Below are 99957 nucleotides of genomic sequence, written 5' to 3'. Positions count from 1 at the left end.
GCTGGCTCGCGGCCTCCGCTTCGCTCCGGCCGCTCGCAGGCGCGCCACCGCACCCCTTTTATAAGCGCTCGTCGCCGTCGCTCGTGGTTATTTAAACACCACATCGCGGCCACTGATCTGCGATACCTACTCCCGCTACCGATCAGGAAGCACCCTTCATTGACCAGCCGTTTCATCTGAGTATCTGTCTGAAGAATAGGATTTCAACAGAGCCGATCAGTTGTTTATAAATATCACCGTCGTCCGCCCGAACGACTGGCACTTGGACAACGTTCACGGGCGATCCAAACCCAACCGATTACGACTCGTACTCTGCCCAGATGTACCGCGTGCCGTAGCTCCGGTAGGGGCGCCACGTCTCGCCGATCTCGCGCATCTCCGCCCGGCTCAGCTCCGCGCCGTCGTTGTACACCTGCTCGATCCCCTTCCGCACCGCGAGGTCGCCGAGGGGAAGCACGTCCTCGCGGCCGAGCGCGAAGATGAGGTACATCCGGGCGGTCCACTCGCCCACCCCACGAATCTCGGTGAGCCGGTCGACGACCTCGTCGTCGCTCACGCCCGCCAGCCCCGCCCGGGTGAAGTCGCGCTCGTCGTCGCGGAACGCGGCCGCGACGTTCCGTAGGTACTCGACCTTCGTGCCGCTGAGGCCGGCCTCGCGCAACGCGTCCTCGTCGGCCGCGAGGACGCGGTCGGGCGTCGGGTCGCCGCCCAGCACGTCCACGAACCGCTCGCGGATCGCGTCCGCGGAGGCGGTCGAGAGCTGCTGGTTCACGATGGAGGTACAGAGCCGACCGAACTCGTCGTCCGCGGGCTCGACCGAGAGCCGTCCGTGCCGGTCGACGAGCGCCGCCATCGTCGGGTCCTCGCGCAGCGTCGCCGCGACGTCGTCGTCCATGTCCGGGAGACGGGACCGCACGCAGGAGTACGTTCGGTTCCGCTCCGACACGCTTCGGTTCCGACTCGACGCGCGGGGATCCGGCGTAGCCTACCCGAATAAACTAACGGTGCGTTTCGCGTTTGGAAGATGAAAACGTTCAACCATGACGGTTCCGACCGTTCGGGTATGCAGCTCGAAGACGTTCAGCGCGTGGCAGTGCTCGGTGCCGGAAACATGGGGCACGGCATCGCGGAAGTGGCGGCGCTCGCCGGCTACGACGTGTCGCTCCGCGACATCAACGAGGAGCTCGTCGAGAAGGGGTACGACCAGATCGAGTGGTCGCTCGGCAAGCTCGCCGAGAAGGACCGGATCGGCGACGACGAGGCCGACGCCGCGCTCGACCGCGTCGAAGCGTTCGTCGACCTCGAAGACGCGCTCGACGGCGCCGACGTCGTCGTCGAGGTCGTCCCCGAGAAGATGGCGATCAAGAAGGACGTGTACGACGAGGTCGTCGAGCACGCGCCCGAGGAGGCCGTCTTCGTCACCAACACCTCCAGCCTCTCTATCACCGAGCTCTCCGAGGTCACCGACCGCCCCGAGCGCTTCTGCGGCATGCACTTCTTCAACCCGCCGGTGCGGATGGACCTCGTCGAGGTCATCTCCGGGAAGCACACGAGCGAGGACACCCTCGAACTGATCGAGGGGCTCGCGGAGTCGATGGGGAAGACCCCGGTCCGCGTCCGCAAGGACAGCCCCGGCTTCATCGTCAACCGGATCCTCGTCCCGCTGATGAACGAGGCGGCGTGGATCGTCGAGTCCGGCGACGCGACGATGGAGGCGGTCGACTCCACGACGAAGTTCGGGATGGGCCTCCCGATGGGCTCGTTCGAGCTCGCCGACCAGGTCGGCATCGACGTGGGCTACCACGTGCTGGAGTACATGCACGAGGTGCTCGGCGACGCCTACCGTCCCTGCCCGCTGCTCGGCGAGAAGGTGGAGGCGGAGAACCTCGGGAAGAAGACCGGGAAGGGGTTCTACGACTACGAGGACGGCGACGGCGCCCAGATCCCCAGCGACGCGGTCGACGAGGACGTCCGCCGCCGCCTGCTCGCCGTGATGGCCAACGAGACGGCCGGCCTCATCGGCAACGACGTGGCCGACGCCGACGACATCGACGAGGCCGTCAAGCTCGGCGCGGGCTTCCCCGACGGCCCCGCCAAGCTCGCGGACGAGGAGGGGCTCGACGCGCTCGTCGAGACGCTCGACGCGCTCGCGGAAGAGACGGGCGAGGCGCGCTACGAGGCGACCGACTATCTCCGCGAGGCCGGCGAATCCGGCGGGTTCCGCGGCGGCGCGAGTGGCGGGAGCGGCGACGCGAGCGACGCCGAGGATGGCCCCGACTACGAGGTGCTGAACGTCGCGGTCGACGACCGTGTCGGCCACGTCGAGATCGACCGCCCGCACCGGATGAACACGATCAGCGGCGAAGTCCTCGACGAGCTCGCGGACGCGATCGACCGGCTGGACGACGACGACGAGGTCCGGGCCATCCTGCTGTCCGGCGCCGGTGACCGCGCCTTCTCCGCGGGCGCGGACGTCCAGAGCATGGCCGCGGGCGGCGCCGACCCGATCCACGCCGTGGAGCTCTCCCGACAGGGCCAGCAGACGTTCGGCAAGCTCGAGGAGTCGGACAAGCCCGTAGTCGCCGCCATCGACGGCTACTGCCTCGGCGGCGGGATGGAGCTGGCGACCGCCGCGGACATGCGGATCGCCTCCGAGCGCTCCGAGCTCGGTCAGCCCGAGCTGGACCTCGGCCTGCTTCCGGGGTGGGGTGGCACGCAGCGCCTCGCCCGGATCGTCGGTGAGGGGCGCGCGAAGGAGATCATCCTCACCGCCGACCGCTACGACGCGGAGACGATGGCCGAGTACGACTTCGTCAACGAGGTCGTCCCGGACGACGAGCTCGACGAGCGGGCCCGCGAGCTGGCCGAGCAGCTGGCCGGCGGCCCGCCGATCGCCCAGAAGTACACGAAGCGCGCGATCCACGCCGGCCGGACGGACAACGAGGCCGGGCTGGAGGTCGAGGCGATGGGCTTCGGCCACGTAATGAACACCGACGACCTCATGGAAGGGGTCACGGCGTTCATGGGCGACGGCGAGCCCGAGTTCGAAGGGAAGTAGAACCCCCGAGGCCGCCGCGCTGCCCGACTACAGCGGCGTGTCGGCCGCTTCGGCGACCTGCCGCCCGACGCTCGCGACGAGATACGTGACGGCTGCGACGAACAGCGCGACGCCGACGACGTCCGAGACGCCGGGCAGCGCGGACTCGACGAACGCGGGGAGCGAGGTCGCTCCGGACAGCGGGATCAGGAGGAGGGCGACGCCTCGACGGAGGGATCTGGTCGTCTCCGACATGGCGACCGGGACCGGAACGCGGAGGATAAAGGCTTTGACGGTCTCGCCGTCCGCCATCGCTCGCGCCGAGCCGTTCGGTCGGACGGGCCCTGCCTCAACTGACAGTAAGACGTACCCCTCCTCAACTGACAGTAAGACGTACCCCTCCTCGACGAGCAGTTAGACGTACCCCTCCTCGACGAGCAGTTCGCCGTTGAGCAGCGAGGCGCCGGCCGCGCCGCGGATCGTGTTGTGCGCGAGGCAGTTGTACTTCGCGCCGGCGTCCGTCGACTGGACGCCGCCGGCGACGATCCCCATCCCGTCCGCGTACGTGCGGTCGAGGCGGGGCTGCGGGCGCTCGGGCTCGTCGTCGCCGTACACCTTGATCAGCTGGTCGGGCGAGCTCGGGAGGTCGCCGGCACCCTCGAACGAGCGCATCGCCTCGCGGAGGTCCTCGGGGGAGGGGTCGTCGGCGAACTCGGCGAAGACGTTCTCCAAGTGACCGTCGAGCGTGGGGATCCGGTTACAGGAGGCCGCCACGTCGGCGTCGTGGAGACTGACCTCGGCGCCGTCGAACTCGCCGAGCAGCTTGCGCGACTCCGTCTCCATCTTCTCCTCCTCGCCGCCGATGTGCGGGATGGCGTTGTCGATGATCTCCATCGAGGTGACACCGGAGTAGCCGGCGCCGGAGACGGCCTGAAGCGTCGAGACGCGGACGCTCTCAAGACCGAACTCGTCGATCGCCGCGAGCGTCGGCACCATCGTGATCGTCGAGCAGTTCGGGTTCTTCACGAGGGCGCCGTCCCAGCCGCGCTCGTCGCGCTGGACCTCGATCAGGTCGAGGTGACCGGGGTTGATCTCCGGGATGGTGAGCGGCACGTCCGCCGCCATCCGGTCGTTCGAGGAGTTCGAGGAGACGACGTAGCCCTCCTCCAAGAAGGCGGGCTCGACCTCGGCCGCGACGCCCGAGGGGAGCGAGGAGAACAGGAGGTCGACATCGTCGTCCGCGATGCCCGCGGGCGTCGTCTCCGCGACCTCCATCTCGGCGACGTCGTCCGGGATGGGCGTGTCGACGCGCCACTTGGCCGCCTCGCGGTACGTCTCGCCCGCGCTCTCCGCGCTCGCCGTGACCGCGGCGAGGTCGAACGTCGGGTGGTCGTCGAGCAACTGGATGAATCGCTGGCCCACGGCGCCCGTCGCGCCGAGGATGCCGACTCGGACAGACATTGCGCGTGGGTCCGTGACAGGGACGTAAGTGCGTTCGGATACGCGTCGATTCCGCCGGCCGCGGTCCCGTCGCGCCCGCGGGCCGGTCGGTCCGGTCGCGGTCGTGCGTTCTCCGTCGCTCGGTGATACCTTTTAAATATGGGTGCGTGGTACTCGCACGCTATGTCCGAGTTCGGAGCGCTCTCGATCGTCCCGCCGCTGCTCGCCATCGCGCTCGCGATCGTCACCCGCAAGGCGATCCTCTCGCTGTTCCTCGGCATCTGGTCGGGCGCCGTGATCTACACGGGCGGGCTCGGGATCGTCCAGACGTTCGACTGGATCGTCGCCGCGATCATCGCCGACGACGGGTTCCAGGCGACGATCCTCGTGTTCACGCTCCTGCTCGGCTCCGGCGTGGCGCTGGTGTGGAACCTCGGCGGGACCTACGCGATCCGCGACTGGGCGATCGAGCGCCTCGACACGCAGCGCAAGGCGGGGCTGGCGGCGTGGGCGCTCGGGATCGTCCTCTTCTTCGACGACTACGCCAACACCGCCATCGTCGGCTCGGCGATGAAAGACGTCTCCGACCAGCTCCGGATATCCCGCGAGAAGCTCTCGTACATCGTCGACTCCACCGCTGCCCCGGTCGCCACGCTCGGGATCTCCTCGTGGGTCGCGTTCCAGCTGTCGCTGATCGACGAGGGGTACGCGGAGGCGGGCGTCGCCGAGGCGAACCGGCCGAGCACCTTCGAGGTGTTCCTCTCTTCGATCCCGTTCAACATGTACGCGATCCTCGCGATCGCGATGGTCGCCATCGTGGTGCTGTGGGGGCGCGACTACGGCGAGATGCTGACGGCGGAACACCGGTCGTGGACGACCGGGCAGGTCACTCGAGAGGGCGCGGAGCCGATGCAGGACGTGGCCGGCGAGCTGGGCGAACCGCCGGCGTCGACGCCTCGGCTGATCAACTTCTTCGCGCCGGTCGCGGTCCTGATCGTCGTCACAGTGGGGACCGCGTTCTGGTCCGGCGGCTTCGCGCCGACCGGGTTCCTCGCCGACTTCCTCGCGGCCGAGTTCGGGAGCGCGGGCGACCGCCTCTGGGAGGCGGTCATCAACGCTGACTTCGCGACCGCGCTGATGATCGGCGCGTTCGGCATGGTGCTGTCCGGGTTCGTCCTCGGGAAGGTCTACCGGGTCTTCGGCTTCGGCGACGCGACGGAGTACACCGTCGACGGGTTCGGAATCATGCTCACCGCGGTGTCGATCCTCGTGCTCGCGTGGGGGATCGGCGAGGTGATCTCCGCGCTGGAGACGGGCCAGTACGTCGCCGAGGCGACGGTCGGGACGGTTCCACAGGCCGTCCTCCCGGCGCTCGTGATGGTCGTCGCCGGCTTCATCGCCTTCTCGACCGGGACCTCGTGGGGCACGATGGGGATCATGACCCCGATCGCGGTCCCCATCGCCTGGGAGATCACCGGCGGCGGCGCGGAGGGGCACACCCTCGTCGCGGTGATGGTCGGCGTCATCTTCTCCGGGGCCATCTTCGGCGACCACAGCTCGCCAATCTCCGACACGACGGTGCTGTCCGCGACGTTCACCGGCGCGGACCTCATCGACCACGTCCGCACCCAGATCTACTACGCGGTCACCGTGGGGTTAGTCTCCGTGGCGCTGCTGCTCGTGTGGGGATTCCTCGGAATTACGCCGTTCGTGTTGCTCCCGGTCGGCGTCCTGACGCTCGTCGCGCTCGTCTACCTGCTCTCGGAGTTCGACGCCGGGCGCCGCGGGATCGACCCCGTCTCGGTCTCGGAGCCGCAGGAACCGGAAGCGGACACGATCAGCGTCGGTGGAAGCGAAAAACGAGAGTGACGGTCCCCCAGCGGACCTTTTAAACGCGCCGAGCGGCTACCGTCGAGCGCGCGCCATTAGTCCCCGCCCGAGTACTCCCCGATGGGAGCGATGACAGCGCGGAGAACCCAGGCGCGTCACATCGGTCGCTGACGCGACCCGCCCGTCGCCGCGCAGGCGACCGCCCGCCACGAGGGTTTCCCGGTCGACGCGGCACGCCGCCGGAGATGAGACCGGTCGTTAGTGTTGCGGGCGCACATTTCGGAATCAAAAAGCGGTACGCCGTAGAGTCGGGCATCGAACTGTTGACTGTCAGCATAATTCAAGGTGGAGCCTCCGACCTCAAGGAGCGAGTGTAGCGAGCGAGTAGGTCGGAGAGGAAACCGACAACCGACGACGCAACCGCCCGACAGTAGCTACCCGACTCCCAAGTATATAAGTACCGTCATGTAGTAATCTGAAATATGGAGGTGCGTCGAACCGCGCCGGTCAAACTCATCGTTCCCGACGAGCGGCGCGACGACCTCCACGAATCCGCGCGACAGTTCCTTCACTGCGCGAATCGTGCTGCCGAGTTCTGTTGGGACGACCGTTCCTACACGAACTGCGTCACGGCGAACTCAACTGCGCGAGACGCACTCTACGCGGAGCTGCGGGAAGAAACTGAACTCACCGCGAACCTCGTTCAAGAAGCCATCCGACGCGCCGTCCAAGCGACGAAAGGCGTCGTTGAACGGTGGAAACAGGGGAAGCGTGTGAGCCAACCGGAGTTCACGTCGTGGAGTATGCTCTATGACAAGCGGAGTGCGACGTTCTATCGGAACAAAGTTTCACTCTCAACCGTCAACGGGCGGGTTGAGTGCGAGTTTGAACTTCCGGCGGACAGCCTGACGCCCTACGAACAGTACGTTCTTTCGGACGAGTATGAGTTCCGGGCGAGTACACTCCAATACGACAAGGCGACTGACGAGTTCTACTTCCACATTACAACCCGGAAGGACGATGATGACGATAACGAGGTTTCGGCAGATACCGGGCACCAAACAGTCCTCGGTATCGACCTCGGCGTCAACAGCCTCGCCGTCTCTTCGACCGGCACGTTCTGGCAGGGAGACGAGTACGACCATTGGTGCCGCGAGTTCGAGAAGCGGCGTGGGGAGATGCAACAGCGCGGCACGCAAGCCGCACACAATGCCCTGCTTCGCCTCGGAAAGCGCGAAGAAGCCTGGCGGAAACAGTACATCCACACGGTTGCCAACGAGATCGTTTCGGAAGCCGTCGAACACGACTGCGACGTGATCGTGTTCGAGGAGTTAACGGACATCCGTGAGCGACTTCCATACGCGAAGTGGCACCACGTGTGGGCGTTCCGACGCCTCGCCGAGTATGTCGAGTACAAAGCACCAGAGCAAGGCGTCTCCGTGGAGCAAGTTGAGCCGAACCACACGTCCCAACGTTGTTCTCGGACGGACTGTGGGTTCACGCATGAAGACAACCGCCACGGTGAACACTTTGAGTGCCAGAAGTGCGGGTACGAGGTCAACGCGGACTACAATGCAGCGAAGAATATCGGGGTGCGATACGCCCGGAAACAGAGACACAGCCTCCGTTCCTCGCCCAAGTCGGGGAGCGGAGACGCACCAGTAGACGTGCGTGTGAATGGTGGAACGGTGAACGGCGAGAGTTACCAGCCTATTGCTGGCGACTGATTGCCGGGAGTCCACATCAAAGCCCTACCCTCAAGGACCGAGGCGCGTAGCGCCGAGGGAGTAGGGTAGGGTAGTTTACTCACCCGTGTAGCCAGTCGTACCACTCGTCGAGGTCAACGACCTCGTTTTCGATATCCGTCGCCCCGTACTGGGTGAACACTTCGTCCACGACTCGCGCTAGTCCTTCCGGATCCTCGTCGGGGCGGTTCTGATCGTAGTAGAGCAGTAGCCCTGCGTGGTCGATCTCCCGGTGTAGTTCCTCGAAGTCCCGCGCGTTGTTCGTCATCAGCGCGACGCCGTGCTCGCCGCACCACGCCAGTAGCTCCGCGTCCTCAGTGAACTCGCCGAACACGTCCTTCCCTGCTCGACCTCGTAGCCCCGCTCGCTGAGCACGCGCTCGAACACTCGCCCGACGTGCTCGTCCAAGAGAATCCGCGCTCCCGTCACTGAATCGTTTCCTTCGGCTTCAGCGATGACTCGTGAATTCGCTCGAAGGCAGCCTCGTTTTCACGCTCGAACTCACGCATTTCCTCGACGTGCGCGTAGTAGTACGAGAGCGCCTCGTACACCTCGGAGAGAGAGATTTCGAGTTGGTCTGCGACGTGTGCGGGTGACCGGTCGTTATCGACGACCCTGGCCGCGACGTGCCGGACGCCGACTCTCGTCCCCTCGATTCGGGGTTCGCCCCCGAGGACGTCCTCGTCGCGGGAGATACTCATACGTCGTCATTGGTCGCGTTCTCGTTTATATCTTTTCGGCGGTCACTCGTCGCTCACACGGCCGGTTCCACGTCCACCGAGCCTATCAGTAGATTCCCGCCCGGTAGTGTCTCGGACGACGTTCCGACGCGTCCGAGCGTCCCGCACGTTCGAGAGCGACAGCGAGCTCACTCCGAGTCGCGCAACACCAGCGGCCCGATGGCGAGCGTGCGCTTCGCGAGGGTGAGCACGCGGAGCAGATAGGAGACGAAAAGCGAGAACGGGAGCAGCGAGACGGCGAACGCGCCGCCGACGACGAGCGTCACGTGGTCGACGCCGAGGGTGCTCCCCGGGAACGTGCCGGCGTCGACGGCGGTGAGGGTGACGCCAGCGACCACCAGCGCCGGCACCGCGGCGTACAAGATCAGGCGCGAGAGGTCGATCAGCGCCCACTGGAAGTACAGCGTCTTGACGTGCTCGCGGGCGGGGCCGAACAGCGACAGCGTCTCTTTCAGCTCCCCGAGGCGGTTCCGCTCGTCGTCCGTGAGCGTCTCGTCGTGATCGGTCGTGATGCGCTCGATCCGGCCGATCTTCGGCCCGTAGTCGAAGTTGAGCGCGGCGAACACGACATCGAAGGAACCGAACTCGGCGCCGTCGAGCTGGCCGCGAACCGCGTCGGCGTTCTCGGTGAGTCCCGTCACGAGGTCGTCGACCTCCGCTCGGAGCGCGTCCCGGCTCGACCCGTCGGCGTCGTCTCCCTCATCGTCCACCGCGTCGCGGAGGTCACGGGCGCGCTCCGCCGCGGCGCCGAGGATCGCGTCGAGGAACGCGGCCGGGTCGGTCGGCGTCGGCCCGTCAGTGAGTTCCGCGATGTCGCCCCGGACCGCGAGCGTGTCGTCCATGCGCTCCTGCTGGTCGCCGAGCGGGCCGTTCTCCTGCGTGAGCACGAGCTGTCCGATCGTGACGACGAGCGTCGCCCCGGTGACGATCGCCGTGATCATCGAGGCGAACAGCGTCTCGATCGGGTCGCTCGACCCGACCTTCTCCGCGAGGGACGGCGAGAGGCCGACTGCGACGGCGACGAACGCGACGAAGACGGCGACCGTCAGGACCCCCGCGACGACGAGTCGGTTCGCGCGCAACAGCAGCCAGAGCTTGACGCGGTTCTCGCCGGCGCGCTCGCGCATCGTGTCGGCGGTGTCGGTGTCGCTCTCGGCGTCGGGGCCGTCAGGGGCATCGGAAGCGCTCGACGCCGTCTCCGAGTTCCCGCTCATCGCGGTTCGACGGTCACCGAGAGGTCGTCGACGTAGTGCGTCGCGTCTGCCTCCCAGATCACGGCCGTGCCGACGGCGAGGTACAGCGTGTCCGTCGACAGCTCCGGGGTCGTCCACTCGAAGGCGTACTCGCGCCAGCCGTCCGCGAGCCACAGCGCGTCGCGGAGCCCGCCGTACGGCGTCTCGCCGAGGTCGGTCGTGTTGAGCCCGGGCTGCGGGAAGTCCTCTTCCGTCTCCGGCAGCTCGGGGGCCAGCCGCATCAGCGCGTGCCGGATCGTGTTGAACGACTCCGACTCGCTCCAGAACTGCCCGCTCACCTCGATCTGATACGACTCGCCGGACTCGATCGGGACCGGGTGGACCGCCCACGTCACCCCGTCGTCGTAGTCGCCCTGGTTCCAGATCCGGAGCGAGCGCTCGCCCGCGACCGCCTCCGTCTCGGAGACATCGACCTCCCAGTCGAAGTCGTCGATGTCGACCTCAGGACCGATCGCGGCGCCCGTTTCCCAGTCGCCGAGCCCGTCCTCGAACCTCTCCTCGAAGGCCGGCTCGTCGCCGTCGGACCCCGAACACCCGGCGAGGGCGGCGACCCCGACGGCGCCGAGCCCGGCGCTCTTCCGGAGCAGCCCGCGTCGAGTCGCCGTCGCCTCACGTCTGTTCATGACGGTCGGTGTGACTCGCGAGCGACATATAAATACGCGGGCGATACGCCGCGGGTCGGACCGCGCCGGTTCGGCGGATCGGTTTTCCACCGCCGTTCGAGAGCGGCTACGTACGTGCTTTCGGGAGCGCCGATCGCCCAGCTCGCGGTCATCGCGGTCACCGTCCTCGGCCCGTGGATCGGCGCCCGCGCGCTCGTCGACTCGACGGTGCGGATCGCCCGGCGGTTCGGCGTGAGCGAGCTCACGGTCGGCCTGACGATCGTCGCGATGGGGGCCTCGCCCCGAACTGGTCATGACGGTGGACGCGGCGCTGTGGTCCGGGCGGCGGCTCTCGCGCCCCGAGGGCGCCTTCTTCGTCCGCTCCGAGGTGGCGCGGTGGGTGCTCGGGCTCCTGCGGACCTTCGGGTGGGCCGGTCGGATCTCCGAACCGTTATCCGACGACCTCCCGAAGACAGCACGTTCGACGCATGAGCCCGATATTCCTCGCACACGTGGCCGTGTTCGCGGCCGCCGCGGTCGCGTGCGTCGCGGCCGTGCCGCGGGCTCTGCGGATACGAGACGCCGAGACGCGGCAGGGGTTCGTCGCGCTCCTGATCGCGGTGACCCTCTGGGCCGGCGGCTACGTCGGGTACCTCGTCGCGCCCGGCTCGGCGGCGAAGGTCGGGTTCTACATCGTCGGGTTCGTGTTCGCGCTGCTGGCGGTGGGGACGTGGCTCTACTTCTGTGCCGCCTACACGGGGCGGTCGCCGCGACGCGCCCCGTATCGGCGGGCCGCGATCGGCGTCTTCGCCGCGACGGCCCTCCTGAAGGTCACGAACCCGCTCCACGGCCTCTACTTCACGACGGCGTGGCGGACGGAGCCGTTCCCGCACCTGGCGATCCAACATGGACCCCTCTACTGGGCGGTGCTCGGTCTGTCGTACGCGGTCATCGCCGTCGGCTTCTTCATGCTCTTAGAGCAGTTCTACTACACCGGGACCGACAGCCGGCCGCTGATCGGGCTCGTCGCCCTCACCGGGATCCCGACGGTCGCCACCGTCTTCGGCGCCGCGTCCCCGCGACTGCTCCCGCTGATGTACGAGCCGCCGGGCGTCGCGCTGTTCGCGCTCGGAACGCTGTTCGTCTACTTCCGCCGGTTCGAGACGATCCAGTTCGCCGCCGAGAGCGACGCCGCCGCGGTCTTCGTCGACCGGGCCGGCCACGTCCGCGATTTCAACCGGGCCGCCCGGGACCTGTTTCCGGAGCTGGGCGACGCGGTCGGCGACCCCCTGGAGTCGGTCCTGCCGAACCTCGCGGCAGACGTGGACGAGAACGGGCTCGTCCGCGTCGGCGAGGGGGAAGCACAGCGGTTCTATCGGGTCACTCGGAACGCGTTCACCTCCGGCGGGGCGATGGGCGGCGAGCTGCTCGCGATCGACGACGTGACCGACCGGGAGAGGTACAGAATCAGCTTAGAGGAGCGGACCGAACAGCTCGAGGCCCTGAACCGCGTGGTGCGCCACGACATCCGAAACGACATGGCGGTGATCCACGGCTGGGCCGAGACGCTCGAGGACCACGTCGACGACGACGGTCGGGACGCGCTCGAACGCGTGTTGCGGAAGTCGAGACACGTCATCGAGCTCACCGAGATCGCCCGCGACTTCGTCGACTCGCTCGCGGCGGACGTCGCGCCGGAGACGAAGCCGGTCGATCTCGGCGAACTGCTCGACGGCGAGATCCGGGCGGCGCGCGACTCGTTCCCCGAGGCGACCTTCGTCGTCGACGGCGACCTCCCGCCGGTCACGGTCCGCGCCAACGAGCTGCTGACCTCCGTGTTTCGGAACCTGTTGAACAACGCCGTCCAGCACAACGACACCGAGACGCCGACGGTCACCGTCGGGATGGAGGCCACGGCGGACCGCGTTCGGGTCCGCGTCGCCGACGACGGCCCCGGTATCCCGGACGAGGTCCGACCGAACCTCTTCGGGAAGGGTCAGAAGGGGATCGACAGCTCCGGGTCGGGGATCGGCCTCTACCTCGTCTCGATCCTGACGGCGCAGTTCGGCGGCGACGTCCGGGTCAAGGACAACGAGCCGCGCGGCGCCGTCTTCGTCGTCGACCTCCCGAGGATCGACGGCGATCCGCCGCAAGCCACAACTCCCGGCCCGCCATAGGACGCGCATGTCGACCGACGCAGGCGTTGACGTTACCCTCGTTCGCAACGCCACGGTCCTCGCGACCGTGGACGAGACGGCCTTCCTCGTCGATCCCCTGTTCGCGCCGCAGGGCGCGCTGCCGCCGATCGATAACACCCCGAACGACCGGAACAATCCGCTCGCCCCGATGCCGGACGTCGACCTCACGCACGACGCGGTGATAGTCACCCACCGCCACCCGGACCACTTCGACGACGCGGCGGCGGCGGAGCTCGACGCGGACGTGCCCCTGTTCTGCCAGCCCGCTGAGGCGGACGCGTTCGTCGACGACGGGTTCACCGACGTGCGACCGGTCGAGGATTCGGCGTCGTTCGACGGCGTCACGCTCCACCGGATGCCCGGCCGTCACGGACACGGCGAACTGGCCGAGCGGATGGGTCCCGTCTCCGGGTTCGTCTTCGAGGGCGAGGAGACGCTGTACCTCGCCAGCGACACGGTCTGGTACGAACCGGTCGCGGAGACGCTCGACGAGTTCGACCCCGACGCGGTCGTCCTCAACGGCGGTGCGGCGCGGTTCAACGAGGGCGAGCCGATCACGATGGGCGTCGACGACGTGACCGCCGTACGCGGGGCGACCGACGCCGCCGTCGCCGTGGTCCACATGGAGGCGATCAACCACTGCCTGCTCTCGCGCGAGGAGCTCCGGGCGGAGACGGCGGACGTGCTGGTCCCGGAGGACGGCGAGCGGATCGAGTTCTAATCGGTTCGTCGTCACGTTTCGCGAGAAGGTCCGGGTGCGAGAATCGAACCTCAGTCGCTCCGCTCGCGTTCGCTCGTGCCGCTCCTTGCTTCGATTCTCTGCGGAGCCTCGCGGCTCGCGGAGTTGCTCGCCGCGAGAAGGTCCGGGTGCGAGAATCGAACCCGCGTCTCAGCCTCCACAAGGCTGAAGGATAGTCCACTACCCTAACCCGGACACGCGTCGCAAAGTACCCCGCTTCGGTAAATAACGGTTACGACTCCCGGACGGGCGTGGCATGGAATGGCGTCCGGGACGAAGCGCCCGGGCGGGCCGCTGCTCGCGTCTCCGTCCACCGCGTCGTTTTTGAGGGCCGCGGGCGTATCGAAGCGTAACCGTGGCCTTCACCGACAAGATCTACGTGAAAAATCACCGGCAGCTCGCCTCCCAGCTGGAGGCGAACATCCCGAAGGGAGCGTTCGCCGGCGCCACCCTCGACCTGCTGTTCACCGGCGACGGCCTCTCGAAGCTCGACGAGACGACCCGCGACCGCGTCCTCGACTTCGCCGAGGACTTCCTCGACTGCGACTGCGACTCGAACCCCTACTGCGGCCATCCCGAGGAGAAGTTCATGCGCTACGTCCTCGAACTGCGCGCCGAGGGGCTCGGCCCGCAGGCCATCGTCGACGTGATGACCGACGACTACATGGTGTACGCGTACACCGGCGACGTGCTCTCGTTCCTTGACGACGCAGTGCGGAACCTCGAGGCCGTCGAGACGCTCGCGGACGTCGACGGCAACGAGGAGATGTCCGAGCGTGCGCGGACGGCGAAGCGCAATTTGTCCGGCTGAAATCGACGGTAAGGGGTTCGGTACCCGACTAGTCGTTTATAAATTGTTGTCGGGAATCAATAGAGAGTACCGCTGAAGTCTCAGCAGATCACTTATAAATAGATGCTCGCAGATCGACGGCGAATACCGTGAATCCCAGTCGCTGCCTTATAAATGAGTGATAGCTGATCGGCGGCGATCACCGCCGAAGCCCCAGGCGCGAGGACTCGGGGGCCTCGTTGCGCTCCTCAGTCGCTCGTTTCACTCGCTCCCTGTGGTGCTTACTTCGGCCACCTTCGTCCTCGCGCCTGCCCCTTCGAGTCCCGCCCCTCCGGAAGACGTTCCTGCTCGCTTCGCTGCGCGGGCTGCGACTTCCGTGCTCCCGCTCACTTCGCTCGCGGGAACGCACAGCAACCGCGCCTCACGCCTCCCCAACCTCGTCAGTCGCCGTCGCTTCGCTCCGGCGACTGACTCCCTCGCACGCGCTCTCGCCGGCGGCTGCGCCGCCGGCTGTCAGAGAGACCTTTGGTCTCTCTCTCCTCGCGGCCGCCGATGGCGGCCGCTCGGAGGCGCGCGCCAACCGCACCGTATTTATAAGAAACTCTGCCGACGGTCGGTCGATCGCTTCCCGTGCGCGGGGAGCGGCCGAACGGTCTAAGTGCGCGCGCGCCCGAAATCGGCCAATGAGTCTTCGGCCCGCGTGGCTAACGTTCAGGCGATACGCGGCGGCGACGACGGGAATGACACTCGTCCTCTTCTCGCTCGGCGTCTACACCGCGGCGACCGGTTCCGGGCTCGCGTGTCAGGCCCAGTGGCCGCTGTGTTCCGACCAGCTGATCCCGGCACTCACGATCAACCCGGACTTCATCGAGTGGTTCCACCGCGTGTGGGCGATGGTCACCGGCTTCCTCATCATCGGGGTCGCCGGGTGGACGTGGTTCGGCTCCGGCTTCGAGCGTCGGACGAAACTGGCGGCGACGCTGGCGGTCGCGATCCTCCCGCTTCAGATCACCGTCGGCGCGATCACCGTTACCCTCAGTGGACTCGTCCCCGGCGGGTACACGGTGTCGACGCACGCCGCACACCTGATCGTGGCGCTGGCGATTTTCACCCTGCTCGGGCTGGCGACCATCTGGGGCGGCGGCCGGGGGAACGTGCGGCTGCTCCGCGCGGCCGCAGGGGTCGCGGTCGCTGGCATCGTCGCCAGCGCGGTCTTCTCGCGGGCGGTGCCGTTCCTCACCTACGCGCCGCCCGCGCAGGCCGCCTTCTATATCACCGGGCTCGCCGGGCACCTCGGGCTCGTCGCGACGGTCGCGTACGCGACGGAGGCGACCCGGAACCGGTACGACGGGCTCGACGCCGGCACCGCCGCCACCGTCCGCGCGCTCGCCGCCGGGTCGATGGCCGCGCTCGTCGGGACGCTGCTTCTCGGTCGCGATCTCGTGTTGTACACCGCCACGTGGCAGGGGATCAACCTCGCCGCGCTGGGCGTCGCGGTCGCGCTCGCCGCGGGCGCGGCGTGGACCCTCCGCGGGACAGAGTCGATGCGCGACGGTTCCGTCCCCATCGGCGGCGACTGACCGGCGCCGCACGGCCGAATTTTTGTTAGCCACCCTGGCAAAGGCGGTGTCGGACCCCCAGAGACGGGGTGACCCTGCCCGAGGGAGGAAAGGTTGAAATCGCTCGCCGTACTCGCACGGGTATGACACGCCGCACGCACGCTGATGTGAGTCGTCGGACCTACCTGAAACTGACCGGCGGAACGGCCGCCGTTGGAGCCACCGGCCTCGCCGGCTGTCTCGGCGAGAGCGGGGGCAGCATGACGATCACGCCCGGAACCGCGCCCGGATTCCCGCCGTTCGAAATGCGGGAGGACGGCGAGCTAGTCGGGTTCGACGTCGACCTGCTCGAGGCGGTCGTCGAGGAGACGGAGTATGAGATCGACGAGTGGGCCACCTTCGACTTCGACGGGCTCATTCCCGCGCTCACGCAGAACGAAGAGATCGACGTCATCGCGGCGGCGATGACGATCACCGAGGGGCGGCAAGAGACGATCGCCTTCTCCGACCCCTACTGGGAGTCCGACCAGGCGATCCTCGTGCGCGAGGGCGGCGACTTCCAGCCGTCGGGATGGGCGGACTTCGAGGGTACGCGCGTGGGGGCGCAGTCGGGAACGACCGGCGCGGACGAGGTGGAGGCGAACCTTGTCGACGAGGGGATCATCTCGGAGGAAAACTTCTCGACGTACGACAGCTACGTCCTCGCGGTCGAGGACCTCTCGAACGAGAACATCGACGCGGTCGTCGTCGACAACCCCGTCGCGGAGACGTTCGCCGCGAACCGCGACGTGACGATCGCGTTCGTCGAGGAGACCGGAGAGCAGTTCGGCTTCGGGCTCCGCCAGGGCGAGTCGGAGCTCCAGTCCGCGCTCAACGACGGGCTCGCGACCGTCCAAGACGACGGGACGTACCAGGAGATAACGAACACCTGGTTCGGGCAGGAGTAGGATGTCGGTGGCGGGGTCGCTCGCGCCCATCGCGTCCGGGAGTCTCGACAGTCTGGGGTCTACCGCGGGGGCGACGGCGAGCGGTGCCGTTCGGTCGGTCGGCGAGTCGATCGACTGGTGGCTGGTCGGCGATCCCGCCGACTGGTGGTTCGTCGTCCGGAACGTCGACTACCTGGCCGGCGGCGTCCTGCTGACGGTCGGGCTCACCGTCGCGTCGATCCTGCTCGGGTTCCTCGCCGGCTTCCCCGCCGGCGCGGTGGAGGTGTACGGCGAGGGGCTCCCGAAGCGGCTCGTGAGCACCGCCGGCGTCGTCCTCCGCGGGACGCCGATCGTCGTCATCCTCCTCGTGATGTACTTCGTGATCGGCGTCCCGCAGGTGAACCTCGGCGTCGGGTCGATCTCACCGGCGGTCTCGGCGAGTATCTTGGGATTAGGGCTGCGGAGCGCGGCGTACCAGTCGCAGATATTCCGAGCGTCCCTGTCGAGCGTCGACGACGGCCAGCTGGAGGCGGGCCGATCCGTCGGGCTCTCGCGATTCGAAGCGATCCGCTACGTCGTCGTGCCGCAGGCGCTTCGGCGGTCGATCCCGGGGTTCCAAAACGAGTTCACCATCGTGTTGAAGGACACGAGCATCGTCTTCGCGATCGGGCTCGCGGAGCTTCTGACCCGCGGGTACGACCTGTTCACCCAAGAGACGACGGCGGTCCTCGAAGTCATCCTGTTCATCAGTGGCATCTACTTCGTCCTCACATTCACGACGAACCGCGCGCTCGATTACCTCGGTACCCGCTACGCGATCCCGGAGGGGGAGTCGGCGTGACTGACGGCGACTTCCTCCGGGTGAGCGACGTCTCGAAGTGGTACGGCGACGAGCAGGTGCTCGACGAGGTCTCCTTCGAGATGGACCGCGGCGACGTGACCGTTCTGATCGGGCCGTCCGGATCCGGGAAGTCGACCATGCTCCGCTGCGTCAACCGGCTCGCGGAGGCTCAGGAGGGCTCGATCACCCTCGACGGCGTGGAGGTGCTCTCGCCCGACACGGACGTCGACGAGCTCCGCCGGGAGGTCGGCATGGTGTTCCAGAGCTTCAACCTGTTCGCGCACCTGAGCGCGGTCGGAAACGTCGCGCTCGGGCCCCGTCGCGTCCTCGACCTCTCCGAGGACGAGGCCCGCGAGCGCGCCGCGAACCAGCTGGAGCGCGTCGGGCTCGCCGACCAGCTCGACTCGTACCCCGCGGAGCTGTCCGGCGGCCAACAGCAGCGGGTGGGGATCGCCCGCGCGCTGGCGATGGAGCCGAAGCTCATGCTGTTCGACGAGCCGACGAGCGCGCTCGACCCCGAGCTCATCGGCGAGGTGTTGGAGGTGATGCGCGCCCTGGTCGACGAGGGGATGACGATGCTCGTCGTCACCCACGAGATGAGCTTCGCCCGGGCGGTCGCCGACGAGGTCGTGTTCTTAGACGACGGCCGGGTCGTCGAGCGCGGGCCGCCCGAGCAGCTGTTCGAACGGCCCGAGAAAGAGCGGACCGGCCGCTTCCTCGAACGCATCGCGAGCCACGACTGATGGCGGGGGCGACGCGACCGCGGACGGTGGGCGAGCGCGTGGCCGACGCGGACCCGTCCGCGGGGAGGGTCCTTCTCGTCGCCGCCGGCGCGCTGTTCTGGGGCTGGCTCGTCGTCAGCTGGGTCAACAGATGGCTCGGCGGCGCCATCGCCCCGGTCGGCGAGCCGTTCGTCGCGCCGGACGCCGTCGAGAGCGCGTTCGCCGCGGTGCCGGGGCTCGCCGCGGTGGCGGCCGACGCCGCGTTCGTGGTCGAGCTCTCGCCCGTCCTCGCGCAGGGGACGTGGCTCACGGTCGTCATCACCGGCGTGAGCCTCGTCTGCGGCTTCTTCATCGCCGTGCCGCTGGCGGTCGCGCGGGTGTACGGCCGCGCCTCGGCGTGGCTCTCGCTGGGATACACCGAGCTGTTGCGCGGGACCCCTCTCCTCGCGCAGCTGTTCGTGCTCTACTACGGCCTGAACCTCGCGGCGTCGGTGCCCGCGGTGCTGTCCGGCGTGTTTCCGCGCGACGTGGTGTGGGTCGCAATCTTAGGGTTCACGCTCAACGGAGCTGCCTACCAGGCCGAGTACATCCGGGGCGCGGTCGAGAGCGTCGACGAGGGGCAGATCACGGCCGGACGGGCGATCGGGCTCTCGAAGCTGGAGTCGATCTACTACGTGGTGCTCCCGCAGGCGCTCCGCTACGCGATCCCCTCGTGGACGAACGAGTTCGTCTACCTGATCAAGTACTCGTCGCTCGCGGGCTTCATCACCGTCCCGGAGCTGTACTACCGGGCCAACCAGGTCGCGACCGACACGTTCCGGTACACGGCCGTCTTCCTCATACTCGGGGCGATGTACCTCGCGTTAGTGCTCACGGCGTCGAAGTTCATGGAGCGCGTGGACGCCCGGGTCGCGATCCCGGGACTCGGCGCGAACCGAGACCGGTGACGGTCACCCCCCGAACTCGGTGACGACCTCGACGCCCCGCACGTCGTACTCGTCCATGGCCGCGAGCCGGTCGGAGACCTCCGACAGCGACAGTTCGCGGGCGACCAAGTCGCCGGGGTCGATCCCGGTCGCCTCGATCAGCGCGAACAGGTCCGGGTAGCTCGTCGGCGGCATCCCGCGCGAGCCGAGGAAGGAAATCTCCCACCGGGTCATCCAGTCGGTCGGCAGCGACACCTCGCCGCGCTCGGCGTCCGTCGTGAGCCCGACCTGGACGTGCGTCCCGCGAGGACGCAGCGACCGGACGGAGTTGCGGCAGGTCTCCGCGATCCCCAGCGCGTCGAGCGAGACGTCGGCGCCGCCGTCAGTGAGCGCGCGGATCCGTTCGGGTACGGAGCCTGCCCCGTCCGACATCGACTCCGGGTTCACGGTCTCGACCGCGCCGAACTCCGTCGCGAGCGCGAGCGCCTCGTCGTCGACGTCGACAGCGATAACGCGGGCGCCGAGCGCCGCCGCGATCTGGACAGCAGAGAGCCCCACGCCGCCGCAGCCGTGGACGGCGACCGCGTCGCCGCCGCCGACGGTCGTCCGCTCGGCGAGCGCGTGATACGCGGTCATGTACCGACAGCCGAGCGCCGCGGCGGCGGTTGCGCCGAGCCACTCCGGGCGCTCGACGAGGTTGTAGTCGGCGGCCGGCACCGCCACGCGCTCCGCGAACGCGCCCGGGGCGGCGGCCTCGAATCCGAGCGCGCGCCCGTCCTCGCAGACGTTGCCGGCCCCGCGGCGGCAGTGCGGGCAGGTGCCGTCGCCGAGCGAGAACGGGACGACCACGCGGTCGCCCGGACGGAACCGGTCGACCTCGCTCCCGACCGCGACGACCTCCCCGGCCGGCTCGTGGCCGAGGACCTGGCCGCGCGGGACGCGGTCGTCCGCCCACTCGCCGTGGCCGGCCCACGCGTGCCAGTCGCTGCGGCAGACGCCGCAGGCGTCGACGCGGACGACGGCGCCGTCGGGGGCCGGTTCGGGCTCGGGCAGCTCGCGGACCGCGAGCGGCTCGCCGTACTCCCGGAGGATCGCTGCGCGCATACGGCGATCGATCGGCGGACGGGACAAAGGTCTCTCGGCGGCCCCGCCCCGCGTTTGATTATTCCGCGAGAATCTGACTTGATCTCAGCGTCTGACAAGTGATAGGCGAGTAAGGTTTATGCCGACAGGGTAACCTCCTTGACACGTGTCGCGAGCGATGGAACGGCGTCCCGGGATCGCCTACCGCCGCCCCGAGGGTGACCCCGCTCGGGTCGTGATCGAGGCGTCGGGAGAGACGCGGCTCGACGCGCCGGAGCGGCCGGACGGCGGCTGGCTCGACTGCGTGGCCGGCGAGGACCGCGACCGGCTCCGAGAGGCGCTCGACGCTGACCCCGTCGACGTCGTGTATCGGGTCGCTGCCGACGGGGAGCCGCAGTGGGTCCACGAGCGCGGGCGGACGACGGACGGCGGCGACGTGGTGGGGTACCTCTTCCTCGCGGACGAACGGGTCGAGCGGCGGAAGCGGCTGGAACGACAGCGGGAGCGGCTCGAGGAGTTCGCGAGCGTGGTGAGCCACGACCTCCGGAACCCCCTCTCCGTCGCGGTCGGAAACGTCGAGCTGGCCGACGAGCTCGACGGCGACGCGTCGAGCGAGCGGTTGGACCGCGCCCTCGACGCGCTCGACCGAATGGACGACCTCATCGGCGAGCTCCTGACGCTGGCCCGCGAGGGGAAGACGGTCGAGGCCGCCGAGCCGACCGCCCTGCGATCGGTGGTCGAGAGCGCGTGGGGGACGGTCGGCGAGCCGGCCGACGCCGCGCTCGTCGTCGACGGACCGCTCCCGACGGTCCGGTGCGACGCGGACCGGCTCCGGCAGGTCCTCGAGAACCTCTTCCGGAACGCGATCGTACACGGCACGCCCGAGGGAGACGGCCCGCCGGGTTCCGGTTCCGACGACGAATCGGCGCCCGGAGACGGCGTCGCGCCCGGCACGTTCGCGCCGCGTACGGGGTCGGACGCGGACGGCGCCCAGACGGACCCCGACGACGCCGCGGTGCGCGTCCGGGTCGGGGGGACGGACGAGGGATTCTACGTCGCGGACGACGGCCCGGGGATCGACCCCGACCAGCGGGAGGCCGTCTTCGAGCCGGGACACACGACGGCGCCGGACGGCACCGGCTTCGGACTGGCGATCGTCGAACGGATCTCGGAGGCGCACGACTGGACGGTGTCGGTGACGGAGAGCCGCCAGGGCGGCGCCCGGTTCGAGTTCGTCGTCGGCGAGTCGATCGAGGTCCCGGAGGCGAGCGAACGCGACGCCAACCCGAGCTCGGCTCCGGTCCGCGGCGGCGGAGATCGGTGATGCGCGACCGCGTGTAATTCACATAAAGTCGGTCAGCCCGGCCTGATCGTCGTCGTCTTCTCCGTCCGACGCGTCGGTCTCCGCGTCGGCGGCCTCCGCCGAGCCATCTCGGTCGTTCCCGGTAGCAGTCGCTTCGGAGCCGTCTCGGTCCGTCTCGTCAGTTGCGGCCGCGTCGTCTTCCTCGTCCTCCCGAGCCGCGCCGTCGAACGCGAAAGCGCCGTCGGCGTGCTCCTCGATCAGCTCGTCGCGGCGAGCCTGCGCGTCCTCGACGATAGAGGCGACCTTGTTCGTCGACTCGCCGGAGCCGGTGACGAAGGCGACGCCCGCCTCGTCGAGGTCGTACGCCGCCGCCATCGCGACGGTCAGCTCGCGGGGCTTACAGTGGTGGGTGACCGCTTGGAGGAACGGCAACACCTCGCGGCGAGCGGTCGCGACGCTACAGCCGCTCGCGGCCGCGATCTTGCCGACGACCTCGTCCGCGGTCGCGTCAGACGACGACCAGAACTGCGGGCGGCCGTACCGCGTCCACCCGCCCTTCTCGCCGTCGCGGGCGGCCGCGACGCCCGCGGCCGCGTTGTCGGTCGCGTAGCGCCAGTAGGAGTAGTTCTGCGTGGCGCGCACGCGGCCGAGCCAGACGTCCGCGTTCGCGAGGAAATCGTACGCGCGGACCGCCTCCGCCGGCTCGTACACGTCGAGGAGGTTGTTCTCGATCCAGCGCGAGAGGTCGTCCGGCGTCTCGTCGACGGCGTACGCGGACTGGAGCGCCTCCTCGGCGGACTCCTCCTTGAGGACCGCGTCGAGGAACGGGAACAGCCCGAGCGCCTTGTCGCGGTCACCGGTGACGACGTCCTCGACCGTGATCGAGTCGCGGCCCTGCGTCGCGGCCTGGAGGTCGTTGATCGCGCCGCGGAGGTCGCCGCGGTTGCCCTCCGCGATCCGCTGGAGCGCGTCCGACTCGAACTCGATCCCCTCCTTGCGGCAGACGTCGCGGAGGACCGGGACGATGGAGCGGGCGGAGACGTCGCGGAACTCGATCTCCTGCGTGGCGTTCCGGAGCCCGCGCGACATGTCGTAGAAGTCGTTGGCGATGAGCACGATGGGCTGGCCGGACTCCTTCACCAGCTTCGTGATCGCCGAGGCGCCGCCGCGGTCGTAGTTGCCGTGGATGTTGTCGGCCTCGTCTAAGATGACGAGCTGGCGCGAGGCGGTGTCGCCGCCGGCCGCGCCGCCGCCCGCCGCGCTCCCGCCGAGGGTGGCGTTGCGCGCGGCCCGCCCCGCGAAGCGCTCGATGACGTCGGCGGTGCGCTGGTCGGAGGCGTTGAGCTCGACGGTCTCCCACCCCATGTCGTTTGCGAGCGCGTGCGCCGCGCTCGTCTTCCCGACGCCCGGGCTGCCGTGGAGGACGACCGCCTCGCGGTGGTCGTCCCACGAGCGGGCCCACTCCGCGAACGCGTCGCGGGCCTTGTCGTTGCCGCGCACCTCGGAGAGCGTGCTCGGGCGGTACTTCTCCGTCCAGTCGGCCATTACCGGAGCAAGGAGCGAGCCGCGTTTAGTGGTTGCGGAGCGTCAGTCCACGTTCGGCTCCGTCAGGTCGATTCGCGGCGCGAAGCCGTCGTACGCCCTGTCGCTGGAGACGATCGGGTCCCCGTCCGATTCGACGAGATGGAGGGCGTCGAACGGCGTGAATCCGTGTTCCTCGACGTACGTCGCCGCCGCGACGACCGTGTCGACGTCGCCGCGGACCTCGACGAGATTCGCGGCGTTCGCGACGACTCGCTCCGTGTCTCGGTCCTCGCGGTAGGCGACTAAGAGCAGTTCGATGAGCGTGAACTGCGACGTCCACAGCTCGCTTCGACGGTCGCGGTACACCTCTTCGGCCGCCTCACCGAGCCAGTCCTCGTCTTTGATGAGCGCGAGGAGAAAGTCGGTCTCCGCGTACATTCAGCGCCCGGCCTCGTTGAACGCCGCCTCGCGTGCCTCCTCGCGAAGCTCGTCGGCCGTCTTCTCGACCCCCGCGAACTCGTCTCGAAGGGCGTCGAGGGGATCCTCCGCGACCGGGATCAGCTTGATCCCGTCGTGGACCTCGACGATGCGGTAGCGATCGCCGTAGCGCTCCCGCAACTCCTTCGGAAGCGTCATCCGGCCCCGATCGTCCAGCGTCGCCTCGGACATGCCCGAGTATAGTGTGGGTAGAAATAAAAACACACCCATTTTTTACGCCAGTGCCCATCGATGGATGTCAGCGGTCGTTCATCCGTCAGGTGTGTGGCCCCTACCGTTCAATTTTCGGCGCTGATATTCATGCCATTAAGTACATAAGCGCGGTCCTCATCTCTTTAGTTAGCCAGCAACCGATCGGAACGGACTTGGGAGCCACTTCGACCATGGCACACGAGGCTCCCACTCCCGTTTCTCGGTGAACCGCTGGGTTCAAACAATGAAACCACAGAACCAATCCAAATCGGACGACCGCGCGGTGAGCCCCGTTATCGGGGTCATCCTGATGGTCGCGATCACAGTCATCCTGGCCGCCGTCATCGGGACGTTCGTCCTCGGGCTCGGCGATCAGTTGGGCGACACCGCGCCGCAGGCGACCTTTACAATCGACGACAATAGCTCGCAAACGATCAACATAACCAAGACAGGCGGCCAGTCGCTTGAAGCGGGTGATCTAGTACTCTCCGTTGACGGTGAGAGAGTCAACACTTCCTTCCCGGGAGACACTTGGGAAACAGGCGAGCGGAAGGAGATTGGTAACGGAGATGGAGGTCTCAACGATTGGGATACCGGTGAGGCTACAGTTCGAATAATCCACGACCCGAGCGGAAACGCGATCTTCGAGCGGACGTGGGACTTCAGCTAATCGCGTAGCCCGGTTATCACTCCTGTCGTATTTTTGTTCCTGTTTAACACTAGCATTCAATAGCGTCGGTGTTGAACCGCTCGATCGTGCTGGTCGACATCGAACTCGTTGAGCGCGAAGACCGCGATATTGGGTCGGTCACGTGGAGATCTACTGGTCGATCATGACGTGGGGCCGGCTGTATCTGCGTGAGAAAGTCGATCCCGGACTCGACGTTCCTGATCCGGGTCTGCGGCCGACACCTGCTACGAGGCTGGGTGAGTGGGCGGGATTCTAATAATATTTCAGATCATGTTTGAAATTGTGTCTGAGGTGACTATCGGCCCTACAATTCAGCCGGTTACAGATCAACCAACCTCAGGATTTCCAGAATGGCTCAAAATAGCGGCAACGGTAGTTGGAAGTGGGTTTGGTGCTTATATTCTCCGACAGTGGTTTGAACGTGTCAAATTAAGAAGGGCTCTAAAATCAGAAATACGGCGAATGGAAGGACTGGAAGTATGTGCCAACTCAATGAGTGACAGAAAAAAGCCCTCTGCCAGTGTGGATATTGCTCCAAAAGAAGTTCCTCAGGAAGGTTCAATCCCTACAAGAGTCTACGAAAATAACCTTCAGAGGCTAGGCCTTCTTTCGCCAGAGAGTATAAACAAAATAGTGGAGTTTTATTCAGATGTGCTGCGGTACAAATCCACAATATCCAGAATACGAAAGGGAGAAGACGTGCCTGAACCCGACCAAAACGCCCTTTATGAGGACATAAACGACGTTGAGGAAACAAGACAAAATCTCTTTGGTAAGGACTGGTTGGAGGACTAGATTCACGACAGGGATAGCAGGTATTAAGATGGTAGAAGATAAGTGTCGCTACGAACGACAATCACGTCATAGTAGATTATTTACAATATGACAGAGTTGGATTTCTTAGATGTAAGCGGGCAAATATTTGCCTCTGAACAGAAGCTATTCAATTTCGTTGACGAGGAAGACAATCTTGAGGAAGTCGGTTCAAACGTCAATTTGATCGGTTCCGTTAATAATTACTCTACGAGATCAGAATTTTTCGACTCGATTGAAGGTAGTTTTGAGCGAATTTGGCAGGAGGATGAAGAGGATCTTGAGTTGTTAGCTGCCCATAGTGATGGCCAAGCAATCCCTTATTATGTGTACTACGACGATGACTTTCCCATATTCATAACTACAGCAAATATTTCTGACGAGATGCCAGATACGATAGAGAATTTCTTATCCACTGACGGCAACTTAGGTCGGTTCTGGATTTCTATGGAGGAAATGGATCGGATGAGAGCAAAGGTGGTTAGGCGGAATGACGATGTTATCATCCCGTTCTTTACTGGTCATCGATCTGCCTATTCAGATATTCCTTCAGATAAACGGGGAGATATCAAGCGAACAATGACGTATTGGGCAGAAGATGGAAGGGAGACATATAAAGAAATGAGGAAAAAGTATGGTATTCTCCCTACAAATATTCGATTTGAGCGGCCGGGTGAGTTCAAATTCGGTCTAAAACAAAAGGGGATTGTAAGCCATCAAAAAGGATCTATTTCAAACGCTTGGGATATTCTGAGCGGTGAAAAGGATCGCAAAAAGATGCTCAAGGACACAATCAATACTGGCGGTCCAAGCATATCTAAGAGCAATGTCTTTGAGGATCAAGATATTTCTGTCGCGAAGCCATGGGGAATTCAGTTACAGTCCAAGATAGACGAGCAAGCAATAAACACGTTCAAACTGCGACTGTCTGAAGATCGCTGGGATTTAGGGCTTTCTGAGTATCAAAAAGTAGGACCTTCCAGATTCTCAGCAGAGATCATCGATAACGAGATGTACGGCCGGACAGAGCTTGAGGGTACCAAAGAAGCGATTCAGGTATATCCGATAGATGGGAATGATATTGATCCACAGTTCCGTATTTACAATTTTGCGCAAGATCATTTTGATTCGGACTGTCAGCCAGCGAGGATTTAAACGATGGTCCGAGTATCTGATGTAGATTCTGACAACTACCTCGGGCGCCTAACAGACAACGATAAATCCCGATTTAAATCACAGTACAAGGATAACCGTGGTAATATCAATGATGAAGATGTTCTTGACCTTCTAAAGTCGGAATACCGATCAAATATACTACCAAAACAGAATGTATTTGAGGCTATTAAAAATGCGTTCCATTCCGACAATCCAGATGGTTTTAGGACTGAGTACGAACTTAGTTTCACAAACCCACTTTTTGAAATAGAAGAGAACCCGGCCGACATTCTCTTGACAGAAAGTAATCACCGGAGTGTCAACCTTTGTTTTATAGTTTGTGAGCCCAGCGGAGAGGACTATGTGTCATGGCCAAACAGGATCGGCGAGGTGAATGATATCGTCGTGGGGCACAAGGACTATATTCTAGATCAATTAGGTGCTGATGGAAAGAATATCAACCATATACAATATGTAACCGCCGTCCGGAAACAAGACTGTCGCGATATTGAATTTGAATATCTCTGGAAGGGGGTTCCGACCGGGCGAGGAACAGGCTATGCCCTCTGGAGTGTTGACGATGATTTTGCTGGAGAAAATAGCAAGGCAAAATCAGATGGGGGTAGTTCCGTTGATCCCCCAGTTCAGCTTACCGTAGAAGGAGGAGATATTATTCATTCCAAACTACAGGGTCCCGTAGAAGATGGTATAAATTATCTCCGAACCAAATATAAAGAGGTGTCTATTGCCCTAAGTTCACCGGATGTTGTCGCTCTTCAAGAGACTCTAATGAATCTAATAACCAAGCAGTATGGACCATCCGACCACCCTCGTGAATTTGATCGGTCTGATTTTCAAGATCAGTACGTTGATCTATGTGAGGTCGGCCCCTCCGGTGATAAGAAGCAAAATCTTCTGGAAGAAAAGGCAAATAAACTACTGGAATTAGCAAAGAAGTCGGATATATTGTACCACGGAGATCACAACCGAATTAATGGTAGCAACGACTTCCGAGTTCGGTACCAGGGGTCGGTAACAGAAGGATTAAAGAGTACTGTGAAATCAAAGATTCTGAAATCAAAGATCCCACAGAAAAAAGCGGAAATGGCGTATGAGAACACGAGAAACACATTTAGTCCAGAAGACAGTGTTCAAGCTAGAGCAGATAGTATTGACGGGTCTGACTAGCGTATTTGTTAGCGTATCGAGCGGCCTGCTCGCTTACTCGCTAACAGCCTCCTCAACGATCTTGATCTCTTCGTCGGTCAGCTCGTACAACTCATACACGAACTCGTCGATAAGCTGGTCCGTTCGTTCGATCTCCGCGTTGAGCTCCTCGGCGCGCTCTTTCGTCTCCAGATAGTTCTCCAAGTCGTCGGCCGCGTCGTCGACGTCGGGCAGTTCGATCGCCTTCAGCCGGTCGATCAGCGAGTTCGTCTTCGTCGCCGTCTCGCAGACGTTCGCGAAGCCGCCCGCCTCGTTGACAGCGATCGGAACTGATCTCGCGGCGCCGCCTCAGTCGCCAGCCAGTGCGCGCCGATCAGGTCCGTATCGACCTGATCGCGCGTTTCGATCACGAGTTTCAACCCCACTCGTTGAGGTTCACGATCGGAGGCAGGTCGGTCGGCTCCGGCACCAATTCAACCACCTCCGCGACGCGGTCGGCGATCGCGTAGGTGTCCAGCGTATCGTCGGCGTAGTAGAGCACCGGCACGTCGCCTCGCGTCTCCGCGTCGAGAAAATCGGTGTCGTGCGTGAGGACGGCGTAGCCGCCCTCACGAGCGAGCGCCGCGATCGACTCGTCGTCGACGCCCTCGGAAAGCGCCTCGTGGACGTGGTCCGCGGCGATGCCCTTTCCCCGGAGCGTCTCCGCGACCCGCGGACTCGTGTTCTCGTCGACGAGGACCCGATACTCCATCCAGTTACGCGCTCTCGTCGTCTTTCAGCTCCGACAGCGACACCGCTCCGGCCTCCCGCGCCGCGGCCTCGCGTTCCGCCCGCTGGCGCTCGACCGCCGCCATCTCGTCGGGGTGACTGTGGTAGTACTGAAGCGCGCCGTACACGTCTGCCACGTCGAGGTCGAGCTGCTCGGCCACCTCCTCCGCAGACTTTTCGGCCCCCTCGACGAGCCCCTGAATCCGCCGGACGGTCACGCGCCGCCCCTCGATATGCGGCTCGTCGTGAACTTCGGTCACGATCCGAACCGACGACTGTGCCATATCCACGCGTACCAGCCGAGAAAAGATAAAACGTCGCTCTAGCGGCCATCGCTGGCTTCAGCGAGTACTATTCGGTCTCTGTCAGAGATAGCATCACCACAGTACCGGCACTGCCGGTTTCGTCGGAACCGCCGATTTGGCGGTTCATAGCGCACCCCCGAATGCGGGTCTCGGGCGTTAGAAGGTGTTGAGACTGCCGATAATGCCAATCTGTAAAGAATTTCATGGGACCGCTGAGAGTCGAACTCAGGTCATACGGACCCCATCCGCATAGGATACCACTACCCCACGGTCCCTGACTACACGCTGAAAAACGACGGTCCGGTAATTAAGGACTTCGCTTCACTCCTCGTCGGCGTCCCGCGGGACCACGAGGTCGCCGTCGTCCCGCACCGCGAGGCTGCCGATCGGGTCGCCCTCGTAGACGGCCAGCCCCTCGCACCGACCGAGGACGTACCCGTCGCTGTCGGCGCGGACCGTCGCGCGCTCCTCGCCCGCGGCGTCAACCACGCTGGCGAGGACGTCGCCCTCGCCGAACGCGTCGCCGGCCGCGACGCGGTGCCGGACGACGCCGGAATCGTCGGTCGTCGGCCCGCGGAAACGCCGCACGGGGAAGTCGACGGGCGCGGGATCGACGCCGACGCCGAGCTCGGCGACCGACTCGGGCACGTCTCCGGGGGCCAGCAGCCCGAGCTCGACTGCGACGCCGAAGACGCCCGCGACGCCCGGCTTGAGGAGGGCGTCGTCGACGACGCTGTGCGCGCCTAACTCCGCCGTGAACGCCGGGATTCCAGCCTCGTTGAGCACGGCGCCCGCGGTCGAGCGCTGGAGGTTCTCCTCGACGTACTCGGCCGCCGGGTACTCCCGGACGACCGGGAGGCCGAACGCGTCGATCAGCCGGCCGAGCTCCGCGGAGAGCGCGGCCGCTTCGGACTCGTTCCGGCGGTCGCCGTAGAGGACGCGGTCGCGGATCGCGAAGGGCTCGCTGCCGACGCCGGCGGTGTGGCAGTCGATCAGCGCGTCCGCGGCCGCGTTCGTCCCGACCGTCTCGACGGCGAACTCGGTCGAATCGTCCGCGGGCTCGCCCGCGTCGTCTGGGGCCGCACCCGTGATCGCCGCGTACAGGCGGGCGTCGATCCGCTCTTGAAGCTTCGGCGGGCGTGCCGACTCCGCGTCGGCGTCCGGGAAGTGACGGTTCGGGTCCTCGTCGGCGTAGTACGTCTCCCGCGCGTTCCGCCGCAGTCCGGCGGGGGAGACCACGGGCACCGCGACGACCGCGCCCGCGAGGTCGGCGAGGCAGTCGCCGAGGGCCGCGACCGCGTCCTGAACGACCGCGACGCCCGTCGCCTCGTCGCCGTGGACGCCGCCCGTGAGCCACAGCGTGGGTCCGTCGCTGGCGCCGTTCGCGACGACGACCGGGAGCCGCTCCGCGCCTCCGGTCGGGAGCTCCGCGACGGGGAGCCGACCGCGATCGAGCGTCCCCGGCGTCGCGCTCGCGCTCCCGAGTGCTATTCGTCCGTCCTCGTCCGCGGCCCCGCCTTCGTCCGACTCGTCCATACTCGAACCCGGGGCTGGCGGAATTATAAAAGAACGCGCTCTAAGTCGACGACCGTCCCGCCGTCGGCGTCCGGATCGCCGACGACGCGCCCGAGACAGACCGCGACGCCGTCGGGCGTGAAACACGCGACGAGCGGCGGGTCGTCGTCGCCGTCGCGGACCGGCCGGGTGGCGTCCTCGTCGACGTCGATCACGCCGGGCGCGTAGACGGGCGCGCCGGTCGCGACGCTGCGCGCGGCGGACCGCGCGATCGTCACCGCGGGGAGGTGCGTCAGGGCGTCCTCGGCCGGCCGGACCACCTCGCGGAGGAGCGCGTCGTCGCCGTCCTCGGCCCACGCGAGGGCGTCCACGAGGTCTTGGAGCGTGTGGAGGTCGCGGTCGTCGAACGGGTCGGTGGCGGTCCGGCGGAGGTGGCCCATGTGCGCGCCGACCCCCGTCGCGAGCCCGACGTCGTGACACAGCTTCCGGACGTACGTCCCCGACTCGCATCGGATCCGGAGGAGGGCCTGCCGGCCGTCGACCTCCAGCACGTCGAGGTCGTGGATCGTCCGCGTGCGGAGCCGGCGGCTCACGGCGCTCTTCCGCGGCGGCTTCTGGTAGATCTCGCTCTCGAACTCGGCGACGACCTCCCGGAAGTCGGCCGGAGCCGAACCGTGGAGCTCCAGCACCGCGACGTACTCCTTGGTTCCCTCCAGAAACACCTGCGCCATGCGCGTCGCGTCGCCGGTCAGGGTGGGAAGGCAGCCGGTGACCTTCGGGTCGAGCGTGCCCGAGTGGGCGACGCCGCCGGTGGGTGGGCCCTCGGGGTCGAGCGCCGCGAGCGTCTCGTCGACCGCGTCGCGCACCCACGCGGACACCTGATGCGAGGAGGGGCCGGCGGGTTTGTCGAGGTTGACGACGCCGAACCGGAGGAGCTCCGGCACCGAACGCTCACCGGGCGGGGCTCTGAGGGGGTCCTCACCGTCGGCGGAAGCGTCGGCGTCAGCGTCGGGAGCGTCTGTCATGCGGGTCGGTGGTCGGTGGATTCAGAAGTCGTAGACGACGCCCTCGACGGGCGCTTTCCCCTCGTCGTCCTCGGGGTCGTACGCCTCGACGGTGGCGACGAGAACGTCGAGGAACTTCTCGGGGCCCCAGCGGGCAGTGTTGTACGCGGCGTCGTAGATCGACAGGTCCTCGATGTCGATGTTGTAGTACTCCTCGTACCGCTTGCGCTCGGAGGCCTCGCGGCGCTCCGTCTCCGTTCGCGCGCGGTCGACGTCCTTCGATTCGCGCTCCGCGATCCGCTCCGCGCGGACCGACAGCGGCGCGTCGAACCAGAACCGGAAGTCCGCGTGGTCGGCCGCAAGCCACCCCGCGAGCCGCGATTCGAGGACGACGTCGTCGCGCTCGACGGCGATCTCGCGGAGCCGACGGTCGAGGTCGCGGTCGATCTGCGGGTCCTCCTCGGCGAACTCGTTGAACTCGACGGGCGTCATGTCGCGTTCGGCCGCCATCTCGCGGAAGATGTCGCCGCCGGAGACGTGCCCGAGACCGAGCGCGTCCGCCAGCTGGACGGCGTTAGTGCTCTTCCCGCTGCCGGGCGGGCCGGAGACGGTGATCAACATATCACCACTGCGCGGGTGTCGTTCAAAACGGTTGTCGTTCGCCGGCGCGACACGGCGATCTGACGGAGGCGACGCCGGCCGCGGTCAGGGCTCGTCGTCGGCCGTCGCGGCCGTCATCGACCAGACAGCGACGAGGCCGAGGAGGAGCGCGGGGACGAGCGGGAGCGCGAGATACGTCGCGAAGAAAGGGAGTCCGAACCAGCCCGCGGCGTACGGGTAGACGTAGATGATCCCCGGGATGACGAGCGCGCAGACGAATATCGCCGCCGTCAGCGCCCACCCCTTTCGACCGAAGCCGTCGGCGGCGGGTTCGTCGGCGTCGACCGTCGGGCCTCCCGAGCCGTCGCCGCCGCTGTCGGTCGCGTCGGCACCGTCGTCGGTGTCAGGGACGTGGACGTAGCCGCCGTCGGTGGTGCCGTCGCCGGTGGTGTTCGCGGCGACGTCCGCGTCGCGGGCGGACGCATCGTCGGCGGCCGCGTCGGTCTCAGAGCTCACTGTCGGGTTTAAACACCACTTTGCCAAAGCCCTCACGGTTCTCGATCATCTCGTGTGCGCGTGCGGCCTCGCTCATCGGGAGGACCTCGCGGACGCGCGGTTCGAAGGTGCCGTCCCAGACGAGGTCCAGGACCTCGTCGACCTCTCCCGGCGTCGCCATCGTCGAGCCGAGGATCGAGAGCTGGTTCCAGAAGATGCGGTTGAGCCCGGCGCCCGGGTTCGGTCCGGTGGTCGCGCCGCAGGTGACGAGCCGGCCGCCCTTCGCCATCGACTTCAGCGAGTTCGGGTAGGTGGCCTCGCCGACGTGGTCGACGACGACGTCGACGCCGCGCTTGCCGGTGAGCGCGTCGATCTCTTCCGCGAAGTCGTTCGCCTCGTAATCGATGACGTGGTCGGCGCCGCAGTCCTCGGCGTGCGAGAGCTTCGCTTCGGTGGAGGCGGTCGCGAACACCTCACAGCCGGCGTGGTCGGCGATCTGGACCGCGGCGTGGCCGACGCCGCCGGAGGCGCCGAGGACGAGCACCTTCTCGCCGGCCTCGATGTCGGCGCGCGTCTGGAGCATGCGCCACGCGGTCTGGAAGACGAGCGACGCGGAGCCCGCGACCTCCCAGTCGACGCCGGACGGGACCGGGACGAGGTTCTCGGCGGGAACCGCCGCTTTCTCGGCGTGGACGCCGCGGACGTGCTCGCCGATGATGTGGAAGGAGACGCACAGCGACTCCTCGCCGTTCCGGCAGAATTCGCAGTTTCCGCAGGAGACGCCCGCGCTCACGGCGACGTGGTCGCCCGGCTCGAACCGCGTCACGCCCTCGCCGACGGCCTCGACGATGCCCGCCGCGTCGCTGCCCGGAATGTGCGGCATCTCCAGGTCGATGCCGGGCATCCCGCGTCGGGTCCAGATGTCGAGGTGGTTGAGCGCGCCGGCCTTCACATCGACGAGCACCTCGCCGCGGTCGGGCTCGGGGTCGGGGAACTCGCCGTACTCGATCACGTCGCGGTCGCCGTGGTCGGCGAACTGAACGGCTTGCATACGCGGACCCTCCCGCGGGACCCACTAAACAGTACGCCTCACGGAAACAGTTCGCCTCGCGGAAACGGACGGCGCGCCTCGACGGCAGCGATTATTTATAAATAACAGTGCGGTGGCGCGTGCCGGCGAGCGGCCGCCCTCGGCGGCCGCGAGTCGCACGCGCGAGGGAGTCGGGCGCTCCGAGGGCGACCGAAGGGAGCCCGAAGGACGCGCCCGACGAGGTTGGGGAGGCGTGAGGCTGCGGTGCGGTCGCGGTCGGGTGGGACTCAAAGGGGCAGTCGCGAGGCGGGCGCAGGCGAAGTAAGGACCGCAAGAAGCGAGCGAAGCGAGCGACTGAGGACCGCAGCGAGCGTGCGCCCGCCTCGCGGCTGGGGCTTTGGAGGCCTCCACAACCAATCCGCGGTTTACTATTTATAAACAATGGCTGGAACTTTGGAGAACTTCCATTTATGTTATATCTGAAACATATACTCTATTAGAATTCTCAGGCGGTCAGTATAGTCGAGATACTAAGCGTTCAATGTAGTCGGGAGTTCGAATTTAGAACTGATGTTGGAAAAATGTAAAGTAAGCGCTCATGAATTGGTAGTCTCGTATGGTACAAAAGCAAACGAGAGATCACGAAGGTATCGTCTTTGAATGTCAGAATGAACCCGCTGTCGCAGATGACCAACGAACGAGATTAACAGTTAATGGAATTGCTGCGATTGATTGGAACACAGGCTGGAGTTGGGATATAACCGGAGTAAAATCAGACAGTAAGAATCAGGCGAAACGAGCGTTCGAACTGACGAAACAATTGGATGCGTATGGGGGATACGGCATAGTGTATACTGAAGGTTTCAATGACATCGCAATCGGTCGTGTGACGCCCAACTGTATTTACTATGATAAAGTTCGAACTGGCCCCGGAAATGATGACCTGAAGAAGTTCAAGACGATTCGGTTCGACGAGTGGGCCGTGATGGAAGGTGACGAATTTAGGCAGGATTTCGGTGATGTTCATCAGGCGTTTTTGAATCAGGAAGGCAGCCTACATCCAAGCCACATCAAGACGATGGAAACCTTAGAGAATATAACTGCCGTAACTGAGGCATTCTGCCGGCTAGATCTTGAAGGACGACTTCAAACGAGAAAATAAATTTGTTCGGTAAATAGACAACTCTCAGCGACCAGCTGTTTCAAGAGGAAATTTGTCTGAAGAATCAAATTTAAACAGAGCCGAAAAATATGGCTTAATTGGGCCTCTTCGACAGATTCTTCGCCTCCTTCGCGACCCCGTCGCCCCCAAATACTCCCGACGCGACGACCGTGCGAGACCCCCACAGCGACCCGGCCGTTTCGTGATGTTTAAGTACCGAAAGCGGGAGCATACGAACGCACGAACTGCAGGGGCGTCGGGCCCCGAGTCCGAGAGGGCGATGATACAACGCGGGTTGCGGTAGCCAAGCCTGGCCCAAGGCGCAGGGTTGCTAACTCTGTGGCGTCACTGCCTCCGGGGTTCGAATCCCCGCCGCAACGCTCGAACGGACGAGTACCGCCGGATTCGCGCCGGTAGGGCTCACCACAACCAACACATGAGCACGGAAGAATCACAGGACGACTCGCCGGAGGAGGAGGAAGACCTCCAGTACTTCGTTCGGATCGGGGGCGCGGACCTCGACGGGACGAAGACGGTCGAGCGAAGCCTGTCCGAACTCGACGGCATCGGCACGCGCACGGCGCGGCTGGTCGCCGAGAAGGCCGACGTGGACCGAAACGCCACGTTCGGGCTCCTCGACGAGGATGACATCGACGCGGTGGTCGACATCGCCGAGAACCTCGAAGACCACGTCCCGTCGTGGATGACGAACCGACAGAACGACTTCTTCAGCGGAGAGACGACGCACCTCGTCGGCACGGACGTCGACGAGAAGCGCCGTCACGACATCAACCGCATGAAGATCATCGAATCGTACAAGGGCGTGCGCCACAAGCGCGGGCAGAAGGTCCGCGGCCAGCGCACCAAGTCCACGGGTCGCTCGGAGGGGACCATCGGGGTCAACGTCGAGGAGATCCGCGAGGAGATGGCCGACGAAGAAGCGGGTGACGAGGAATGAGCACCGGCAAGAACACTAAGGGCTACGAGACGCCGAACCACCCGTACCAGGGCGAGCGCATCGCCGAGGAGTCCGACCTCCTCTCGCGGTACGGCCTGAAGAACAAAGAGGAGTTCTGGCGCGCCCAGTCCGAGCTGCGCAACATGCGTCGGGAGGCCCGACGCCTGCTCGGCGAGGCGCAGGGTGACGTCGAGGCCGCCCAGGACGCCGGCGCGGAGTTCGTTACCCGACTCCGCCGCATCGGCATCCTCGGCGACAACGACGACATCTCGGCGGTCCTGTCGCTCGACGTGACCGACTTACTGGAGCGTCGCCTCCAGACGGTCGTCTACCGACAGGGCTTCGCCTCCTCGACCCAGCAGGCCCGCCAGTTCATCGTCCACGGCCACATCACCGTCGACGGCGCCCGCGTCACGCGCCCGTCGGTGAAGGTAGACGTCGACGACGAGGGCGCCATCGCCTTCGACGAGACGAGCCCGCTCGCGGACGATCTCCACCCCGAGCGCGCGGAGTCACAGGAGTAACCAACCATGAGTGAATCCGAAGACGGAGGAAAGTGGGGCATCGCCCACGTGTACGCGTCGTTCAACAACACGCTCATCACGGTCACCGACGAGACGGGCGCCGAGACGATCGCCAAGTCGTCCGGCGGCACCGTGGTGAAGCAGAACCGCGACGAGGCGTCGCCGTACGCCGCCATGCAGATGGCGGAGGTCGTCGCCGAGCGCGTCAAGGACGCCGGCCTGGAGGGCGTACACGTTCGCGTGCGCGGCCCCGGCGGCAACCTCAACAAGTCCACCGGCCCCGGTGCGCAGGCGACGATTCGCGCGCTTTCGCGTGCGGGCGTCGAGATCGGGCGCATCGAGGACGTCACGCCGATCCCGCACGACGGGACGAAGGCGCCGAAGAACAAGCGAGTCTGACATGACCGAAGACGAATTCGACGTCCAGTACGTCGAACGGGACGATCGCAGCGCGCGGGTGCTGATCCGCGGGCTCACGCCGGCGTTCGCCAACGGCATCCGCCGCGCGATGATCGCCGACGTCCCGACGTTCTCGATCGACACCGTCCGGTTCGTCGAGAACTCCTCGGTCATGTTCGACGAGATGATCGGCCTACGTCTGGGGCTCGTGCCCCTGACGACGCCGCTCGACGACTTCGAACTCGGCGACGAGGTCACTCTCGCGCTCGACGTCGAAGGCCCGGCGACGGCGTACTCCGGCGACATCGAGAGCAGCGACCCGCTCGTCGAGGTCGCCGACGACAACGTCCCGATCATCGAGCTGAAGGAGGGACAGCGGTTGGAGTTCGAGGCCGACGCGGTCCTCGACACCGGCAAGGAGCACGCCAAACACCAGGGCGGCGTCTCCGTCGGCTACCGCCACCTCCAGCGCGTCTCGGTCGAGGGCGACCGCGGCGAGTTCGACGACGACGAGCCGAACATCCTCCGCGGCGTCATCGAGACGCCCGACGGAGAGATCGAGCTCACCGACGAGTTCGACAACGACCTCTCGGAACGGTTCCCCGGGAAGGAGGTCGCGGTCGAGGACGTCCCCGGAGCCTTCGTCTTCCACATCGAGACGGACGGCTCGTTCGACGTCGAGGAACTGCTGCTCCGCGCCATCGACACCATCGAGGAGCGCGCGGACGAACTACAGACGAAAGTCGCAGTATAAGGAAATGACGGCCCTTCGAACCAACCCCCTGACCGTCGCCCCCGCAGACAGCCGCGGCGCCGCTCCGACCGACGGAGCGCCCGCGACCGACCGCGGGGACGCCGGGACCGAAAGTGGTTTGAAGGGAGCCGGAATACGGTGGAGTGCACGCAGGGATAGCCAAGTCAGGCCAACGGCGCAGCGTTCAGGGCGCTGTCCTGTAGAGGTCCGCAGGTTCAAATCCTGCTCCCTGCACTCCGTTTTCCACGAACTCTCCACTCAGGAGGGACAGCTATGAGTAGCAAGACGAATCCGAAACTACAGAACCTCATCGCCGATCTGAAGTCGGTCTCGCGCGACTCCGGTGCCAACGTGTGGCAGGACGTCGCCGACCGATTAGAGAAGCCACGGCGCACGCACGCTGAGGTCAACCTGGGCCGTATCGAACGATACGCGCAGGAAGACGAGACGGTCGTCGTCCCCGGCAAGGTGCTGGGCAGCGGTGTGCTCGAAACGAACGTCACCGTCGCCGCCGTCGACTTCTCCGGGACCGCCCGGACGAAGATCGACCAGGCCGGCGAGGCGGTGACGCTGGAACAGTACGTCGAACAGAACCCCGAAGGAAGCAACGTGCGGGTGATCCGATGAGTCTCGCAAAGATAGACGCGGACGTCGTCGTCGACGCCCGCGACTGCATCCTCGGTCGCGTCTCCTCCGAGGTCGCGCAGCGCGTCCTCGCCGGGGAGACCGTCGCCGTCGTCAACGCCGAGCGCGCCGTCATCACCGGCAACGAGGAGGCGACGATGGAGACGTACCACAAGCGCGCGGAGCTCGGCTCGGACAGCGGGCCCTACTACCCCAAGCGTCCGGACCGGATCTTCAAGCGCGCCATCCGCGGCATGCTGCCGTACAAGTCGGAGGACGGCCGCGAGGCGTTCTCGAACGTACGCGTGTACGTCGGGAACCCCTACGAGCGCGACGAGGACGTCGACAGCGTCGTCCTCGACGGCACCTCGCTCGACCGCCTCTCGAACATCAAATTCACCACGCTCGGGGAGATCTCCGAGTCTCTGGGAGCCAACGTCACATGGTAACGAACACCTCAGGCAAGAAGAAGACGGCCGTCGCCCGCGCCACCGTGCGCGAGGGCGAGGGCCGCGTGCGCATCAACTCCCAGCCAGTCGAGCTGGTCGAACCGGAGCAGGCGCGGCTCAAGATGTTAGAGCCGTTCCGCATCGCCGGCGAGGAGCTCCGCGACGGCGTCGACATCGACATCGACGTCGAGGGTGGCGGCTTCAGCGGCCAGGCGGACGCGACGCGGACCGCCATCGCCCGCGGCCTCGTCCAGCACCTCGGCGACGCCGAGCTGCGCGACGCGTACATGAACTTCGACCGCACCCTGCTGGTCAACGACGTGCGCCAGTCCGAACCCAAGAAGTGGGGCGGACCCGGTGCGCGCGCTCGCTACCAGAAGTCCTACCGCTGAGGTGATCCAGTCATGATGATCCCCGTCCGGTGTTTCACGTGCGGCAACGTCGTGGGTGAGCACTGGGAAGAGTTCAAAGAGCGGGCTCGCGAGGGCGACGAGGACCCCGGCAAAGTCCTCGACGACCTCGGGGTCGACCGGCACTGCTGCCGGCGCATGCTGGTGAGCCACCGCGACCTCGTCGACGTCGTCTCGCCGTACCAGTAACCATGTCAGAACAGCGATACAATCGATACGAGAAGGCACGCATCCTCGGCGCGCGAGCGCTGCAGGTGTCCTACGGGGCGCCCGTGCTGATCGACACGGACCAGACGGAGCCGATCCTCGTCGCCGCGGAGGAGTACGACGCGGGCGCGCTCCCGTTCACGGTCCGGAGGGAGAGCTGATGACGCGGATCACCAGCGTCTCGCTGCGTCGCGTGCTCGACTCGCGGGGGAACCCGACGGTCGAGGCCGACGTGCTCACCGAGTCCGGCGGCTTCGGCCGCGGGGCGGCCCCCAGCGGGGCCTCGACGGGCGAGTACGAGGCGATCGAACTGCCCGCGAGCGAGTCGATCGCGAAGGCCCGCGAACACGCGGTGCCGCGCCTCGAGGGCATCTACGCGGGCGACCAGCGCGCGGTCGACAACGCGCTGCGCGCCGCCGACGGCACGGACGACTTCTCCGCCATCGGCGCCAACAGCGCGGTCGCCATCTCGATGGCGGCGGCGAAGGCGGCCGCCGACGTGCTGGGCGCGCCGCTGTACCAGCACCTCGGCGGCGCGTTCCGCGGCGAGAGCTTCCCCATTCCGCTCGGCAACGTCGTCGGCGGGGGGGAGCACGCCAAGGAGGCGACCCACATTCAGGAGTTCCTCGCGGCGCCGGTGGGCGCGCCCAGCGTCTCGGAGGCCGTCTTCGCGAACGCCGCGGTCCACGCGGCGGTCGCGGACGTGCTCGACGAGCGCGGCGTGCCCGCGGCGAAGGGCGACGAGGGCGCGTGGGCGCCCCCGATCTCGGACGCCGACGCGTTCGAGGTCGTCGACGAGGCGGTCGACCGCGTCGAGGACGAGGTGGGCTTCGAGATCCGCTTCGGGCTCGACATGGCCGCCGCCGAGCTGTACGACGACGACCGAGAGGCGTACGTGTACGGCGACGAGACGAAGTCGGCCGACGAGCAGATCGAGTACGTCGCCGGCCTCGTCGACGAGTACGACCTCGCGTACGTCGAGGACCCGCTCGACGAGAACGACTACGCGGCGTTCGCGGAGCTGACCGACCGGGTGGGCGACCGGACGCTGATCTGCGGCGACGACCTGTTCGTCACCAACGTCGAGCGGCTCCAAGACGGGATCGACGCGGGCGCGGCCAACAGCATCCTGATCAAGCCGAACCAGATCGGGACGCTGTCGGACGCGTTCGACGCCGTCGAGCTCGCCGCCCGCAACGGCTACGAGACGGTCATCTCCCACCGCTCGGGCGAGACCGAGGACACCACCATCGCACACCTCGCCGTGGCGACCGACGCCGGCTACATCAAGACCGGCACGGTCGGCGGCGAGCGCACCGCCAAGCTGAACGAACTGGTCCGCATCGCGGACGACGCGGTATGACGGACCGACACCACGCATGAGCGAAGACAACGACGCGGTCGAACTCGACGACGACGCGGAGACCGAGGCGGTCGACGCGGGGGTCGAGGAGGAGGCCGACACGACCGAGGAACCGACCGCCGACGCGGGAGCCGAGGGGGCGTCCGCCGACGCCGAAACTGGGGCGTCCGCCGACGCCGAACCCGAAGCATCCGCCGACGCCGAGAGCGAGGCCGACGAGGAGGAGGGCTCCCCGTTCGACGATGACGTCATGCCCGACGACGACGTCGACCTGCTGATCCCCGTCGAGGACTACCTCTCCGCCGGTGTCCACATCGGGACCCAGCAGAAGACGAAGGACATGGAGCGGTTCATCCACCGTGTCCGCGACGACGGGCTGTACGTCCTCGACGTGAGCCTTACCGACGAGCGGATCCGCACGGCCGCGGACTTCCTCGCGAACTACAACCCCGAGCAGATCCTGGTCACGTCCTCGCGGCAGTACGGCCGGTTCCCGGCCGAGAAGTTCGCGGACGCCATCGGCGCCCGGGCCCGCACCGGGCGCTTCATCCCGGGCACGCTGACGAACCCCGACTACGCCGGCTACATCGAGCCGGACGTCGTCGTGGTAACCGACCCGATCGGCGACGCGCAGGCCGTCAAGGAGGCCATCACCGTCGGCATCCCGGTGATCGCGATGTGCGACTCCAACAACCAGCTGTCGAACGTCGACCTCGTCATCCCGACGAACAACAAGGGTCGACGCGCGCTGTCGGTCGTCTACTGGCTCCTCGCCAACGAGACGCTCGACCGCCGCGGCGCCGACACGGTGTTCGCCCTCGAGGACTTCGAGGACGAACTCTAACGCGGTCGTTTTCCGAGTTCACTTTCGTTTCGCCTCTCTCACCGACGAGCCGTCGGTACCGCGATTCGGAGGGCGGTGCGCTCAGACGATATCCGGCGTGTAGGGGTACGAGTACACCTGTCCGTCGTTTGCCTTCACCGTGGCGATGAGCACCAGAACCAGGTCGACGATCCCGATGATCGGGAACAGCAGGAGCCCGATGAACACGAAGCTCAGGACGGCGGCGAGCATGAGCGCGGCGAAGATCACTATCTGGAAGTTCAGCGAGTTCTTCGCGTTCTGCTTGACGAGTTCGTCGTCGTCGTCCGCGAGGACCAGAAACAGGATTGGTCCGAGGAACGACGCGAAAAGCGCCGACGCGTGCGCCAAGGCTGCTAGCGTCGTGTCGCCATCGACGCGCCCGCCGCCGGTCTCGGTTGCGGTGGTAGACATAACGGGAATGAGAATTCGGAGCGGATTGATAAGCTTTGGGAGGACGGGTCGGTTCCGGGTCCCGGTCGTCCGCCTCTACCCGCGTTCAGCCGGCCGACGACGGCTCGTCGACGGCCGTCGCATCTTCTGCGCCGGCCGCCGCCTACTCAGGCACGTCGTGTGTCCACCGCGGCTCGATCTCGCGGTTCGCCATCACGATCCGGTCGCCGTTGTCCGCGTCGATCCGCGTCTTCCGGAGTTCGATGGCGGCGACGGTGCCGGTGACGCCCTTGGCCTCGACGCGGTAGCCGACGTTGAAATCCGGGTCGCGGAGGAGGTAGACGCCCGCGACGGTGTCCTCGATCATCTCGGAGAGCGCGTAGGAGACGCCTAAGGCGATGAAGCCGACGGCGGTGCCCAGACTCGCCGCGATGTCGCCCATCCCGACGACCTTCAGGAAGGTGAGCGCGACGCCGAACCACAGGAAGATGGCGACGAGCGTGACGATGAGGTCGCCCACCAGTTCACGATCGCCGACGTACAGCCGCTCTATCGACGACCGGACCAGCGCGAGGACGACCCGCACCGTCGCGTACGCCAACGCGAGGAAGATCGCCCCCGAGAGCAGCCGCGGGATCGCGACGGCCAGCCCCTCGACGAAGTTCGTGAACGACTGTCGCAGAAGCGACGGGAGCGCGGTCATGGCGCGCACGAGGGGGGCCGGTAGTGAAAAGCTGGCGGGGGCGGAGCCGTTCGCCGTTCCGGTTCCCGCCGCTCGCCCCGCCCACAAGCGCAACGCCTGTAAGCGCGCGGGGAGAGGGAGTTCGTATGACCGTTTGCGAAGCGCCGGGGAAGGTGTACCTCTTCGGCGAACACGCCGTCGTCTACGGCGAGCCGGCGGTGCCGGCGGCCATCGAGCGACGCGCGACGGTGACCGCCGAGCCGCGCGAGGACGACCACGTGCGCGTCGAGGCCGAGGACCTCTCCTTGGACGGGTTCACGGTGGAGTACGCCGGGGGTACCGGCGACCGCCCGGACGTCGACGTGCCGACCCCGCTCGTCGAGGCCGCGATGGGGTACGTCGACGCGGCCGTCGAGCAGGCGAGGGACGCCGCCGGCGCGCCCGACGCCGGCTTCGACATCACCGTCGAGAGCGACATCCCGCTGGGCGCGGGGCTGGGGTCGTCCGCGGCCGTGGTCGTGGCCGGTATCGACGCCGCGACGCGCGCGCTCGGCGAGCCGCTGGACCGCCGGGAGCTCGCCGACCGGGCGTACCAAGCCGAGTTCGAGGTCCAGGACGGACAGGCCTCCAGGGCCGACACCTTCTGCTCGACGATGGGCGGCGCGGTGCGCGTCGAGGGCGACGACTGCGAGCCGATCGACGCCCCGAACCTGCCGTTCGTCGTCGGCTTCGACGGCGGCGCCGGCGACACCGGCGAGCTGGTCGCCGGCGTCCGCGCGCTGCGCGAGGAACACGGGTTCGCCGCGGACACGGTCGAATCGATCGGCGACCTCGTCCGAACGGGCGAGGACCTCCTCGCGGACGCGGACCCTGATACGCCTCCGACGCCCGATCTGCTCGCGGAGCTCGGCGAGCTGATGGACTTCAACCACGGGCTGCTCGCCGCGCTCGGCGTCTCCGGCCGGTCGCTCGACGCGATGGTGTGGGCCGCGCGGGACGCTGGCGCGCACGGTGCGAAGCTCACGGGCGCGGGCGGCGGCGGCTGCATCGTCGCGCTCGACGAGAGCGACGCGACGGAGACCGCGCTGTCCTTCACGCAGGGCTGCGAGGAGGCGTTCCGCGCCGAGCTGGCGACCGAGGGCGTCCGGGTGGTGAAGCCGTGACGGGCGACGCGGCCGATCTCGACGCCGACCCCGCTGACGACGCCACACCCCCCGTCGTCCTCAAGCTCGGCGGGAGCCTGATCACCGAGAAGGACAGCCCCGAGACGCTCGACGACGCGGCGCTCGACGCGGCCTGCGACGCGGTCGCCGACGCGCTCGCGGCGGGCGAGGTCGACCGGCTCGTCGTCGTCCACGGCGGCGGGAGCTTCGGGCACCACCACGCCAGCGAACACGGGGTCTCGACGACCGACGGGACGCGCGACGCGGACGCGGTGGCCGCGGTCCACGGCGCGATGAAGCGGCTGAACGCGCAGGTGCTGGAGCGGCTGCGCGAGCGGGGCGTGCCCGCGGTGCCCGTCCACCCGCTGTCGCTCGCTGCGCGGCCCGAAGGAGCGGACGGCGGGCTCGACCTCCCGCTCGGGTCGACGGCGACGCTGCTCGGGGAGGGGTTCGTCCCGGTTCTCCACGGCGACGGCGTGGCGACGGCGGGCGACGGGGTGACGGTCGTCTCGGGCGACGAGCTGGTCGTCGAACTCGCCGCGGGGGTCGGCGCGCGACGCGTGGGCGTCTGCTCGACGGTCCCCGGCGTCTTCGACGGCGAGGGGGACGTGATCGCCGAGATCGACGACTTCGACGCGGTCGCGGACGCGCTCGGCGCGAGCGACGCCACCGATGTCTCCGGCGGCATGGCCGCGAAGGTACGCGAGCTGCTCGCGCTCGACGCGCCGGCGTACGTGTTCGGCGCGGACGGGCTGGCGCCGTTCCTGCGCGGCGAGGGCGCCGGAACCCGAATCGACTGATCGGGGGACCGCGGACGCGTCGGGAACGGTGGGGCGCCCGGGTACAGAACCCTTATTCGACCCACGGCCCTCCCCTCGGACATGAACGAATCGGACGTGCGGGAGCGGCTCGCGGACGTGCGGGACCCCGACCTCGGCGACGACATCGTCTCGCTCGGCTTGGTGAACGACATCGAGGTCGACGAGGGCACGGGGACGGTCCGGGTGTCGCTCGCGCTCGGCGCCCCCTTCTCGCCGAACGAGTCGGCCGTCGCGGACGACGTGCGCGAGGCGCTCGCGGACACCGGCCTCGACGTGGAGCTGTCGGCGTCGATTCCGGACGATCTCTCGACGGACGAACAGGTCCTCCCCGGTGTCCAGAACGTGATCGCGGTCGCCTCCGGCAAGGGAGGCGTCGGGAAGTCGACCGTGGCGGTGAACCTCGCCGCCGGGCTCTCCCAGCTCGGCGCGCGCGTCGGCCTGTTCGACGCCGACGTGTACGGGCCGAACGTGCCGCGGATGGTGTCGGCCGAGGAGCGCCCCGAGACCGACGGCGAGACGATCGTGCCTCCCGAGCGGTTCGGCGTGAAGCTGATGAGCATGGACTTCCTCACCGGCGAGGACGACCCGGTCATCTGGCGCGGCCCGATGGTCCATAAGATCATCACGCAGCTGGTCGAGGACGTGGAGTGGGGGGAGCTCGACTACCTCGTGATGGACCTCCCGCCGGGGACCGGCGACACGCAGCTCACCATCCTCCAGACGCTCCCGCTGACGGGCGCCGTCATCGTCACGACCCCGCAGGAGGTCGCGCTCGACGACGCGGTGAAAGGGCTCCGCATGTTCGGCAAACACGACACGAACGTCCTCGGCATCGCCGAGAACATGGCCGGCTTCCGCTGTCCCGACTGCGGCGGCTTCCACGAGATATTCGGCTCCGGGGGAGGGAAGGCGCTCGCGCAGGAGCACGACCTCCCGTTCCTCGGCGGGATCCCGCTCGACCCCGAGGTGCGCACCGGCGGCGACGACGGCGAGCCCGTCGTCTTAGAGGACGGCGAGACCGCGGACGCGTTCAAGGTGCTCGTCGAGAACGTCGCGAACAACGCCGGCGTCGTCCGCCGCCGGGGGGTGAGCGAGGGGCGATGACCGACGCGGACGACGAGGCCGGCGAGTCCGGGCGCGCGGAGAGCGCCGACGGCGACGAGCGCGAGGACCCCCTCGCGGCCGCGGGCGTCGACCCCGTCGTCCCGGAGGACGCGTCGGACGCGGAGTTCCCGGTGGACGACGAGGTCCGGGAGTTCCTCCGCGACGTGGCCGAGGACGTGCGAGGCGACAGCTCGGAGAGCAAGCAGCTCTCGGCGGTCCTCTACCGCGTCTCGGACCTGTACGACGAGGGGGAGGAGACGTCGCCCGAGGAGATATACCTCAACGTGCGCCACATCATGCGGATCAAGTCAGAGGGCGGACTGCGCCGCTGAGGCGCTCGGAGGCGGACTCCGGGCAGCTCTCCGTCGCTGCGGTCTGCGGTCAGCCGTCGGACTCGGCCGGCGCGGCGGGGTCGATAGCGCGCCCGTCCAGCGGGGTCGCGTCGTCGACGACGTCCGCGAGGCCGAGCCGGCCGAGGCTCTCCGGCGTCGGGAGCCCGCGGTCGCCCCACCCGCGCGCCGCGTAGTACCGGTCGAGCAGGCGGTCGAACGCGTCGGCGTCGACGCCGGGCGTGCCGTCGGCCGCGGACGTGCGAAGCGGCTCGGGGAGCGCGTCGTCCGCGCGGTCGAACCCCTCGCGTGCGTTGAACAGCCGCGTGAGTGTCCAGATCCGCTCGCCGGTCGTCGCGAGCGCGTCGACCGGATCGCCCGGCGTGGCGGTGCCGGTCTCGTCCTCGGTGCCGCCGCGGTCGACGCCGGCGACCGCAGGATGGTCGACCGCCGCGAGCCACTCCGCGCCGAGGTCGGTCCAAGCCGCCTCGCCGACGAAGTCGTCGACGACCAGACTCCACAGCACGGAGCGCGCGTTCTGCTCGCCGACCACGTCGCGCACCCGGTCGGCGGGAGACCGGTCCGGGCGGGCGAGGGGCTCGGTGTCCTGCGGCCGCGCGCGGCGGTGGCACGCGCCGCGGTCGCTCGTCGCGTACGCGAGCGCGACGCCGACAGCCGCCCGCGGGTCGAAGCCGGGCAGCGCCATCGACTTCACCGTCGGCACGAGGTCCGCGCCGCCGAACCGGTCGACCGCGGCGTCGACCCCGTCGGCGAGCGCGTCCGGCAGGTCCGGGTCGACGTCGAGGTCCGGCGGGGTCTCGCGGGCCGCGATCGCTTCCAAGAGTCGCTCTGCGCCGTCGGCGTCCCCGAACGAGACCGGACAGTCAACGATCCCCGCCTCCCCGGCGCGGACCGCCCACGCGACCGCGTTGCCGGCGCCGATCACGTCGAGGCCGAGTCGGTCGCAGACGCCGCAGAGCTCGACGACGCGGTCGAAGTCGTCGATCCCGAGCCCGGCCCCGAGCGTGATCGGCGCCGCGCCGCGCGGGACCACCTCGCCGTCGGGCGTGTCGATCCGGAAGCCGCCGGGGACGGTCTGATCCTCGCCCTCGCGCCCGGTCGCGCGCTCCAGCGCGGCCTCGACGCCGATGTCGTCGGCGCCGTCGAAGCCGATCTCCGTCCACCCCTCCGCGGCGAGGATCCCGACTTCGTCCGCGTAGTCGACCGTCTCGACCGTCTCGCCGGCGGCCTGCCACTCGCCGGTCGGGTCGCGGCCGTAGGCCGCCGCGTCGCGGTCGCGGAGCGCGGCGAGGTCGTCCGGGACCGCCGGCGGGGGGTCGCGGGCGACGACCGTCTTCAGCCGCTTCGATCCCATCACGGCGCCGGCGCCGCCGCGGCCCGCGTGGTGGGCGCCGCCGTCGCTCGCGACCGTCGCGTACGCCGCCTCGCGCTCGCCCGCCGGGCCGACGCAGGCGACGCCGGCGTCCGGGAACCGGTCGGCCGTCTCGGCGGCGTCGTCGCCCCACGCGTCGCTCGGTTCGATCCGCACGCGGCCGCTCTCGACCTCGATCCGGACTGGTCGGTCGGCGGCGCCCGTCACGAGCAGCCCGAGGCAGTCGTCGAGCGACCCCGCGAGCCGGTCGGCGAACTCGCCGCCCGCGTACGAGTCGAGGAAACCGCCGGTGAGCGGGGACTTCGTCACCGCGGCGTAGCGCGTCTCGCCGGGGAGGTAGCCCGCGAGCGGCCCGACGAGGAGCGCGAGGAGGTTCTCGGGCCCCGTCGGGTCCGTTCCCGGCGACAGCTCCTCGTAGAGGTAGCGCGCCCCGAGCCCCTTCCCGCCGACGTAGTCGCGTCGCCAGTCGCGGGGGACGCGCTCGCGGGCGGTCTCACCCGTCGAGAGGTCGACGCGGAGGACGTGGGTACGGCGCCGACTCATTTGGATGCCCTGCGCGGCGAGGACGTATCAATCTGTTCGCCGCGGAGGTCGGCGCCCGCGCGATGCCCCCTCCCGCGAGGATCCGACCGTTAGAGTGAGGCCGCCGGCGACCGAACGCCCGGGCATGGACCTCACGACCGCGCTCGACGCCCGCGACGCGACCGTCTGCGTCGTCGGCGCGGGCGGCAAGAAGTCGACGCTGTTCGCGCTCGCCGACCGGCTCGATCGCTCGGTCGTGACCGCGAGCGTCCGGATACCGATATTCGACGACCGGGTCGCCGCGGTCCGCGTGACCGGTGACCCGGTGGCCGCGCTCGACGAGGCGGACGAGGGCGACTGGCCGCTCGGGCTGGTTCCGGAGCGCGAGCGGTCGGACCGGTACCTCGGGTACGACGTCGACACCGTCGCCGAGATCGCCGACGCCGCGCCCGGCGCGACGCTCGTGAAGGCGGACGGGGCGCGCCTCCGGGATTTCAAGGCGCCGGGCGACCATGAGCCGCAGATCCCGGCAAACGCGGACGTCGTCGTCCCGATCGCGAGCGCGCACGTCGTCGGCGAACCCCTCACCGAGGAGCTCGTCCACCGGCCGGAGGAGGTCGCCGCGATCACGGGCCGCGAGATCGGCGACGAGCTCCGCCCCGCGGACGTCGCGACGGTCCTGGCGAGCCCCGCGGGCGGGCTGAAGGGCGTGCCGGGCGACGCGACCGCGATTCCGGTCGTAAATAAGGTCGACGACGAGGCCGACGCGGACGCGGCCCGAGCGATCGCCGGTGAGATTCTCTTCCGCGCGAACGTGCCGCGCGTCATCCTCACGCGCCTGATCGCGGACGATCCGGTCGTCGAGGTCGTCGAGTAGATCCCCTACGAGTCCTCCCTCGGAACCTCCTCGAACGACCGCCACAGCGCCCGGTACAGCGTCCACGCGTCGACGCCGGTCCGGTCCATCACGGCTCGACAGGCGTCGTCGAACCGCCGGTAGTCGGCGGCCGACGGCGGGTCCGGGTAGGCGTCGTCAAGCTCGCCGGCCGCGGCCAAGACCGCCCAGGTTCGGCGGTCTATCGCGACGAACCGCGACGGGGCGAGGAACTGGAGAAATCCGGACGCGACCGCGACGTCGACCCCGTCGAGCGCGGTGAGCGCGTCGAGGGCGTCGTCGACGTTCGCTGAGTCGTCGTTTTTTACGCCCACCGCGTCGACGGCGGCGTCGAGGGCGTCGATCACGTCGTCGAACTCGTTGTCGCGGAACGCCTCCTCCCGCTCGCGCCGCTCGCGGTCCGGGTACTCCCCGAGGTACCGCCGGAAATACCACCGGACGATCCACTGCGCGTCCCGGCGCCCGTACTCGTCGCCGGCGAACGTCTCTGGGACCGTCTCGACGTGCTGGCGCTCCACGTCGTACAGCGGTTCGGTCTCTGTGTACGCCCGGGCTCGCTCCCGGACGGTCGACTCGCTCAGGTCCATCGCCTCGCGGTACGGCGGTGGCACGGATGAACGTTCGTCTCGATCGTTCCGATCGATCGTTTCATACAGACGTGGGCACTGGTGACACACATGACAGACGACCGGATCCCGGTCACGGTCCTCAGCGGCTACCTCGGCGCCGGGAAGACGACATTGGTGAATCACCTGCTCGCGAACCCCGGCGACAGGCGCATCGCGGTCATCTTAAACGACATGGGCGAGGTGAACGTCGACGCCGAACTCGTCGCCCGCGAGAACGACGAGGAGGGCGTCGTCGACCTCTCGAACGGCTGTATCTGCTGCCGGCTCCAGGACGACCTCCTCTCTGAGGCCGCGGCGCTCGCCGAGTCCCGCGAGTTCGACTACCTCCTCGTCGAGTCGTCGGGCATCTCCGAGCCGATCCCGGTCGCCCGGGCGTTCACCGAGGGGACCGAGGACAGCGAGGTCGACCCGACCGAGCGTTTCCGGCTGGACACGATGGTGACCGTCCTCGACACCTACGGGTTCTGGAAGGAGTTCGACGCCGGCGAGAGCCTCCCGGGCGACGGCGAGCCGGCGGCCGACCGGCCCCTCGCGGACGTGCTCGTCGAGGGGATCGAGTTCTGCGACGTGCTCGTGTTGAACAAGACGGACATGGTCCCCGACGACGTGCTCGACGAGATCGAGTCGGTCGCCGACCGGTTGGGGCCGCGCGCGAAGCGGATCCGGACGAGCTACTCCGAGGTCGACCCCGGCGACGTGCTCGACACCGGGCGGTTCGACTTCGAGACGGCAAAGCGGTCGCCGGGGTGGAAACGCGAGATCGCCGCGAGCGAGGGCAGCGCGGCGGGTGAGGGCGACGCAACGGGCGAGGGCGGAGAAGGAGGAAGCGGCCACGCGCACGACCACGACCACGCCGAGGGGGCCGCCGCGGCCCACGGGGTCGACTCGTTCGTCTACCGCTCCGCCGACGCGCTCGACCCGGAGCCGTTCGCGGACTGGCTCGACGACTGGGACGGCGCCATCGTGCGGGCGAAGGGCGTCGCGAACGTCGCGGGCACCGACGAGGTGATCGGCGTGAGCCAGGCCGGCCCCTCGGTACAGGCGGGCCCGATCGGCGAGTGGGGGCCCGACGACGACCGCCGGACGCGGCTCGTGTTCATCGGCAGCGAGATGGACGAGGGGAAGATTCGCGGCGAACTCGACGCCTTGGCGACGGCCGGCGCCGACGAGAAGACGGCGACCGTCGAGGAGACAGCGGCGGACGCGTTCCCGCTATGAGGCCGACGAGTCAGATCCCGAGTTCCGCCTGGAGGTCGTCCCACTCCTCGTGGAACCCGTGGGTGGACTCCGTCTCGCCCCCGACCGCCGACTGGTAGACGTCGTCGTACTTCAGCAGCTGGCCCCACTCGTCGTGGAACGCCCAGTTACAGTACTTACACATACGAGCACCCACGAGAGGGATCGACATACCGGTTTCGGCGGGAGCGGCGGGCGGGAGCGGTGAGGGGGGTACGACGAGGAGGGAGCGACAAGGAGGGTACGACGGGGCGGGATTCCCGCGGTCGCCGCCGCGCGTCTCGACCGCCGACAGAGTGAACCCCGTCCGTGTCGTACGCTACCTATCGACGCGGACCGGCCGCGGCGGGAATCTCATCATGGTCACGTACAGACGCGGCGGACACGTTCAGGGCGGCGACGAGGCGGTCGAGCGGGGGTGCGACCTCTGCGAGTGGCACTGCGTCGCCGACGGGTATCCGGAGCTGATTTCGCGGTACCAGTCGCATCTCCGGGCGGAACACCCGAAGGCGTGGCTCCGGGCCTGACGCGTCAGGAGCGAAAAAATCGGAACGCCGGGAGGGGTAGTTCGGGAGTTAGGGCTCCAGCAGGACCTTCGTGACGCCCTCCTCGCGGGCGTCGAACGCCTCGTACATCTCGGGCGCCTCGTCGAGGTTGACCCGGTGGGAGACGACCCAGCTCGGATCGGCTCGGCCCTCGATGATCATGTCGCGCAGGTAGCGGTTGTACTCCTTCACGTTACACTGCCCGGTGCCACACTTGAGCCCCTTCTCGAAGAACTTCCCGAAGTCGATGCCGAGGCGTCCCTGCGCGGCCATGTCGTCGGGCGCGCCGGGGTCCTCGGGGACGTAGAGGCCGGGAATTCCCAGCTCGCCGGTCGGCCGGACCACGCGGATGAGGTTGTTGATCACGACCGCCGGGTTCTCCTTGGCCGGCTGGTAGGAGTAGTCCTCCGTCTCGGTGTCGACGTCGTCCGGGTCGGTCGCCTGGTAGCCGACCGCGTCGACGCCCTTGTCGACCATCCCGCCGTGCTCCTCGATGATCTGGTCGACCGGATCGCCCTCGGAGAAGTCGATGGCGTGGGCGTCGCAGTACTCCTCGGCCAGCTCCAGTCGGCTCGGCACCTGGTCGACGATGTAGATCTCGGCCGCGCCCTTGATCTTCGCGCTGTAGGCGGCCATCAGCCCGACCGGCCCGGCACCGAAGATGGCGACCGACTCCCCGGGCTGGAGGTTGGCGAGTTCGGTGCCGTGCCACCCCGTCGGGAAGATGTCCGCGAGCAGCGAGAACGCGTCCTCGTGTTCGCGGCCCTCCGGCAGCTTCAGCGCGTTGTGGTCGGCGTACGGGACGCGCAGCTTCTCCGCCTGTCCGCCCGGATACGGGCCCATGGCGACGTAGCCGTACGCGCCGCCCGCGAAGCCGGGGTTGACGTTGGTACAGAAGCCGGTGTACCCCTCCTCGCAGTTCTGACAGAAGCCGCAGGAGACGTTGAACGGCATGACGACGCGGTCGCCCTCCTCCAGCGTCGAGACCGCCTCGCCCACCTCGCTGACGATCCCCATGTTCTCGTGGCCGAAGACGATCCCCTCCTCGGCCGCGGTTCGGCCCTCGTACATGTGGAGGTCCGACCCGCAGATACAGGACGTCGTGATGTCGACGACGACGTCGTTCGGGTGTTCTATCTCCGGTTCCTCTACGTCTTCGACGGCCACGTCGTACGGGCCTTGATAGACAACAGCTCTCATGTTGATTCCGATTGTATCGTGTTAACAAACCATAGTAAATGTTTTTCCATTATATTTACCCTTAACAATCAGACGTTCGCCGATGTTAACAGATCTGTGCGCGGAGAGCCGTGCCGCCTCGACGCCGACCGCGAGGGCCCGAAGGTTCGCGGACCTCCCACTCGCTTCGCACCGTCTTCCCACTCGCTTCGCACGGTCCTCCCACTCGCTTCGCACGGTCCTCCCACTCGCTTCGCACCGTCTTCCCACTTCGCACGCTTCGACGCTCGTGAAAGGCCCCGTTGAAATCTCATTCTTCACATACATAATCGCCTGAACAGCGGTTCGCTGAAGCGTACCTACTGCTTGCTACGGTTATGGCAGAGAAACTACGGAAGATCGAGGTTCCAATTGGACACCGAATCAGTCGGATCTACCAGAGTCTGTCTGCGTTTTAGAATCAGCTTGCTTGACGACGACAATTAACGACATAACGAGTGATCCGACCACCAATCCACCGAGGACGACGACCAGGGCCGCTACCGTCGTCTGGGGGGAGACCTCCGCCATCGGGACGAACAGCCGCAGGTCGGCAACGAGGACGAGCACCGCGCCGACAACGTCGAAGAACAGGTCCAAGATCGTATCCTGTCGGCCATAGTGATCGAGTACAGGTGGGAGGTCAAACTTCCGTCCGAAATCCCGCGCGAGAAGTTCGATCAGCTCCCAGAACACCCCTGACAGGAGCGTAACCAACACCACCGTGGCCCATATCAGACTAGTACCGGCCGGAACTAGTGTATACTCGACGGCGACTATCACTACAGCGTACAGCAACGCTGCCACGAGCGCCGCCGACAGCGTATGGGTGAGGTGGTCCCACCAAGAGATCTCGTCGTATGGGCCGAGCATACCGTAGGAGTGAAACAGACCGGTGACGGCGATCCACAGTGGAAGTTCCGGGGTAAGTCCCACTCGGATTCCGTAAAACCAGTTGGCAAGGGCATCGACGAGAACCGGAATGAACACCAGCAGAAACGACACACCCGCGTTGATTACTGCGGGAGCGTTCCTCTGCCGGACAGCGGTATGGAAGATAACTGCGATGCCCGCTAAACAGGCGAAGACACCCAGAAACAATAGCTCCTCCATCTGAGATAGTACACTGGCATAGGAAATTAATCACTTCGATTCCTGTCCCGATAACGAAAGGTTTCGGCAGATTTCCATCCCGAAATATCAGGTGAGTGATCTATAGCGGCGTGCGAGCAGTCGATTTGAACCGTAATCGATTCGCCGTCCGTGTTCGAAATCTCTTCATTGCCCGCTTGATAGGTAGCGACATCTCGTCTTCTCGGCCGTATTTGAATTCGTTCGGTGAGCAAACTGTATTGACCGCAACCGGGGCGGAATACATCACTTGCTGAGGGTTTCAACGGGGCCCCGGGAAACCACCGGTACACTGATAGACGGTGACGATAGATCATGCGGTATGAGTACACACGGGGGCGGTGAGACCGATGTCCAGTGAGCCGGACGACGCGACGAAAACGATCTGCCCGTACTGCGGCGTCGGCTGCGGGATCCGCGTCCTCGAGGGCGACGAGCCCGGCGAGATGCGGTTCATGCCGTGGGGCGACGCGCCGGTGAACGAGGGGAGCGTCTGTATCAAGGGCGGCGCGGCGACGCAGGTCGTCGACCACGAGGACCGGCTGACCGAGCCGTTGATCAAGGAGGACGGCGAGTTCCGCGAGGCGACGTGGGACGAGGCGCTCGGTCGGGTCGTCGACGAGATGGAGGGGATCCGCGAGGAGCACGGCCCGGACGGGATGGGATTCTTCGGCTCCTCGAAGACGTTCAACGAGGAGAACTACCTGATCCAGAAGTTGGCGCGCCGGTACGGCACGAATCAGGTCGACAACTGCACGCGGATGTGTCACGCTTCCACCGTCTGGGCGCTGCGCACCAGCCTCGGGATGGGCGCGATGACGAACAGCATGGCCGACTTAGAGGACTCCGCAGACGTGCTGTGGATCCAGGGCGCGAACCCGGGCGAGCAGCACCCGATCGCCAACAGCCAGTACTTCCGACAGGCCGTCTTAGAGGGCGCGACCGTCATCCAGGTCGACCCGCACGCGAACAAGACCACCCGGTCGTTCGAGATCGACGACACCGACCGGCACATGCACCTCCAGCTGAAGCCCGGCACGGACATCCCGCTGCTTAACATCGTTCTCAAGACGATCTTAGAGCGGCACGAGGACGAGCCGGACGCGGGCTGGATCGACGAGGCGTTCGTCGAGGAGCGCACGAAGGGGATCGACCACCTGAAGGAGACGCTCGCGGACTTCGACAAGGAGGCGGCCGCCGAGGAGTGCGGCGTTCCGCTGGAGGACATCGAGCTCGCCGCCGAGAAGTACGCGATGGCCAACGACGCCGCCATCTTCACCGGCATGGGGATGAGCCAGCACACGTGCGGCGTCGACAACGTACAAAACGAGATCAACCTCGCGCTGATCACGGGGAACCTCGGCCGGCCGGGCACGGGTGTCAACCCCCTGCGCGGGCAGAACAACGTCCAGGGCACCTGCGACGTGGGCGCGATGCCGAACGTCCTCCCGGGGTACCAGCTCGTCGACGACGACGAGGCGCGCGAGAGCGTCGAGGACGTGTGGGGGTTCGAGATCCCCTCGGAGCCCGGGCTGACGAACGTCGAGATCTCCCACGCGATCGGCGACACCGTCCACGGGCTCTACGTCATGGGCGAGAACCCGATCATGAGCGAGCCCGACGGCAACGAGACCGAGAAGCGGTTCCGCGAGGACTTGGACTTCATGGTGGTCCAAGACATCTTCATGACCGAGACCGCCGAGCTCGCGGACGTGGTCCTCCCGGCGACGACGTGGGCCGAGCGCGACGGCACCGTCACCAACACCGACCGGCGCGTCCAGCGCATGCGCGGCGTCCACAAAGTTCACGAGAACACGCGCCACGACCTCGACATCCTCTGTGAGGTGGGGACGCGGCTGTTCGGGGGCGGCGAGGAACGGAGTTCCTCGGAGAACCGGGCGGAGCCCGGTGGAGCCTTCGACTTCGACGGTCCCGAGGACGTGTTCGAGGAGCTGCGCGAGGTCTGCCCGATCATGCACGGGATGACCTACGACGCGCTCGGCGAGACGGGGCTCCACTGGCCCTGCTACGAGGAGGGCGACGAGGGCGACCCGTTCCTCTACGAGGACGAGTTCGAGACCGAGGACGGCCTCGGCCGCATCGAGGGCGTCGTCCACCAAGAGCCGAAGGAGGTCCCCGACGAGGAGTACCCGCTCGTGTTGACCACGGCGCGGCTCGAAGAGCACTACAATACGGGGACGATGAGCCGGCGCTCGCCCACGCTCTCGAAGCAGCACCCGGAGAACTTCGTCGACGTCCACCCGAACGACGCCGAGCGGTACGGCATCGAGGACGGCGACGACATCGTGCTGAAGTCCCGCCGCGGCGAGATCACCGTCCGCGCCGACGTCACCGAGGACATCAAGGAGGGCGTCGTCTGGACCACGCCGCACTTCGCGGCCGCCTCCGCGAACCGCCTCACCAACGACGTGCTCGACGAGCGCGCTAAGATTCCGGAGTACAAGGCCGCGTCCGCGGAGATCGAGGTCGACATCGAGGCCGCGGGCGACGACTCGCCGGCTTCGGCAGACGACTGAGCGTCGTCGGCTCTTTTATACGCTCTCTTCGAGCACCGTCTCCTCGCCGTGGCGGACGACGACGCGGTCCGGTACGGGGGCGTGGGCGAACACGACGGCGACCGAGTACGGGTGTGGTTCGGCGATGTCCGAACACCGGTCGACGTCCGAGTCGGGGTCGTCCTCGGAGCGGAGCCGGAGGCGGAGCGTTCCATCGTCGAGCGCCGCCTCGAACAGCGTGACCCGATAGCAGCGCCGGGGGCCGTCGAGGAGCGATCCCGCCACGACTATTCGCGGCGGGTCCTCGTCGAGGCGGCGGCGCACCTCGGCGACGTCGTTCCCGCCGGAGCCCGTGACGTCGAGGTCGCCGTCGTACTCGCGGCGGAACGTCACCTCGGCGCCGTCGATTTTCGTGGGGTCGTCGGTCCACGGCGGCGTCGGACAGCCGGCGAGCGAGGCTGTCGAGACGGCGGCCGCGGACGCGAGGAGGGCTCTGCGGCGCATACCGGGGGCCACGCGGACCGGTGTGAAGTGTCTTGTGCGGCGGTCGGCGTGTGATTGAGCAGGTCGCAGCACGCGGTCGGCCGCCACCGCCGCATCCGAAACCACTATCCCCGATCCGGCGAATCCCCAGACATGGACTGGCCACACGACCCCGACGGCGAGCAGGGGAGCGAGGGCATGCGGCAGTACGGCCACGCCGTGCTCGCGAAGAAGATCGACGAGGAGGAGGACTTCCCGCTCACGGCTGAGGAGTACGTCGAGCAGTACGGCGACCATCCGATCCGGATCGACTTCGAGACGGTCGTCTCCGTCGAGGAGATCTTCGAGCACGTCGAGCAGGAGGAGTTCGCGGACTTCGTCGAGTTCCACCAAGAACTCGGCCGCGCGATGCGCGAGAACGGCTACTGGTTCTACGAGGGCGCCGACCAGTTCGTCGACGGCAGCGCTTGATACGCGTTTATAAATAGAACCGTCGGAACGGCGGGACGTCTCACTCGCGCTTGGGCCGCTTATTTATAAGTATTTGACGGGGAATCACCGGCGAACACGTCCAAAGCCCCAGCCACTCTTTTATAAATGAAAGGCTGCGGATCGACAGCGAACACGTCCAAAGCCCCAGCCGGGAGGCGGGCGCACGCTCGCTGCGCTCCTCGGTCGCTCCGCTCCCTGCGGTGCTTGCGTCGCCTGCGCCCGCCTCCCGGCTGCCCCTTTGAGTCCCGCCCCGCACCGCACGGCACCGCGCCTCACACCTCCCCAGCCTCGTCAGTCGCCTCCGCTTCGCTCCGGCGACTGACTCCCTCGCGCGTGCTGCTCGGCCGCGAGGCGGCCTCGCAGGCACGCGCCACCGCAGTTCGTTTATAAAGAGCAAGGAGAATACCCGCGCCTTTAGGCGCGGGATGAATCCAACACTCTAACCGATAATCCACCGACAACGTTCCAACCGGATATTCCACGTCCAGTCGTTAGTTTTATAACTCATACTTTCATAACGTATTATGGACGTAGCACGATGCTGGAGACGACCCGCACCTACGTCGCACGTATCACGAACCACCAACAGGTCCGTGACGACCTTGACCAGTGCGGGTTCTCCGTCTCGAAACTGTGGAACGTCGGACGCTACCACATCCAACAACGATGGGACGAAACCGGTGAGATACCCGGGGAAGCCAAACTGAAATCGGAGTTGAAAAACCACGAACGCTACAATGACCTCCATTCGCAGTCAAGTCAGCGAGTTCTCGAAGAACTTGCTGAGGCGTTCACCGGTTGGTACAATTCCGACAACGGCAACAACCCACCGGGCTACCGGAAACGTGGCGACCGACACCCACGCTCCACCGTCACGTGGAAGAAACGAGCCATCAAGCACGACACGAAGCACGGCCAACTCCGTCTTTCGAAAGGTTTCAACCTGAAAGAGAGTCGGTCTGACTTCATCCTCGCGGAGTACGAAACCCGACCCGACGTAGAAGTTGAGAACATCCAGCAGGTGCGTGCCGTCTGGAACGGAGACAAGTGGGAACTCCATCTCGTTTGTAAAAAAGAAATTCCCGCCGAAGACGCACCGGGAGACAAGACGGCGGGAATCGACCTCGGGATCAGTAACTACCTCGCCATCGACTACGAGGACAGCTCTGCGGAGTTGTATCCGGGGAACGTGCTGAAGGAGGACAAGCACTACTTCACCCGCGAGGAGTACCAGACCGAAGGCGAGAACGGCCCGTCAAAGCGTGCGCGGAAGGCTCGCCAGAAACTTTCCCGACGCAAAGACCACTTCCTCCACACCCTGTCGAAACACATCGTTGAGCGGTGTGTCGAAGAAGGTATCGGGAAGATAGCGGTTGGCGATCTCAGCGACATCCGCGAAGACGAGAACGGCGACTCGCGGAACTGGGGTGCGTCGGGGAACAAGAAACTCCACGGGTGGGAGTTCGACCGATTCGCTCGTCTTCTCGAATACAAGGCCGAAGAACACGGCATCCTCGTTGACCGCGTAGACGAGGAGAACACGAGCAAGACGTGTTCGTGTTGCGGACAGATCCGGGATAGCAACCGCGTGAAACGCGGTCTGTATGTCTGTTCGTCGTGCGAGACGACGATGAACGCAGACGTGAACGGTGCGGTGAACATCCGGCGAAAGATAACTCAGAGTCCCCCGACGGGGGATATGAGTAACGGCTGGTTGGCACAGCCCGGAGTCTTCCTATTCGACCGCGAGAGCGGGTCGTTCAACACGAGAGAACAGGGAGACTGCAAACCCTAATATCCCAACGCTCGGGATTCCTCCGGCTTTAGCCGGAGGAGGATGTCAAAAATGCCGCCGCGATCGTTCGGGTCTCGGCCGACCCTCGACTCATTTAAGAACTCCCGGGGCGAGCGACCCACCATGGACCACGAGCGGATCGCCGTCCTCGCCCACGAGAAGTTCCCCGACCGCGCGAAGACCGCGCTCGGCGTGCTGCGCTACGGCGACCAGGACGTCCGGGCTGTCCTCGACCGCGACCGCGCCGGCGACCGAGTGAGTGACCACGTAGCGGAGGTTTCGGACGCGCCGATCGTCGACTCGTTCGGGGACGCGCACGCGGCCGCCGACGGCGAACTCGACGCCTTATATATCGGGATCGCGCCCATCGGCGGCGGCTTCGACGAGTCGTGGCGCGCGGACGTCGAGGCCGCGATCGAGGCCGGCTGCGACGTGGTGAGCGGCCTCCACTACTTCTTAAACGAGGACGAGGAGCTGGCCGCGCTGGCCGACGAACACGGCGTCGACCTCGTCGACGTCCGGAAGCCGGACGACGACCTCACGGTCGCGTCGGGGGCCTCGGGCGACGTCGACGCCGACGTGGTGCTCACGGTCGGCACCGACTGCTCGGTCGGGAAGATGACCGCCTCGCTGGAGATCGTCGCCGCCGCCCGCGAGCGCGGCATCGACGCCGCGTTCGTCCCGACGGGACAGACGGGGATCATGATCGCGGGGTGGGGTAACCCGATCGACCGCGTCGTCTCCGACTTCGCGGCCGGCGCGGTCGAGGAGATGCTCGTCGAGGCCGGCGACGACCACGACCTGCTCGTCGTCGAGGGGCAGGGGAGCATCGTCCACCCCGCCTACTCCGCGGTCACCTGCGGCATCCTCCACGGGTCGATGGCGGACGGCCTCGTCCTCTGTCACGCCGCGGGCCGCGAGGCCGTCCACGGCTACGAGTCGTTCGATCTCCCGCCGCTCGCCGACTACGTCGACCTCTACGAGGACCTGGCGGCGCCGGTCCACGAGACGAGCGTCGTCGCCGGCGCGCTCAACACGAAGGACGTGGCCGACGACGCGGCCGCCGCAGACGCCGTGACCGACTTCGGCGATGAGGTCGGCGTCCCGGCCGCCGACCCGGTCCGGGACGGAGCGGCCCGCATCGTGGACGGGATCGTCGACGCGGGGCTGGGCGGCGAATGAGCCTCGACACCGAGTTCGAGCGGGTCTCGCTCCCCCTGGAGAACCCATTCACCATCTCGCGGGGCACGCAGACGGCGGCCGAGAACGTGATCGTCCGCGTCACCGACGACGCGGGGATGACTGGGATCGGCGGCGCAGCGCCGTCGGCCCACTACGGCGAGACCGCCGACACCGTCGCGGCGGTGCTGCCGGCCCTCCTCGACGCCGTCGAGCGCGTCGGCGACCCTCACGCGATACGCGAGATCGAGGCCGAACTGAAGGGGGTCGTGAACGGCAACCCCGCCGCCCGCTGCGCCGTCTCGATCGCCGTCCACGACCTCGCGGCGAAGCGGCTCGGCGTCCCCCTCTACCGCCTGTGGGGGCTCGACCCGAGCGACGCGCCGAAGACCTCGTTCACGATCGGCCTCGACGAGACCGACCGCGTGCGCGAGAAGGCGGCCGACGCCGTCGAGGCCGGCTACGACGTGTTGAAGATCAAGCTCGGCACCGACCGCGACCGGGAGCTGATCGACGCGGTCCGCGACGCCGCGCCCGACGCGCGGCTCCGCGTCGACGCCAACGAGGCGTGGACGCCGAAGGAGGCCGTGGCGAAGAGCGCGTGGCTCGCGGACCGCGACGTGGAGTTCGTCGAGCAGCCCGTGCCCGCCGAGAACCCCGAAGGACTCCGCTACGTCTACGAGCGGTCCGCACTACCGATCGCCGCCGACGAGTCATGCGTGACGGCCGCGGACGTGCCCGCGGTCGCCGACCGCTGTGACATCGCGAACCTGAAGCTGATGAAGACCGGGAGCATCTCCGAGGCCCGGCGGCTGATCGCCGCCGCGCGGGCGCACGGCCTCGAAGTGATGTGCGGCTGCATGATCGAGTCGAACGCCTCCATCGCGGCGGCCGCGCAGCTCGCCCCGCTCCTCGATTACGCCGACGTCGACGGCTCGCTGCTGCTCGCCGAGGACCCGTACGAGGGTATCGAGCTCACCGACGGCGAAATTCGGCTCGCCGACCAGGACCGCGCGGGGACCGGCGCGCGGCCTACCTCGGAGTGAACTGATCGGAAGCGGGAACGGAGAAGGGCGGGGACCGCTGGGACCGGACCCGACTACGCTCGATCCGATCAGTTCCGTTTCTCGTCCGCGTCGGACTCCGACTCCTCTAGCTCGACGTCGAGCTCCTGGTCAAGGTCGGCGTCGTTGCTCTCGCCGTCGCCGGACTGCGTCCGGCTGCCAGAGGCGCTTCGCGCCTCGCTGTCGAGGTCCGATTCGAGGTCGTCCGCGTCGATCTCCGACTCGATGTCCTCCAGTTCGGCGTCGACCTCCTCGTCGCTGACGGCGGCGTCGCCGTCGTCGGCCGACTCGCCTTTGCCGAGTTCCCCTTTCAGCGTCTCTAACTCGGCGTCGACCTCGCTGTCCGTCGAGAGGCTCTCTAACTCGCGGTCGATGTTGTCCTTGTCGGAGAGCGCGTCCTCGAACGCGCCGGAGTCCTCCAGCTCGTCCATCGCCTCGGAGCGCGCCTCCATCTCCTCGGTCCGCTCCTCTGCGCGCTCGATCGAGCGGCTCACGTCCTCCATCTCGTCGCCGACGCCCGTCATCGCCTCGGAGACGCGGGAGGACGCCTCGGCCGCCTCGTAGCGGGCCTTCATCGTCTCCTTCTTGGTGCGGAACTCCTCGATGCGGTTCTGCAGCTTGTTCTTCTTCTCGACGAGCTGCTCCTGCGTGTTGTTCAGCTCGGCGATCTGGCCCTCTAACTCCTCGATCTGGCTCATCTTCGACTTCTTCTTTTCCAAGGCCTTCCGCGCGAGGTCGTCGCGGTCCTGCTGGACCGCCTCGCGGGCCTGGCGGTTGTGCTTCTCGACGTTCTCTTCGAGCTTGCGCTTCTGGATCTCCAGGCGCTTCTTCTGGGTCGTCAGGTCCGCGATCCCCTGTTTGACGTCCTGGAGCTCGTCGCGCATCTGTTCGTACGAGTAGTCGAGCGACTCAGTCGGGTCCTCCGCTCGGTTCAGGAGGGCGTTCACCTTCGAGCGGATGACGTAGGAGGCGCGCGAGAGGATTCCCATACCACGTCGTACGCGTTCCACCCGTTAAAACCTCATGCGGTTCGCGGCGCGGAGCGGCCCGGATCGCGGCGGGAACGCGCGGCCGCGGACGAGCGTCTCGGATCCCCGGATCGATTCGACCGGCGTCCACGCCGACGCTTCCTGAAGGCTTATGCGGCGCGTCGGTGTAGCCCCGCGCATGGACATCGGCGTGTTAACTGTTCCCTTGGGCGACGAACCGCTCGACGACGCGGCCGCGTACCTCGACGGGATCGGCGTCGACGCCGTCGAACTCGGCGTCGGCGGCTGGCCCGGCGAGGACCACGTCGACCGCGAGCGACTCCTCGACGACGCTGGCGCGCGCAACGAGCTGCTCGCCCTGCTCGACGACCGCGGGCTCCGGATCTCCGCGCTGGCGACGCACAACAACCCGCTTCATCCCGACGAGGAGCGGGCCGCGGCGGCCGACCGGGAACTGCGCGAGGCGATAGAGCTGGCCGACCTGCTCGGCGTCGACGCCGTGACCTGCTTCTCCGGGCTCCCCGCGGGCGCGCCCGGCGACTCGACGCCGAACTGGGTCACGGCGCCGTGGCCGACCGAACACGCCGACGCGCTCGACTACCAGTGGGACGAGGTGGCGATTCCTTACTGGCAGGACGTGGCGAAACACGCAGATCACCACGGCGTCGACGTGGCGATCGAGATGCACCCGAACATGCTGGTGTACGAGCCGACCGGGATGGCCGCGCTCCGCGAGGCGACGAACGACCGGATTGGGGCCAACTTCGACCCCTCGCACCTCTACTGGCAGGGGATCGACGTGACGGAGGCGATCCGGTTCCTCGGCGAGCGCGACGCGATCCACCACGTCCACGCGAAGGACACGAAGGTGTACGACGCGAAGGCCCGCGTGAAGGGCGTCCTCGACACGACGGGCTACGCCGAGGAGGCCGACCGCTCGTGGCTGTTCCGCTCGATCGGCTACGGCCACGACGAGGGGCACTGGAAGGACGTCGTCTCGACGCTCCGGATGGTCGGCTACGAGGGCGCCCTGTCGATCGAACACGAGGACTCGCTCACCTCCTCGCGGGAGGGGTTAGAGAAGGCGGTCGACGTGCTGGACCGCGCGGTCTTCGAGACAGAACCGGGCGACGCGTACTGGGCGGAGTGAGGCGGCGGCGACCGCGGAGTTCACCACAATGACAGACGAACCACTGAAGATCGGCGTTCTGGGGTATCGATTCATGGGCAAGGCGCACGCGAACGCGATGGCGCGGCTCCCGATGTTCTTCCCGGACGCGCCCGAGATCGAGCGCCACACGCTCGTCGGGCGCGACGAGGAAGCGCTGGCCGACGCGGCCGAGCGGTTCGGCTTCTCGCACACCGCGACCGACTGGGAGGCCGCGCTCGATGAGGTGGACGTCTTCTACAACCTCGGGCCGAACCACGTCCACGCGGAGCCGTCGATCGCGGCCCTCGAAGCGGGGGTCCCTGTCCTCTGCGAGAAGCCGCTCGCGCCGACGTTAGAGGAGGCGGCGGCGATGCGCGACGCGGCGGCCGCGACGGGCGTCACGGCCGGGACCGCGTTCAACTACCGCTTCGTCCCCGCGATCCGCTACGCGAAGGAGCTGATCGATGACGGGGAGCTCGGCGAGATCCGACAGGTGCGCGGACGGTACCTCCAGGACTGGCTCGTCGACCCCGAGGCGCCGTGGGCGTGGCGGATGGACGCCGAGATGGCCGGCTCGGGCGCGCTCGGGGACCTCGGCGCGCACACGGTCGACCTCGCGAACTTCCTCGTCGGCGACCGGGTGGGCGGGATCGACCGCGTCTCGGGACAGCTGACGACGTTCGTCGACGAGCGCCCCGTCTACGACGATGAGGGGCAGATCGAGGAGTACCGCGACGTGACGGTCGACGACGCGTACAGCGCGCAAGTCGCCTACGAGTCGGGCGCGACCGGGAGCTTCGAAGCCAGCCGCGTCGCCGAGGGGCACAAGAACGACCACACGATCGCGGTTCACGGATCGAAGGGGAGCCTGAAGTTCTCTCTGGAGCGGCTGAACGAACTGGAGGTGCTCCGGGAGGGGAACCGCGGCTACGAGACGGTGTTGGTGACCGAGGAGTCGGACCCGTACGTCGACCGCTGGTGGCCCCCCGGCCACGTGATCGGGTGGGAGCACACGTTCGTCCACGAGGACTACGAGTTCCTCTCGGCGGTCGCCGAGGGCGAGTCGTTCGAGCCGTCGTTCGAGGACGGGTACGAGGTCCAGCGCGCGCTCGCGGCGATCGAGCGATCCGACGAGCGCGGCGAGTGGGTCGCCGTCGAGTGAGGGCTCGCTGCGGGGGGACGTCACCCCCGACCGCTCGTCCGTCCGACCTCAGACGCCGACGGCGCCGCCCGGGGTGCCGCCGCCGCTCTCCTCGCTCCACTCCTGGATCGCGGAGTCCTCGCCGTCGTAGCTGCCGAGCGTCTCGCGGGTGTCGAACGCCACCGGCTCCCAGACGACCTCGAAGTTCTCGTTGCCGGTGGCGTTGGGCACGACGACCTGATCGCCCGGTCTGACGATGCCGTCGCCCGGCCACGCGCCGAACTGGACGTTCCCGTCCGGGTCCTCGCCGCGGACGTACAGCTCCTCCGCCGGGACCGGCTCGGGGCCGAGCGCGACGACGACGAGGTCGCCGCCCTCCTGTTGCCCCTCGAACTCGGCGTCCGGCGGAGCGACGCCGTCGATGAGCCCGAACACCGCCGCGCCGACGAGCGCGAGCAGCAACACGACGACCCCGACGAGCAGCCCCGTCCCCGCCAGCGGGGTGAACCCTCGCTCGTCGTTCCGGAACTCAACCATTCGACCGTCACTCAGACGGGACCGATATAAGCGTTTGCGCGCCGCGTATCAGCGCTGATAAGTTTGGAAGGCGGGGTCGAGCGACCGGACCGAGTTCGGGCCCCCGCGCACCGAACCGGAAACGGGTTATTCCGCGCGGCCGAACTCCGACCGTGACGTCTCGGATGAAGGATTCGGCGGGCGGACGCCCCCGCGGCCTCCGCGGCATCGCGCGCACGTGGGCCGAGGTCCTCGTCCGCCCGCAGCGAGCGTTCGCCAACGGGGTCACGCCCGGCGATCAGGCGCCCGCGCTGACGTTCGCGGTCGCGGTCGCCGCGGCGTTCACGCTCGGCTGGATCGCGTCGGACCCCGCGGCGATGCCCGTGGTCGTCCCTTCCTCGCGGCTGCTGTCCGAGGCCGTGGTGTTCCTCGTCGTGGTCGCGCTGGCGGCACCGGTCGGTCTTCACCTGACCGCCGCGGTCGCGACCGTCTCGGTCGTGCTAGCGAGCGTCGAGTTCGACGGCGGGTTGGGGCTTCGCGACCGCGGCGGGGTGAGCGAGACGGTCCAGGCCGTCGCGTACGCGAGCTCGCCCATGGCGCTGGCCGGACCAGCGATCCCCGAACTCAGGGTCGTCTGCGGCGCGTACGCGGCAATCCTTCTGTTCGTCGGCCTCCGCACGGTTCACGGGCTGGGACCGGTCCGGACGGTCGCGGCCGCGCTCCCCCCGGCCGCGCTCGGCTACGGCGTGGGTTACCGCGTCGTGGCCGCGGCGCGGACGCTTCTCGGCGCGTGACGCGCGGGGCGCTCGTGGCGCGATGGCCGAGCGCTCGCCGCGTTCTCGTCGAATCGGCTAGCGGGCTTTCGACAACCGTTTTAGGCCCGAGACTCTCGGTGTACTCAAATGGGATCCTGTATCATCTGTGGCACCGACGTCGGGGGCGGTCGCGTCTGCGACTCGCACCAGGAGGACGTCGTGTTCGACTTCCGCGGCGACTCACCCGACGATCTTGTTCCGAGCCGGTTCTACCGAGGCGTCGTCGACGGGTACGCCGAGTTCGGCGTGTTCGTCGACCTCGCGCCGGGGGTCACCGGACTGCTCCACCGCTCCGAGCTCGACCGCCGCCTCGACAGCCTCGACTGGGAGCCGGGCGACGACGTGTTCGTCCAGGTGAAGGGCGTCCGCGACAACGGTAACGTCGACCTCGGCTGGTCGATCCGACAGGCCGGCCGCGAGTTCCGCGGCGTCCTCGTCCAGGAGTCCGACGGCGAGCACCTCCCCGACGAGGAACCGGGCGGGGACGACGCCGACGAGCCCGAGGAGACGGCGAGCGGGACGTCCGCCGAGCCCGAGGCATCGACTCATCGGGACACCGACGACGACGGGGAATCCGAGGAATCGGCGGACGAGACCGCCGCGGGCGACGCGGAGCCCGCCGACGTCGAGGAGACCGACGAGCCCGAAGCGGCTCGGAACGACGGCGAAGCGTCCGAGCCCGCCGAGAGCGAAGCGGCCGCGCCCGGAGACGACGAGGAAGTCGGGGCGTCCGAGGAGCCCGAAGCGACCGAGGGTGACGAGTCCGACGCGGAACCCGAGCGCGCGTCCATCGAGACGCTCGGAGACGCGGTCGGCGAGTCGGTCCGGATCGAGGGCGAGGTCGTCGGCGTCCGCCAGACCGGCGGCCCGACGGTGTTCGAGGTCAGCGACGAGACGGGCGCGGTCGACGTGGCCGCGTTCGTCGAGCCGGGCGTCCGGGCGCACCCCGACGTCGAGGTCGGCGACGCGGTGCGGGTCGACGGCGAGGTCGAGAGCCACCGCGGCGACGTCCAGGTGGAGTCCGAGGCGCTGGTCCTCCTCGACGGCGAGGCGGCCGAGACGGTCCGTCGCCGCATCGCCGAGGCGCTCACCGACGAGGCCCGTCCCGAGGGGCTCCAGCCGCTCGGCGGCGACGAGACGGTCGCCGAGCTCGCGGACGGCCTGCTCGACGCGGCCGAGGCGGTCCGCCGCGCGATTCTCGAATCCCGGCCGATCGTCGTCCGCCACCCGGCGACCGCCGACGGCTACGTCGCGGGCGCCGCGGTCGAGCGCGCCGTCCTCCCGCTGATCCGCGACGAGCACGCGAAGAGCGACGCCGAGTACCACTACTTCACCCGCCGCCCGCTCGACGAGCCGGTGTACGGGATGGACGCGGCCACCAACGACGCGACGCGGATGCTCCAGGACCGCGACCGCCACGACGAGAAGCTCCCCCTGTTCCTGCTCGTCGGCGCCGGCTCGACGACCGAGTCCGCCGACGGCATCGACCTGCTGTCGGTGTACGGGGTCGACGCGGTCGTCGTCGACGCCGCGGTCGCCGACCCGGAGACCCGGGACGCGGTCGACACCCTCGTCTCGCCGGAGCTCGAAGACGTCGGCGGCGACGAGACGCTCTCGACCGGCGCGCTCGTCGCCTCGCTGGCGTCCGCGATCAACGACGAGGTCCGCGCGGACCTCCGGCACCTGCCGGCCGTGAGCTACTGGGCGGACGCCCCCGAGCGGTACGTCGACCTCGCGCGCGACGCGGGCTACGACGCCGAGCGCGTCGCTGAGCTCCGCGAGGCGGTCGCGCTCGAGGCGTACTACCAGTCGTATCAGGACAAACGGGAGCTGATCGCGGATCTGTTGTTCTCGGACGGCGGCAACCTCGCGGCGCACGTCTCCGAGCAGTTCCGCGAGAAGTTAGAGACCGAGATCGAGACGGCGGACGCGAACGTCGTGACCGAGGCGGTCGACGGCGTCGAGTTCGCGCTGCTCGACACCGACGGCTACACCCACCGGTACGACTTCCCGCCGACGCCGCTCCTGCTCGACGACCTCCACCGGCGCCGCGCGGACGGCGAGCCGTTCGCGACGGTCGGCGTCGGCACCGACGAGCTGTACGTGCGCACGACCGCGGACGTCTCCGTCCGCGACGTGGCCGAGCGCGCGGCCGAGCTCGCGCCGAACGCGGACGTCGCCACCGCAGGCGTCCGCGAGGGGAAAATCGAGTTCCTCTCGGGCGAGCGCGACGCCGTCGAGGACGCCGTCGTCGCCGCCGTCGCCGAGGCGTTCTGATCGGCGATCGACGCCGAGGCGTCCTGATCGGCGGCCGGCCGCCGCTTCCGGTGTGAAGTCGTTCGAAGAATCTTTTCGCGGACGCTCTGTTTCGACCCGATCAGCGTGATGGTTCGCCGCTCACCGTCGGGTAAACGGCCCGGGCGGGAGGATGAGGTCGTCGAGCTCAGGCCGCTGTTTCACGTTGAACACGACCGACAGCTCGTCGGTCAGCGGGTAGCCGTTACAGGAGAGGCGGAACCCTCGCTCGGCGAGGTCCTCGGGCATGATGTGGTCGGTCGGCTGGGAGAGCTCGCCCTCGGCGAGGTACACCGCGCAGTTCGCGCAGGCGCCGCCGCGACAGGAGAAGGGCCACGCGAAACCACTGCGCTCGGCGGCCTCCAGCAGGCTCTCGTCGGGGTGGACGAGCAGGCGACCGTGGGCGTCGGGACCGAGGTCGGCGTGGGAGGCCTTCCGGAACAGCTCGTCGTCGTCGAGCGACCAGCCGTAGTCGACGACGGCCTCGTAGTCGAGGAACTCCACGCGGGTCGACTGCGGCTCGCGCGCGTCGTCCCCCTCCGAGAGGTCGACGTCCGCGGGGTCGACTCCGTCGTCGCTCCCGTCGCCGTTGTCGTCGCGCGCTTCCAGCTCTCGGTAGGCGCGGCGGACGAGCTGGAACTCCTCGATCGAACCGCCCTGGTCGGGGTGCGCGCGCTTCACGCGCTCGCGGTAGGCCCGTTCGATCGCCTCGTCGTCGGCGTCCTCGTCGACTTCCAACACATCGAACGGGGAGACCATTCAGACGGGGACACGTACGCGCGTGACGCACATAAACTGCCCAGAAGTCGGCAGGGAATCGCGGGGGACTGCCGAGAGCGACCGCCGCCCGCCACCGGACCCGTGAGCGTTTAAGAGCGGCGCGCCCCAGACTCCGACAATGGGAAACGCCGACCTGCGCGACCTCGCGTCGATCCGCGACGTCCCCTTCGAGGAGATAGAGGGGAGCGTCGTCGCCGTCGACGCGCACAACTGGCTGTACCGCTACCTCACGACGACGGTCAAGTGGACGAGCGACGAGAAGTACACCACCGCCGACGGCACCGAGGTCGCGAACCTGATCGGGGTCGTCCAAGGGCTCCCGAAGTTCTTCGAGCACGACCTGATCCCGGTGATGGTGTTCGACGGCGCCGTCACCGACCTGAAGGCAGACGAGGTGGCCGAGCGCCGCGAGAAGCGCGAGCAGGCCGAGGAGCGGCGAGCAGCGGCCGAGGAGCGCGGCGACGCGGTCGAGGCCGCGCGCTTAGAGGCCCGCACACAGCGGCTCACCGACACGATTCAGGAGACGACCCGCGAGCTGCTCGAACTGCTCGACGTGCCGATCGTCGAGGCGCCCGCGGAAGGGGAGGCGCAGTGCGCGCACATGGCCGCGACCGGCGCCGTCGACCACGCGGGCAGCGAGGACTACGACACCCTGCTGTTCGGCGCGCCGACGACGCTCCGCCAGCTGACGAGCAAGGGCGACCCGGAGCTGATGGACCTCGCGGCGACCCTCGAAGACCTCGACCTCGACCGTCAGGGGCTCGTCGACGTCGCGATGCTCTGCGGCACCGACTTCAACGAGGGCGTTCGCGGGATCGGGCCGAAGACGGCGGTAACGGCGGTGAAAGAACACGGCGACCTGTGGGGCGTTCTGGAGGCCCGCGACGCCGAGATCCCGAACGCCGAGGCGATCCGGGAGCTGTTCATGGACCCGCCGGCCGAGGACGTCGCGGTCGACGCCGACGTGAACCCGGACGTCGAGGCCGCCCGCGCGTACGTCGTCGACGAGTGGGGCGTCGACGCCGACGAGGTCGAGCGCGGGTTCGAGCGCATCGCGGAGTCGCAGGTCCAGACCGGGCTCGACCGGTGGACCTGACGGGGCGCGCCGAACGGTCGTCCCCAGCCGCGACCGCCGCGAACACACCTTTTATTTCCTCGTCGTCAGAAGGGTCAATCACACGTGTCGCGGGCCGGATCCCGAGCGGACCGCGGCGACCCTGACCAATGAGCTTCGACGTTCCCGACGACAGACGGTACCTGGAATCGCACGAGTGGGCGACGACCGGCGGCGACACCGTTCGGATCGGCGTCTCCGACTTCGCGCAGGACGAGCTCGGCGACGTGGTGTTCGTCGAGCTCCCCGAGGTCGGCGACGAGATCGCGGCCGGCGAGTCGTTCGGTGTCGTCGAGTCGATCAAGGCCGTCTCGGACCTGTACGCGCCCGTCTCGGGCGAGGTCGTCGCGGTCAACGAGGACCTCTTCGACCGCCCGGAGCTCGTTAACGAGGACCCGTACGGCGACGGCTGGATGCTCGAGGTCGAGCCCGCCGACGGCGGCGACGCCGAAGGGCTCCTCGACGCCGACGAGTACGACGGCCAGATCGCGTGACTGCGACGAGTCGACCCGACGCGGGCGTGCTCCCAACGCCGGGCGCGCTCCCGACGACAACCCTCCACCGGACCCGAACATGACAACGCCACGTTTCGACCGACGAGCCGCGAACCGAGGAGCGAACGACCGCGAGGCGACGGCCCGCGGACGCGGAGGAGCGACCAGATGAGCCGGGCGAACGGCACGCCGTACGCGCCCCACACCGACGACGAGACCGCGGCGATGCTGGCGGCGATCGGCGTCGACGACGAGGAGGCGCTGTTCGACATCCCCGAGGCGGTCTCCTTCGACGGCGAGTTCGGCATCGACGCGCGCACCGAACGCGGGATCCGCGACGAGTGCGCCCGGATCTTCGCGCGCAACGACGACCTCACGGAGTTCCTCGGCCGGGGCCACTACGGCCACTACGTGCCGAGCGTCGTCGACCACCTCGCGGACCGCGCGGAGTTCCTCACGAGCTACACCCAGTACCAGCCGGAGGTCTCGCAGGGGTTCCTCCAGGCGCTCTTCGAGTACCAGTCGATGCTGGTCGAGCTGACGGGGCTCGACGTCGCGAACTGCTCGATGTACGACGCCGCGACCGCGCTCGGCGAGGCCGCGACGCTCGCCGACCGCGTCCGGTCGACCTCGGGCGACACCGTCCTCGTCCCGGAGCAGCTCCGCGAGGGGAAGCGGGCGGTGTTAGAGAACTACTGCGACGGCGCCGACCTGACCGTCGAGACGTACCCGATGGCCGACGGGACCGCCGACGTCGACGCGCTCGCCGACCGCGCCGGCGACGACGTCGCCATGGTGTACGCCGAGAGCCCGACGGTTCGGGGGTGTATCGAGGAGCGGCTCGCGGCGATCGGCGACCTCGCCGACGAGACGGACGCGCTGTTCGTCCTCGGCTCGGACGTCGTCGCGCTGTCGGTGCTCGAATCGCCCGCTGCGGTCGGCGCAGACGTGGTCGTCGGCGAGGCCGGCTCGCTCGGCCTGCCGACCGCCTACGGGATGGGGTTAGGGATCTTCGCCTGCAGCGACGAGTTCCTGCGGCAGGTGCCCGGCCGGCTCGTCGGCGCGAGTGAAGACGCGAACGGCGACCGCGCGTACACGCTGACGCTCCAAACCCGCGAACAGCACATCCGGAAGGAGCGCGCCACCTCGAACATCTGTACGAACCAGGCGTGGGTCGCGCTGCGCGCGGCGATCCACGCGGCGACGCTCGGGCCCGACGGCCTCGTCGACCTCGCGAACGACTCCGTCCGGGAGGCCGAGGCGCTGGCGTCGCGGATCGACGAGCTGTCCGGCGCGGCCGCACCCGTCCACGACCGCCACCACTTCCGCGAGTTCGCGGTGCGCGTCGACCAGCCGGCCGAGGCGATCGCGGCCGACCTCGAAGGCGAGGGGTTCGCGGTCCACGCGATCGACGACCACCTGCTTCAGGTGTGCGTCACCGATCTCAACGCGGGAGAGACGGACGGGCTCGTCGCCGCCTTCGAGGAGGTGCTCTGAGATGATCCACGACCAAGCGAACTACGAGCGAGAGGGGGAGAACGTCCGCGAGCCGCTGCTCTCGGAGAAGGGCCAAGAGACCGTCGACGTGCGGGAGGACTCCCCGCTGCCCGACGACCTCACCCGAGAGGAGCTGACGCTGCCGAACCCCTCGGAGCCGGAGACGGCGCGCCACTACACCCGGCTCTCGCAGATGAACTGGGCGATAGACTCGGGGCCGTACCCGCTGGGGAGCTGCACGATGAAGTACAACCCCAAGTTCACCGAGGACGTGGCGGCGGACACGAACGCGGCGATCCACCCGGACCGCTCCGAGCGCTCGGCGCAGGGGAACCTGGAGCTCCAGCACCGTCTCCAGGAGGTCCTCGCGGAGATTGGGGGCATGGACGCCGTCACGCTCCAGCCGCCCGCGGGCGCCGCCGGCGAGCTCACGGGGATCCTCGTCGCGAAGGCGTACCACGAACACCACGGCAACGACCGCTCGGAGGTCGTGATCCCGGCGTCGGCCCACGGGACCAACTTCGCGACCGCCGCGACCGCGGGCTACGACGTGGTCGAACTCCCCTCCGGCGAGGACGGTCGGGTCGACCTCGAAGCCTTGGAGGCGGCCGTCGGCGACGACACCGCCGCCCTCATGCTCACGAACCCGAACACGGTCGGCCTCTTCGAGCGCGACATCACCGAGATCGCCGACATCGTCCACGACGCCGGCGGCCTGCTCTACTACGACGGCGCGAACCTCAACGCGCTGCTCGGCCGCGGCCGTCCCGGCGATATGGGGTTCGACGTGATGCACTACAACGTCCACAAGACGTTCGCGACGCCTCACGGCGGCGGCGGGCCGGGAGCCGGCCCGGTCGGCGTCGTCAACGAGCTGGCGCCGTTCCTCCCGACGCCCCGGGTCCGGGAGGCCGACGAGGGATCGGGATACGAGCGCTTCGAGCCCGAGCACACGATCGGAAAGGTCCACGGGTTCGCCGGCAACTGGCTCGTGTCGATCAAGGCGTACGCGTACATCGCCCGCCTCGGCGACGAGGGGCTCGCGGACGCGGCCGCGAAGGCCGTCCTCAACGCGAACTACCTCGCCGAGCGGATCGACCTCGACGTGCCGTTCGGTCCGTTCCACCACGAGTTCGCCGCGACCGCGGGCGACCGCGACGCCGCCGACGTCGCGAAGCGCATGCTCGACTTCGGCGTCCACCCGCCGACGACGAAGTGGCCGGAGATGGTGCCGGAGGCGATGCTGACCGAGCCGACCGAGATCGAGGGGCAGTCCTCGCTCGACGACCTCGCGGAGGCGTTCAACCTCGCGTACGCCGACACCGACGAGGCGCTCGACGCGGCCCCGAACCGGACCGCCGCGGGCCGGATCGACCAGGTCGGCGCCGCGCGGAACCCGCGGCTCTCGTGGCAGGCGCTCGACGGGGAGTAGGCCTTCGAACCGCCGCCCGCCGCGGCGGTGTCAGGGCTCGGTCGCCGCGGACCGCACCGGCTCGTCGCCGTCCGCGTCGAGGTCGTCCGCGTCCGGACCGTCGGCGTCGCGCTCGTCGAACGCTGCCGTCTCGGAGAACGCAGTCCCGGCGGCCGCCGTACCGACGCGGTCCGACGCCGAGTCGAACCGGCCCGTCCCGTCGACGAACCGCCGCATCACGCGACCCTCCGCGCGGTGGAGCGTCTCGCTACAGGTCGACTTCGCGATCCCGTTCGCCTCGGCTAACTCCGTGAGCGTACACCGGCGCGGGGTGTCGTAGTACCCCGACCGGACCGCATCGAACACGAGGTCGCGCTGCGCCTCCGTGAGCGTCCGGTCCGGGCCGTCGACCCCGGTCGCGGCGACGCCGACCGTCACTCCCTCGCCCGCGAGCCGGCGCCCGAACGCCTCGACTCGGTCCCGGTCGCCGACGACCGTCACCGTCGCCCGGCCGTCGACGACCTCGACCGTCGACGCCATCGGGAGACCGACCGCCTGCGCCGCCGGGAGGTACACGGGGGCGCGGCAGACGACCCGAAGCGTGCGGCCGTCGCCGCGGCGCTCGACCGTCGTCGCGCGCGCGACGCGGTCGTGGCCGCGGAGCGCGTCCTCGACGCGGTCCCTGTCGGCGCCGCCGATCAAGACGGTCGCCGCCACGTCCGAGCCGTCGTCGTCGAGCGCCTCCGAGCCGTCATCGTCGGCCGGTCGCCGAGCGTCGTCGTCGAGCGCGATCGTCTCCGCGACCCGGATAGTCGCCGAGGGGACGCCCCGCGAGACGTCGCCGAGCCACGACCCTGCCGGGAGGTCCAACCGAAGCCTCGTTCGGCTCATCGCTTCCACCCCGGTGCTCCCCGCGAACCGGCCGTCCAGGCCGTCGCTGATGCGCGCATCTCCATTGTACGCACGACCCCGGCGCCCCTCGGCGCACCGCTTCATACGTTTCGAACCTAAGTACCCCGGAGGGGTGCGGACGAACGGCAGCCCCCTCGTGGGCGGCTCGGGGCGATCGCCGCGACCGCAGCACCGAAGTCCCCGGCACGCGACCGCGGTCCCATGGAGACGACAGAGGCGTTCGTCGGCCTGACCTGCGTCGACTGCGGGGAGACGTTCGACGCGGAGGCGGCGACGCACCGCTGTCCCGACTGCGGCGGTATCCTCGACCCAGAGTACGACTACGACCGGATCGGTCTGACCCCGGAGACGCTCGACGCGCGCCCCGACGGGTCGATGTGGCGGTACGACGAGCTGCTCCCGTTCCCGGCTGAGACGGCGGTGTCGCTCGGGGAGGGCGCGACGCCGCTCGTCGAGTGCCCGGCGCTGGCGGACGCGATGGGCGTCGGCCGCGTTCTCCTGAAAGACGAGGGCGCAAATCCCACGGGGACGTTCAAGGACCGCGGGCAGGCGGCCGCGATGACGGCCGCGCGCGAACACGGCGCGAGCGAGGTCGCGCTGAACAGTGCCGGCAACGCGGGGCAGGCGGCCGCGGCGTACGCGGCCCGCGCGGACCTCGACGCGCACGTGTTCCTCCCCTCGCGGGCGGGATTCACCCAGAAAGCGATGACGGAGGTTCACGGCGCGGACCTGACCGTGGCCGACCCCGTCGACGGGAACTCGCAGATCGGCGACGCCGGGAAGGCGTACGCCGAGGCGATGGAGGAACATCCCGAGTGGTACTCGACGAAGACGTTCGTCACGCCGTACCGCCACGAGGGGAAGAAGACGATGGCGCTGGAGCTCTTAGCGCAGCTCGACTGGGAGGCGCCCGACGGCGTCGTCTACCCGACCGGCGGCGGCGTCGGGCTCGTCGGGATGCACAAGGCCGCCCGCGAGGCGAGGGAGCTGGGGTGGACCGACGAACTCGTCCCGATGTACGCGGCGCAGGCCGCGGGCTGCGCCCCGGTCGTCCGCGCCTACGAGTCGGGCGCCGACCGCCACGAGCCGCTCGCAGACGACGAGGTCGACACGGCGTGTAACGGGATCGCGATCCCGGACCCGGGCGCGAGCCACCTCATCTTGGAGGCGGTCCGCCAGTCCGACGGCGGGGCGGTGGCGACGACGGACCGAGAGATCCTCGACGCCGCCATTGAGGTCGCCCGCGAGGAGGGGCTAGAGGTGGGCGCCACCTGCGCGGCCGCCGTCTCGGGAGCGTTCGCGCTCGCGGAATCCGGCGAGTTCGGCCCCGACGACACGGTCGTCCTGCTGAACACCGGCGCGGGAAACAAGGACGTGGACGCGCTCCGCGCACACCTCGGCGAGCGGGAGGTCGAGGCGGAGGCGCGAGCCGACGAGTAGCGGGGGGCGCGGAACCGGAACCACTACGGCGGCCGGTCGCCACCCCTCGCGCATGGAACTCGGGGTCATCGGACTCGGGCGGATGGGACAGATCGTCGCGAACCGGTCGCTTTCGGCGGGCCACGACGTGGTCGCGTTCGACCTCTCCGCGGAGGCGACCGCGGAGGCGGCGGAGGCGGGCGCGGAGCCGGCCGACTCGGTGGGCGACCTCTGTGACCGGTTGGGGGGCGAAAAGCGGATCTGGCTGATGGTGCCCGCGGGCGACGCCGTCGACGCCACGCTCGCTGACCTGGAGCCGCACCTCGACGACGACGACGTCGTCGTCGACGGCGGCAACTCGCACTTCGAGGATTCGGTGCGCCGCGCCGAGGAGACGGACGCCGCGTACCTCGACTGCGGCACCTCCGGCGGGCCCGCGAGCGCGGAGGCGGGCTTCTCGCTGATGGTCGGCGGCCCCGAGTGGGCCTACGAGGCGCTCGTGCCGGTGTTCGACGCGGTCGCGACCGGGCCGGACGGCCACGATCGCATGGGCGAGTCGGGCGCGGGCCACTACGTGAAGATGGTCCACAACGGCGTCGAGTACGCGCTGATGCAGGCGTACGGCGAGGGGTTCGAGCTGCTCGCCGACGGGCGCTACGACCTCGACACCGAGTCCGTGGCGCGCACGTGGAACAACGGCGCCGTGATCCGGTCGTGGCTCTTGGAGCTCTGCGAGGAGGCGTTCCGCGAGGAGGGGTCGGACCTGGGCGACGTGGCGGACCACGTCGCGGGCGGCTCGACGGGCACGTGGACGGTCCAGGAGGCGCTCGAACAGGAGGTGCCCGTCCCCATTATTTATCAGGCGCTCGCGGAGCGGTTCGACTCGCGCAACGAGGGACGCTTCTCGCGCCGACTCGCGAACCGCCTGCGGTACGGCTTCGGTCGACACGAGGTCGCGCGGCGGTCCGACGGGGAGTGAGAGGACCCGGGGCTCCGCAGGAGGCGTGAGCGGACCCGGGGCTCCGACCGGGGCCGGAGCCGGGCGATGACAGTCTTCGCCGAGCGCGGAACGCCGTCGACTCCTCGGAGACCGGCGGGGATCGGGAGACGGGGCCGACGGACGAACCTCGGCTACCCGCCCCACTCTCCGCCGATGTCGTCTCGGATCGCCGCTCGCCAGGCCTCGAACCGCTCCGCGCACTCGGGGGCGTCCGACACATGGTCGATGAATCCGATTCCGCCGTCCGACAGCGTGGCACCGCAGAACGGGCACAGGTCCGGATTGTCCCACTCCGGGGAGTCGCGCGGCGGGTGGTCGTCGGACATGCGGTTACTCCTCCAGGTAGGCGTACAGAGCGTTCCCGCCGGCCCCGCAGTTCGGGCAGCGGTCGGGGACCCGGTCGACGTCGCCCGACTCGCCGCACTCGCTACGCCGCCGCACAAGGTACCCCTCTCCGAGATTTACGCCGGGGGACTGCCGGAGCGATAGGGTCTCGACGTCTCCGAGGGTGTTGACCTCGACGCCGATGTCCGTGATGGCTCGAATGACGCCGACGACTCGGCCGTTCTCGTCGTACGCTCGCTGTCCCGGTTTGAGCACGCGGTCCGCGGACGCGCCCTCGCTGTCCTCGTACATACGCTCCCGTTGAACCGGGCAGAACCTAGCTCTTCTCCCGTGCCCGCTCGCCCCCTTCGACTCGGAAGGGGACGCCGGGCGTACGCGACACCGCCGGACGGACTGCCCTCGGAACGGAAGACGACGCGCGCGAGGCGCCTCGCGCGGAGCCGCCGGCGGTGCTATTACGACTGGGCGCGTTACTACGTCACATGGAACCGATACCGTCCGAGACCGGGATCAGCGACGAGACGGCCGACAGCATTCTGAGCGCCACCCGCACCAGTCTGGGCGACGCGCTCCGGAGCGTCGTGTACTTCACCCCTTCGTCGTTCGATCTGCTGTACGTGCGGAAGGACCTCTACCCGTCCGACGAGGCCGCCAGAGCGCGGAAGGCGCAGCTGGTCCAGCTCGAACGCGTGGGGTTCGCGGAACGGTCGGCGCGGACCGAGATCGCACACGGCGGCGACGGTCCGGACATCGGGCCGTACGACTTCACCGTCCGGTTCCACGAGGACGGGTTCGTCGTCAGGGCGCTCGAGGGCGATGCCGGCGTCCTCTTCACCGCCGACTCCATGGACGTCGGCGCGTTCAGAGAGACGGTCAGTGCGGTCCGCGGAACGCTCCGGGGCGAGTGATACGCGGGAGGCCGAGCGCACGGACGCGGAGCGGCCCGCTCCGCGCGTCGATCGCTTCGACTCGTGTCGGCCGGTCGGACGCGCCGAACGGTCCCGGCGATCGGCCGCGTCCGAGAAAGGCTTATATACGGTCATGGTAGAGGATATCACGCATAGAATGTTCGAGCGATTCTCGAGCGGTTACTACCTGGGGGAACTGTACGTGGAACCCCGCGACGGCGAGCGCGCCGTCATCCAGCGGGCGGACCACGAACGCGTCAACGAGCAGCTGTACGCGGACGGCGAAGGGGTCGAGCGGCTCGACGCCCCGCTCGTGATGAAGGTCGACGGCGGCCACATCCCGGTCGGCGGCGACGACGACGTACCCAGCGGCACGCTCGCGATTCCCCAGGAGCTCGCCGACGAGACGCTCCCGGACCACCGGAACGTGCTGTTGGCGGACGCGGACCGAGCGGAGAAGCTGTTGCGCTGGGAGGGGTGGGAGCCGTTCGTGAACGCGTGATACGTGGAAAGTGGCTCCGTATTTCCCGTCGATTGTCGCTGCTATTTATAAATAACCAGTCGGGCACGGATTGAGAGCACTCCCGAACCCCCAGTCGCTCGTTTATAAATGACTGCTACCACCGCGGTGAACACCGCCAAAGCCCCAGCCGCTCGTTTATAAATGGCTGCTGTCGGTGAGTCGGTGAACACCGCCAAAGCTCCAGCCGCTCGCTTATAAGTCGTTGATTCCGGATCGACGGCGAACACCGCCAAAGCTCCAGCCGCTCGCTTATAAGTCGTTGATTCCGGATCGACGGCGAACACCGCCAAAGCCCCAGCCGGGAGGCGGGCGCACGCTCGCTGCGCTCCTCACTCGGTCGCTACCGCTCCCTCGTTGCGGTGCTTGCGTCGCCTGCGCCCGCCTCCCGGCTGCCCCTTTGAGTCCCACCCCGCTCCGCACAGCACCTCACACCTCCCCAGCCTCGTCGGCCTCCCTCCGCTTCGCTCCGGTCGGCCGACTCCCTCGCGCGTGCGACTCGCGCCCTATCGGGCGCTCGTCGGCACGCGCCACCGCACGGCATTCATTTATAAATGAGTTCGACCACGTCGCCGCCGCAGACGCACCTTTTAGGTCGCAGGGGGTCGCGGATTCGGTATGATCGACAGGCTGCTCGGGCGCGCTGAGCTGAAAGAGCGGATCGAGGAGCTCGAAGAGGAGAAGCGCCACCTCGAACGCCGCGCCGAGGCCGAAGAGGAGCGGCGCTCCGACGCGGTCGCCGACCGCCAGCGCGCCGAGGAGCGCGTCAACGAACTCGAACACCGGATCGAGTCGCTCGAAGAGCGGCTGGAGCGCGCGGAAGGGGCCGAGGCGTCCGTCGAGTTCCGGCGCGTGAGCGACCGCAGCGGCTCGCGGCTGGCCGACGTACTCGACCGATTCCGGGCCGTCGAGAGCGACGACCCCGAGGGACTGCTCACGGCGTACGTCCCGGACGCCGACTCGGTGCCGGCGACCGTCTCGGAGTGGTTCGGCGACCGCACGGAACTGGTCCGGCGCGCGGCGCCCGCGGTCGTCCTCGCCGACGACACCGGCGCCGTGAGCGCGGCGCTGACCCCGCCGATCGAACCGGAACCGTTCGACCGCTGGAGCGACCGCTTCCGGCTACCGGATGCGTGGTTCCGGCCGACCGGTCGGTTCGCGTTCGCCCTCGTCCGCTCGGACGTCTTCGCCGTCGGCACCTACGAGGACGACGAGCGGGTCGCCTTCGAGGGGTTCACCAGCGACGTGAAGGAGGCCCACTCGAAGGGCGGCTTCTCGCAGGGGCGTTTCGAGCGCCGCCGCGAGGGACAGATCGACGACCACCTGAAGAAGGCGAACGAGGCGCTCGCGGAGGTCGCGGACGCGGAGAACCTCGACCGCATGATCGCCGTCGGCGAACGCAGCGTCCTCGGCCGGGTGCGCGACCGCACCGATGTGACGGACGTCTCCGACGCCACCGGGAAGCCGGAGGCGGCACTCGACGACGCGTTCCGCGACTTCTGGCGGGTCCGCGTCCGCGCGATCTGAGCTATTTAAAAGGGACCGCCCCGCGTCAGAAGGGAGATTCTGGCCCCTCGTCGGCGGCGTCCTCGGCCGGTTCATCCGACGCCGTCAGCTCGCCGATCTCCTGCTCCCACGCCTCGATGCCGCCGCGGAGGCTCTCGACGCGCGCCTCCTGCGTGCCCTCGTAGCTGCCGATCAGCTGGGCCGCCTGCTGGCTGGCGACGCCGTGCGGACAGACGGTGACGATCCGGTCGGACCCCTCTAACTCCGCGATCCGGCTCGTCAGTTCCGGGAACGGGATACACTCGCTGTCGGGGAGGTGGCCGCGGTCGAACGCGCGCTGGTCACGGATGTCCACGATGCGGAGCGATTCGGATTCCTCGGCGTTCCCGTCGGCGCCGGCGACGTCGTCTCCGGAGTCGTCGCGCTCATCGAGCAGCGCCGACAGCTCCGCGGGGTCGATTTCGCCGTCCATCAGGGGAGGGGGGCGAGAGTGGCCGTGAGTACGGCCCGCTCGTCGGTGTCGTTGCGGGCGCCGTGGACCGCGCCGCGCTCGTTCGACACCACCGCGGGCGCCGCGAGCGCCGCCTCCTCGTCGTCGCGGACCACGGTCGGTTCGCCTTCGAGGACGTGGAACACGTTCGTGGCGTCGGCGTGTTCGTGGGGGTCGACCGACGCGTCGGGGCCGAGGACGAACGCCTTCACGAGCACGTCGTCGGTGACGACGAGCTCCGCCGTCTCGACCTCGCCGGGTGCCGGGTCGAGACCGGAGACCGCCGCCGCGTAGCTGTCGAGCGTCATACCCGCATCTCGCGCGGGACGGGGAAAAATCGCGCGCTCGGGAGCTGGGCCGCCCCCGCCGGTCGAAACGGCGCGGGCTCAGTACGAGGGCGACTCCTCGGGCTCGCCGTCGCGCGCGTTGACGACCCTCCCGAGGGTGAAGAGGAGGTCGGAGAGCCGGTTGAGGTAGGTGACGACGGCCTCGTTTATCGGCTCCGAGCGCGCGAGGTCGACGACGCGGCGCTCCGCCCGTCGCGCCACGGCGCGCGCGTGGTGGAGCGCCGCCCCCGCCTCGCCGCCGCCGGGAAGGATGAACGACGTGAGCGGCTCCAGCTCCTCGTCGAACGCGTCGATGTGCTCCTCTAACTCCTCGGTGTGTTCGCTCTCGACCTGCGGGTCGTCCGGGTCGGGGTCGGGGTTCGCGAGGTCCGCTTGGACGACGTGGAGGTGGTTCTGGATCGTCTCCAGCAGGTCGTCGACGTCGTCGTGGCCCGTCGGACGGACCGTGCCGAGCAGCGCGTTCGCCTCGTCGACGGAGCCGTACGCCTCGATGCGGTGGCTCGACTTCGACACCCGGCTCATGTCCCGGAGGTCGGTCTCGCCCTCGTCGCCGCGGCCGGTGTAGATGCTCATGCGAGGGTCCTCTCGACGTACTCGACGATGTTCGCGCTCTCCGACATCGTCACGCCGCGTTCCTCGTCGACGAGGACGGGGACGCCGCGCTGGCCGCTGACGCGCTTGACCTCGTTCCGGTCGGAGTGGAGGGCCTCCACCCACTCCGTCTCGTAGTCGACGCCGGCCTCGTCTAAGGCGTCGGCCGCCTTCTCGCACCACGGACACCCGTCGAGGGCGTACAGTCGAACGCTCATACCGATCGATCCGTCCGCGCCGTCAAGAAGGTGTGCGTCCGCGCCTCCCCCTACCCCGACCGCGGCACGGAGCCTCGCCCCAGCGCCTCACAGGTCGTGGTACGACTCCATCGCGGCCCGGTGTTCCTCCGGGATGGGTGCGGGTTCCCCCGTCTCCGGGTCGAGGGAGACGAGCGTCGCCTCGGCCTCCGCGGCCGCCTCGCCGCCGGCCCGGATCTCGTGGGTCATCGTCGCGCTCGACCGCCCGAGGTCGGCCACGTCGACGGTGACGGTGACCTCGCCGTCGGACAGTTCGATCGGGCGCCGGAAGTCGATCGAGATCGACGCCAGCACGGTCGACACGCGCGAGAGGTCGGCGTCGAGGACGTCGCTGAAGTACCGCGTCCGCGCCTGCTCGATGTACGTCGCGTAGACGGCGTTGTTGACGTGGCCCATCGCGTCGATGTCGCGTAACCGCACGTCGATGTCCGCGGTGTACGTACCCATATCCGACCCACTGGCGGGGATCGTATGTAGGCGTCGGGATCGGGACGACCGCGGCCGAAAACGCGGAGTTGGCGGTCTCGACAACGTATAAAACGGCCGCGCGTCTATCACCGCGGTATGGGCAACGGCGCGATAGACGACGTCGACAGGGCGATCCTGTACGCGCTACAGGAGGACGCACGGAACACGTCGTCCGGGGACGTCGCGGAGCGGACCGGCACCTCGGACAGCACCGTCCGCAAGCGGATTCAGCGGCTCGAATCCGAGGGGGTGATCAAGGGGTACAGCGCCAGCGTCGACTACCAGCGGTCGGGCTACCCCCTCCGGATGCTGCTCTACTGCACCGCGTCGATTCCGGAGCGCGGCGAGCTCATCCCGGACATCCTCGACATCGACGGCGTCGTGTCGGTCCAAGAACTCGTCACCGGCGAGCAGAACCTCCTCGTGACCGTCGTCGGCGAGTCGGACGATGACATCACGCCGGTGGCGCAGGCGCTCCTCGACATGGGCGTCACCGTCGCCGACGAGGTGCTCGTGCGGACCCACAAGACGACCCCGTTCGGTGAGTTCGACGTCGAGCGGAACGGCGAGGATTGATCGAGGCGGGACGGGCCGGAGAGGCGGTCAGACGAGGACGCGCTCGACGTCCAGCGCGGTCGCCCGCCGAACGACCGCTGCCACCGGATCTTCGGTGCCGGAGAGGTTGTCCGAGTCGCCGTCGAGGACGAGGAGCGCCGCCCGCCGGCCCGGTTCGACGACCCCGCAGTCGAGGCCGCCGATCTCGGCGCCCGCGGCGGTCGCCATCCGCAGCACCTCGCGGTCGGTTACGTCGAACCGCTTCGCCGCGGTCGCCATCTCCCGGAACATCGACGGTTGGTTCAGCATGACGTTGTCCGTGCCGAGCGCGACCGTCGTGTGATCGAGCAGCTCCCGAATCGGCGGCGTTCCGACGTCGAGGACCGCGTTCGCGCGCGGACAGACCGCGACCGGAACGGACTGGTCCGCGACGCGCTCCAAGTGCTCCCGCTCGGCGTGGACCATGTGAACGAGCAGGTCCGGGTCCAGATCGAGCGCCGGGTGGATGTCAGTCGCGTCCGGCTCGCCCGCGTGGATCGCGAAGGGCCGGCTGCGCTCCTCGCAGGCGGCGCGCTCGGCGGCGAAGTCGTCGTCGTTCGCGCCGGAGGCGCCGTAGCCGTCGGCGACGTCGAGGACGGACGGGTCGCCGCTCCCGAAGACGAACGGGTCGACGCCGGTGTCCGCCGCCGCGTCGCGGAGCGCCCGCGCCCCGGCGACTCCGGACTCGCGGAAGTCGAGCGTCGAAACCGTGCCGGTCCGCCGCATGAATCGGAGCGTCCGCCGCATCGCTGACACGAGATCGTCGCGGTCGGCGGCCGCCAGCCGCCGGTGTTTCAGGCTGTCCGGCGGCGCCACCGCCTCGTCGAGCGAGAGGCCGACCGCCGCATCCTTCGCGACGGAGTCCCCGAGATGGGTGTGCGCGTTGACGAACGCCGGCAGCACGATGTCCGTCGAGTCGGTGTCCGTCTCCTCGACCGCCGCAATCCGCCCGTCTTCGACGATGACCCGCCCTCGCACCGGCGCGAACGACTCTCCGGCGAGGACGGTTCCCGAGAGTTCTTCCATACCGGCCCTCCGGACCGGGAGAGGTTATGGTTTCCTGAGTGGCGACGCCGAACGGGCCGGAAGCGGCCGTCGCCGCGAGGCTGGCCGAGCCCGATCGGATCGCGGAGCCGATAAACATAATGTTCTATAAGTCGATTTAGCCGAACGAATTGTGAATACAGACAGATTTAATAGCTATTCCGTTCTCGAAAGCGATGAAAACCGACCGGAACCGGACCCAGCGCCCGCGCGGTCCGACCCCGGTCGCGTGGTCGCTCGAACGATGTCAGGACGCACCTCGAACCCGACGGTCGGAGCGCTCCGGGAGACGGCCGAGTCGTCGACCGTTCCCGTCGCACTAACGCGGCTCGCGTGGACGCTGTTCGCCGCGAGCCTCGCCGCGCTCGTCGCCCACGTCCGACTCGGCGGGCCCTGGGAGGTCTCCGACGCGATCGCCGTCGACGGGCTGACCGTCCTGCTGTGGGTCGTCGTGACGTTCTTCAGCGGGATCGTCCACAGCTACTCGCGCCGCTACATGGCCGGGAGCGCCCACGAGACTGACTTCTTCCTCGGCGTCTCCGCGTTCACGCTCGCCGTGATGGCGCTCGTCGCGGCCGACCACGTCGCGCTGTTCTGGTGCTTTTGGCTGGCGATGGGGCTCCTGATGGCGCGGCTCATCGGCACCGTCGACGGCTGGCCGCAGGCCCGGGCCGCCGCGAGCGTCGCCCGTCGGTACTTCCTCGCCAGCAGCGCGCTGCTCGGCGTCGCCGTGACGGCGCTGTGGTGGGCGACCGGCGCGACGACGGTCTCCGGTATCGCCGCGAGCGCCGACTCCCTCGGGGGGCCCGCGTGGCTCGTCGCGGGCGCCGCGCTCCTCCTCGCGGCGATGATCCAGTCGGCGCTCGTCCCGTTCCACGGCTGGCTGCTCTCCTCGATGACGGCCCCCACGCCGGCCTCGGCGCTGATGCACGCCGGCTTCGTCAACGCGGGCGGCATCCTGTTGACCCGCTTCGCGCCGGTCGTGACCGTCGAGACCGGGCTCATGCTCGCTATCGTGGTCGTCGGCGTCGTCAGCGCCCTCAGCGGGAAGCTGCTCAAGACCGTCCGGGCGGACGTCAAGGGCGAACTGGGCTGCTCGACGGTCGGTCAGATGGGCTTCATGATCGTCCAAGCCGGGCTCGGCTTCTTCGGTGCCGCCGTCACGCATCTCGTCTTACACGGGTTCTACAAGGCGTACCACTTCCTGAGCGCGGGCGGCGAGGTCGAGCGCGCGGCCCCGACGGAGACCGGGCCCGAACCCGAGGGAACGGGCGTCGCCGGCGCGGTCGTCGTGCTGCTGACCGGGCTCGCTGGCGGCGCGACGTTCGCGCTCCTGACCGGGAAGGGGACGAGCGTCGACACCGGGCTGCTGCTCGCCGGGTTCGTGACGCTCACGACGCTCCACGCGGCCCGGAGCGCCGTCCGGCGGACCGCCCTCTCGACGGCGGCCCGCTACGGGGCGGTCCCGCTGGTCGCGCTCCCCGCCATCGCCGTGTACGCGCTCGCGTACAGGGCGGTCTCGGGGCTGCTCGCCGGGCTACCGCTCGTCTCCGCCCCGACCGAGCTGACCGCGCTCCACGCGCTCGTCGCCGTCGCCTTCCTCGCGGCGTACGTCGCGATCGAGACCGGCGTCCACGAGCGGAGCGAGCGCCTCTACGTCGCGCTGGTGAACGCGGGCCAGCCCGCTCCGACCACTGTTCTAACCGCCACGGAGGAGTACGATGACGACTGAAATCGGTATCGACGACGACGCTGACGGCATCGAAGACGACACGGGCGCGATCGAAGACGAGGTCGACGCGGCCGCGACCGCGGTCGGGTCCGTCTGGCCGGTCCACTCGTTCGTGACCGCGAACCCCCTCGCCGGCTTCGAGGACCGGCCGTTCGACGAGGCCGTGAGCCGGGCGGCGGACCTCTTCGGCGGCCGCGGCTACCCGCGCGCGGAGACGTTCCGGGCGGCCCTCGACGAGGGACGTATCGACCCCGACCTGCTCGACGCGGAACTGACCGACCGGGGCTACGATGGCGACCCCGAGGCCCTGCTGGAGCGGCTGGAGACCGCCGAGGAGACGGTGGAAACGAGCGGCTCCGGCGGGGCGGAGGCGGCGGACTCCGACGCCGAGCGCGTCGACCGCGTGCTGACGAAGTGGCTGTCGGCGTTCCTCGACGAGGGGCAGGCCGAGTGGTCGATGCCGAACCGCGAGGCGGGGTTCTACGACGCCTTCCGGTCGGTGGCCGCCTACGACGACGAAATTCCGAATACGGGACTCGTCGCCGACCTGCCGCCGTCGCCGACCGAAGCGATCGAGGCCGCGCTGGAGCCGTACCCCCGTGACCGGTGGGAGGCCGTCTTCGAGTCGCAGTTCGCCGCGCTCCCCGGGTGGACCGGGCTGCTCAAGCGGCGCGCCGACGACGGCGGCGCGTGGCAGTCCGCGCACCCGATCACGCCGACGGGCTACCTCGCGGCCCGGCTCGCGTTGGCGGACGCCTTCGGCGTCGACCTCTCGCCGCCGGAGGGGTCCGACGGGCCGGCGGTCGACCCGAGCGACGAGATCGCCGACGCGTTCCTGAGCGCGTGGGAGGGCACGTACCGCGACGGGCTCGTCGAGCGGGTCGCCGCCGAGAGCGAGGCGCGCGACGGAGGAACCGAAGCACGCGAGGAGGACGGGGCACGCCCCGACGGCGGCGCGTCGGGGCGCCCGGACGCCCAGTTAGTCTTCTGTATCGACACGCGCTCCGAGGTGATCCGCCGGCACGTCGAGGCGACGGGCGACTACGAGACGCACGGGTACGCGGGCTTCTTCGGCGTCCCGATGGAGTACACCGGGTACGACGCCGAGGCGTCCGTCGAGGCGTGTCCGCCGATCGTCGACCCGCAACACCGCGTCTCCGAGGTCCCGGGCGACGACGACGCGCGGGCGAGCCGCGACCGCTGGGCCGACCTCCGCGAGGCCGCCGGCGAGGTGGTCGAGACGCTGCGGTCGAACCCCGCCACCGCGTTCAGCTTTGTCGAGGGCGCCGGGAGCGGGTACGGTCTCGCGCTCGCGGCGCGCACGCTCGTCCCCGGCCGGGTACGCGACCTGCTCGACGGCGCCGACGACGCGGTGCCGGCCGACCACGAGTTCTGCGAGCCGGGCGTCCACGAGCACGACGACTCCGGCGAGGGGCTTCCGACGGGACTGACCCGCGACGAGCGGGTCGAGTACGCCGCGACCGCCTTCGAGCTGATGGGCTGGGAGGCGTTCGGTCGCCTCGTCGTCTTCACGGGCCACGCGGCCGAGACGGCGAACAACCCCTACGACTCCAGCCTTGACTGCGGCGCCTGCGCCGGCAACCCGGGCGGGCCGAACGCCCGCGCGCTCGCCGCGATCTGTAACGACTCGGAGGTGAAGGCGGGGCTGCGCGAGCGCGGCATCGACGTGCCCGACGACACCGTCTTCCTCGCGGCCGAACACAACACCACGACCGACGAGATCGAACTGTACGACGGCGACGTGCCGGAGTCGCACGCCGCCGACCTCGAACGGCTGCGCGCGGACCTCGACGCCGCACGCGGGCGCGCCGCAAGAGAGCGCACCGGGCAAGAGGCCGAGGAGTCGGCCGTTCGTGAGACCGAGCGCCGCGCCGCCGACTGGGCCGAGACGCGCCCCGAGTGGGGGTTGGCGGGCAACGCCGGGTTCGTCGTCGGCCCCCGCGAGCTGACGAGCGGCCTCGACCTCGACGGGCGCGCCTTCCTCCACTCGTACGACTGGGCGACGGACCCGGACGGCGACGCGCTCGAAGCGATCCTCACCGGGCCGATGGTCGTCACGCAGTGGATCAACGCGCAGTACTACTTCTCGACGGTCGACAACGCGGCGTACGGGAGCGGGTCGAAGGTGACCCACAACCCCGTCGGCAACGTCGGCGTCTACCAGGGCAACGGCGGCGACCTCATGACGGGACTCCCGCTCCAGTCGGTCAAGGCCGCCGCCGGCGAGCCGTACCACCAGCCGCTCCGGCTCTCGACGGTCGTCCACGCGCCGGTCGACCGCGTCACCGAGATTCTGGCCGACAACGAGGCGGTGACCGGGCTCTTGGACAACGACTGGCTCTCGCTGACGGTCGTCGACCCGACGCGTGACCACCGCGCCTTCCACTACGAGGGGGACTTAGCGTGGGCGCCGACGCCCGAGGCGGTCGAAGCGCACGCGGAGCCGCGCACGGCCCCCGCCGTGGCGGACGACTGAGGCCACAGCCCGCTCGACGGGGGTGCGCCGCCGATACCCCTCGCTCCGATTCCGGCACTTTAGAGCCGTTTGGCCCTGTTGAAACCCTATTCTTCAAATATAACTTGGGATGAAAAACCCGGTCGCTGAATGGTGCTTCTTGATCAAGTGCGGAGTGGGTAGCGCAGATCGGCGGCCGCGATGTCGTATTAAAAACCACGAGCGACGGCGACAAGGGTTTATAAAAGGGGTGCGGTGGCGCGCCTGCGAGCGGCCGGAGCGAAGCAGAGGCCGCGAGCCAGCCCGCGAGGGACGCGGTGAGCGCTCGCAGAGCGCGAACCGCGAGGCTGGGGAGGCGTGAGGTGCGGTCGCTGTGCGGTGCGGGGTGGGACTCAAAGGGGCAGTCGCGAGGGCGAAGCACGCCGCAGTAAGCACCGCAAGGAGCGAGTAAAACGAGCGACTGAGGAGCGTGGTTCGAGACGCCTCCGGCGTCTCGTCATCACGAAAGGCGCGTCGCGCCTTTCGAACGACAGCAAGGCGCGCGAGCCGTCGCGACTGGGGCTTTGGAGATCGCCATCCCAGCAGCGTCAGTCACTTATAAACAGCCGACAGCAACACCGCGCTCTGGTTTATAAACAACCTCGCTCACGATGTACTACACTTACTCCCGAAATCGCTCGCCGCTACCCCTGTACTGACCACGCCCGGTCAGAATGTAGCACTTCCGAAGGATTTCGACAGAGCCTGCCGTTTAAATCTCCGATACAGCCGGGTTCGTGGTTCGTAGCCGCGGGCCCACGTCCGGTCCGAAGACGTGCCCGAAGTTTTTATTAATTCGGGCAGTTTAGTTATTACTGTACAATAGTGACCGGAGAACACCTCTCCCAAGCTGCGATGGATCGATCGACGGCCGGCCGGGAACGAGCCGTCGGAGCGGCCGGACTGATAGCACTGGTACTCCTGTCGGTGGCGGCGATAGCCGACGGGGTTAATTGGAAGCTCGTAGCGGTCTCTTGGACCGCGTTCGCGGCGATGGCGGTCGGCGCACCGCTCGGCGCGCGTGCGGTGCGGAGCAGCCACCCCTTGGAGCCGGTCTGGGGGTACGGGCTGGCCAGCGGCGCGATGGTGACCAGCGCCGCGCTCTTCTTGATCCCGCAGGCGCTCGGCCAGCACGGTCGACTCGGCAGCCTCGGCATCGCGGTCGGCTTCCTGGGCGGGTACGCCGGTCACACGGTCGGACACCGGTTCACCCATCTGGATCTCCCCGTCGATCGAACGACGGCCGAGCTGACGGTTCACGCGCTCTCGGCCGGTGCGATCATCGGCGCGATCTACACGGCGATGCCCTCGCTCACCTCCGTCCTCGGGGTCGCGCTCGTCTCGCACAAGGCGCCCGCCGGGTACGCCGCGGCCCGTCGCCTCGCCGAGCGGGGGCAGTCCGTCGTCACCCTGCTGTTGCCCGCCGCGGCGGTCGGCATCGTGGCCCTCCCGGTCGGCATCGCCGGGCTTTCGCCGGAGAGCGGACCTCGCGGGCTCCTTTTCGGCATCGCCGCCGGCGTGTTCCTTCACGTCGCCGTCGATCTGCTGCCGGAGTGTACCACCGGGAGCGAGACGTGCCCGGTCGACGCCGCGGACCACGACGCCGACGGCCACCGATTCCGGGACCGGCTCCGCCGACACGCCGTCCTGAGCTCGATCCTCGGCGGCGTCGCGGTCGCCGTGGCGTGGTGGGTCGCGGTCTGACGCGCACCGCGTCGCCGCGGGCGCCGTGACGAGCGGTTCACACGCCGGGGACGCCGAACGCGCTGATTCCGAGACCGAGAACGCCGTTCAGGACGGCGATGACGACCAAGGCGGCCGCCCACGCGACGAGCCCCATGATCGCCGCGTCCTTCCAGCCGCCGGGGTAGCGCCACTTGATGACCCACACCCACGCGACCAGCGCGACCACCGACCCGATCACCGGGATCAGCGATCCGATCGCCCACGCGAGGGCGCCGAGCAGCGCCGTGATAACCGCGTGCGAGTAGTCGTTGACGCCCGCGACGACGCGTCCGCTGACGTAAATTCCCAATCCACCGACTAACAGCGCGACGACGAACGAGACGATTGCTCCGAGAACCATGTGTACGCCGTCTCCGGTCGGAGGGATATAAGCCGGGGACAGCGTCACGCTCGGTGACACGTCGCGGACGGCCCGCCGACGCGGCGAGTCCTCGTCCCCGGTCGGTACAGACTCAGATCAGTACAGCAGCTCGTCGTCGTTCTCGATCATGTACAGCGACCGGGCGGCGATGTTCACCGCGTGGTCGCCGACGCGTTCGAGGTCGCGGATCGTGAGGAGGAGCCGCGAGACGTTCCGCATCGTCCCCTCCACGTCCTCCTCTTCGCGGAGTTCGTCGCGCTCGATGAGGTCGCGGACGACGAGCTCGCTCGCGGCCTCGCAGGCGGCGTCGAGGTCGTCGTCCGACTCGGCGACGGCGTAACAGCGCTCGGGGTCCGACTCCGCGTACGCGTCCATCGCCTCCTGGAGCATCGCGAGCGTGTCGTCCCCGATGCGCTGGACGTCGACGTCGGGGAAGACCTCGCGGTCCGCCCGCTTGGCGTACTCGCCGAGGTTGGTCGCGAGGTCCGCGATCCGTTCGAGGTCGGTGATGATCTTGAACGACGCCGCGATGAACCGCAGGTCGCCGGCGACCGGCTGCTGGAGCGCGATGAGGTCCGTACACTGCCCCTCCAGCTCAAGGTACAGGTCGTTGATCTCGGCGTCACCGGTGATCACTTCCTCGCCCAACTCCTCGTCCTGCCGTTCGAGGGCGTCGAGCCCCATGCGGAGCCGCTCGGCGACCACTTCGCTCATGTAGAGGACGTCGTCGCGGAGCCCCTCGAGCTTCGTCTGGTACTGTTCGCGTGGCATCTTGGCGTATCCGCCTCGCCCGACGCACAAAAACACGTCGGCAACGGCGAAGTAGCGGAGATTGTCTCCGGTTGTCCGACGTAGGGTCGAACGCTGCCCGTGTGTACGTTGATTTATATATCGGGGCGAAACGGCGGGCAATGTCACGGAAACTCGACCAGTCGCGGCGGCGCGTGCTTCGCGGCCTCGCGACCGGAGTGACGGCGGGGGCGGTCGCCGGGTGCGCCGGCCGCGGCTCCGACGGCGACGGGAACGGAACGGCCGGAGACGGTACCGGCGGAAACGACGGCAACGGAACCGACGACGGCGCCGACGGCGAGAGCGAGCCCGTCAGCGGCGGCGAGCTGGTGTACTCACAGCAGGTGTCGCCGATCGAGTTCGACCCGATCGTCGTCAACGACATCTACTCGCAGCAGGTGTGTTCGCAGGTGTTCGAGCCGCTGTACGCCTACGACGAGCGCACGGACCCGGTCCCGCACCTCGCCAGCGAGGAGCCGACCGTCGAGCGCGACGGGACGCGGTACGTCGTGGAGCTGCGCGACGGGCCGCGCTTCCAGAACGGCGACCCGGTCACCGCCGAGGACGTCAGGTACTCGCTGCTCGCGCCGGTCGAGGAGGAGACGGCCAACGCGCCGGACGTCGAGATGATCGACGCGATCGAGATCGTCGACGACCGGACCGTCCAGATCGACCTCCAGTACGGGTACGGTCCCTTCTACACGCTCGCGCTGACGCGGAGCGTGGTCCCCGAGTCGGTCCGGGAGGAGGACAAGGACGCGTTTAACCTCGAATCGCCGGTCGGCTCGGGGCCGTTCGAGTTCGACGACTGGACCGAAGGCGAGTTCGTCGACCTGGTGAAGTGGGACGACTACTGGGGCGACACGCTGCCGCATTTAGACCGGCTCCGGTTCGAGCCGGTCGAGGAGAGCACGACGCGCGTCGTCTCCTTGGAGACCGGCGAGTCGGACGTCGCGGACGGGATCACGCCCCAGACGTGGGAGACGGTCCAGAGCGCGGACAACATGTCGCTCCAGTCCGAGCCCGGCATCTCCTACTACTACATCGCGTTCAACTGTAACGAGGGGCCGACGGCGGACCCGCAGGTCCGCGAGGCGATCGACTACGCCGTCTCGATGGACCAGGCGGTCTCGAACTTCATCGAGCCGGCCGGGGAGCGCAACTACGCGCCGGTGCCGCTCCCGGTCGCGGACTCGTGGGACTTCCCGACCGACGAGTGGGCGGACATCGGCCACGACCGCGACGTCGACCGCGCCGCGGAGCTGCTCGCGGACGCGGGCGTGCCCGAGGACTACAACTTCCGGATCATCGTCCCGCCGGACGACCTCCGCGAACAGATCGGCATCTCCGTCTCGAACGGACTCGACGAGGCCGGCTACGACGCGGAGGTGCGCCGGTACGACTGGGGGACGTTCCTCGATTCGTACACCACGGGCAACGAGGACGACTACAACATGTACGCGCTGGGGTGGCTCGGCGGTCCCGATCCGGACTCGTACGTGTACAACCTGTTCCACGACGGTCAGGTCGGCGCCACCAGTGGAACCTACTACGAGAACGACGACCTCATGGCCGACATCATCGAGGCCCGACGCGCCAGCGACATCGACGAGCGTCGGGAGCTGTACGAGTCGATCATTCCGACGGTGCTCGAAGACCGGGTCCACCTGCCCAGCTACAGCCTGCGCGTCTCCATCGGCGTCCGCGACTACGTCGAGGACTTCGTCGCCCACCCGCGCTCGCAGTACAACCCGCGGGTCCTGAGCGACTACAACAACGTCTGGCTCGACCAGTGACGGACCGTTTCGGCGGGTAGCGCGGCCTCGGTCGAAGCGTTCAAATCCCGCCGCGACGACGCTCCGGACATGCAGAACATGGAAGACTTCGTTCTCGACGAGAACGAGGAGGCGCTCGCGCCGGCGGTCGTGATCGCGACGGTCGCGCTCATCGCGGTGTTCGTCGTCGGGTTCCTGGTCGCGGCGGTCGGACTCGTCGCCTGACAGGGCCGCCCCCTCGGCGCGGATCGCCCGCGTCCCGAGAGTCCTCCCGCCCCGACGCTTTTGTTCTCCCGCCGGGTCGAGACGGTATGCACCGCGCGATACTCGTCGACCTCCTCGACCGCAACGACGACCACGTCGCCGCGCTGCCGTCCGGATCCTTCGACAACCACCGCGAAGGGCAGCGCCCGGGCGTGGTCTCCGTCTGCTGTTCCGACTCGCGCGTCTCCCAGGAGGGGATGTTCGCCGTCGAGGAGCCGGGGTTCCTCTTCACTTCCGGCGCCATCGGCAACAGCGTGAGCACCCTCGTCGACGGCGAGCGAGTTCTCGACGGGAGCGTGGCGTACCCGCTCGGGCACACCCACACCGAGGTCCTCGCCGTGGTCGGCCACACCGGCTGCGGCGCGATCGCCGCCGCGCTCACGGCGGCTCGAACCGGCGATTTCCCGCCCGAGCCCGGCGTCCGCGCCGACGTCGAGGCGCTGTTACCGATCGTCGAGGCCGGGCTGAACGACCCGGCCGTGGTCGGTGAGGAGGGCGACGGGGCGGACGGCGAGGGCGCGGTCGACGGCGCGGCAGAGAAACCGGCCAGCAGTGCCGATACCTCGGTCCGCGACCGGCTCGTCGAGTACAACGTCCACGAGCAGGTCGCGTTCGCCCGAGAGAGCGAGGAAGCGGCGGACGCGACCGTCTACGGGTTCGTCTACGACCTCCACGGCGTCTACGGTGACCGCGACGGCGCCGTCTACTTAGTGAACGCCGACGGCGAGCGCGACCCCGCAACGCTGCGCGACCTCGTCGGCGAGGCGCACGCCGACCACGTGGCGACGCTGCTGGAGCGGTAGGCACCGTCTCCTGGCGCGCCTCCCGACGCGTCTCCCGACCGCCGCGGACCGAGGCGCGCATCCGACAACCGTTTCACGGCGACGCCCGAAGGGGATTCAAATGGACCGACGCGTCCTGTTCGCGACGCTGATACTGCTGGCCGGCGGCGCGACCGGCGTCGGCGTGGCGCTGTTCGCGTTCGTCGGCGTCGACGACGTCACGACCGAGGCCACGGTCGTGTGGGAGTCCGAGCCGGCCGCGGGCGACGACGGCAGCGGCGCCGTGGTCGCGACCGTCGACGGCGACCCGCTCCTCCTCCGGCCCGCGGTCGAGAACGGGTCGCGAGTCGTCACCGCGACGGTCGCCGGGACGGACCGGACCCCGTGGACGGTTCCGGTCTCCGGACCGGACGCGGAGCGCGGCGGCGGGGACGGCACCGGTGGCGGCGGAGACGCCGACGGGAACGACTCCGACGGAGCGGACGGCGGTCCCGTCGCCGTCAGCGGCCTCACCGCGAGCACCCTCGGCGGCGACCCGGTGGTCGCGCTCACGACGGCGTCGGGCGAACTCGTCGTCGTCGACGCGACCGACGGGACGGAGCGGTTCGCGGTCGACCTCGGCGGCCCCGCCGGGCTCCGACCGGCCATCGGCGACCTCACCGGCGACGGGAGCCGCGAGGTCGCCGCGGTCACGACGGACGGGGGCGTTCGCGTCGTCGACGGCGAGGGGGATCCGGTCGCCGACGCCTCGCTGTCGGGCGAGATCAGCCGCCGGCCGCTCATCGTCGAGCCGGACGCCGAGGCCGGCGAGCGGGGCGGGCTCGCCGTGCTGACGACCGCGGGTGACCCCGCGACGGTTCACATGCTCGACGGCGACGGCGGCACGCGCTGGACGACCGAGCCGAGCGTGAACCCGCTCAGCTGGAACGCCGCGGACAGCCGCGACGGGCCGGTGCTTGCGCTCGGCGGCGCAAGCGGGAACATCGAGACCGTAGAGGCGAGCGACGGGTCGGACCGGTACGACGTCAAGCTCCAGGACCGCCCGATCGCCGTGGGGGACTCGGACCCCGGGCGGGTGTACGTCGGCGGCTCCGGGAGCGTGTGGGCGGTCGACCTCCTCGACGGCGAGGTCGTCTGGAAACAGCAGTACGGCGCGTCGACCCGGATCAACGAGCCGCGCATGGGCGACGTCGACGGGAACGGCGAGCGCGCGCCGGTGGTAGTCAACCGGGCCGGCGGGGTGCTCGCGATGACCCAGAGCGGCGAGGTGATCGCCCGGGGTGACGCCGGCGACGTCGTCGCCTACGGCGGCCCCCTGTTCGCCGACGTCACGGGCGACGGCGGCGACGAGGTGATCGTGGTCGCCGACGACGGGACCGCGATCGCGGTCGACACCTGAGAGGGCGTGGACGTTCACGGTCGACTTATAAGCAGATTCCTCACGGAAACCGAGAGACCGCGACGAGTCACCGGGCGGGATTCACCGGAAACGCGGTGTGTCGACTGAGCGAGGGCTCGGCGGGCGTCGGGCGCAGCGAAAAGTGAAAAGTTCCGAGAGCCGCGGCGTCAGTGGTCTTCGTCCTCGTACACCCACGCCGAGGTGTCGAGGTCGTAGTCGACGAGCTCCTCGTCGTCGAAGAACAGGTCGATCTCGCGCTCGTTGGCGCCCTCGTCCTCGTGGTCCGACGCGTGGATCACGTTGTGGCCGAGGTCGAGGCCGAAGTCGCCGCGGATCGTGCCCGGCGGCGACTCGGTCGGGTCGGTCTCGCCGACCATCGCGCGGACCTGGCGGGTCGCGTCCGCGCCCTCCCACACCATCGCGAAGACGGGGCCGGAGGTGATGAACTCGACGAGGCCGTCGAAGAACGGCTTGTCCTCGTGTTCGCCGTAGTGGTCCTTCGCGAGCTCCTCGTCGAGCCGGACGAACTTGCCGGCGACGAGCTTGAGCCCGCGGTCCTCGAAGCGAGAGACGATCTCGCCGATGAGTCCGCGCTGGACGCCGTCGGGCTTCACCATCACGAAGGTGCGCTCGTCGTGGTGGCTCACTGCTCGTCGCCTCCGGCTCGGTGGCCCTCCTCGGTCCACTCGACGTCGCGCGCCTCGCGGCCGAGGAAGTAGTTCTTCTCCGCCTTCGAGTCGACGAAGTGGAGGACGGTGCCGTCCTTCTTGACGAACATCGTGCCCGTGCCGGGCTCGATCTCCTCACCGCTGTAATCGCAGGTGCGTGTCTCGACCATTGGTTATCGGCCTCCGATGGAGTCGGCGTCGCGCTGGGTCTCCCGCAGCTGGAGCACGTCGCCCAGACGGACGGGACCCAGGACGTTCCGGGTGATGATCCGGCCCTGGTTCGATCCCTCCTGGATGCGGCACTTGACCTGCATGGCCTCGCCGTGCATCCCGGTCTTGCCGACGACCTCGATGACCTCCGCGGTCGTCGAGTCGCCGGTGCCCTCTTCTGCGCTCATGGGTGGTTATCGGAGCTCCGCGACCTTCTCGCCGATGTCCTCGACGTCGTCGGCGGCGTCGCCGGCGTCGACGACGGCGGCGGCGGCCGAGCCGACCTCGAGGCCGGCGGCCTGCCCGACCTCGTCCTGCGTGTCGACGAAGGCGACCGGGATCCCCTTCTCCTCGGCGAGTTCGGGGAGGTGCATCACGATCTCCTCGGGGGAGACGTCCTCGGCGACGATGACCAGGTCGGCGTTGCCGCGCTCGACGGCCTTGGTGGTCTCGTTGGTTCCTTTCTTTACTGTACCGGTGTCTCGGGCGACCTCGAGCGCTTCGAGGGATCGCTCCGCGAGGTCCGCCGGGGTGTCGTAGTCTACGTAAACGGGCATATGTTTCTCCTATCCTCCGTGTAGGCTCGCGTGTCCGTCCCGTGGTCGGTCCCTAACGGAACGGCACATCATCGACCCCACAGAGGCTGTGCCCCGTCGTAGTCCGGACATCCATAAAAGCGCTTTCAATGACCCGCGCGTGTGCGAGCGGGGATCACGGGCCGACGACCGAGGGACCGCAGCGGCAGACCGACTCCGCGCTTTTTAAGCCCGGCTCGCCCTTCCATTCGGCCAACGAATGGTCCGCCTCGTTCACTACTCCGACATCGAGAACGTCTTCGACGCCCCGGAGCGGGCGGCCCGCCTCGCCGGTCGGGTGCGGGCGCTCTCGGGCCCCGACGCCGCGGTCGTCGGCACCGGCGACACGACCGCGCCGGGCGTCCTCTCGCTGGTCGCGACCGGGAGGCAGGTCCTCGACTTCTACGAGGCGACTGACACCGTCTTCGACACGTTCGGCAACCACGAGTTCGACTACGGTCCCGACGCGCTCCGCGGCCTCGTCGCCGACTCGCCCGCGACGTTCGTCTCCGCGAACGTCCGCGACGAGGACGGCGAGCCGTTCGGCCGCGACGAAGGCGTCGTCCCGTGGGCGACCCGCGAGGTCGACGGGGAGACGGTCGGGTTCGTCGGCGTCACCGACCCCGCGACGGACTCGCTGAACCCGATGGCCGCGGAGCTCTCCTTCGACGACCCGGTCGCCGCGGCGCGCGACGCGCTCGCGGAGATGCGCACGGCGGTCGCCGAGCGCGGGGAGGAGGGGGACGCGGATACAGATCCGCTCGATCACGTCGTCGTCCTCTCGCACCTCGGCGCGGGCGACGACGACCTCGCGCGCGAGCTCGACGTCGACGCGATCCTCGGCGGCCACGTCCACAGCCGCCGGAACGAGGTCGTCGCGGACACGCTGCTCGTCCGACCCGGGGTCAACGGGGAGACGGTGGCCGAGATCGATCTCGACGCCGACCCGCCGATCGCGACGCTTCACGAGCCCGACGGGGCCGACCCCGCGCCCGACCTCGCGGACGCGCTGGCGGAGCGGATGGCCGCGGCCGACCTCGACGAGACCGTCGACGTCGTCGACGAGCCGATCGAGCGGTCGGGCGACGTGGTCCACGGCGGGGAGTGCCGCGTCGGCAACTTCGTCGCGGACGCGTTCCGGTGGGTCCACGACGCCGACGTAGGGCTGTCGAACGCCGGCGGGCTCCGACAGGGCGACCCGTGGGCGGGCGACGTGACGAAGGCCGACCTAATCTCCCTGATCCCGTTCGAGGAGCCCGTCGCGCTCGCCTCGGTCACCGGCGCGGAACTCCACGACGTGTTCCGCGAGATGGCCGCCCCCGACGTGGACTTCGGCGAGGAGGACTGGTGGCACGGCCACGTCTCGAACGCCCGGGTCGTCTGGGACGACGACGCCGAACTCATCCTGGAGGCCACCGTCGGCGGCGAGCCCATCGACCCCGACGCGCGCTACACCGTCGCCGTCTCGGAGTATCTGCTCCACTCCGAACACGAGTACCCGACGCTCGCCCAACGCCACCGGATCGACGAGGCCGACATCCAGTACGAGGTGCTGGCGGCGTACGCCCGCGAACACGGCATCAACCCAGAAATCGAAGACCGGATCGAGATCCGGAACCACGCCGCCGCGGCCGACGACGACTGAACGGGAGTCGCGGCAACGAGCGATTGTTTATAAACAGACGCGGTGGCGCGTGCCTTCGAGCGCCCCTCGGGCGCGAGAAGCACGCGCGAGGGAGTCGGTCGCCGGAGCGAAGCGGAGGCGACCGACGAGGCTGGGGAGGCGTGAGGCGCGGTTGCTGTGCTGGGCGGGGCGGGATACAAAGGGGCAGCCGCGAGGGCGAAGCACGGCGCCGCAAGCACCGCAGCGAGTGAGCGAAGCGAACGAGCGAGGAGCGTGGTTCGAAACGGCGAAGCCGTTTCGTCATCACGAGACGCCGGCGGCGTCTCGAACGACAGCAAGCCGCGCGAGTCCTCGCGGCTGGGGCTTTGGAGGCGGTCTCCGCTTGTCGAGAGCCAGTCACGTATCGCCGAGCGGCTGGGACTTTGGAGGTATTCGCCGCCGCTCCGCTATCAGCTATTTATAAACGCCTGTTCAACTATTTATAAACGACCGCGAGCGAACCGGCCGAATCCGCTGCCTCGCAGTCTCAGTCCAAGTTCACGTCGACGTCGCGCTGGAGCCCGGCCGCCTTCACCGTATTATAAAGGAGCATCGCGCGCGTCATCGGGCCGACCCCGCCGGGGACGGGCGTGATCGCCCCCGCCACTTCGCTCGCCGACTCGTACTCCACGTCGCCGACGAGCTCGTACCCCTTCTCCGTGTCCGCGTCCACCCGGTTGATCCCCACGTCGATCACGGTCGCGCCCGCCTTCAGCATCGAACCGTCGACGAACTCGGGGATGCCCGCGGCCGCGACGACGAGGTCCGCGCCGGCCAGCTTCCCCTCCAAGTCCTCCGTCCGCGAGTGACAGACGGTCGTGGTCGCGTTGCCGGTCGGCGCCTTCTGGATCAGGAGGTTCGCCATCGGCTTGCCGACGATGTCGGAACGGCCGACGACGACCGCGTCCGCGCCTTCGGTCTCCACGTCGTAGGCGTCGAGGAGCTTCTGGACGCCGTGCGGCGTACAGGGTTTAAATCGGGCGTCGCCCGCGACGAGGCGCCCCACGTTCTCCGGGTGGAAGCCGTCCACGTCCTTCTCCGGGTCGATCTGTCGGAGGACGGTCCGCTTGTCGACGTGGTCGGGGACCGGAAGCTGGACCAAGATCCCGTGGACATCGTCGCGATCGTTGAGGTCGTCGATCGTCTCGTACAGCTCCTCGGCCGGCGCGTCGGCGTCGATCTCGACGTGGACGCTCTCGATGCCGACCTCCTCGCAGTCGCGCTGTTTCATCGAGACGTACGTCTCGCTGGCCGGGTCGTCGCTCATCAGCACCGTGGCGAGCCCCGGCTCGACGCCCTCGCCGGACAGCCGCGCCACCTCGTCGGCGACCGCGTCGCGCACGTCCGCCGCGACCGCCTCCCCGTCGATGATCTCCGTCATGTGCGACCGTCGTCGCCCCCGCGATAAAAATGACGCGGGATCGTGGTCATCGAACTCGTCTCATCCCGGATTTGATCCACGTATGAGGATCGGTCACTCCGGGAACAGCTCCGCCTCGCGCTCCACGGCGTCGATCGCGGCGACCTCCGACTCGGTCAGTTCGAGGTTGGCCGCGGCGAGATTCGCGCGGAGGTGTGCCTCGGACGAGGCCTTCGGGATCGTCACCACCGGATCCTTCGCGGTCGCCCACGCGATCGCGACCGCCTCGGGCGTCGTCCCGTGCGCGTCCGCGACCTCGACGACGGCGTCGACCTCGCGAACTCGCCCACCGGCGAGCGGCGAGTACGCGACCACCGGATAGCCGTGTTCGCGGGCGTGATCGAGCAGCTTCGGTTTATAAAAGAGCGGATGAAGTTCGGTCTGATGGGCCGCGAGCGGCGCGTCGAGGACGTCGACCGCGCGGTCGAGGTCCGGGAGCTCGAAGTTCGAGGCGCCAACGTTCCGCACGAGCCCCTCGTCGACCAACCGGTCGAGCGCGGGCAGCGTCGCCTCCGGGTCGTAGTCGCCGCGCGGCCGGTGGACGTACAGCAGGTCGATCGCGTCGACGCCTAGGCGGTCCGCGCTCTCGCGGGCGGCGGGCGCGACCGCGTCGGCCGCGAGGTCGTCGATCCACAGCTTCGTCGCGACGGTCACGTCCTCGC

Annotated in this window: 109 protein-coding genes, 4 tRNA genes and 2 pseudogenes (1 of these 115 only partly in view); 65 read left to right on the top strand and 50 right to left on the bottom strand. The window is 68.2% G+C overall.

The genetic code is table 11. The annotated features are described in order from the left end of the window. Nucleotides 1-298: 298 nt before the first annotated feature. On the bottom strand, nt 299-895 hold the full coding sequence (locus B378_RS0114200; protein WP_017344429.1) for a DNA-3-methyladenine glycosylase: 597 nt from the start codon (nt 893-895) through the stop codon (nt 299-301). Between the two features lie 168 nt (nt 896-1063). Between B378_RS0114200 and B378_RS0114195 the strand changes: the two genes are divergently transcribed. Then, nucleotides 1064-3058, top strand: a complete 1995-nt coding sequence (locus tag B378_RS0114195) for a 3-hydroxyacyl-CoA dehydrogenase/enoyl-CoA hydratase family protein (protein ID WP_017344428.1) — start codon at nt 1064-1066, stop codon at nt 3056-3058. A 27-nt stretch (nt 3059-3085) separates the two neighbouring features. On the opposite strand, the gene B378_RS0114190 is transcribed toward B378_RS0114195, so the two are convergent. After that, nucleotides 3086-3292, bottom strand: coding sequence for a hypothetical protein (locus B378_RS0114190; RefSeq protein WP_017344427.1), 207 nt, complete (start codon nt 3290-3292; stop codon nt 3086-3088). Nucleotides 3293-3451: 159 nt separating this feature from the next. After that, a complete protein-coding gene (gene asd / locus B378_RS0114185; protein ID WP_017344426.1) occupies nt 3452-4498 on the bottom strand; it encodes an aspartate-semialdehyde dehydrogenase in 1047 nt (348 codons plus the stop codon). A gap of 162 nt (nt 4499-4660) precedes the next feature. Between asd and B378_RS0114180 the strand changes: the two genes are divergently transcribed. Both B378_RS0114180 and B378_RS0114175 read left to right on the top strand, forming a co-directional pair. Then, nucleotides 4661-6346 (top strand): Na+/H+ antiporter NhaC family protein, encoded by a 1686-nt coding sequence (locus B378_RS0114180; protein WP_017344425.1) that lies wholly within the window; start codon nt 4661-4663, stop codon nt 6344-6346. A 443-nt stretch (nt 6347-6789) separates the two neighbouring features. Further along, nucleotides 6790-8034: an RNA-guided endonuclease TnpB family protein gene (locus tag B378_RS0114175; RefSeq protein ID WP_017344424.1), complete on the top strand. Its 1245-nt coding sequence runs from the start codon at nt 6790-6792 to the stop codon at nt 8032-8034. Nucleotides 8035-8113: 79 nt separating this feature from the next. Here B378_RS0114175 and B378_RS15935 read toward each other — a convergent pair whose 3' ends face one another. The 4 genes from B378_RS15935 to B378_RS0114155 form a co-directional block, all read right to left on the bottom strand. Then, on the bottom strand, nt 8114-8386 hold the full coding sequence (locus B378_RS15935) for a DUF5615 family PIN-like protein (RefSeq protein ID WP_017344423.1): 273 nt from the start codon (nt 8384-8386) through the stop codon (nt 8114-8116). A 91-nt stretch (nt 8387-8477) separates the two neighbouring features. Then, the gene (locus B378_RS0114165; protein ID WP_017344422.1) at nt 8478-8753 is read right to left on the bottom strand and encodes a DUF433 domain-containing protein; all 276 of its coding nucleotides are present in this window, start codon (nt 8751-8753) and stop codon (nt 8478-8480) included. Between the two features lie 167 nt (nt 8754-8920). After that, nucleotides 8921-10006 carry a hypothetical protein gene (locus tag B378_RS0114160; RefSeq protein WP_017344421.1) on the bottom strand — a complete coding sequence of 362 codons (1086 nt, stop codon included), beginning with the start codon at nt 10004-10006 and terminating at the stop codon, nt 8921-8923. Further along, nucleotides 10003-10668, bottom strand: a complete 666-nt coding sequence (locus tag B378_RS0114155; protein ID WP_017344420.1) for a hypothetical protein — start codon at nt 10666-10668, stop codon at nt 10003-10005. Before B378_RS0114155 ends, B378_RS0114160 begins: the two co-directional genes overlap by 4 nt. Nucleotides 10669-10782: 114 nt before the next feature. On the opposite strand from B378_RS0114155, the pseudogene B378_RS17360 reads away from it, so the two are divergent. From B378_RS17360 to B378_RS0114140, 3 genes and pseudogenes are all read left to right on the top strand, one after another. Further along, nucleotides 10783-10978: pseudogene (locus B378_RS17360) on the top strand (sodium:calcium antiporter); the annotation flags it as partial. A 157-nt stretch (nt 10979-11135) separates the two neighbouring features. Then, a complete protein-coding gene (locus B378_RS0114145; protein ID WP_017344419.1) occupies nt 11136-12824 on the top strand; it encodes a histidine kinase N-terminal 7TM domain-containing protein in 1689 nt (562 codons plus the stop codon). Between the two features lie 7 nt (nt 12825-12831). After that, entirely contained in the window at nt 12832-13566 is a 735-nt protein-coding gene (locus tag B378_RS0114140; protein WP_017344418.1) for an MBL fold metallo-hydrolase, read from the top strand. 140 nt (nt 13567-13706) lie between these two features. Here the strand turns inward: B378_RS0114140 and B378_RS0114135 are convergent. After that, nucleotides 13707-13779 (bottom strand) — tRNA-His (locus B378_RS0114135). A gap of 160 nt (nt 13780-13939) precedes the next feature. Between B378_RS0114135 and B378_RS0114130 the strand changes: the two genes are divergently transcribed. From B378_RS0114130 to B378_RS0114105, 6 genes are all read left to right on the top strand, one after another. Next, a complete protein-coding gene (locus tag B378_RS0114130; protein WP_017344417.1) occupies nt 13940-14395 on the top strand; it encodes a DUF5814 domain-containing protein in 456 nt (151 codons plus the stop codon). 662 nt (nt 14396-15057) lie between these two features. After that, nucleotides 15058-15954, top strand: coding sequence for a COX15/CtaA family protein (locus B378_RS0114125; protein ID WP_323749068.1), 897 nt, complete (start codon nt 15058-15060; stop codon nt 15952-15954). 122 nt (nt 15955-16076) lie between these two features. Further along, entirely contained in the window at nt 16077-16880 is an 804-nt protein-coding gene (locus B378_RS0114120) for a basic amino acid ABC transporter substrate-binding protein (RefSeq protein WP_026046304.1), read from the top strand. A 1-nt stretch (nt 16881) separates the two neighbouring features. Continuing rightward, nucleotides 16882-17700: an amino acid ABC transporter permease gene (locus tag B378_RS0114115; RefSeq protein WP_017344414.1), complete on the top strand. Its 819-nt coding sequence runs from the start codon at nt 16882-16884 to the stop codon at nt 17698-17700. Beyond that, nucleotides 17697-18443: an amino acid ABC transporter ATP-binding protein gene (locus B378_RS0114110; RefSeq protein WP_017344413.1), complete on the top strand. Its 747-nt coding sequence runs from the start codon at nt 17697-17699 to the stop codon at nt 18441-18443. The genes B378_RS0114115 and B378_RS0114110 overlap by 4 nt, the downstream gene beginning before the upstream one ends. After that, the gene (locus B378_RS0114105) at nt 18443-19369 is read left to right on the top strand and encodes an amino acid ABC transporter permease (protein WP_017344412.1); all 927 of its coding nucleotides are present in this window, start codon (nt 18443-18445) and stop codon (nt 19367-19369) included. Before B378_RS0114110 ends, B378_RS0114105 begins: the two co-directional genes overlap by 1 nt. A gap of 3 nt (nt 19370-19372) precedes the next feature. On the opposite strand, the gene B378_RS0114100 is transcribed toward B378_RS0114105, so the two are convergent. Beyond that, nucleotides 19373-20452, bottom strand: coding sequence for a zinc-dependent alcohol dehydrogenase family protein (locus B378_RS0114100; protein WP_017344411.1), 1080 nt, complete (start codon nt 20450-20452; stop codon nt 19373-19375). 145 nt (nt 20453-20597) lie between these two features. On the opposite strand from B378_RS0114100, the gene B378_RS0114095 reads away from it, so the two are divergent. Next, a complete protein-coding gene (locus tag B378_RS0114095; protein ID WP_017344410.1) occupies nt 20598-21755 on the top strand; it encodes a HAMP domain-containing sensor histidine kinase in 1158 nt (385 codons plus the stop codon). Between the two features lie 18 nt (nt 21756-21773). Here B378_RS0114095 and B378_RS0114090 read toward each other — a convergent pair whose 3' ends face one another. From B378_RS0114090 to B378_RS0114080, 3 genes are read right to left on the bottom strand one after another with little or no spacing between them, the layout of a single operon-like run. After that, the gene (locus tag B378_RS0114090) at nt 21774-23279 is read right to left on the bottom strand and encodes a replication factor C large subunit (protein ID WP_017344409.1); all 1506 of its coding nucleotides are present in this window, start codon (nt 23277-23279) and stop codon (nt 21774-21776) included. 42 nt (nt 23280-23321) lie between these two features. Beyond that, a complete protein-coding gene (locus B378_RS0114085; protein ID WP_017344408.1) occupies nt 23322-23696 on the bottom strand; it encodes a PIN domain-containing protein in 375 nt (124 codons plus the stop codon). Further along, a complete protein-coding gene (locus B378_RS0114080) occupies nt 23697-23927 on the bottom strand; it encodes an AbrB/MazE/SpoVT family DNA-binding domain-containing protein (protein ID WP_017344407.1) in 231 nt (76 codons plus the stop codon). 265 nt (nt 23928-24192) lie between these two features. Here B378_RS0114080 and B378_RS0114075 point away from each other — a divergent pair, with 265 nt between their 5' ends. From B378_RS0114075 to B378_RS16865, 4 genes are all read left to right on the top strand, one after another. Beyond that, the gene (locus B378_RS0114075; protein ID WP_017344406.1) at nt 24193-24618 is read left to right on the top strand and encodes a type IV pilin; all 426 of its coding nucleotides are present in this window, start codon (nt 24193-24195) and stop codon (nt 24616-24618) included. Nucleotides 24619-24879: 261 nt separating this feature from the next. Next, on the top strand, nt 24880-25434 hold the full coding sequence (locus tag B378_RS16875; protein WP_155118224.1) for a hypothetical protein: 555 nt from the start codon (nt 24880-24882) through the stop codon (nt 25432-25434). 87 nt (nt 25435-25521) lie between these two features. Then, on the top strand, nt 25522-26607 hold the full coding sequence (locus B378_RS16870) for a hypothetical protein (RefSeq protein WP_155118223.1): 1086 nt from the start codon (nt 25522-25524) through the stop codon (nt 26605-26607). Nucleotides 26608-26610: 3 nt separating this feature from the next. Further along, complete coding sequence (locus B378_RS16865) at nt 26611-27795, top strand: hypothetical protein (RefSeq protein WP_155118222.1); 1185 nt, start codon at nt 26611-26613, stop codon at nt 27793-27795. A 33-nt stretch (nt 27796-27828) separates the two neighbouring features. On the opposite strand, the pseudogene B378_RS17550 reads toward B378_RS16865, so the two are convergent. From B378_RS17550 to B378_RS0114025, 9 genes and pseudogenes are all read right to left on the bottom strand, one after another. Next, nucleotides 27829-28104: pseudogene (locus B378_RS17550) on the bottom strand (restriction endonuclease); the annotation flags it as partial. An 85-nt stretch (nt 28105-28189) separates the two neighbouring features. After that, nucleotides 28190-28525 (bottom strand): DUF5615 family PIN-like protein, encoded by a 336-nt coding sequence (locus B378_RS0114060; RefSeq protein ID WP_017344403.1) that lies wholly within the window; start codon nt 28523-28525, stop codon nt 28190-28192. A gap of 4 nt (nt 28526-28529) precedes the next feature. Continuing rightward, a complete protein-coding gene (locus B378_RS0114055; RefSeq protein WP_017344402.1) occupies nt 28530-28826 on the bottom strand; it encodes a DUF433 domain-containing protein in 297 nt (98 codons plus the stop codon). 225 nt (nt 28827-29051) lie between these two features. Beyond that, a tRNA-Pro gene (locus B378_RS0114050) sits at nt 29052-29122 on the bottom strand. Between the two features lie 46 nt (nt 29123-29168). After that, entirely contained in the window at nt 29169-30383 is a 1215-nt protein-coding gene (locus B378_RS0114045; RefSeq protein WP_017344401.1) for a succinylglutamate desuccinylase/aspartoacylase family protein, read from the bottom strand. Nucleotides 30384-30406: 23 nt separating this feature from the next. Beyond that, complete coding sequence (locus B378_RS0114040) at nt 30407-31387, bottom strand: RNA-guided pseudouridylation complex pseudouridine synthase subunit Cbf5 (protein ID WP_017344400.1); 981 nt, start codon at nt 31385-31387, stop codon at nt 30407-30409. A 21-nt stretch (nt 31388-31408) separates the two neighbouring features. Continuing rightward, nucleotides 31409-31987: a (d)CMP kinase gene (gene cmk, locus B378_RS0114035; protein WP_017344399.1), complete on the bottom strand. Its 579-nt coding sequence runs from the start codon at nt 31985-31987 to the stop codon at nt 31409-31411. Between the two features lie 84 nt (nt 31988-32071). Then, entirely contained in the window at nt 32072-32482 is a 411-nt protein-coding gene (locus B378_RS0114030; RefSeq protein WP_017344398.1) for a hypothetical protein, read from the bottom strand. Next, nucleotides 32472-33512 (bottom strand): zinc-binding dehydrogenase, encoded by a 1041-nt coding sequence (locus B378_RS0114025; RefSeq protein ID WP_017344397.1) that lies wholly within the window; start codon nt 33510-33512, stop codon nt 32472-32474. Before B378_RS0114025 ends, B378_RS0114030 begins: the two co-directional genes overlap by 11 nt. 595 nt (nt 33513-34107) lie before the next feature. Between B378_RS0114025 and B378_RS16860 the strand changes: the two genes are divergently transcribed. The 14 genes from B378_RS16860 (at nt 34108) to rpsB (ending at nt 41185) form a co-directional block, all read left to right on the top strand. Beyond that, nucleotides 34108-34653, top strand: coding sequence for a hypothetical protein (locus tag B378_RS16860; RefSeq protein ID WP_155118221.1), 546 nt, complete (start codon nt 34108-34110; stop codon nt 34651-34653). Nucleotides 34654-34947: 294 nt separating this feature from the next. Then, nucleotides 34948-35033, top strand: a tRNA-Ser gene (locus B378_RS0114020). Nucleotides 35034-35089: 56 nt separating this feature from the next. Beyond that, a complete protein-coding gene (locus B378_RS0114015; RefSeq protein WP_017344396.1) occupies nt 35090-35611 on the top strand; it encodes a 30S ribosomal protein S13 in 522 nt (173 codons plus the stop codon). After that, nucleotides 35608-36135, top strand: a complete 528-nt coding sequence (locus B378_RS0114010) for a 30S ribosomal protein S4 (protein ID WP_017344395.1) — start codon at nt 35608-35610, stop codon at nt 36133-36135. The genes B378_RS0114015 and B378_RS0114010 overlap by 4 nt, the downstream gene beginning before the upstream one ends. 6 nt (nt 36136-36141) lie before the next feature. Then, nucleotides 36142-36534, top strand: coding sequence for a 30S ribosomal protein S11 (locus tag B378_RS0114005; RefSeq protein ID WP_004595254.1), 393 nt, complete (start codon nt 36142-36144; stop codon nt 36532-36534). 1 nt (nt 36535) lies between these two features. Continuing rightward, nucleotides 36536-37288, top strand: coding sequence for a DNA-directed RNA polymerase subunit D (locus B378_RS0114000; RefSeq protein WP_017344394.1), 753 nt, complete (start codon nt 36536-36538; stop codon nt 37286-37288). 149 nt (nt 37289-37437) lie between these two features. Beyond that, a tRNA-Leu gene (locus tag B378_RS0113995) sits at nt 37438-37522 on the top strand. Between the two features lie 39 nt (nt 37523-37561). Then, the gene (locus B378_RS0113990) at nt 37562-37915 is read left to right on the top strand and encodes a 50S ribosomal protein L18e (protein WP_004595256.1); all 354 of its coding nucleotides are present in this window, start codon (nt 37562-37564) and stop codon (nt 37913-37915) included. Continuing rightward, nucleotides 37912-38361, top strand: coding sequence for a 50S ribosomal protein L13 (locus B378_RS0113985; RefSeq protein ID WP_017344393.1), 450 nt, complete (start codon nt 37912-37914; stop codon nt 38359-38361). The genes B378_RS0113990 and B378_RS0113985 overlap by 4 nt, the downstream gene beginning before the upstream one ends. Further along, nucleotides 38355-38753 (top strand): 30S ribosomal protein S9, encoded by a 399-nt coding sequence (locus tag B378_RS0113980; protein WP_004595258.1) that lies wholly within the window; start codon nt 38355-38357, stop codon nt 38751-38753. Before B378_RS0113985 ends, B378_RS0113980 begins: the two co-directional genes overlap by 7 nt. 12 nt (nt 38754-38765) lie before the next feature. Beyond that, nucleotides 38766-38960: a DNA-directed RNA polymerase subunit N gene (locus B378_RS0113975; RefSeq protein WP_017344392.1), complete on the top strand. Its 195-nt coding sequence runs from the start codon at nt 38766-38768 to the stop codon at nt 38958-38960. A 2-nt stretch (nt 38961-38962) separates the two neighbouring features. After that, nucleotides 38963-39139 carry a DNA-directed RNA polymerase subunit K gene (locus tag B378_RS0113970; RefSeq protein WP_004595260.1) on the top strand — a complete coding sequence of 59 codons (177 nt, stop codon included), beginning with the start codon at nt 38963-38965 and terminating at the stop codon, nt 39137-39139. Then, nucleotides 39139-40341: a phosphopyruvate hydratase gene (eno, locus tag B378_RS0113965; protein ID WP_017344391.1), complete on the top strand. Its 1203-nt coding sequence runs from the start codon at nt 39139-39141 to the stop codon at nt 40339-40341. The genes B378_RS0113970 and eno overlap by 1 nt, the downstream gene beginning before the upstream one ends. 16 nt (nt 40342-40357) lie before the next feature. Continuing rightward, nucleotides 40358-41185: a 30S ribosomal protein S2 gene (gene rpsB, locus B378_RS0113960; RefSeq protein ID WP_017344390.1), complete on the top strand. Its 828-nt coding sequence runs from the start codon at nt 40358-40360 to the stop codon at nt 41183-41185. Between the two features lie 81 nt (nt 41186-41266). On the opposite strand, the gene B378_RS0113955 is transcribed toward rpsB, so the two are convergent. After that, the gene (locus B378_RS0113955) at nt 41267-41617 is read right to left on the bottom strand and encodes a DUF4870 domain-containing protein (RefSeq protein ID WP_017344389.1); all 351 of its coding nucleotides are present in this window, start codon (nt 41615-41617) and stop codon (nt 41267-41269) included. Between the two features lie 142 nt (nt 41618-41759). Then, nucleotides 41760-42299, bottom strand: coding sequence for a mechanosensitive ion channel domain-containing protein (locus B378_RS0113950; protein ID WP_017344388.1), 540 nt, complete (start codon nt 42297-42299; stop codon nt 41760-41762). 125 nt (nt 42300-42424) lie between these two features. Between B378_RS0113950 and mvk the strand changes: the two genes are divergently transcribed. From mvk to B378_RS0113930, 4 genes are all read left to right on the top strand, one after another. Then, nucleotides 42425-43441, top strand: coding sequence for a mevalonate kinase (gene mvk / locus B378_RS0113945; protein ID WP_026046303.1), 1017 nt, complete (start codon nt 42425-42427; stop codon nt 43439-43441). Continuing rightward, complete coding sequence (locus B378_RS0113940) at nt 43438-44241, top strand: isopentenyl phosphate kinase (protein WP_017344386.1); 804 nt, start codon at nt 43438-43440, stop codon at nt 44239-44241. Before mvk ends, B378_RS0113940 begins: the two co-directional genes overlap by 4 nt. Nucleotides 44242-44322: 81 nt before the next feature. Further along, complete coding sequence (locus B378_RS0113935) at nt 44323-45366, top strand: Mrp/NBP35 family ATP-binding protein (protein ID WP_017344385.1); 1044 nt, start codon at nt 44323-44325, stop codon at nt 45364-45366. Continuing rightward, nucleotides 45363-45698: a hypothetical protein gene (locus tag B378_RS0113930; RefSeq protein ID WP_017344384.1), complete on the top strand. Its 336-nt coding sequence runs from the start codon at nt 45363-45365 to the stop codon at nt 45696-45698. The genes B378_RS0113935 and B378_RS0113930 overlap by 4 nt, the downstream gene beginning before the upstream one ends. A 49-nt stretch (nt 45699-45747) precedes the next feature. Here B378_RS0113930 and B378_RS0113925 read toward each other — a convergent pair whose 3' ends face one another. Continuing rightward, nucleotides 45748-47631, bottom strand: coding sequence for an aldehyde ferredoxin oxidoreductase family protein (locus B378_RS0113925; RefSeq protein ID WP_017344383.1), 1884 nt, complete (start codon nt 47629-47631; stop codon nt 45748-45750). Nucleotides 47632-47755: 124 nt separating this feature from the next. Here B378_RS0113925 and yqeC point away from each other — a divergent pair, with 124 nt between their 5' ends. Beyond that, nucleotides 47756-48487, top strand: coding sequence for a selenium cofactor biosynthesis protein YqeC (gene yqeC / locus B378_RS0113920; protein WP_017344382.1), 732 nt, complete (start codon nt 47756-47758; stop codon nt 48485-48487). A 5-nt stretch (nt 48488-48492) separates the two neighbouring features. Here the strand turns inward: yqeC and B378_RS0113915 are convergent, their stop codons facing one another. Then, a complete protein-coding gene (locus tag B378_RS0113915; RefSeq protein WP_017344381.1) occupies nt 48493-49092 on the bottom strand; it encodes a hypothetical protein in 600 nt (199 codons plus the stop codon). A 90-nt stretch (nt 49093-49182) separates the two neighbouring features. On the opposite strand from B378_RS0113915, the gene B378_RS0113910 reads away from it, so the two are divergent. Then, nucleotides 49183-50352 (top strand): GTP-binding protein, encoded by a 1170-nt coding sequence (locus tag B378_RS0113910; protein ID WP_017344380.1) that lies wholly within the window; start codon nt 49183-49185, stop codon nt 50350-50352. Nucleotides 50353-50362: 10 nt separating this feature from the next. Here B378_RS0113910 and B378_RS17150 read toward each other — a convergent pair whose 3' ends face one another. Next, complete coding sequence (locus tag B378_RS17150) at nt 50363-50515, bottom strand: hypothetical protein (protein ID WP_017344379.1); 153 nt, start codon at nt 50513-50515, stop codon at nt 50363-50365. A 214-nt stretch (nt 50516-50729) separates the two neighbouring features. Between B378_RS17150 and B378_RS17145 the strand changes: the two genes are divergently transcribed. Beyond that, nucleotides 50730-50897, top strand: coding sequence for a hypothetical protein (locus B378_RS17145; RefSeq protein ID WP_017344378.1), 168 nt, complete (start codon nt 50730-50732; stop codon nt 50895-50897). A 48-nt stretch (nt 50898-50945) separates the two neighbouring features. Here the strand turns inward: B378_RS17145 and B378_RS0113895 are convergent, their stop codons facing one another. Both B378_RS0113895 and B378_RS0113890 read right to left on the bottom strand, forming a co-directional pair. Further along, the gene (locus B378_RS0113895; RefSeq protein WP_026046302.1) at nt 50946-52115 is read right to left on the bottom strand and encodes a glutathione-independent formaldehyde dehydrogenase; all 1170 of its coding nucleotides are present in this window, start codon (nt 52113-52115) and stop codon (nt 50946-50948) included. A 402-nt stretch (nt 52116-52517) separates the two neighbouring features. Further along, nucleotides 52518-53246 (bottom strand): hypothetical protein, encoded by a 729-nt coding sequence (locus tag B378_RS0113890; protein WP_017344376.1) that lies wholly within the window; start codon nt 53244-53246, stop codon nt 52518-52520. Nucleotides 53247-53614: 368 nt separating this feature from the next. On the opposite strand from B378_RS0113890, the gene fdhF reads away from it, so the two are divergent. Next, on the top strand, nt 53615-55801 hold the full coding sequence (gene fdhF, locus B378_RS0113885) for a formate dehydrogenase subunit alpha (protein WP_017344375.1): 2187 nt from the start codon (nt 53615-53617) through the stop codon (nt 55799-55801). A gap of 15 nt (nt 55802-55816) precedes the next feature. Here fdhF and B378_RS0113880 read toward each other — a convergent pair whose 3' ends face one another. Further along, nucleotides 55817-56284 carry a hypothetical protein gene (locus B378_RS0113880; RefSeq protein WP_017344374.1) on the bottom strand — a complete coding sequence of 156 codons (468 nt, stop codon included), beginning with the start codon at nt 56282-56284 and terminating at the stop codon, nt 55817-55819. A gap of 132 nt (nt 56285-56416) precedes the next feature. Here B378_RS0113880 and B378_RS0113875 point away from each other — a divergent pair, with 132 nt between their 5' ends. From B378_RS0113875 to B378_RS0113860, 4 genes are all read left to right on the top strand, one after another. Further along, nucleotides 56417-56734: a DUF5785 family protein gene (locus tag B378_RS0113875; RefSeq protein WP_017344373.1), complete on the top strand. Its 318-nt coding sequence runs from the start codon at nt 56417-56419 to the stop codon at nt 56732-56734. A gap of 559 nt (nt 56735-57293) precedes the next feature. After that, nucleotides 57294-58550 (top strand): RNA-guided endonuclease TnpB family protein, encoded by a 1257-nt coding sequence (locus B378_RS0113870; RefSeq protein ID WP_017344372.1) that lies wholly within the window; start codon nt 57294-57296, stop codon nt 58548-58550. A 123-nt stretch (nt 58551-58673) separates the two neighbouring features. Beyond that, nucleotides 58674-59732 (top strand): DUF1611 domain-containing protein, encoded by a 1059-nt coding sequence (locus B378_RS0113865; protein ID WP_017344371.1) that lies wholly within the window; start codon nt 58674-58676, stop codon nt 59730-59732. Further along, on the top strand, nt 59729-60775 hold the full coding sequence (locus tag B378_RS0113860; RefSeq protein WP_017344370.1) for a dipeptide epimerase: 1047 nt from the start codon (nt 59729-59731) through the stop codon (nt 60773-60775). The genes B378_RS0113865 and B378_RS0113860 overlap by 4 nt, the downstream gene beginning before the upstream one ends. A gap of 68 nt (nt 60776-60843) precedes the next feature. Here B378_RS0113860 and B378_RS0113855 read toward each other — a convergent pair whose 3' ends face one another. After that, a complete protein-coding gene (locus B378_RS0113855; protein WP_017344369.1) occupies nt 60844-61782 on the bottom strand; it encodes a PspA/IM30 family protein in 939 nt (312 codons plus the stop codon). 178 nt (nt 61783-61960) lie between these two features. Here B378_RS0113855 and B378_RS0113845 point away from each other — a divergent pair, with 178 nt between their 5' ends. After that, a complete protein-coding gene (locus B378_RS0113845; protein WP_017344367.1) occupies nt 61961-62932 on the top strand; it encodes a sugar phosphate isomerase/epimerase in 972 nt (323 codons plus the stop codon). Between the two features lie 28 nt (nt 62933-62960). Beyond that, nucleotides 62961-64094, top strand: a complete 1134-nt coding sequence (locus tag B378_RS0113840; RefSeq protein ID WP_026046301.1) for a Gfo/Idh/MocA family protein — start codon at nt 62961-62963, stop codon at nt 64092-64094. A gap of 48 nt (nt 64095-64142) precedes the next feature. Here B378_RS0113840 and B378_RS0113835 read toward each other — a convergent pair whose 3' ends face one another. Beyond that, complete coding sequence (locus B378_RS0113835; RefSeq protein WP_017344365.1) at nt 64143-64610, bottom strand: type IV pilin; 468 nt, start codon at nt 64608-64610, stop codon at nt 64143-64145. A 164-nt stretch (nt 64611-64774) separates the two neighbouring features. On the opposite strand from B378_RS0113835, the gene B378_RS0113830 reads away from it, so the two are divergent. Beyond that, the gene (locus B378_RS0113830; protein WP_017344364.1) at nt 64775-65383 is read left to right on the top strand and encodes a YIP1 family protein; all 609 of its coding nucleotides are present in this window, start codon (nt 64775-64777) and stop codon (nt 65381-65383) included. A 108-nt stretch (nt 65384-65491) separates the two neighbouring features. Beyond that, a complete protein-coding gene (locus B378_RS0113825) occupies nt 65492-67681 on the top strand; it encodes an OB-fold nucleic acid binding domain-containing protein (RefSeq protein WP_017344363.1) in 2190 nt (729 codons plus the stop codon). Nucleotides 67682-67801: 120 nt separating this feature from the next. Here B378_RS0113825 and fer read toward each other — a convergent pair whose 3' ends face one another. After that, on the bottom strand, nt 67802-68458 hold the full coding sequence (gene fer, locus B378_RS0113820) for a ferredoxin Fer (protein ID WP_017344362.1): 657 nt from the start codon (nt 68456-68458) through the stop codon (nt 67802-67804). A gap of 139 nt (nt 68459-68597) precedes the next feature. Between fer and fen the strand changes: the two genes are divergently transcribed. From fen to gcvPB, 4 genes are all read left to right on the top strand, one after another. Then, nucleotides 68598-69575 carry a flap endonuclease-1 gene (fen, locus tag B378_RS0113815; RefSeq protein WP_017344361.1) on the top strand — a complete coding sequence of 326 codons (978 nt, stop codon included), beginning with the start codon at nt 68598-68600 and terminating at the stop codon, nt 69573-69575. Nucleotides 69576-69703: 128 nt separating this feature from the next. Beyond that, nucleotides 69704-70087: a glycine cleavage system protein GcvH gene (gene gcvH / locus B378_RS0113810; protein ID WP_017344360.1), complete on the top strand. Its 384-nt coding sequence runs from the start codon at nt 69704-69706 to the stop codon at nt 70085-70087. Between the two features lie 168 nt (nt 70088-70255). Further along, complete coding sequence (gcvPA, locus tag B378_RS0113805) at nt 70256-71584, top strand: aminomethyl-transferring glycine dehydrogenase subunit GcvPA (RefSeq protein ID WP_017344359.1); 1329 nt, start codon at nt 70256-70258, stop codon at nt 71582-71584. 1 nt (nt 71585) lies between these two features. Further along, nucleotides 71586-73016, top strand: coding sequence for an aminomethyl-transferring glycine dehydrogenase subunit GcvPB (gcvPB, locus tag B378_RS0113800; RefSeq protein WP_017344358.1), 1431 nt, complete (start codon nt 71586-71588; stop codon nt 73014-73016). A gap of 30 nt (nt 73017-73046) precedes the next feature. Here gcvPB and B378_RS0113795 read toward each other — a convergent pair whose 3' ends face one another. Then, entirely contained in the window at nt 73047-73886 is an 840-nt protein-coding gene (locus tag B378_RS0113795) for a helix-turn-helix domain-containing protein (protein WP_017344357.1), read from the bottom strand. A gap of 222 nt (nt 73887-74108) precedes the next feature. Here B378_RS0113795 and B378_RS0113790 point away from each other — a divergent pair, with 222 nt between their 5' ends. Both B378_RS0113790 and gnd read left to right on the top strand, forming a co-directional pair. Continuing rightward, entirely contained in the window at nt 74109-75347 is a 1239-nt protein-coding gene (locus B378_RS0113790; RefSeq protein WP_017344356.1) for a threonine synthase, read from the top strand. A 52-nt stretch (nt 75348-75399) separates the two neighbouring features. Further along, nucleotides 75400-76305: a phosphogluconate dehydrogenase (NAD(+)-dependent, decarboxylating) gene (gnd, locus tag B378_RS0113785; protein WP_017344355.1), complete on the top strand. Its 906-nt coding sequence runs from the start codon at nt 75400-75402 to the stop codon at nt 76303-76305. 152 nt (nt 76306-76457) lie between these two features. Here the strand turns inward: gnd and B378_RS0113780 are convergent, their stop codons facing one another. Together B378_RS0113780 and B378_RS0113775 are read right to left on the bottom strand one after the other, a co-directional pair. Continuing rightward, nucleotides 76458-76652, bottom strand: coding sequence for a hypothetical protein (locus tag B378_RS0113780; protein WP_017344354.1), 195 nt, complete (start codon nt 76650-76652; stop codon nt 76458-76460). 4 nt (nt 76653-76656) lie between these two features. Then, nucleotides 76657-76962 carry a hypothetical protein gene (locus B378_RS0113775; protein ID WP_017344353.1) on the bottom strand — a complete coding sequence of 102 codons (306 nt, stop codon included), beginning with the start codon at nt 76960-76962 and terminating at the stop codon, nt 76657-76659. A gap of 191 nt (nt 76963-77153) precedes the next feature. Here B378_RS0113775 and B378_RS0113770 point away from each other — a divergent pair, with 191 nt between their 5' ends. Both B378_RS0113770 and B378_RS0113765 read left to right on the top strand, forming a co-directional pair. Then, a complete protein-coding gene (locus tag B378_RS0113770) occupies nt 77154-77579 on the top strand; it encodes a hypothetical protein (RefSeq protein ID WP_017344352.1) in 426 nt (141 codons plus the stop codon). A 157-nt stretch (nt 77580-77736) separates the two neighbouring features. Further along, nucleotides 77737-78081: a DUF5802 family protein gene (locus B378_RS0113765; RefSeq protein ID WP_017344351.1), complete on the top strand. Its 345-nt coding sequence runs from the start codon at nt 77737-77739 to the stop codon at nt 78079-78081. Nucleotides 78082-78122: 41 nt separating this feature from the next. Here B378_RS0113765 and B378_RS17355 read toward each other — a convergent pair whose 3' ends face one another. Then, nucleotides 78123-78272 carry a hypothetical protein gene (locus tag B378_RS17355; RefSeq protein ID WP_237738339.1) on the bottom strand — a complete coding sequence of 50 codons (150 nt, stop codon included), beginning with the start codon at nt 78270-78272 and terminating at the stop codon, nt 78123-78125. 445 nt (nt 78273-78717) lie between these two features. Here B378_RS17355 and B378_RS0113760 point away from each other — a divergent pair, with 445 nt between their 5' ends. Further along, the gene (locus tag B378_RS0113760) at nt 78718-79626 is read left to right on the top strand and encodes a Vms1/Ankzf1 family peptidyl-tRNA hydrolase (protein WP_017344350.1); all 909 of its coding nucleotides are present in this window, start codon (nt 78718-78720) and stop codon (nt 79624-79626) included. 25 nt (nt 79627-79651) lie between these two features. Here B378_RS0113760 and B378_RS0113755 read toward each other — a convergent pair whose 3' ends face one another. From B378_RS0113755 to B378_RS0113735, 5 genes are all read right to left on the bottom strand, one after another. Continuing rightward, on the bottom strand, nt 79652-80077 hold the full coding sequence (locus tag B378_RS0113755; protein WP_017344349.1) for a rhodanese-like domain-containing protein: 426 nt from the start codon (nt 80075-80077) through the stop codon (nt 79652-79654). Next, the gene (locus B378_RS0113750) at nt 80077-80403 is read right to left on the bottom strand and encodes a cupin domain-containing protein (protein ID WP_017344348.1); all 327 of its coding nucleotides are present in this window, start codon (nt 80401-80403) and stop codon (nt 80077-80079) included. Before B378_RS0113750 ends, B378_RS0113755 begins: the two co-directional genes overlap by 1 nt. A 78-nt stretch (nt 80404-80481) precedes the next feature. Beyond that, nucleotides 80482-81015, bottom strand: a complete 534-nt coding sequence (locus B378_RS0113745) for a cob(I)yrinic acid a,c-diamide adenosyltransferase (protein WP_017344347.1) — start codon at nt 81013-81015, stop codon at nt 80482-80484. Next, nucleotides 81012-81251, bottom strand: a complete 240-nt coding sequence (locus B378_RS0113740) for a glutathione S-transferase N-terminal domain-containing protein (RefSeq protein ID WP_017344346.1) — start codon at nt 81249-81251, stop codon at nt 81012-81014. Before B378_RS0113740 ends, B378_RS0113745 begins: the two co-directional genes overlap by 4 nt. A gap of 87 nt (nt 81252-81338) precedes the next feature. Then, complete coding sequence (locus B378_RS0113735; RefSeq protein WP_017344345.1) at nt 81339-81737, bottom strand: thioesterase family protein; 399 nt, start codon at nt 81735-81737, stop codon at nt 81339-81341. A gap of 117 nt (nt 81738-81854) precedes the next feature. On the opposite strand from B378_RS0113735, the gene B378_RS0113730 reads away from it, so the two are divergent. Continuing rightward, nucleotides 81855-82334 (top strand): Lrp/AsnC family transcriptional regulator, encoded by a 480-nt coding sequence (locus B378_RS0113730; protein WP_017344344.1) that lies wholly within the window; start codon nt 81855-81857, stop codon nt 82332-82334. Between the two features lie 27 nt (nt 82335-82361). On the opposite strand, the gene B378_RS0113725 is transcribed toward B378_RS0113730, so the two are convergent. Then, the gene (locus tag B378_RS0113725; protein ID WP_017344343.1) at nt 82362-83378 is read right to left on the bottom strand and encodes an amidohydrolase family protein; all 1017 of its coding nucleotides are present in this window, start codon (nt 83376-83378) and stop codon (nt 82362-82364) included. Nucleotides 83379-83640: 262 nt separating this feature from the next. Here B378_RS0113725 and B378_RS0113720 point away from each other — a divergent pair, with 262 nt between their 5' ends. From B378_RS0113720 to B378_RS0113710, 3 genes are all read left to right on the top strand, one after another. Next, nucleotides 83641-85128, top strand: a complete 1488-nt coding sequence (locus B378_RS0113720) for a proton-conducting transporter membrane subunit (RefSeq protein WP_017344342.1) — start codon at nt 83641-83643, stop codon at nt 85126-85128. Continuing rightward, nucleotides 85118-87625, top strand: coding sequence for a DUF2309 domain-containing protein (locus B378_RS0113715; RefSeq protein WP_017344341.1), 2508 nt, complete (start codon nt 85118-85120; stop codon nt 87623-87625). Before B378_RS0113720 ends, B378_RS0113715 begins: the two co-directional genes overlap by 11 nt. Before the next feature lie 1011 nt (nt 87626-88636). Continuing rightward, nucleotides 88637-89347, top strand: a complete 711-nt coding sequence (locus B378_RS0113710) for a hypothetical protein (protein WP_017344340.1) — start codon at nt 88637-88639, stop codon at nt 89345-89347. A gap of 37 nt (nt 89348-89384) precedes the next feature. Here B378_RS0113710 and B378_RS0113705 read toward each other — a convergent pair whose 3' ends face one another. After that, a complete protein-coding gene (locus B378_RS0113705) occupies nt 89385-89729 on the bottom strand; it encodes a hypothetical protein (protein ID WP_017344339.1) in 345 nt (114 codons plus the stop codon). A gap of 117 nt (nt 89730-89846) precedes the next feature. Beyond that, nucleotides 89847-90521, bottom strand: coding sequence for a phosphate signaling complex protein PhoU (gene phoU, locus B378_RS0113700; RefSeq protein WP_017344338.1), 675 nt, complete (start codon nt 90519-90521; stop codon nt 89847-89849). Nucleotides 90522-90661: 140 nt separating this feature from the next. On the opposite strand from phoU, the gene B378_RS0113695 reads away from it, so the two are divergent. The 4 genes from B378_RS0113695 (at nt 90662) to B378_RS0113680 (ending at nt 94759) form a co-directional block, all read left to right on the top strand. Continuing rightward, nucleotides 90662-92335, top strand: coding sequence for an ABC transporter substrate-binding protein (locus B378_RS0113695; RefSeq protein WP_017344337.1), 1674 nt, complete (start codon nt 90662-90664; stop codon nt 92333-92335). A 69-nt stretch (nt 92336-92404) separates the two neighbouring features. Further along, a complete protein-coding gene (locus tag B378_RS17435; RefSeq protein WP_017344336.1) occupies nt 92405-92539 on the top strand; it encodes a hypothetical protein in 135 nt (44 codons plus the stop codon). 86 nt (nt 92540-92625) lie between these two features. Further along, nucleotides 92626-93381, top strand: coding sequence for a carbonic anhydrase (locus B378_RS0113685; RefSeq protein WP_017344335.1), 756 nt, complete (start codon nt 92626-92628; stop codon nt 93379-93381). A gap of 100 nt (nt 93382-93481) precedes the next feature. Continuing rightward, nucleotides 93482-94759, top strand: coding sequence for a PQQ-binding-like beta-propeller repeat protein (locus tag B378_RS0113680; RefSeq protein WP_017344334.1), 1278 nt, complete (start codon nt 93482-93484; stop codon nt 94757-94759). Nucleotides 94760-94926: 167 nt separating this feature from the next. Here the strand turns inward: B378_RS0113680 and ndk are convergent, their stop codons facing one another. The 4 genes from ndk to rpl7ae are packed head-to-tail and all read right to left on the bottom strand — an operon-like array spanning nt 94927 to nt 96194. Then, on the bottom strand, nt 94927-95406 hold the full coding sequence (ndk, locus tag B378_RS0113675) for a nucleoside-diphosphate kinase (protein WP_026046299.1): 480 nt from the start codon (nt 95404-95406) through the stop codon (nt 94927-94929). Continuing rightward, nucleotides 95403-95597, bottom strand: coding sequence for a 50S ribosomal protein L24e (locus B378_RS0113670; RefSeq protein ID WP_004595320.1), 195 nt, complete (start codon nt 95595-95597; stop codon nt 95403-95405). Before B378_RS0113670 ends, ndk begins: the two co-directional genes overlap by 4 nt. A gap of 3 nt (nt 95598-95600) precedes the next feature. After that, nucleotides 95601-95825 (bottom strand): 30S ribosomal protein S28e, encoded by a 225-nt coding sequence (locus tag B378_RS0113665; RefSeq protein WP_004595321.1) that lies wholly within the window; start codon nt 95823-95825, stop codon nt 95601-95603. A 6-nt stretch (nt 95826-95831) separates the two neighbouring features. Then, nucleotides 95832-96194: a 50S ribosomal protein L7Ae gene (gene rpl7ae, locus B378_RS0113660; protein ID WP_004595322.1), complete on the bottom strand. Its 363-nt coding sequence runs from the start codon at nt 96192-96194 to the stop codon at nt 95832-95834. Nucleotides 96195-96432: 238 nt separating this feature from the next. Here rpl7ae and B378_RS0113655 point away from each other — a divergent pair, with 238 nt between their 5' ends. Next, nucleotides 96433-97857: a bifunctional UDP-sugar hydrolase/5'-nucleotidase gene (locus tag B378_RS0113655; RefSeq protein ID WP_017344332.1), complete on the top strand. Its 1425-nt coding sequence runs from the start codon at nt 96433-96435 to the stop codon at nt 97855-97857. A gap of 505 nt (nt 97858-98362) precedes the next feature. Here B378_RS0113655 and B378_RS0113650 read toward each other — a convergent pair. Next, nucleotides 98363-99256 carry a bifunctional methylenetetrahydrofolate dehydrogenase/methenyltetrahydrofolate cyclohydrolase gene (locus B378_RS0113650; protein ID WP_017344331.1) on the bottom strand — a complete coding sequence of 298 codons (894 nt, stop codon included), beginning with the start codon at nt 99254-99256 and terminating at the stop codon, nt 98363-98365. 93 nt (nt 99257-99349) lie between these two features. Then, on the bottom strand, nt 99350-99957 hold the 3' portion of the coding sequence (locus tag B378_RS0113645) for an aldo/keto reductase (RefSeq protein WP_017344330.1). Its footprint extends 169 nt past the window's final position; the window shows 608 of its 777 coding nt (coding positions 170-777); its start codon lies beyond the right edge, outside the window; it ends in the stop codon at nt 99350-99352.

This window comes from Halorubrum sp. T3 (assembly GCF_000296615.1).
Lineage (GTDB): Archaea > Halobacteriota > Halobacteria > Halobacteriales > Haloferacaceae > Halorubrum > Halorubrum ruber.
This window is presented reverse-complemented; position numbering and strand designations above follow the sequence as displayed.

Excerpts from the sequence above, each read along its gene's own strand:
- B378_RS0114200 (WP_017344429.1), bottom strand. The coding sequence starts at position 895 with ATGGACGACGACGTCGCGGCGACGCTGCGCGAGGACCCGACGATGGCG.
- B378_RS0114195 (WP_017344428.1), top strand. The coding sequence starts at position 1,064 with ATGCAGCTCGAAGACGTTCAGCGCGTGGCAGTGCTCGGTGCCGGAAAC.
- B378_RS0114190 (WP_017344427.1), bottom strand. The coding sequence starts at position 3,292 with ATGTCGGAGACGACCAGATCCCTCCGTCGAGGCGTCGCCCTCCTCCTG.
- asd (WP_017344426.1), bottom strand. The coding sequence starts at position 4,498 with ATGTCTGTCCGAGTCGGCATCCTCGGCGCGACGGGCGCCGTGGGCCAG.
- B378_RS0114180 (WP_017344425.1), top strand. The coding sequence starts at position 4,661 with ATGTCCGAGTTCGGAGCGCTCTCGATCGTCCCGCCGCTGCTCGCCATC.
- B378_RS0114175 (WP_017344424.1), top strand. The coding sequence starts at position 6,790 with ATGGAGGTGCGTCGAACCGCGCCGGTCAAACTCATCGTTCCCGACGAG.
- B378_RS0114165 (WP_017344422.1), bottom strand. The coding sequence starts at position 8,753 with ATGAGTATCTCCCGCGACGAGGACGTCCTCGGGGGCGAACCCCGAATC.
- B378_RS0114160 (WP_017344421.1), bottom strand. The coding sequence starts at position 10,006 with ATGAGCGGGAACTCGGAGACGGCGTCGAGCGCTTCCGATGCCCCTGAC.
- B378_RS0114155 (WP_017344420.1), bottom strand. The coding sequence starts at position 10,668 with ATGAACAGACGTGAGGCGACGGCGACTCGACGCGGGCTGCTCCGGAAG.
- B378_RS0114145 (WP_017344419.1), top strand. The coding sequence starts at position 11,136 with ATGAGCCCGATATTCCTCGCACACGTGGCCGTGTTCGCGGCCGCCGCG.
- B378_RS0114140 (WP_017344418.1), top strand. The coding sequence starts at position 12,832 with ATGTCGACCGACGCAGGCGTTGACGTTACCCTCGTTCGCAACGCCACG.
- B378_RS0114125 (WP_323749068.1), top strand. The coding sequence starts at position 15,058 with ATGAGTCTTCGGCCCGCGTGGCTAACGTTCAGGCGATACGCGGCGGCG.
- B378_RS0114120 (WP_026046304.1), top strand. The coding sequence starts at position 16,077 with ATGACACGCCGCACGCACGCTGATGTGAGTCGTCGGACCTACCTGAAA.
- B378_RS0114115 (WP_017344414.1), top strand. The coding sequence starts at position 16,882 with ATGTCGGTGGCGGGGTCGCTCGCGCCCATCGCGTCCGGGAGTCTCGAC.
- B378_RS0114105 (WP_017344412.1), top strand. The coding sequence starts at position 18,443 with ATGGCGGGGGCGACGCGACCGCGGACGGTGGGCGAGCGCGTGGCCGAC.
- B378_RS0114100 (WP_017344411.1), bottom strand. The coding sequence starts at position 20,452 with ATGCGCGCAGCGATCCTCCGGGAGTACGGCGAGCCGCTCGCGGTCCGC.
- B378_RS0114090 (WP_017344409.1), bottom strand. The coding sequence starts at position 23,279 with ATGGCCGACTGGACGGAGAAGTACCGCCCGAGCACGCTCTCCGAGGTG.
- B378_RS0114085 (WP_017344408.1), bottom strand. The coding sequence starts at position 23,696 with ATGTACGCGGAGACCGACTTTCTCCTCGCGCTCATCAAAGACGAGGAC.
- B378_RS0114080 (WP_017344407.1), bottom strand. The coding sequence starts at position 23,927 with ATGTCCGAGGCGACGCTGGACGATCGGGGCCGGATGACGCTTCCGAAG.
- B378_RS0114075 (WP_017344406.1), top strand. The coding sequence starts at position 24,193 with ATGAAACCACAGAACCAATCCAAATCGGACGACCGCGCGGTGAGCCCC.
- B378_RS16870 (WP_155118223.1), top strand. The coding sequence starts at position 25,522 with ATGACAGAGTTGGATTTCTTAGATGTAAGCGGGCAAATATTTGCCTCT.
- B378_RS16865 (WP_155118222.1), top strand. The coding sequence starts at position 26,611 with ATGGTCCGAGTATCTGATGTAGATTCTGACAACTACCTCGGGCGCCTA.
- B378_RS0114060 (WP_017344403.1), bottom strand. The coding sequence starts at position 28,525 with ATGGAGTATCGGGTCCTCGTCGACGAGAACACGAGTCCGCGGGTCGCG.
- B378_RS0114055 (WP_017344402.1), bottom strand. The coding sequence starts at position 28,826 with ATGGCACAGTCGTCGGTTCGGATCGTGACCGAAGTTCACGACGAGCCG.
- B378_RS0114045 (WP_017344401.1), bottom strand. The coding sequence starts at position 30,383 with ATGGACGAGTCGGACGAAGGCGGGGCCGCGGACGAGGACGGACGAATA.
- B378_RS0114040 (WP_017344400.1), bottom strand. The coding sequence starts at position 31,387 with ATGACAGACGCTCCCGACGCTGACGCCGACGCTTCCGCCGACGGTGAG.
- cmk (WP_017344399.1), bottom strand. The coding sequence starts at position 31,987 with ATGTTGATCACCGTCTCCGGCCCGCCCGGCAGCGGGAAGAGCACTAAC.
- B378_RS0114025 (WP_017344397.1), bottom strand. The coding sequence starts at position 33,512 with ATGCAAGCCGTTCAGTTCGCCGACCACGGCGACCGCGACGTGATCGAG.
- B378_RS16860 (WP_155118221.1), top strand. The coding sequence starts at position 34,108 with ATGGTACAAAAGCAAACGAGAGATCACGAAGGTATCGTCTTTGAATGT.
- B378_RS0114015 (WP_017344396.1), top strand. The coding sequence starts at position 35,090 with ATGAGCACGGAAGAATCACAGGACGACTCGCCGGAGGAGGAGGAAGAC.
- B378_RS0114010 (WP_017344395.1), top strand. The coding sequence starts at position 35,608 with ATGAGCACCGGCAAGAACACTAAGGGCTACGAGACGCCGAACCACCCG.
- B378_RS0114005 (WP_004595254.1), top strand. The coding sequence starts at position 36,142 with ATGAGTGAATCCGAAGACGGAGGAAAGTGGGGCATCGCCCACGTGTAC.
- B378_RS0114000 (WP_017344394.1), top strand. The coding sequence starts at position 36,536 with ATGACCGAAGACGAATTCGACGTCCAGTACGTCGAACGGGACGATCGC.
- B378_RS0113990 (WP_004595256.1), top strand. The coding sequence starts at position 37,562 with ATGAGTAGCAAGACGAATCCGAAACTACAGAACCTCATCGCCGATCTG.
- B378_RS0113985 (WP_017344393.1), top strand. The coding sequence starts at position 37,912 with ATGAGTCTCGCAAAGATAGACGCGGACGTCGTCGTCGACGCCCGCGAC.
- B378_RS0113980 (WP_004595258.1), top strand. The coding sequence starts at position 38,355 with ATGGTAACGAACACCTCAGGCAAGAAGAAGACGGCCGTCGCCCGCGCC.
- B378_RS0113975 (WP_017344392.1), top strand. The coding sequence starts at position 38,766 with ATGATGATCCCCGTCCGGTGTTTCACGTGCGGCAACGTCGTGGGTGAG.
- B378_RS0113970 (WP_004595260.1), top strand. The coding sequence starts at position 38,963 with ATGTCAGAACAGCGATACAATCGATACGAGAAGGCACGCATCCTCGGC.
- eno (WP_017344391.1), top strand. The coding sequence starts at position 39,139 with ATGACGCGGATCACCAGCGTCTCGCTGCGTCGCGTGCTCGACTCGCGG.
- rpsB (WP_017344390.1), top strand. The coding sequence starts at position 40,358 with ATGAGCGAAGACAACGACGCGGTCGAACTCGACGACGACGCGGAGACC.
- B378_RS0113955 (WP_017344389.1), bottom strand. The coding sequence starts at position 41,617 with ATGTCTACCACCGCAACCGAGACCGGCGGCGGGCGCGTCGATGGCGAC.
- B378_RS0113950 (WP_017344388.1), bottom strand. The coding sequence starts at position 42,299 with ATGACCGCGCTCCCGTCGCTTCTGCGACAGTCGTTCACGAACTTCGTC.
- mvk (WP_026046303.1), top strand. The coding sequence starts at position 42,425 with ATGACCGTTTGCGAAGCGCCGGGGAAGGTGTACCTCTTCGGCGAACAC.
- B378_RS0113935 (WP_017344385.1), top strand. The coding sequence starts at position 44,323 with ATGAACGAATCGGACGTGCGGGAGCGGCTCGCGGACGTGCGGGACCCC.
- B378_RS0113930 (WP_017344384.1), top strand. The coding sequence starts at position 45,363 with ATGACCGACGCGGACGACGAGGCCGGCGAGTCCGGGCGCGCGGAGAGC.
- B378_RS0113925 (WP_017344383.1), bottom strand. The coding sequence starts at position 47,631 with ATGAGTCGGCGCCGTACCCACGTCCTCCGCGTCGACCTCTCGACGGGT.
- yqeC (WP_017344382.1), top strand. The coding sequence starts at position 47,756 with ATGGACCTCACGACCGCGCTCGACGCCCGCGACGCGACCGTCTGCGTC.
- B378_RS0113915 (WP_017344381.1), bottom strand. The coding sequence starts at position 49,092 with ATGGACCTGAGCGAGTCGACCGTCCGGGAGCGAGCCCGGGCGTACACA.
- B378_RS0113910 (WP_017344380.1), top strand. The coding sequence starts at position 49,183 with ATGACAGACGACCGGATCCCGGTCACGGTCCTCAGCGGCTACCTCGGC.
- B378_RS17150 (WP_017344379.1), bottom strand. The coding sequence starts at position 50,515 with ATGTGTAAGTACTGTAACTGGGCGTTCCACGACGAGTGGGGCCAGCTG.
- B378_RS17145 (WP_017344378.1), top strand. The coding sequence starts at position 50,730 with ATGGTCACGTACAGACGCGGCGGACACGTTCAGGGCGGCGACGAGGCG.
- B378_RS0113895 (WP_026046302.1), bottom strand. The coding sequence starts at position 52,115 with ATGAGAGCTGTTGTCTATCAAGGCCCGTACGACGTGGCCGTCGAAGAC.
- B378_RS0113890 (WP_017344376.1), bottom strand. The coding sequence starts at position 53,246 with ATGGAGGAGCTATTGTTTCTGGGTGTCTTCGCCTGTTTAGCGGGCATC.
- fdhF (WP_017344375.1), top strand. The coding sequence starts at position 53,615 with ATGTCCAGTGAGCCGGACGACGCGACGAAAACGATCTGCCCGTACTGC.
- B378_RS0113880 (WP_017344374.1), bottom strand. The coding sequence starts at position 56,284 with ATGCGCCGCAGAGCCCTCCTCGCGTCCGCGGCCGCCGTCTCGACAGCC.
- B378_RS0113875 (WP_017344373.1), top strand. The coding sequence starts at position 56,417 with ATGGACTGGCCACACGACCCCGACGGCGAGCAGGGGAGCGAGGGCATG.
- B378_RS0113870 (WP_017344372.1), top strand. The coding sequence starts at position 57,294 with ATGCTGGAGACGACCCGCACCTACGTCGCACGTATCACGAACCACCAA.
- B378_RS0113865 (WP_017344371.1), top strand. The coding sequence starts at position 58,674 with ATGGACCACGAGCGGATCGCCGTCCTCGCCCACGAGAAGTTCCCCGAC.
- B378_RS0113860 (WP_017344370.1), top strand. The coding sequence starts at position 59,729 with ATGAGCCTCGACACCGAGTTCGAGCGGGTCTCGCTCCCCCTGGAGAAC.
- B378_RS0113855 (WP_017344369.1), bottom strand. The coding sequence starts at position 61,782 with ATGGGAATCCTCTCGCGCGCCTCCTACGTCATCCGCTCGAAGGTGAAC.
- B378_RS0113845 (WP_017344367.1), top strand. The coding sequence starts at position 61,961 with ATGGACATCGGCGTGTTAACTGTTCCCTTGGGCGACGAACCGCTCGAC.
- B378_RS0113840 (WP_026046301.1), top strand. The coding sequence starts at position 62,961 with ATGACAGACGAACCACTGAAGATCGGCGTTCTGGGGTATCGATTCATG.
- B378_RS0113835 (WP_017344365.1), bottom strand. The coding sequence starts at position 64,610 with ATGGTTGAGTTCCGGAACGACGAGCGAGGGTTCACCCCGCTGGCGGGG.
- B378_RS0113830 (WP_017344364.1), top strand. The coding sequence starts at position 64,775 with ATGAAGGATTCGGCGGGCGGACGCCCCCGCGGCCTCCGCGGCATCGCG.
- B378_RS0113825 (WP_017344363.1), top strand. The coding sequence starts at position 65,492 with ATGGGATCCTGTATCATCTGTGGCACCGACGTCGGGGGCGGTCGCGTC.
- fer (WP_017344362.1), bottom strand. The coding sequence starts at position 68,458 with ATGGTCTCCCCGTTCGATGTGTTGGAAGTCGACGAGGACGCCGACGAC.
- fen (WP_017344361.1), top strand. The coding sequence starts at position 68,598 with ATGGGAAACGCCGACCTGCGCGACCTCGCGTCGATCCGCGACGTCCCC.
- gcvH (WP_017344360.1), top strand. The coding sequence starts at position 69,704 with ATGAGCTTCGACGTTCCCGACGACAGACGGTACCTGGAATCGCACGAG.
- gcvPA (WP_017344359.1), top strand. The coding sequence starts at position 70,256 with ATGAGCCGGGCGAACGGCACGCCGTACGCGCCCCACACCGACGACGAG.
- gcvPB (WP_017344358.1), top strand. The coding sequence starts at position 71,586 with ATGATCCACGACCAAGCGAACTACGAGCGAGAGGGGGAGAACGTCCGC.
- B378_RS0113795 (WP_017344357.1), bottom strand. The coding sequence starts at position 73,886 with ATGAGCCGAACGAGGCTTCGGTTGGACCTCCCGGCAGGGTCGTGGCTC.
- B378_RS0113790 (WP_017344356.1), top strand. The coding sequence starts at position 74,109 with ATGGAGACGACAGAGGCGTTCGTCGGCCTGACCTGCGTCGACTGCGGG.
- gnd (WP_017344355.1), top strand. The coding sequence starts at position 75,400 with ATGGAACTCGGGGTCATCGGACTCGGGCGGATGGGACAGATCGTCGCG.
- B378_RS0113780 (WP_017344354.1), bottom strand. The coding sequence starts at position 76,652 with ATGTCCGACGACCACCCGCCGCGCGACTCCCCGGAGTGGGACAATCCG.
- B378_RS0113775 (WP_017344353.1), bottom strand. The coding sequence starts at position 76,962 with ATGTACGAGGACAGCGAGGGCGCGTCCGCGGACCGCGTGCTCAAACCG.
- B378_RS0113770 (WP_017344352.1), top strand. The coding sequence starts at position 77,154 with ATGGAACCGATACCGTCCGAGACCGGGATCAGCGACGAGACGGCCGAC.
- B378_RS0113765 (WP_017344351.1), top strand. The coding sequence starts at position 77,737 with ATGTTCGAGCGATTCTCGAGCGGTTACTACCTGGGGGAACTGTACGTG.
- B378_RS0113760 (WP_017344350.1), top strand. The coding sequence starts at position 78,718 with ATGATCGACAGGCTGCTCGGGCGCGCTGAGCTGAAAGAGCGGATCGAG.
- B378_RS0113755 (WP_017344349.1), bottom strand. The coding sequence starts at position 80,077 with ATGGACGGCGAAATCGACCCCGCGGAGCTGTCGGCGCTGCTCGATGAG.
- B378_RS0113750 (WP_017344348.1), bottom strand. The coding sequence starts at position 80,403 with ATGACGCTCGACAGCTACGCGGCGGCGGTCTCCGGTCTCGACCCGGCA.
- B378_RS0113745 (WP_017344347.1), bottom strand. The coding sequence starts at position 81,015 with ATGAGCATCTACACCGGCCGCGGCGACGAGGGCGAGACCGACCTCCGG.
- B378_RS0113740 (WP_017344346.1), bottom strand. The coding sequence starts at position 81,251 with ATGAGCGTTCGACTGTACGCCCTCGACGGGTGTCCGTGGTGCGAGAAG.
- B378_RS0113735 (WP_017344345.1), bottom strand. The coding sequence starts at position 81,737 with ATGGGTACGTACACCGCGGACATCGACGTGCGGTTACGCGACATCGAC.
- B378_RS0113730 (WP_017344344.1), top strand. The coding sequence starts at position 81,855 with ATGGGCAACGGCGCGATAGACGACGTCGACAGGGCGATCCTGTACGCG.
- B378_RS0113725 (WP_017344343.1), bottom strand. The coding sequence starts at position 83,378 with ATGGAAGAACTCTCGGGAACCGTCCTCGCCGGAGAGTCGTTCGCGCCG.
- B378_RS0113720 (WP_017344342.1), top strand. The coding sequence starts at position 83,641 with ATGTCAGGACGCACCTCGAACCCGACGGTCGGAGCGCTCCGGGAGACG.
- B378_RS0113715 (WP_017344341.1), top strand. The coding sequence starts at position 85,118 with ATGACGACTGAAATCGGTATCGACGACGACGCTGACGGCATCGAAGAC.
- B378_RS0113710 (WP_017344340.1), top strand. The coding sequence starts at position 88,637 with ATGGCGGTCGGCGCACCGCTCGGCGCGCGTGCGGTGCGGAGCAGCCAC.
- B378_RS0113705 (WP_017344339.1), bottom strand. The coding sequence starts at position 89,729 with ATGGTTCTCGGAGCAATCGTCTCGTTCGTCGTCGCGCTGTTAGTCGGT.
- phoU (WP_017344338.1), bottom strand. The coding sequence starts at position 90,521 with ATGCCACGCGAACAGTACCAGACGAAGCTCGAGGGGCTCCGCGACGAC.
- B378_RS0113695 (WP_017344337.1), top strand. The coding sequence starts at position 90,662 with ATGTCACGGAAACTCGACCAGTCGCGGCGGCGCGTGCTTCGCGGCCTC.
- B378_RS17435 (WP_017344336.1), top strand. The coding sequence starts at position 92,405 with ATGCAGAACATGGAAGACTTCGTTCTCGACGAGAACGAGGAGGCGCTC.
- B378_RS0113685 (WP_017344335.1), top strand. The coding sequence starts at position 92,626 with ATGCACCGCGCGATACTCGTCGACCTCCTCGACCGCAACGACGACCAC.
- B378_RS0113680 (WP_017344334.1), top strand. The coding sequence starts at position 93,482 with ATGGACCGACGCGTCCTGTTCGCGACGCTGATACTGCTGGCCGGCGGC.
- B378_RS0113670 (WP_004595320.1), bottom strand. The coding sequence starts at position 95,597 with ATGGTCGAGACACGCACCTGCGATTACAGCGGTGAGGAGATCGAGCCC.
- B378_RS0113665 (WP_004595321.1), bottom strand. The coding sequence starts at position 95,825 with ATGAGCGCAGAAGAGGGCACCGGCGACTCGACGACCGCGGAGGTCATC.
- rpl7ae (WP_004595322.1), bottom strand. The coding sequence starts at position 96,194 with ATGCCCGTTTACGTAGACTACGACACCCCGGCGGACCTCGCGGAGCGA.
- B378_RS0113655 (WP_017344332.1), top strand. The coding sequence starts at position 96,433 with ATGGTCCGCCTCGTTCACTACTCCGACATCGAGAACGTCTTCGACGCC.
- B378_RS0113650 (WP_017344331.1), bottom strand. The coding sequence starts at position 99,256 with ATGACGGAGATCATCGACGGGGAGGCGGTCGCGGCGGACGTGCGCGAC.